This window comes from Labedella gwakjiensis (assembly GCF_003014675.1).
Taxonomy (GTDB): domain Bacteria; phylum Actinomycetota; class Actinomycetes; order Actinomycetales; family Microbacteriaceae; genus Labedella; species Labedella gwakjiensis.
Genome location: NZ_PYAU01000001.1, coordinates 570,459 through 685,801, shown reverse-complemented (window position 1 = coordinate 685,801; position 115,343 = coordinate 570,459). Strand labels below are relative to the sequence as shown.

Sequence of the window (115,343 nt, the reverse complement as noted above, 5' to 3'; positions counted from 1 at the left end):
CTGAGGTGGTCATGTGCGGTGGGACCTTCCGATCAGGATTCAGTGGCGGGTGTATCGGGGGATCGTGCGGCGCGGCGGTCGCGCCAGGCTTCGATCGCGCTCCAGGTGAGGGTGGCGACGACGATGCCCTCGAGTAGTCCGGCGACCACGTCGCTCGACCAGTGCGCGAGCAGGTGGGTGCGACTCCACATCATCAGGACGACCCAGGCGGCACCGACGGCCCAGACCCACCACCGTCGGAGCAGGAGCCCGAGGATGATCACAACCGTCGTCGCGACGGCCGTGTGCCCGGACGGGAAGGAGGTGTCGACGCTCTCGGCGAGGGAATCCGCGGGACGGACGCGGGCGATCACGGCCGCCATCGGGGCGCCGATTCCCACGACGACGACCATCGCGGCAGCCAGCGTGGCGGCGTCCCACCGTCTTCCGCGCCACAGGAAGAGGGCGATCAGCACGAGGCCGATGATGATCATGCCGAGGGTGCCGCCGACGATCCCCGGAACCCAGGCGATGACGACGGACGCATCGCTCCGCGTCGCGACCATGAGATCGTGCCACCACAGATCCACCTGGAGCGGATGGTGGCCGCCCAGCGCCACGACGACGCGCAGGACCACGAAGGCGACGATCCCGGCGACCCCGATCACGACAGCGACGGGTCGCCTCGCATCCGGCTCCGCGGAGACGGCCGGAAGGGCGATCTGTTCCGCGGGAGCCCGCCCGGCATCAGTCATGCCGTGAGCATAGGGGGGAGTCGCCTGCGGAGATTGAGCCTTGACGACACGCGCCCGGCTCGTTTCGTCGGTCGCGTCTAGCGGAAGTTGACGAACTGCAGGTCGATGTCGAGGTCCTTGCCCTTGAGGAGCGCGATGGTCTCCTGGAGGTCGTCGCGGCTCTTCGACTGCACACGGAGCTCGTCGCCCTGGATCTGGCTCTTGACGCTCTTGGGCGCCTCGTCACGGATGATCTTGCCGATCTTCTTCGCGTTCTCGGAGGAGATGCCGTCCTTGAGGGTCGCCTCGACGCGGTACTCCTTGCCGCTCGCGTAGGGCTCGCCGGCCTCGAGGCTCTTGAGCGAGATTCCGCGCTTGATGAGCTTGGACTGGAGGACGTCGAGGACCGCCTTCACGCGCTCCTCGCTGTTCGCCTTCATCATGATCTTCTCGCCGCTCCACTCGACCGAGGCGCCGACACCCTTGAAGTCGTAGCGCTGCTCGATCTCCTTGGATGCCTGGTGGACGGCGTTGTCCGCCTCCATCTTTTCGACCTTGCTGACGACGTCGAACGAAGAATCTGCCATGCCACCAGTGTAGGCGGAGGCTCCGAGCCCGTGCGAGCGCGGAGCCTCCACCCTGGTCGGCTGTGCCGCGAGAAGCAGCTGCCCCTAGAACCAGCTGCTGAGGCGGGGCGCGACGGCGGTGCGGAACAGACGGTCGGCGGTCTCGACGTCTCCGCTGATGCGCCCGGAGGCCGCGAGACCCGGCACGGCTGATTCTCCGAGATAGAGGGATGCGAGCGAAGCGATGGGCAGCGACACATCCGCCGCGTCATCCGTCGCACGCACCTGGGCCGAGCCGTCGGTGCCGACGTCGAGTCGGAACCGGCCGCCGGCGAGGTCGAGGGAGTCCTCGACATCGAGGACGAGGCTGCCGGACGACTCGTAGCGACGCGCCTCGAGTGCGGCCGGGACGTCGAGGATGCGCGTCCACAGGTGGTCCTGCACGCCGGTGACCTTCGCCTGGCGCAGGTCGCGGACGAGCCAGGGGAGCGGCTCGTCGACGCCCCGCGTGTGCGCGCGCACGGTTCCTACGAGGTCCATCTCGATCACGTAGCGCCACAGGGCCGCGTTCGCCTCGGGTGTCGTCGAGACGAGCGCGACGATGTCGAGCGTGTGATCCGTGAAGTCCGACTCCCCGCCGGTGATGATGTATGTGATGAAGCCCTGCGGGTCGCCGTCCGGGCCGTCGTAGCGCACGAGGCGGTACCGCTCGGCGTCGGTCGCGCCCTCGAGGGGGCCGATCTGCCGCTCCGCGAGGTAGTCGGAGAGCCGGATCTCGCCGGCGCGAGCCTCGTTCTGGCGCACGAGGAGCTCGCGGCTCGTCTCGCGGAACTCGTCGGGGGTCGTGAAGGAGAGCCGGCCCGTCGTCTTCGGCCCGATCCAGCCCGCGCGTCGGGGGGCGATGCTCCACGACGAGGCGAACGTGCTCGGCCCGAAGCCCCAGCGGCCGTAGATCGTCGACTCGGAGACCGTCAGGGCGGCGACGGCGAGGCCGAGGTCCTTGGCCACGCGCAGCTGACCCGGCAGCAGGGCGCTCGCGATGCCGCGGCGGCGGTGCGTGGGGGAGACGGTCACCGAGCTGATCAGCCACGCGTCGAGCTGACGGGGGCCGGGGACGGTGAGGGGCGCGGCCCACGAGCTCACGGTGCCGACGATGCCGGCGGCCGCCGGGATCGCATCGTCGTGCACGGCGGTCAGGCGGCGGTGCGCGAGCAGTTCGCGCTCCTGCGCGAGGGCGGCGGCCGACGGCTGCTTGGAGTGGAATCCGCGTGCATCGGCGGACAGCCAGGCGTCGAAGGACACGGTGTCGGTGGTGTCGATGAGGGAGAGGCGGAGTCCTGCCTCCCGCAGCTTCGCGGCCGCGGTCTCGTCGATCGGTTGGGAGAGATACGGCTCGGTCATGCCTCAACGCTAGCGGCCCCCTCCGACAGCGGGCCACCGCCGTCGTGTACATTCCGAACCATGAACACAGCTGGTCGCGTCGGCGCCGACGCACGCACGGATGACGGCACGGACGACGGCCGCGTCGTCGTCATCGGAGACGCCCTCATCGACGAGTTGAGGGACGACGCGGGAGTGCGGGAGTTCGTGGGCGGAGCGGCGCTCAACGTCGCCGTCGGACTGGCGCGCCTCGGCGTCGCCACGACGCTCCTCGCGATGGTCGGGGAGGACGAGGACGGCGACACGATCCGTGCGTTCCTCGACACCCACGGCGTCGAACTGATCCAGACGGCGTCGCCCCACGGATCGTCGCGCGCGGTGAGCGAGCGGGTCGACGGGGAGCCCCATTACGTCTTCAACACCGCGGCGCAGAACCGGCACGTCGACTTCGGTCCGGAGGAGCGTGAGGCGATCGAGAACGCCCGCCTGGTGGTCGTGAGCTGCTTCCCCTTCGACAACGATGCGGAGTCCGCCGCGCTCGACGAGGCTGTCGCCGACGGGTCGAAGCTCGTCGTCGACCCGAACCCCCGCGAGGCGATGATGGCGGACCGTGAGCGCTTCGAGCGCAACGCCCTCCGCCTCGCGGGCCGGAGTCTCCTCGTGAAGGTCGGCGACGACGACGCCCCCTTCCTCGGAGCCGACGGGCTCGGTGCGCTCGTGCCGGACCTCGTCGACCGGGGCACGCACGTGGTGCTCGCGACGGAGGGGCGCGCCGGCGCCCGCATCGTCGACGGCGGGATCGACGTCTCGAGCGGCATCGCCTCGCTCCCCGGTGCGATCGTCGACACGATGGGTGCGGGCGATGCGTCGCTCGCCTCGGTCGTCGCGGACGTCGTCCGTGCCGGACGGCCAGCCGACTCCGACGCCTGGTCCCGGGTGCTCGACCGCGCCATGGTCGTGGCCGCGGCGACCTGCCGTGCTGAGGGCGCGCTGCTCCAGACGCCCGAGGGCTTCACGAGCCTCTGATCCCGCGATGTGCGGACATCGGCGGTCGCACGCGCCGACAGAGCGACGAACGCCCGCACGTCCGCAGAGGTGAGAAGGGGTCGACGATCGGATTTCGCAGGGCCAGCGGGCTCGATGTAGTATTTCCTGCGGCGCGTCCGGTTGGCTGATCAAGTTCGGTCGGGAGCGCATCTGGCGAGTTACCCAAGCGGCCAAAGGGATCTGACTGTAAATCAGACTGCTCAGCATTCGGGGGTTCGAATCCCTCACTCGCCACGGATCTGCTCAGGCGGATCATCCACATCACTCGGGCCCGGTCAGCGACCGGGCCCGAGTCGTATCCGGAACCGGAGCGGCTCCGGCCCACGCGACGCGAGGAGAGAACGATGACCGGAGTGCTCGAGCTGAGGGACATCGCGGAATCGATCGCGCGGGAGGCCGGCGAACGCGCGGCCGCTCGGCGGGCTGAGGGCGTCTCCATCGCCGCGTCGAAGTCGTCGCTCGAGGACGTCGTCACGGAGGCCGACCGCGAGGTCGAGAACCTCATCCGTGCGCGACTCGCCGACCTCCGGCCCGACGACGCCTTCCTCGGCGAGGAGTCCGGAGCGGAGGGCGGCTCGAGCGGACTCACGTGGGTGGTCGATCCGATCGACGGCACCGTCAACTACCTGTACGGCATCCCCGACTACTGCGTGAGCATCGCCGTGGTCGAGGGCGAGCCGGATCCGCGTTCGTGGACGGCGCTCGCCGGCGTGGTCTACGCCCCGGCCAAGCGCGAGCTCTTCCATGCGGCCGCGGGCCACGGAGCCTTCCGCGGGGACGAGCGACTCGCTGTGAACACCGGGGTGTCTCCGGCGCTTGCGCTCATCGGTACCGGGTTCGGCTATGCGGCGGAGAAGCGTGTACGGCAGGCGGCTGTCGTGCAGTCGCTCGTCGCCGAGGTGCGCGACATCCGCCGCATCGGTGCGGCCGCGCTCGACCTGTGCGCCGTCGCGAGCGGCCGCATCGACGCGTACTACGAGTCGGGACTCAACCCGTGGGACCAGGCGGCGGGAGTCCTCATCGCCCAGGAAGCCGGTGCGCGCGTGGAGGGCAGGGATGGTGCCCCGGCCGATCGCGACCTCACGATCGCCGCGGCGCCCGAGATTTTCGGTTTTCTCCATGACAGGGTCGCCAGCGCCCGCTAGGGTCTGAAAAATAGCCGCTGATCGGGAATATCGCGCCCTCGGGATGTCTCCTGTACGCCGAAAGCGAGGAAACCTACCATTGGCTTTCCGTGCGCAAGGGGGTTATTCTTGATGAATTCGTTACACATCGGTGATGTATGACGGCCCCAAAACCCCGCGTTGGAAACGCACGTGCGTTGCCGCGCATCACCACGTGCAACCCCGTTTGAACGACGCCTAGCCCGCCCCGCTCCAAAGGATCCATCTCTCCGTGCCAGCCAGCCTCCCCGGTGACGACGCGCCGCTCCGCCGCGCCCGTCAGCGTCGCTCCCCGGCGACCACCCCGTCCGAGGTGACCCCGCTGGAGAACGAAGCCGAGGAACGCATCTCTGAGAAACGCGCCTCTGGCGCGCGTGCGACGGATTCCCCTACGACCCTTCGTTCGGAGCGTCGCTCGCGTCGGATTGCTCCGGACTCGGAGCTCGCCATCGCCGGGGTCGCGTCCGCCGTGCAGACCTCGGCCGCCCCGGTACGCATCGATGGGCGTCGTGCGCGTCGTGCCGCCCCCGTCGTCGAGCCGATCTCCGACGTCGAGTCGGCGCCGGACGTCGTGAGCGACTGGATGGGCGCACCTGCGGCTGCCTCCTCTGCCCCCACGCGTCGCGCGCGTCGGTCGCGCGACGAGGTCGTGGAGGCTTCGACCTCCGCGACCGAGCCCGTCGATGCGGCCGAGGCGCTCCCGGTCGGCACGCGACGTTCACGTCGCCCCCAGCGGTCCGTTCCGATCGCGGACGAGGCTGTTCCGCTCCTCACCGTCGAGCCGCGCGTCACCCTCGAAGCCGCTCCTGTCGCCGCGAATCCCTCCGACCTCGTCGTCCCGACGGACGACACCGACGGGCAGCCGTTCACCATCGTCCAGGACGATCCGGCCGACGTCTCGTCGCACAACGCGATTCCCGACGAGCGCGAAGCCGTCTCGGTCCTCGTCGAGGACGTCCCCGTAGAGCCGGTCATGGCGACGGTGTCGCCGTCGATCGTCCTCGACCCGGTGGAGGCGTCAGCCTCCGCTGTGCCGATCACCGTGGCCACCACCACATCGGTCACCGCGGTGGCCCACGTGACGGAGCAGGACGAGCGCGCGATCTTCGTGCCCCGCACCGAGATCGACCCGCCGATGGTGTCGCCGGCACCCGTCGCCGCGGCCGCTGTCGTCTCGGCACCGGCCCGCCGCCGTCGCGCAGGACGTGTGGCGGCGAAGTCGTTCAGCTTCGCCGCGTTCAGCGTCGCCGGGCTCCTCACGCTCGCGACATCCCTGCCCGCGAACGCGCTGCTCTCCGCCGACGACGTCGCGGAGCAGAAGGTGCTCGTGACCCAGCAGGACACCACGTCCACCGGTGACACGCAGACCGTCGCGGCGTCGGGCGACACGGCTCTCGAGACCGTTCAGCGCGACACGTACGGCGCGATGTCGGCGATCGATGCGGCGAAGGCTCTCGGCATCCAGCCGGAGGCCACCTTCACGAACGACCCGAACGGCACCATCCAGTGGCCGTTCGCGGTGGGTGTGCACATCGGCAGCGGCTACGGCGCGCGACCCGGCTGCTCGATCGGCTGCAGCACGAACCACAAGGGTCAGGACTTCAACCCGGGCTATGGCGCTCCGATCCAGTCGATCGCCGACGGCGTCGTCGTGGAGTCCACCGACTCCGGCGGTGCGTTCGGCGTGAAGATCGTCATCGAGCACGTCATCGACGGCCAGGTCATCCACAGCCTCTACGGCCACATGATCGCGGGTTCGCGCACGGTCGAGGTCGGCGACCCCGTCACCGTCGGGCAGGTCATCGGGCAGACCGGCAACACGGGCCGATCCACGGGCGCGCACCTCCACTTCGAGATCCTGCTCAACGGCACGGACCAGGTGGACCCGCTCGCCTGGCTGTACGCCAACACGAACTGACCCGGCACGAACCGAGCCGACTCGAACCGAGCGCCTCGTGCTCGGATCCGAGGTCGGTCACTGTCCGCGGTCTGCCGCGGCACGACTCGACAGGATCGACGACCGTGTGACCGACGTCACCGTCGGGTCCGCGGGACGCTTCGGCAGGCGCAGCGACCGGGTGAGGCGTCTGACCGACGTCCCCACCGGTCCCTGAGCCTGTCGAAGGGTGGCGACCATTCCGTCGCCGTGAGACGACCCGTCAGGCCAGGCGGAACCAGACAGTCGTGTCGCCCGGCAGTGTCGTGCCGTCGAACGGTCCGCTCGCGAGCAGCAGTTCGGTGTCGAGGAACGCCTCGGGAACGGGAACGTCCGTCGTGCCCGTGTTCGCGAACACCACCACGTCGCCGGTGACGAGACCGAGCACGTCCGTGGGGAGCCCCTCGACCCACTCGATGCGACCCAGACCGAGGCCGTGTTCGCGACGGAGCCGCAGCGCCGTGCGGTAGAGCTCGAGGGTCGTGCCGGGTACGCCGTCCTGGGCGTCGCGCGCCAGATCGGCCCAGCTGTCCGGCTGGGGGAGCCAGGACGCGCCCGACGGGCTGAACCCGTACGCGGGGCTCGCCGACTCCCACGGGATCGGCACGCGGCACCCGTCGCGGCCGTACCGCTCGCCGTTCGTGCGGAACCACGTGGGGTCCTGGCGGGCGTCGTCCGGAAGATCGATGGCCTCGGGCAGGCCGAGCTCTTCACCCTGGTAGAGGTACGCCCCGCCTGGGAGCGCGAGCATGAGCATGGAGGCGGCGCGCGCGCGGGCCAAGCCGATCACGGGGTCGGGCTTGCCGGGAGTGTTCGGGCCGATGCCGTAGCCCTGCGGGTTGTCGGAGGTGACGGCGAGACGCGAAGCGTGGCGCACGACGTCGTGGTTCGACAGCACCCACGTGCTCGGTGCGCCGACCGCCCCGAACGCCGCGATGGACTCGTCGATGACGGCACGCAGGGGAGCGGCGGCCCACGGCGTCTCGAGGTACGGGAAGTTGAACGCCTGCTGCATCTCGTCGGGGCGCACCCACAGGGCCATCTTGGACAACGGGTCCACCCAGGCCTCAGCGCACAGCACGCGATCGCCGTCGTAGGCGGCGAGCACCTCGTGCCAGTCACGGAAGATCTCATGGACGCCGTCCTGCCCCCAGTACGGCGCTCCCGGAACCTCGACGGTCTCCTGGTCGGAGATCGCCGGCTCGAGGCCGACACCCCCGGCGCCGCCCATGCTGCCGCCGTCGGCCGGCGGGGTGTAGTCGGGGAGGCCGTCGGCCTTGATCATGCCGTGGGCGACGTCGACGCGGAAGCCGTCGACGCCCCGGTCGAGCCAGAAGCGGAGCACGTCGCGGAACATCGCGCGCACCTCGTCGTTGGTCCAGTCGAAGTCGGGCTGGCTGGAGTCGAAGATGTGGAGGTACCACTGGCCGGGCGTGCCGTCTGGCTCCGTGATGCGGGTCCACGCCGGACCGCCGAACACGGACTGCCAGTTGTTCGGAGGCTCGGTGCCGTCCGGGCCCTTGCCGTCGCGGAAGAGGTAGCGCGCGCGTTCGGGGGAGCCGGCGGGTGCCGCCAATGCCGCCTGGAACCAGACGTGTGCATCGGAGGAGTGGTTCGGGACGAGGTCGACGATGATGCGGATGCCGTGGCGGTGCGCCTCGGCGGTCATGAGGTCGAAGTCGTCGAGCGAGCCGAAGAGCGGGTCGACGTCGCAGTAGTCGGCGACGTCGTATCCGGCGTCCTTCTGGGGGCTCGTCATGAACGGGGAGAGCCATACGGCGTCGACGCCGAGGCGCGAGAGAGCGGGGAGTCGGGTGCGGATGCCCTCGAGGTCGCCGATGCCGTCGCCGTTCGAGTCGGCGAACGAGCGCGGGTAGATCTGGTAGATCACCGCGCTGCGCCACCATTCGGTGCCGGGTGCGATGGCGACGGGGGTACCGTCGGCGGTGGTCGTCGGGAGATCGGCCGTCGTCATACCTGAAGTTTACGGGCCGCTCGCGTTCCGCCTCGACAGTCCGCTCCACCTGTGCAGTCCCGCCCGCACCCTGTGGATCCGCGTAGGCGAACCCAGCGGGGTCAGGGAGCGGTGGCGAGGGTGACCGCGCGGAGGGAGCGTGGCGACAGGTTCTCCTGGAGCACCATCGTGGCCGCCCCGAGAGCCGCCGCGTCGTCGCCGTTGACCGACATCCTCACATCGACGCCGCGGATTGATCGGGCGAGCACCCGCTCGGCGAGGGTCGCCGAGATGGTCGAGGCGTAGATCGAGCCGGCGACGGAGAACGCGCTGCCGGCGAGCACGATCAGGTGGAGATCGATGAGGTTCACCATCGAGACGATCGCGCTCGCGAGGTACTCCGCAGATTCGTCGATGAGGCCGAGGGCGGTCGCATCTCCCGCCATCGCGAGGGTCGCGACGGTCTCGAAGTCACGCGCGAGGACGCCCGTGAAGACCATGTCGAGCGTGCCCGACTCGACGGCGGTCCGGGCCGCGGCGACCACGGCGGGCGGTGCCGCGTACAGTTCGACGCAGCCCACGTTGCCGCACGGACATCGCCGCCCGCGCGCATCGACCGTGACATGGCCGAGCTCTCCGACGTTGGAGAGCTCACCGTGATAGATCGATCCGTCGATGACGATCCCCGCGCCGATGCCCACACCCATGTAGACGGACGCGTACGTGAGGTGATCGCTCGTCGCCCCCATCCAGTACTCGCCGATCGCGGCCGCCGTCGCGTCGTTGTCGAACACGCAGGGAAGGCCCGTCGCGGTCGACACGGCGCGGGCAAGCGGGAAATCGGTCCAGTGGGCCAGAGTCGGGGCGTTCTGGATCGACCCCGAGCCCTTGTCGATCGGGCCGGGGGTGACGAGGCCGAGTCCGACGATGCGCGATCGGTCGATGTCGAGCCCCGCGATGAGGCGGTCGACGTCCGTCGCGATCCGTCCCACGGATTCGATCGGCGAATTCATCCCGGGTCCGCGGGAGCGAAGCCGTCCGACCACCGTCCCGGCGAGATCGGTGACGACGTACGTGATGTGGTCGGCGCCCACGTGCACGCCGATGCTCAAGCGCGAGCCGGGGTTGATCTGCAGGTGCATGCGCGGTTTTCCGCCGGTCGATTCCGCTCGCCCGGTCTCGGAGATGAGGCCGTCGGTGATGAGCCCGCGGACGACAGTGGAGATGGTCGCTTGCGTGAGCCCCGTCATCTCGGCGAGCTCGACGCGACTGATGGGGCCGGACGATCGGATGAGATCGAGGGCTGTGCCCTTCGACGAGCTCCGCCGTCCCAGTTTCTCCACCACGGCCACATCCTACTGTCCGCAGGTGCCCGTTCGATCGTTTAACTTGACACACATAATAAAGTCACCTAAGAAAGTACCTACCGGCGATGATGCCTCGTGTCGTCGGCGTCGCAGCGTCTTGCACACCACCGATGAAAGGTCCGACGATGTCCCTGAAATCATCGCGACGGAGAACGGCAGCCGGCATCGTCGGCTCGCTCGCCGCCGCAGCGCTCCTGCTCTCCGGATGCTCCACCAGCCCCGACTCGGGCTCGGGCGGTGAATCCACCGTCACCGTCTTCAACGGAGCGACCGGCACGATCACCGAGAACTTCAATCCGTTCTCGACCACGGCCCTCCAGCCGACGCTCGGCGTGATCTTCGAATCGCTCTACTGGTACAACGCCGCGCAGGACGAGGACCCCGTGCCCGTGCTCGCAACGGGGTACGAGTGGAACGACGAGGGCACCGAGCTCACCATCACGACGCGTGAGGGCGTGAAATGGTCCGACGGCGAGGACTTCAGCGCCGAGGACGTGGCCTTCACCTTCAACCTCGTCGCCGAGACGCCCGAACTCAACACCTCGGGGCTCAGCGCGACGGCAGAGGCCACCGACGAGAACACCGTCGTCCTGACCTTCGACGAGCAGTCGTTCATGCAGGAGCCGAGCGTGCTCGGCAACCGCGGGATCGTGCCTGAGCACATCTGGAAGGACGTGGCCGACCCGATCACCGAGATCAACTCGAACCCGGTCGGGACGGGCCCGTACACGGTCGAGTCGTTCAGTGCCCAGAGCTACCTCCTCGCGAAGAACGAGAACTACTGGGAGGAGGGCAAGCCCGCCATCGACAAGGTGCGTTACATCTCCCTCGAGAACGCCGACTCCGCAAGCGCGGCTCTGCTCGCGGGCGACGTCGACTGGATGAGCTCGTTCCTTCCCAGCCTCGAGAAGCTCATCGCGGACAATCCCGACCTGAGCTACGTGAACACCCCCGCGCTGACGACATCGATCTTCACGTGCTCCAACGCCGACCTCGGATGCTCGGGTCCGCAGACCGACCCGGCGGTGCGTCAGGCGCTCTACTACGGCATCGACCGCGAGCAGCTCAACGCTCTCGCCGGCGGAGGCTTCGCCGGAACAGCGTCCCCGACGCTCGTCCTGCCGGAACGCGACGCGCGCTGGATCTCCGACACCGAGCTGACGGAGACGCCGTCCGGTGCCGAGGTCGACGAGGCGAAGCGCATCCTCGACGAGGCGGGCTGGACCGAGGGCTCCGACGGCATCCGTGAGAAGGACGGCGAGCGGCTGAGCCTCTCGATCCAGACGGTCTCCGGATGGAGCGACTACATCTCCCTCAACGACGCCATGACGCAGCAGCTCGCCGAGGTGGGCATCGAGCTGAAGCCGACGCAGCTGTCGTGGAACGAGTGGAACAACAATCAGACCCTCGGCCAGTACCAGCTGTCACTCGACTCGATCGGCCTGCAGCCGTCCAACAACCCGTACTTCACGTACGACAAGTGGTACAACAGCTCGCAGACCGCTCCGGTGGGTGAGTCCGCCAGTGCCGGCAACGCCGCCCGCTACAGCAACCCGACGGTCGACGATGCCGTCCGCACGGCCGGAGCGACCTCGGACGAGGCCGTCCAGGCCGAGCAGTACGGGATCATCCAGGCGGAGATCGCCCGGGACATGCCCTACATCCCGATCTACGTGAACTCGATGCTCACCGAGTTCAACACGTCGAACGCCGTCGGTTGGCCGTCGAACGACGACCCCTATGCGCTCGCCGCGTCGTGGAAGTCGTGGGACAACGGCGTGATCCTCAAGAACATCACTCCGGCGAAGTAACCGCGGTCCGCCCCGCCCGCCCGACCGCACGTCGGGCGGGCGGGGCCCCTCGTCCCGTCCGCCCGAGAGAGGCTCCCCATGCGCTATGCGCTGCAGAAAGTCGTGTTCTACGTCGTCGCCTTCTGGGCGGCGCTCACGCTCAACTTCCTTCTTCCCCGGTGGATGCCGGGAAACCCCGTCGACATCATGCTGTCGAAGCTCGCCCAGCGCGGCCCGGTGACGCCGGAGACCCGCGAGGCGATCGAACTCCTCCTGGGGACGAACTCGCAGCTGCCCCTGTGGGACCAGTACGTGCAGTACCTCGGGCAGGTCCTCACAGGGAACCTCGGCGTCTCCGTGACGTTCTTCCCGGCGCCCGTCTCTCAGGTGATCGGTCAGACTCTCCCGTGGACGATCGGGCTCATCGGGATCTCGACCATCCTGTCCTTCCTCCTCGGCGTCGGGCTGGGCCAGCTGGCCGGGTGGAAGCGCGGGTCGTGGCTCGACAACATCATCCCCGTCACGACGATGTTCCAGTCCGTCCCGTACTTCTGGTTGGCGCTCATCCTCGTGTTCCTGTTCGGGAGCGTGTGGCAGTTCTTCCCCATCAACGGCGGGTACGACGTGTGGGAGACGACCCCCGGGTGGAACGCCGCGTTCATCGGCAGCGTGATCTACCACGGAACGCTCCCCGCCCTGACGATCGTGCTGTCCTCGATCGGCGGCTGGATGCTCGGGATGCGCAACATGATGGTCTCGACCCTGTCCGAGGACTACATCGTCACGGCCGAGGCGAAGGGGCTCTCACCGCGTCGCATCATGACGACGTACGCGGCACGGAACGCCGTGCTGCCGTCGGTCGCGGGCTTCGCCATCTCCCTCGGCTTCGTCGTGGCCGGGTCGATCGTGACCGAGGCCGTGTTCTCCTACCCGGGCATCGGCTCGGCGCTCCTCCAGGCAGTCGGCAGCAACGACTACGCCCTCATGCAGGGGATCTTCCTCGTGATCACCCTCTCGGTGCTCGGCGCGAACCTCATCGTCGACCTCCTCTACTCGCTCATCGACCCGCGCACGCGAGCGCGCGCCTAACAAGGAGGACACCGTGACGACCGTCACCTCTGATCCCGCCGTCGCGGCCGCCGCCGCGACGCGTACGGGACGTGCCAGTTCGCTCCCGCCGCTCACCCCCAAGCTCCTCGCCGGACTCGTCATCGCCGGTGCCATCATCCTGTTCGGCGTCGTCGGTCCGTTCGTGGTCGGCAGTCCGTCGAAGGTCGACAACATCGGCTTGAGCGGGCCGAGTCCCGAGTTCCTTCTGGGCACGACCCAGACGGGCCAGGACGTCCTCGCCCAGCTGGCGTACGCCACGCGCGGCTCGCTCATCATCGGAGCCGTCGTCGGCATCATCTCCGTCGCGCTCTCCGCGTTCTTCGGCGTGGTCGGCGCGTACGCGGGCGGGTGGCTCGACGAGTCGTTCTCGCTCTTCAGCAACGTCATGCTCGTGATCCCCGGGCTCCCGCTCGTGATCATCATCTCGAGCTACGTGCAGGACAAGAGTCTGCTGCTCGTGGCCGTGGTGCTCGCCATCACGAGCTGGGCGGGGTCGGCTCGCGTGCTCCGTGGTTTCACGCTCAGCGTGCGGAGTCGCGACTATGTCGCGGCCGCGCGTGTCTCGGGAGAGAAGTCCTGGCGCATCCTGTGTGTCGAGATCCTCCCGAACCTCATCCCTCTGCTCGCCTCGCAGGCCGTGTTCGCGGTGATCTTCGCGATCCTCGGAGAGGCCGGCCTGTCGTTCCTCGGTCTCGGAGCCTCCGGCTCGTTCACGTGGGGCACCATGCTCTACTACGCGCAGAACGGGCTCGCCCTGCGCCTCGAGGCGTGGTGGTGGTTCGTGCCGCCCGGGCTGCTGATCGCGCTCTTCGGAGCGGCGCTCTCGCTCATCAACTTCTCGATCGACGAGATCATCAACCCGAAGCTGCGCACGCAGACGCGCGCCGCTCGGAAGGGCTGGGGCCTCTCGCGGCGTCAGCTCAAAGCCATCACGACGGAGGACGAGCTGTGAGCGCCACGGAGAGCCGGGAGGCTCGCGCGGCCGCTCGAGCGAGTCACGAGGCCAACCCCGTCCTGACGATCGACCACGTGAGCGTCGACTACCTCGCGCAGCGGACGGTGCATGCGGTGAAGGATGTGTCGCTGACCCTCGGTCGCGGTGAGATCCTCGGGCTCGCGGGAGAGAGCGGGTGCGGGAAGTCGACCCTCGCCTATGCGATCAACCGTCTGCTGAAGCCTCCGGCCGTCGTGTCCTCCGGGACGATCTCGTTCCACTCCCGCGAGGGCTACACGATCGACCTCGGCTCGCTCCACGGCGACGATCTGCGGGCGTTCCGGTGGGACCGCATCTCGATGGTGTTCCAGGGCGCGATGAACTCCCTCAATCCGGTGATCTCCATCCGCGCGCAGCTCGAGGACGTGTTCACGACCCACCGGCCCGAGATGTCGAAGAAGGAACGACGCGAGCGGTGCGGAGAACTCCTCGAGCGCGTCGGCGTCGACCGGTCCCGGCTGCGGTCGTTCCCCCACGAGCTCTCGGGCGGGATGCGGCAGCGCGTGATGATCGCGATGGCGATGGCTCTCGACCCGCAGGTCATGATCATGGACGAGCCGACGACCGCCCTCGACGTGGTGGTGCAGCGGGAGATCCTGCGGGAGATCACGCGGCTGCGCGCCGAGCTCGGCTTCGCGGTCATCTTCATCACACACGACCTGCCGCTGCTGCTCGAGATCAGTGACCGGATCGCGGTGATGCGCGAGGGCGAGATCGTGGAGCTCGGAGGAGCCGTCGACGTCTACACGAATCCTCAGCACGAGTACACGAAGCGGCTGCTGGCGTCCTTCCCCCGACTCACGGGTGAACGCGGCGACTTCGCCAGGGGATCGCACGACCGGACCGCGGGATCGCACGAGGCCCACGCATCGAACGACGGAAGGGGCGCCGAATGAGCACGCTCGAACTGCGCGACGTGACCAAGGAATACCGGTTGAGGGGAGGATTCCGTGGGCGCACGCTCACGGCGGTGTCACACGTCGACTTCACGATCGAGAGCGGTCGCACGACGGCCCTCGTCGGGCAGTCCGGCAGCGGGAAGTCGACCATCGCGAAGCTCCTCATGCAGTTGGAGCGACCGACGTCCGGGCAGGTCCTCTTCGACGGCACGCCCGTCGGTCGACACGGCGCTGCCCTCCGCTCCTATCGGAGCGACGTGCAGATGGTGTTCCAGGATCCGTTCGCCTCCCTCAACCCCTACCACTCCGTCCGTCATCACCTCGAGCGACCGCTGCGCCTGCACGGCAAGGCCACCACGCGGGACGATCTCGACACGCGGGTGACGTCGCTGCTCGAGCGTGTACGCCTCGACCCCGAGATGGCCGACAGGCGTCCGCACGAACTCTCGGGCGGACAGCGGCAGCGCATCGCGATCGCCCGGGCGCTCGCCCCCGAACCGAAGATCCTCGTCGCGGACGAGCCCGTGTCGATGCTCGACGTGTCCATCCGCCTCGGCGTCCTCAACCTCCTCGCCGACCTCCAGAACGAGGAGGACCTCGGCGTCCTCTACATCACCCACGACCTCGCGACCGCGCGGCACTTCTCCGATGACATCCTGGTGATGTACCGCGGGGAGATCGTCGAGAGGGGACCGGCGGACGAGGTCATCCTGAACCCGCAGCACGAGTACACGCGCCTCCTCGCAGAGGCGGCACCCGATCCAGAGAAGAGAATCCACGCGTGACATTCCGACCCCTCACCACCGACGGCGGCCTCGCGTGGACGCTCGCCGCCACGAACGGTCCGATCCCGACGGAACTGTCCGGCCGGACCGTGCCCGCGACGGTCCCCGGGGAGGTGCAGCTCGACCTCATGGCGGCCGACCTCATCGGCGACCCCTTCGACGGTGACAACGAGAAGGCACAGGAATGGATCGGCTGCACCGACTGGCGGTACCGCACGACGTTCTCCTGGGCGCCGACGGGACACGACCGCGAGGATCTCGTGGCCGACGGCCTCGACACGGCCGCCACGATCACGCTCAACGGGACTGTCGTCGCGACGACGGCCAACCAGCACCGGTCGTACCGCTTCGACGTCACGTCCCTCCTCGTCGAGGGGGAGAACGAGATCCTCGTCGACTTCCGCGCCCCCGTGGAGTTCGCCCGTGAGCAGGAGGCGATCCTCGGGGCTCTTCCCACCGTCATGCACCATCCGTTCAACGCCGTGCGCAAGACGGCGAGCAACTTCGGCTGGGACTGGGGAATCGACGTGGCCTCGAGCGGGATCCTCCGGCGGATCGGCCTCGAGTCGTGGTCAGGCGTGCGGATCGCGGCGGTGCGCCCGCTCGTGGACGTGGCCGGGTCGGTCGCGGGATCCTCGACCGGCACAGGGGTCCTGACGGCCCACGTCGACCTGGAGTGGGCCGGCGCGCCCGGATCCGCCGATGTGGAGGTCGTGGTCGCGGGCGTGGCGAGCCGGATCGCGGCCTCGCCGACGCAGTCGTCCGTCGAGCTCCGCGTCGACGCCGGCGAGGTGCCGCTCTGGTATCCGCGCGGCTACGGGTCGCAGCCGCTCCACGATGTGACGGTCACCGCCGGTGACGCCCGTTGGGAGGGCCGGGTGGGCTTCCGCACCGTCGGTCTCGACACGACCCCGGACGAGCACGGCACCCCGTTCACGATCTCGATCAACGGTGTCGCGGTGTACGCGAAGGGAGCGAACTGGATCCCGGGCGATCCGTTCCTCACGCGGATGACGCCCGAGCGCTACCGCGCCTCTGTCGTGGACGCGGTGGAGGCTGGCATGAACATCCTGCGCATCTGGGGCGGCGGCATCTACGAGAGCGATGCGTTCTACGACGTCTGCGACGAGCTCGGAGTGCTCGTCTGGCAGGACTTCCTGTTCGCGTGTGCCGCGTACTCCGAGGAGGATCCGCTCCGCAGTGAGGTCGAGGCGGAGGCGCGGGAGAACGTCGTGCGACTGTCACGGCACGCGAGCCTCGTGATGTGGAACGGCTGCAACGAGAACATCTGGGGCTACCTCGAATGGGACTGGCGCCGGAGGATCGGCGACCGCACGTGGGGGGAGGGGTACTACACCGAGCTGCTCCCGGCGATCGTCGCCGAGCTCGACCCCACGCGCCCGTACTCCCCGGGCAGCCCGTTCTCGTTCACGCGATGGGCGCACCCGAACGACGAGCGTCACGGGACCATGCACATCTGGACCGTGTGGAACGACCTCGACTACGAGGCATACCGGTCCTACCGGCCGCGGTTCGCCTCGGAGTTCGGCTTCCAGGGCCCGCCGGCGTGGACGACCCTCACGGACGTCGTGCACGACGACCCGATCGATCCGTACGGTCACGAGATGCTCGTCCACCAGAAGGCCTTCGAGGGCAACGCGAAGCTCGAGCGCGGGCTCGGCGCCCACCTGCCGCGGTGGAGGTCGATCGACGAATGGCACTGGTCGACGCAGCTCAACCAGGCACGCGCCGTCGCTCTCGGCATCGAGCACTTCCGGTCCCTCTATCCGCTCAATACTGGCTCGATCGTCTGGCAGCTGAACGACGAGTGGCCCGTGATCTCCTGGGCGGCCGTCGACGTGCACGGGCACCGGAAGCCGCTGTGGTTCGCGCTCCGGAAGGTGTACGCCGACCGGCTCCTGACCTTCCAGCCGCGCGCGGGCTCTCTCGCTCTCGTGGCGCACAACGACCATGCGGAGGGATGGATGGAGACGATCACCGTGTCGCGGCGCCGCCTCGACGGCACCGTGCTCTCCGAGCACGCGGTACCGCTCGACATCGCGGCCCGGGGGATCGCGACGACCGCGCTCCCGGCTGAGGTCCTCCGGTCGGGCGACGAACGCGGCGAGTACCTCGTGGCGCACGGTTCCGACGGGTCGTCGGCCTTCCATTACTTCGTGGAGGACACCTCGCTCGCCCTCGCGGTGCCGGCGGACGCGCTCTCCGTCTCGACGGAGGCGGTCGAGGGTGGGGTTCGGGTGACGGTCACCGTGCATTCCCTCGTGAAGGACCTCGTGCTGCAGGTCGATCGGGTCGATCGCTCCGCGCGCGTGGACGACGGGCTCGTCACGATCGAGGCCGGCGGCAGCCACACCTTCACGGTGACGGGCGCGGGCGACACGTCCTCGTGGGCCGGATTCCCGCTGCTATCGTCGGTCAATGATCTCGTCGCCGGGTGACGCCCAGCCCATCACGATCGGTCTGTGCCTGAACCAGCCGCGGCGTCGGGTGCCCATGGAGCCGTTCTGGATGCGCGTCATCGCGGGCATGGAGGACGCGCTCGACGACGCGGGCGCGTCCCTCCTCGTGCGCGTGGTCGCCGATCGCGAGGAAGAGCTCGCGACCTACACGCGGTGGGCAGGCGACGGCAGCGTGTCCGCCGTGGTCGTCGCCAACCTCGTCGAGGACGATCCGCGCATCGGAGCGCTCGCGGCGGAGGGCCTCCCGGCCGTCCTGATGGGACGACGCGCGGCGCTCCCCGGATTCTCTTCCGTCCACGCGGCGAACGCGAGTGTCATGACGGACGTCGTCCGCTTCCTCGTCTCGTCGGGTCACCAACGGATCGCGCACGTGGCGGGGCCACCGGACCTCGACCACGTGCGCTCACGCAACGGTGCGCTCGAGACGGCCGGGGCCGAGGCGCGCGCCTCCGTGGTGATCGTCGAGTCCGACTTCACGGCGGAGGGCGGCGCGGCGGCGACGCGCGATCTCCTGGCCGACGGACCGGACGGTCCGACGGCCATCGTCTACGACAACGACGTGATGGCGCTCGCCGGACTCGAGACGATCCGGGCGGCGGGACTGCAGGTCCCCGACGACGTCTCGATCCTGGCGTGGGACGATTCGGTGCACTGCCAGCTCGCCTCGCCGCCGCTCTCCGCCCTCACGTACGATCTGCCCGGTTACGGCCGTGCCACCGCGACGGCGATCCTCGAACACCTCGCGACGGGTGCCGAGGTGCACGTCGACCTGGAGCCCGCGCGGCTGGTGGAGCGCGCCTCGACGGCGGCCCGTCCCCGAACCGCCTGACGCTCACGGGAGCGGTCGTCAGGCCAGGTAGCGGTGGGGGCGGTGGTTGAGCGCGATCACGAGGTTCATCACGACGGCGCCCGCCACCGAGAGCGCGAGCATCGGCAGGGGCACGACGAAGACGGACGACAGCACGATCACGGCGTCGAAGCCCATCTGCACGTATCCGGCGCGCCAGCCGAAGCGGTCCTGCAGGAAGAGGCACAGGATCGAGATGCCGCCGACGCTCGCGCGGTGGCGGAACAGCACGATGAAGCCGACGCCCGTGACAGCGCTGCCGAACAGCACGCCGTAGACGGGCTCGATCGAGCCGAGGTCGAGCATGGCGGGGTGGAGGCTCGAGAAGAGCGACACGAGCACGACGGTGACGATCGTCTTGAGCGTGAACTGCCACCCCATGCGCAGGAGGGCCAGCAGGAAGAACGGTGCGTTGATCAGCACGAACCACACGCCGAACGGCCAGTCGGACACGTAGCTCAAGAGGATCGCGATGCCCGCGACACCGCCCGTCACCGCGCCGGAGGCCGTGAGCAGCGCGAGGCCGAACGACACCATGAGGGTGCCGATCACGAGGGCGAACACGTCCTCGAGGAGCGAGTGCGGCGGTGCGACGGGAGCATCCGTCGTCGGGGAATCGGTGCGGTTCGGCGTGGGGGGCTCGGCGGTCACCGGTCCACGCTACTCCGCGGGTGCCACGGTGCTCGACCGGCCGCCGTCCGCCTGCGCTGCGTCGAGGTAGCGGGCGAAGCGCACGCGGGACACGTGCGAGCGGTACGGGGCTGGGCCGTCGCCCCTCGTGAGCAGGATGTCGGCGAGGAGTCGCGCCGATTCCACGCCGAGACCCCACGGATCGATCTCGACGCAGGTGATGTCGGGATTGTTCGATTCGGTCACGGGGTCGCTCACGAAAGACGCGAGGGGGAAGTCGCGGCCGATGCGGATGCCGAGGGACTCGAGGGTCGGGAGGGCTCGGGCGGCGAAACCCTGGGGACCGCACACGAGAGCGTCGACACCCGTGCGTCCGACGAGGTCGACGACCGTGTCGTGCACCTCGTCGGGACCCGCGGTGACAGGGACGAGGCCGACGGCCGGTTCTATGCCGCGTGAGGAATACCATCCGTCGACCGCGTCGGACACGTCTTTCGCCCACGACGAGAAGAAGAGGGCGTCGGAACCGAGGAAGGCCGGCCGGCGTGAGCCGGAGTCCCACAGCGCATCGAGGACGGCCCTGGTCGTATCGCCGTGCGTCGCCTCGATGACGCCGCTCACCCGGGACGCCGACTCGCCGAGGTCGTAGCCGATCGTCACGACAGGGACACCCGCGTCGAGCAGGCGCTCCATCGTGGGGTCGTCGCGCAGCGGATCCACGACGAGGGCGCCGTCGACGGGGAAGCCCCGTCGGGCGGAGACGACGGGGTCGCGTGCGAAGAGGGTGAGGTCGACGTCGAGTTCGGCGGCCGCATGCGCCGCACCGAACGCGAAGTCCATGTAGAAGGAGAAGTTGCGGACGATCGGCGGGATGTGGAGGCCGATCGCACCGTGGGTGCTCGACCGGAGGCTGCGCGCTGCGCGATTGCCGACGTAGCCGATGCGTTCAGCGGCCTCGGTGACGAGAGTTCGGGTCTCCTCCGACACGCGCCCGCGGCCCGAGAGGGCGTCGGACACGGTGGTCTTGGAGATCCCCAGATCACGCGCCAGATCGATGATCGTCGGCTGCGGCTTGCCCATGTGCTCATGCTAGTCATGCGACCGCCCGCGCGGTGCGCTCACGGCCGGGCTCCACTCGCTCGATCTTCTCGTTGCGGGACACGTATATGGCGATCAGGTCTTGACAGGGGGTGCGGGGAGGTCGATGCTCTACTCCAAGCCGGAACGTTCCGGCAGGTTCGGTTCCACCTCTGTCAGCGCACCTCCCCGCTCGAAAGGCTCCCGACATGACCAGCCCAGCCCCCCGCTCGGCCGCCACCTCCGTGGCAGCCCGGAGACGGTCGGCGGTGATCGCGGTCGTCGCGGCCGTCGACTTCGTCCTGCTCCTCCTGCCGCCCATCCATTGGGCGCTCCAGCCCGGCGACGCGGCCGGCTCGATCGGCTACTTCATCGGATCCGGCGTCTTCGTCACCGCGACGCTCGTCCTGTTCACCGCGATCGACCCCGAGAAGGGGGAGTGATCGTGGAGATCTGGATCGGTTACGGCGGCGTCGTCGTCTTCTTCGCGGTCATCGTCCTCGTTCTCGAGCGCAGCAAGCGCTCCGCGACGGGGTTCAGCGACTACGCCACGGCCGGGCGCTCGTTCGGCCCGTTCTACTCCACGATGGCCTTCATCAACACGTGGCTCCCCGGCACGATCTTCATCGCGTTCGCGGGCTATGCCGCCTCGGCCGGTGTCGCCGGGTTCTACTTCGTGCCGTATTCGCTGCTCGCGGTCGTGCTGATGTTCTTCCTCGCGAAGCCCGTGCACCGTTGGGGCAAGCGCTTCGACCTGCGCACCCAGGCCGATCTCCTCGGGCTGCGCTACGGCTCGAAGCCCGTGCGGGTGATCGCGGCCGTGATCGGCATCGTCGCGTCGTTCCCGTGGCTCGTCCTCGGCATGCAGTCGCTCACCTACGTGTTCAGCTACCTGTCGTTCGGCGTCGTCCCCGCGACCGTCGCCGTCTTCATCGGCATCTTCGTGATCGTCGTGCGACAGATCTGGACCGTCCGCCTGGGAGCCCGCGGCATCGTCATCAGCGACATGGTGCAGGGAATCGTCGCCTACGGGATCGGAACGCTCATCGCGTTCGGCCTGCTCGTGTGGCTCCTGGGGAACGGACACGGCTTCGACCGGATCGACCCGGCCTTCACGACCATCCCCGGACCGGACAGCGCGGTCGGCGGGCTCTACTTCTTCTCGCTCGTGCTGACGGGCGCTCTCGGGGCGTGGAGCTGGCCGGACATCTTCGTGCGGCTCTTCACCTCGAACGGGACCGCGACGATCAAGCGCTCGGCCGTGCAGGCCGCCCCCATCATCCTCGTCTTCGGCAGCGCCGTCTCGCTCTTCGCGATCGCCGCCTCCACCTACCCGGGCGTCTCGGAGGCGCCGGACGCCGTGTGGTTCATCGTGGCGAGCATCGGCGGACCTGTCGTGCTCACGCTCGCGGGGCTCTGCGTCCTCGCGGGCACGATGGGCAACGTGGGTGCCAACCTGCAGGCCCTCGGCACCCAGGCGGCCAACGACATCGTGGGCGTCGCCCGCGGCTCCCGCGTGGAGAACCCGCGCGTCGGCCAGATCTCGGTGGCCGTGCTCGCGATCGTCGCCGCGATCTTCGCGCTCAGCACCGCGACGAGCTCCGCGGGGCTCGTCCAGCTCGCCCAGATCTCGTACCAGGGCATCGTGCAACTCGCTCCGACGCTGTTCTTCGGCATCTTCTGGCGACGGGGAACGGCGACCGGTGCGGCGGCGGCGATGATCGCCGGATTCGTCACGGCCGGCGTGCTGCAGTTCTTCTTCCCGCTCTCGATACCGGCCCTCGGGGGAATGACGTCGGGTGTCGCCGCGCTCATCGTCAACGCGCTCGTCTACGTGGGCTTCGCGTTCCTCGCGCCGGCCTCCGCCGCCGAGAGGGCACGAGTCGACCGCCTCTTCGACACGCTCGCGGCCCCCGACCACGACCAGGTCGCCCAGTCGGCCGATCCCGCCCTCGAGGAGACGGCTCGATGACGACGAGACGCACCGGTTACGTCTGGCACGAGCAGTACGCGTGGCACGACACCGGCACCCACGCGGGTATCGTCCCGTCCGGCCCCACGGTGCAGCCCTTCCAGACGTTCGAGAGCCCCGAGTCGAAGTCCCGCCTGGCCGGACTCGTCGAGGTCTCCGGTCTGCTCGACCACCTGACGCGCATCCGGGCCACTCGGGCGACGGACGAGCAGGTCCTCCGCGTGCACACGCCGGACCACGTCGAACGCCTCAAGGCCGGGAGCGCCGGAGCCGGCGGTGATGCGGGCGACGGCTTCACCCCATACGGACCCGGGTCGTGGGAGATCGCGCTCCTCGCCGCCGGGGGGACGATCGCCGCGACCGCTGCGGTGCTGCGCGGCGAGGTCGACAACGCGTACGCGCTCGTCCGTCCCCCCGGCCACCATGCGCGGCGGGAGATGGGGATGGGGTACTGCCTGCTGTCGAACGTGGGCATCGCCATCGAGGAGGCCCGTGCGGCCTTCGGGGTGGAGCGGGTGATGATCGTCGACTACGACGTGCACCACGGAAACGGCGCCCAGCAGATCTTCTGGGACGACCCCGACGTGCTCGCCCTCTCGATCCACCAGCAGCAGCTCTTCCCGACCGTCGGGGGCGAGCTCGACGAGACCGGCGGTCCCGGCGCAGAGGGGACGACGCTCAACATCCCGCTGCCCGCCGGCAGCGGGAACGGCGCCTATCTTGCGGCGATCGAGCGCGTCGCCGGTCCAGCCGCCCGAGCCTTCCGGCCCGATCTCATCCTCGTCTCGAGCGGCTTCGATCCGGGCGCGCTCGACCCGCTCGGGGGTATGAGCGTCACGTCGGGCGGTTTCCGGGCCGTCGCCGCGGCGCTCGTCGCCCTCGCCGAAGACGTGTGCGGCGGCCGGATCGTGTTCTCGCACGAGGGCGGCTACTCGCCCGTGCACGTGCCCTATTGCGGTCTCGCCGTCCTCGAGGCGATGTCGGGGTTCTCGACGGGGGTCGAGGACCCGTTCGGTCCGAGCTTCGACGACTCGCCCGTCCACCCGCTGAAGCCGTGGCAGGATGACGTCATCCGGGCGGCGGAGGAGCTGGCCGATCGACTGAGTGGACGGTGGCAGTGAACGTTCCGACCGATGTGACCTTCCACTCCGGAATCGTCCGCACCTCGGACCCCGAGAACCCGATCGCTGAGGCCGTCGCCATCGTCGGCGGCCGCGTCGCCGCCGTCGGCCGGACCGCCGACGTGCTCGGGGCGACCGCGCCCGGAACGCTGACCGTCGACCTGGGCGGGGCCGCGGTGACGCCCGGTCTCATCGACTCGCACCTGCACCCGCTGTGGGGTGCACGTCTCGCAGCCGGCATCGACCTCGAGGGCGTCTCGTCCCTCGACGGCGTCCGCGAGGCCGTGGCCGCTGAGGCTGCGCGCCTCGGCGAGGGGGAGTGGGTGAGGGGCTGGAACCTCGACTACGTCGCCTTCGGGGGCGCTGAGCCGCACCGTTCGATCCTCGACGAGGCGGCCGGCGGGCACCCCGTCCTCCTCATGTTCTACGACCTCCACACGGCCCTCGCGTCGTCGGCTGCGCTCGCCGCTGCCGGCATCGACGGTCCGCGCGAGTTCGGGGACGCGTCGTCGATCGTCGTCGACACCGATGGGGTGCCCACGGGTGAGCTGCGCGAGCCGACGGCATACGACCTCGTCGTCGACGCTGCCCCGGCGCCGACGCTCGACGAGGAGTGCGAGATGCTCCGAGCGACGTTCGCGGGCTTCTCCGCCGTGGGGCTCACGGGCTGCGCCGTCATGGACGGTTCCGAGCGACTCCTCGACGTGCTCGAGCGCATGGAGGAGACGGGCGAGCTCGGCTTCCGGCTCGACGTCTTCCTCTGGCACCGCCCGGAGGACGATGACGCGGCCGTCGAGGCCCGCGTCGCCGCCGCGCAGCGCTCCGGACGCAGTTGGCGCGTCGCCGGCATCAAGCTGTTCAGCGACGGCGTCATCGACACGGGGACGGCCTGGCTCCGCGAGCCGGACACGTGCGGGGCGGGTCGCGCCGGGTTCTGGCCGGACTGGAATCGTTATCGCGACGTCGTCCGCCGCTACGACGAGGCGGGGCTGCAGCTCGCCACCCATGCCGTGGGCGACCGGGCCGTGTCGGCCGTGATCGACGCGTACGCCGAGCTGCCCCCGGCGGTGCCCGAACGTCCGCGGCGCATCGAGCACCTCGAGATCCTCGCGGACGGCGACGTGGAGCACCTGCGGGGGACCGGAATCGTCGCGTCGATGCAGCCGCTCCACATGCAGTGGCGGCACGAGGACCTCACCGACTCCTGGGCGACGCGGCTCGGCGCCGAACGTGCGGCGACGGGGTTCCGGGCCCGCGACGTGCTCGAGGCCGGCGTGCCGACGGTGTTCGGCTCGGACTGGCCCGTGGCTGCGTTCGATCCCCGTGTGGGGCTCGCGTGGGCGTGCGGTCGCACGGCGCCGGGTCCCTCCGGCGACGGCGTGGTGTTCGAGCCGGAGCAGCGCGTCTCCGTCGAGGAGGCCCTCGTCGCGTACACGCGCTCGGCGGCGCTCGCCCTCGGCGATCCCGACCGCGGTGTGCTGCGCGTGGGAGCGGTCGCGGACCTCGTGGTGTGGGACATCGACCCCGCGTCGGTCCACCCGACCGCCCTCGGTTCGGTGCCCGTCCGGACCACCCTCGTCGGCGGTGTGGTGGTCCACGACGGTCGTGCATGAGGTGGTTCGATCGGGCCGCGCGCGGATGCTATCCTCGACTGGTGCCATTCCGGTGGTCACGCCCCGATAGCTCAGTGGTAGAGCACTTCCATGGTAAGGAAGGGGTCGTCGGTTCAAACCCGACTCGGGGCTCGCAGTTCCGCGGACGCGGAGACATGCGGCAGGGTAGCTCAGCTGGTAAGAGCGCACGACTCATAATCGTGAGGTCGCGGGTTCGAGCCCCGCTCCTGCTACAAGAAGCCCCGGTCAGCCGGGGTTTTTTTGTGCCTCGATGCCAGTGGATCAGGCCCGACCCCGCACTAACCCCGCACTTTCCCCGCAGAGAAGGTGGATTCGGCCGTGCCAGACAGGTCCTGCAGGGAGGCCACGGCTCATTTAGGCCGACCCTGCCCGACGCCGTCCACCCTACGCGGGCAGCTCGCGCCCCTCGCTCTGGGGAGCTACGTGCTCGGCATCCTCTCGCTATGCTCGGGCGACCCGAACAGAGGAACCGTCCATGACCGAACCCGAAACGCCGTCGCCGTCGCCCGAAACGTCAGGTGCAACCGGTTCACTGCCCGCACCTCCGAACCGGAGGCGAACAGCGATCATCGTCGGCAGCATCGCAGCGGGCGTCGTTCTCCTGGGCGGAATCACCGCTGCTGTAGTTGCCTCATCTGCGGCGCAGGCAGAGGCGGAAGCGAAGGAGAAGCGAGCGGCCGCTCTCGTCGCGGAGCGAGATGCAGCACTCGACACGTTCCGCGACGCGAAGGACGCATGCGGCCTCACTGCTCAAGACGGCGTCAGCATCACCGACGAGGGGCAGACGATGACCATCGACAACTCGTCGCTCGCGTTCCTCGAATCGATCCAGGCCGCGACAATCGATGAGGTGTTCTGTGTGCTGGACGAGGTGGGAGGGTCCTCGGCTACGCGCTCGCTGATGGAGAGCACCCGGGCGCTGGACGGGCGCCAGACGGATGAATGGGACACCGACTGGGGTTCCATCGAGGTGTCCTGGTCGTATCACCCTGACGACGGTCTCGACACGGTGTGGGAGCTCGAGCTCAGCGATGAGCTATCCGACCTCGACGACTGACTGTCGGATGTCGGTGGCTGAGTTCTAGGCTGCTGCTGCGCGGGCCGGCGCGCTCCCCGAGAGAGGAGCACAGTGTCCGGCCTCCCCAAGCCCATCCGCGTCGAACGACGCATGTGGGTCTGCATGCGCAACGACCCCGTACTCCCAAAGGCTGAGATCCGTCTCGTTCGCCGAACACCTATGGACGGCGGGCCGACGATCGAGCAGTACCGAGTCATCACATGGTCGATCGTGCCGGAAGAGCGACGTCTCATCGGCTACTACTGGACGCTGCACGAGGCAAACGCCGCTGTGCTCTACGACGTGACCGTGCCCGACACCGTGGTGCAGGGTCAAGACGCGTTCGGGGCGTACAAAGCCGCAGCAGGGATGCGAGCAGCCCTGGATATGGGGGTCCCTACCCCCGATTCGGTCTGACATACTCGAAATATGGCAGAACTTCTCTCCGCCCAGCTGCACATCCAGTGGGCGAATGATCCGTCGTCGGTTCCGGTACCCGTGAACCAGATGGCGATCCAGGGCGCGCCTGACAGCGAAACAGGCAACCCCGACGGGTTCTTCCTCACATTCGGACACGTCTCGCCGCCCATCATCATTGACCCTGATGCCGAGAAGGTTCGCGATGTCATGGAGTCGACGGTCCTGCCCGTCGTGCCCGTCGGGCACTTTTTTCTCACCGCCGGACGTCTGCGCGAGCTGCAGCGTCTGCTGAACAGGACCCTGGGGGAGGACAACGATGGCGCCGCCGAAGACTGACCCACGTATCGGTCTCACCGTCTCGTTCCTCCTCGTCGCCACGCCGCCAATGGCCGCCACGGTTGTGGCGGAGCCCATGCGCCTTGTGGCACGCGGATATTCATCGGACGACCTCCTTACCGAATCCATATCCGCCTCTTCTGCTGCGCCGCGGCTCGCCATCAACGTCCAAAGCGCCGGGATCGGCACGTCCGCAGGTATCGGACTTCCTCAGGATTACTACTGGACCGAGGACTGGCAAAGCGAAGAGGCTCGCGCGCTCCACGAACTGGAGACCGGCGAGTTCGAGGAGTTCGACTCCGCAGATGCCGTCCTCGACTGGCTACACGAGGACGAGTGAGTCACCCATACCGGGTGCCTGCGAACTTCAAGCGGCGGTACAAGAAGAAGACCGAAGAGATGCGATCGGCCATCGACGAATGCATCTTGCGGCTCGTCGAGAACCCCCGCCATCCAGGTCTCCAAACGCACAAGATGAAAGGCGTCGACGGCGTCTGGGAGGCCTATATCGATAAGGCCAATCGCATCACGTTCCATTGGGACAAGGGCACGATCGTTCTACGCAACAACTGCAATCACGACATGCTGTACCGGAACCCCTGACGCCGACGACTCGGCAACGACAACGAGCCCCCGCCCTCACCGAAGTGAGAGAGGGGGCTCAGACGTACCAGGAGTACATCGCGTGCTCCCCGCTCCCGGCCGTGGCCGTCAGGGATGGAGCGGCAAGCAGTTCTGCGTCAGCCGCGGTTCTCGAGGAGCGTCGGGGCCGAGTCGGTGCCGATCTTACCGGCGAGGTTCTGCGTCTCGTAGTGGTTCCACAGGACGCCATAGACGGCCTGCCGGACCCACCTGTCGACGTCGCCCGCCGCGTGGGTGGTGCCGTCGACACGGACCGCTGAGGCGACGCCGCCGTAGGCGAACGACGGGAAGAAGTCCGGGTCGAAGTGATCCGGCTTCGGCTCGTGTGCGAAGCCTGGGGCGCGGATACCAGCGCGGTCGAGGGTGGTGGCTGCGTCGGTGATCTTGCCCTGGTACGCGGCGTGTGCGGCGTAGAGACCCTCGAGCGCGGCCACGGCGGTGTCGTACGCGGCGAGCATCTTGTCGTCGGCTCCGTCGAGGGATCCGGAGACGATCTTCTTCACCTCTGCGCGGGCTGCGGCGGCTCGTTTCTCGGCCGCGGCCTCTTCGCGCTTCTCCTTGCCTCGCCGAACGAATCCGACGAGGTCGATCTTCGCGCGAGCCTCGGCGAGCTGCGCGGGCGTGACGGGCTTCCCGTCGATCGCATCCTGCTCGAGCTGCTCGAGTTCCTGCTCGGGGGTGATGGTGGTGTCGGTCAGGTGGTTCTCCTAGATGAGGTGTTGGTGGCGGTCTGGATGATGCTGGGGCCCGGCCCTCGCGGGCCGCCTGGCGCTCTGCTCTCATCTCTTCGAGCTCAGCGGTCGACATGGTTGTGGAGACGCCGTTGCCGGGAGCAGATGGGCGCGAACGGGCGAAGGCCGAGGCGCGCGAGCTCGACGAGGTTCACGAGTGGCACAAGACCGAGAAGGCTCGTATCGAGGCGGCAGTCATGTCAGATGCGGAGCGGCAGACGGCTACTCTCGAGATGCTGCAGGAGCTTGGCCGGCGCGTGAAGCGTGGGTTGGGCCGGGCGCAGCGGCAGAACACGCCGGGCGCTCTCATGGAGCGTGAAGAGGGAGAGGCTCGACGGTGGACGCGGCCACTCTGCTCGCTGACTCGCTCCGCGGACGCTGGCCCATCCAGAATGACGAGGACGCTTGGCGAGCCCTCTCGGCGCTCATGTTCCAGCTCGACACCCTCGAGGTCGACACGGCCGAGAACAGGGCGTGGGAAGCCACCATGCGGGTGCTCGTGGCGCGAGGGCTGTCGCACGAGGAGCACACCGCCGCGCGGATGGCATCTCTCGAGGAGAGGCTGCAGGCACGGAAGCTCGCCCAGTCGCGGCTCCGGTACCGGTACGGGTTCAAGGAGGGGCTGGCGAAGCTTGTGCGGCGAGACTTGCGGGCGTTCGTGCGCCAGCATCGCGATGAGCTTGCGGCCTGGCACCGCTACTCTCAACGCATGGCGAAGTTCAGCGAACGGATCGGGCGACGTGAGCCACGTTCGGTACTCCAGATCGATGAGCTTGATGAGCCCACCCGAAACGCGATCTGGAACGTCACCCTACGTATTCGCGACCACTTTGAGGAAGCTGCATATTCCGGGCTCCGCCAGCAAGGACGGTCGATAGCCGCGGGCATGTGGTCGCAGCATTTTGAGTTGCCGCTGGACGAAATGGGCAGCAATCAGACGATGTGGCGTCGAGTCCGTGAGACCATCCTCAAAGGCGACTCGCTGGACGTTCTTGATGCGGTTGACGGGCTGATCACCCGGCTCGTCAAAGTCGAGGCCAACATCGTCGACGATGCCGTCGGTACCTACAACAGTGAGTTTGAGCACTACCTGGTCGGATATCGATTTGTCGATCGTGAGCTGGTGCCCGTAACAGACGAGACAGAAGTAACCGCGATCGAGGAGGCAGTTGGAACGGACCTGCCTGGGGTTCGCCTTCACCTTCAGCGCGCCCTATCCCTTCTCGCGGATCGCGGAAATCCGCAATACGCGAAGGTTGTCCATGAAAGCGTGAACGCGGTCGAAGCGGCTGTGCGCGAGATGACGGGCAAGAATGTCCTCTCTGAAGGGCTGAAGGAGCTCGAGCGTCAGGGGTACAACGTCCACGGCGCGCTCCGCGGCGGTTGGGACAAGCTCTACGGATACACGAGCAACGCAGCGGGGATCCGCCACGCCATCGTTCGTGACGAGGAAGTCGACGAGGCCCTAGCGAGCTACTTCCTCGTGACATCGTCAGCCTTCGTGAACTTCCTAGCGAAGGTCAAAGCGGCAACCTGATTCCACCGAGCCTCACGCATGAACGTCGATAGGGTGTCCGCATGAAGGACATCGGTGACTGGGCAGCCCTTCTCGGAGTCCCCATCGCGCTCTTTGTTGCGATCTACCCGATCTTGCAGGGTCACGTCGCATCATGTCGAGCGCGTCCTCGGGTGCCCCGTCGGTGACGGAGACGTACATCCTCTCCCGTGATCCGTTGACCCAGATGGTGCCGAAGTACATGAGGGTGTCGCCGGCGACGTACAGCGAGATAGCGGTCGGACGGCACCGTACGGCATCCTGCGGCACTGTGGTCCTGCTAATAGTGAGGTCGCGGGTTCGAGCCCCGCTCCTGCTACAACATGAAGGCCCGGTTCGCCGGGCCTTTGTCATACGCTCGGTGCGCGGCACTCCGACCGCTCACCCATTCCACACAGAACGGAACACGTTCATGTCGTTCCAGCACACGGTCTCCTTCGCTCTCGTCCACCCGGCCGACTCCGCGGAGGAGGGCGACTTCCTCGACCGTGCCCGAGTCACGCTCACCGCGATCGACGGTGTGCAGGACTTCGAGATCAACCGGCAGGTCAGTCCGAAGAGCGACTTCCGGTGGCAGTTCTCCATGCGCTTCGACGACCGGGTCGCATACGAGGCCTACGACGCGGACCCCCGTCACCGGGAGTTCGTCGCGTCGACATGGGCATCCGAGGTCGCCTCGTTCCAGGAACTCGACTTCGTCACCGTGCACCGCCCCTGACGGGCGTCAGTCGGCGTGGCCGGTACCGGCGCGCTTCGCTCCGGATCGTCCCGAGGATGAACACGATGCCGATGAGACCGATCGCCAGCAGAGTTGCGCCGATCGCTCCCATGGGTGTCAGGAGGAAGAAGCTGCTCGACGTGAGCACCTCATCGGGGACTTCGGCGTAGGCGAAGCACCCGAACGAGACGGGGGTCGTGATGGCGATCACGAACATCACGAGTCCGACGATCGCCATGATCGCTGGCACGATCCCGATGATCCGATCGCGCGTGGTCCAGGAGCTCGTCACAGTCTCACCCTAGGGTGCATGGGCCGTCGATCGGCCGCCGTCGTGCGCCGGTGATACGTCGGGGTCTCATGGGATACCCAATGGACGTCCCAACCCCACGCATAGCCGCGCGCGCCACGATCGATCCATGACGAGCAGAGTCCACGCCCCGGTGACCCCGAGGTGGCGCGCGATGTCCGTCCCCCTCGAACAGCACCTCGAGGTCGCGACCCCTCCGCGACCTCGAGGTGCGCTCGACCTGAAGGCTCGGTGCCGTCCGGGTTCCTCGGCCTTCAGGACTGGTGGTGTTCGCTTGCGCGTCTGTCGCGCGAGCGCATCGCCTCGCGTCCCGCGGTTGCCCGACCGCGGGACGCGTCCCCCCATCGCCGACATCCCCGGGGCGGGGTGATACTCATGAGGAAACCTGCGGTGACCATTCCACCTCGGCAGGCGTGGACCGTCGCCGTGAGTGGCCTCGTCTGTCTTCTCGCGGCTGTGAGCGCAGCGTGGGTGGTCCTGATCCTGACGCTCGCATGATCAGGGACGCGTCACGCGATGCCGCTAGCGTGGAGGGCGGTGCCGACGACGCTCGGGCCGGGGGGGGTGCGGCCGTCGCGCCCGAGGGAGGACAACCAATGAAGAAGACCATCGCCGCCTGGACGATCGCCGGAGCCGCCGTCCTAGGTCTCGCTGCGTGCACGAGTGCGCCGAGCTCGGACGCCGGGTCCGCCTCCGCCTCCGCGAGCTCGGCCCCGTCGAGCGCTCCCGCGGAGGCCCCCGCGTCGGACCAGTCGGTCGCCGACGCGTGCTCGTCCGTGCAGTCGAAGATCGAGGACGCCACCACGGCCGTCTCCGACATCGACATGTCCAATGCGGCCAACGACCCGCAGGGCACCGTCCAGACGTTCACGGAGACCGCCGAGGCGATCGGCGCAGCCGCCGACTCGGTGAGCAACAACGAGGTGAAGACGGCCGTCTCCACTGTCTACGAGGACCTCATCGCGCTGCGCGACGTCGTCTCGTCGGTGCTCGTCGACGGCGACATGGCGGCGGCATCCGGCCTCACGAGCGCCGTGACGGACGTGCAGACGTCGGCTCAAGAGCTCGCGACGCTCTGCAGCTGACGCAATGACGGAGGGCCCGGTGGAGCGACTGCTCCACCGGGCCCTCCGTCATGCTCGGGTCCTACCGCCCGTCGCGCTCCGGGCGATCGTCGTCCGCTCCCGCGGTCGGGACGCCCGCCGTCACGGGAACGGCTGTGCGGCCGCCGCGCTGGGCCGCCTCCAGCTCCTCGGCCTCCGCACCGCCGATGGCCTCGCCGCGGGCCACGAGCCCCGACTCGCTCGACAGCGGGATCTGCTTGAGGAAGAGCGACAGGATGAACGCCAGACCGATGAACGGCACGAGGTACCAGAACACGGGGGCGAGAGCATTGGCGTAGGCCGTCACGATGCCGTCCTGCACCGCCTGCGGAAGGGTCGCGACCGTCTGCGGGTCGAGCGTCGACGTGGCGTTCGCCGCCGCCTCCGCGTCCGCTCCGGCGTTCGCGAACACGGTCGTCAGGTTCTCCGTGAGCCGTGTCGTGAACAGCGTCCCGAACACGGCGACGCCGAGGCTCGCTCCCACCTCGCGGAAGTAGTTGTTCGTGCTCGTCGCGGTACCGATCTGGGCGGCGGGCACCGCGTTCTGCACCACGAGGACGACGACCTGCATGATGAGGCCGAGCCCCGCGCCGAAGAAGGCGAGGTACACGCAGATGAGCCAGATCGGGGTGTCACCCGTGAGGGTCGTCATCGCGACGAGGGTCGCAGCGGTGAGCAGCGTGCCGACGATCGGGAACATCTTGTACCGGCCGGTCTTCGAGATGAGGATGCCGGAGCCGATGGAGGTGAGCATGAGCCCGCCCATCATCGGGAGCATGAGCAGCCCGGACTCGGCGGCCGACGTGCCGGACGCCATCTGCAGGAACGTCGGGATGAAGCTGATCGCCGCGAACATGCCGATGCCGAGCGTGAGGCCGATCGCCGTGGCGTTCACGAAGATCGGGTTGCGGAACAGCCCGAGCGGGATCACCGGGTCCTCGGCGCGTGCCTCGGTGAGGATGAACGCCGCGACGGCGATCACGAAGCCGATGCCCCATGCCCACGTGGCCATCGAGTTCCAGCCGTAGGCGGCGTCGCCACCGAAGTCGGTGAAGAAGATGAGGGTCGTCGTGGCGATCGACAGGAACACGATGCCCAGGATGTCGATCTTCTTGGTCGCCTTCTTCGTGGGCAGCTTGAGAGCGACGAATCCGATGATGAACGCCGCGATGCCCACGGGGATGTTGATGTAGAACGCCCACTGCCACGTGAGGTGGTCGACGAAGTAGCCGCCGAGCAGCGGGCCGGCGATCGCGGACAGGCCGAAGACCGCACCGAGCGGGCCGAGGTACTTTCCGCGCTGGTTCGCGGGAACGATGTCCGCGATGATCGCCTGGGCGAGGATCATGAGTCCGCCGCCGCCGAGGCCCTGGATCGCCCGGAACACCACGAACGACCAGAAGTCGCCGGCGAACGCCGCGCCGATGGACGCGACGGTGAAGATCGCAATGGCGATGAGGAAGAGGTTCCGCCGGCCGAGCACGTCGCCGAACTTGCCGTAGATCGGCATCGCGATCGTGGTCGCGAGGAGGTACGCGGTCGTGATCCACACCTGGTGGTCCACACCGCCGAGCTCGCCGACGATCGTCGGCATCGCCGTGGAGACGATGGTCTGGTCGAGGCTCGACAGCAGCATGCCCGCGATGAGCGCGCTGAAGATGATCCAGATCCGCCTCTGCGTGAGGAGGAACGGCGCGGGAGCGCCGGCTGTCGTGGTCATGTCGTTGTCCGTTCTCGGTGGTGTTCGGTTCGTCGGGGGATGGCAATGGCGTCGCCTCGCCTCAGCGGTGCCGCTGAGGCGATGTGGCGTCGATGCCGGGTCAGTTCAGGACGACTCGAGCCGCGGCGATGCGGCGTCGGAAGATCTCGTCGAGGGGGTCGGTGTTGTCCGCGCTCAGGAACTCCATCGCGCTGGGCCGGGCGAACGCGATCACCAGATGAACGGTGCTGGCTGCGCGGAGGTCGCCCGGCTGCAGTCCCTCGCGGCGTTCCACGAGGGCGATGTCCATCGCCTCGTCGCGCATCGCGAGCTCCATCATGCGCGCGAGCAGGCGGGGCTCGTGCTTGATCGACTCGGCGACACCGCGCATCCCGCCCGTGTCCACGTCCGAGCGATTCCAGCGGTCCACGAGGAGCTGCACGAAGTCGTCGAACAGGGTGGGGGAGAGAGCATCCTGTTCCGGGTTCCCGCCGGCCACGAAGGCGTCGTCGAGCTCGTCCTCGGTATCGCGGATGGCGACGCCGATCACGGCGTCGTCCTTGGAGGCGAAGTAGTTGAAGAAGGTGCGACGGGAGACGCCGACGGCGTCGCACAGCTCCTCGACGGTGAAGCCGGAGAGCCCGTGCTGGGAGAAGAGACGCCGGGCTTCGACGACGAGGCTCCTCGTCGTCTCGGACTTGCGGCGCTCACGCACTCCCATTGCACTTTCGCTCATAAGTGCATGTTTGCGCTGATGGCGATGTAGTGCAAGTTGTTTTCTTCGGAGAGCGGGTCGCTCTCAGCGAACACGAAGGGACCCTCCGCGCCGAGGCGCGGAGGGTCCCGGGGATCACACGTGTCAGGCGGAGCGACGGCGCAGCGCCCAGAGTGCGAGCGCCACTCCCGCGATGCCAACGACGAGTCCGGCCGCGCCGAGTCCGATCGCCGTTCCGACGGCGGGGTCCGCGGAATCGGCGCTCGTGGTGCCGTCATCCGCGTCGGTCGATTCCATGGCGCCGTGTCCGTGGCCGCCATCCGCCTCTGCAGCGGTGAGCACGATGGCCGGCGCCGGGTGCTCCGGCTCCTCCTCACCCGCGACGGTCTCCTGATCCCACTCGGTCGAACCGACCTCGCAGGTCTGGAGTACGGGGAACTCGAGGACGTCCCCGGCCTCGCCCGAGGGCAGGGGGACCGAGAGGGTGAAGGTGTCGCGTAGTCCGTCCGCGAGCGGCGTCTTCGCGGTGTACACGACGGCGGACGTGTAGTCGGGGTCGCTCTCGGACGGCACCTCGGCGACGTCCCAGTTGGGGTTCACCGTGGGCGTCACCGTGATGACCGACTCCGGGATCGTGATGCGGATCTCGGTGGTCGGCGATCCGTCGCAGCCGTGCGGCACCGCGAAGGTCAGGTTCGCGTACGAACCGGCGGCCGTGGTGTCGGGCGTCACGCCCACGTGCGCGCTCGCGGCGAGCGGCGCCGCGAAGACCAGGGCGAGACCGGCGACGCCTCCGACGGCGAGGACGCGGGCGGAGGGACGGGTGGGCAGGGTGGAACGTGAGGTCATTGCTGTCGTCTTTCAGGATGTGTCGGGCGCGCAGAAGGCGCCTGCCCGACGGCTCGTCGAGGGAGCGTGGCGCGCGTCTGCGCACCACGGAACGCATGCGGAGACGTCGGCCTCGCTCGGACGAGCGGGCGTCGGTCGATCTACGCGGCGGTGACGACGGGCGGAGGACCGCGGTGACGCAGTCCCCCGAGGAGGTCCGCGACGCGAGCAGGGCGGAACCCGCTGCCCTCCGGCCGGACGCGCGTCGGGCCGGACGGCAGGAGCACGGGTACGACCGCCGCGACGGCGACCACGGAGGCCACGAGACGCGCGAGCGCCGCGATCCCGAGCGAGGAGCTGTCGCCGAGACGGAGCGCGATGATCGTGACGAGGGCGGCGACAGCGTGCGCGAACACCATCGGTGTTCCGGCATGCGCGTGCTCCGCGGCGTCCTGCACGATGGTCAGCGTCGTGCCTCCCGTGTGGGCGGAGTGGGCACTCGACTGCGCGACGATGTGCGCATCCGTCGAGCCGGCGAGACCGAAGGTGCCGTGGAAGAGCGCCTGAGACGCGATCACGGACACCGAGACGCGTGCCCAGGAGAATCGGCGGCCGAGCACGGCCGTGCACCATCCGACGCTCACGACGAAAGCCACGGCGAGGAGGACAGGCGCTGGGAACGTCCCGCCCCCGGCGGCATGCGAGAGCGCAGCGACGAACGTCGCGATACCGGCCGCGACCGTGCCGCGGGCCAGCCGATCGGTGCGCGAATGCATGGGTCGGGGTCCTCCGATCTCAACGGTACCCGTTCCTCGGGGTCTGTTCTTCGTGGGTGGACTTCCGGGTGAGAGGTCGGTGCCCGCCTTGCGCTCGCCCTCGGCGACCCGCAGCATGGAACCGTGACGGGGGACGAGACGAGAGCGGACGGGGGGACGACGCCGGACGAGTCCGGCACACCCGCTCCGCGCCGTCGGTTGTGGATCCTCGTCGTCTCGATGGTCGCCGTCGTCGCGATCGTGGCCGTGGTCGTCGTGGTCCGGTTCCTCGGTTCTGATGCGGAACCCCGACCCGTGGCCCGCTCGGCGACGCCGACGCCGATGCAGACACCGACGCCCACCCCCACGGGGCACGCGCTCGACGATCGCGGTTACGACCTCGCGGGGCTCCCGACGGTCGACGTGTTCGCCGTGATCCCCGCACTCCCCGTCGATGACGATCCCGAGGGCGGCACGACGGGGGAGGTCGCGCGACCGGTCCCGGCCGGTGCCCCCGTGTTCGCCGAGCCGGGGGAGGAGCCTGTCGCCGCGCTCCCGTACTCGCTTCCCTATGAGGGCAGCATCGTGCCGATCATCGAGCGCGAGCGGCACTGGGTGCGGGTGCTTCTCGTCGGGCGCTCCGGGCTCCCGTCCGAGGGGACGTCAGGGCAGCTCACGGGGTGGCTCCGCGCGGCCGACGTCCAGATCTCGCCGCTCGACACCACGATCGAGGTGAGCATCTCGGCCGGCACGATCGACATCGTGACGGCTTCCGGTCGCGAGCGTGTGCCGGGCGAGTTCGCGTGGGGCACGGAGGCGACCCCGACGCCGATCGGTCGCACCTTCGTGATGATGGTGCGCACGGCGTCGTCCCTCGCCTACACGCGGGGGCATCCCATCGTGTACCTCGCGGTGCAGTCGTCGACCCTCGACGGCTTCGGCGGCATCGACGTGGCCATCACGGCGTTCCACTACCACGACACCCACACGGGGCAGATCTCGAACGGCTGCATCCGGGTGGGGACCGACGCGATCAATCGCCTCACCCAGGTTCCCCCGGGCACCACGGTCCGCGTCCTCCCCTGACCCCCCACCAATACCCCAAAAAGATCGCGATACCGCACGGAATTCCGTGGTGTATCGCGATCTTTTTGGGGTGTTGGTGGGGTCAGGGGGCGGTGGTGGATGCCTCCCAGGCGCTGCGGATCATCTCGTCGAGGGAGTGGCGCATGCGCCAGTCGAGGTCGCGGGCGGCGAGCTCCCCGCTCGCCACGATCCGCGCAGGATCACCGGGGCGCCGGTCGGTGATCTCCGGCTCGAAATCGACGCCGGTCACGCGGGCCACGCCGTCCATGATCTGCCGGACCGAGACGCCGTCGCCGCTCCCGAGGTTGTAGACGGGTTCGATCGACGCGTCACCCGTGAGCCGCTCGGCCGCGCGCACGTGGGCCTCCGCGATGTCGGCGACGTGCACGTAGTCGCGAACGCACGTGCCGTCGGGAGTTGGGTAGTCCGTGCCGTTGATCCGCGGGACACGGCCATCGGCGAGAGCGGCGAACACGAGGGGGAAGAGGTTGTGCGGGCTCGTGTCGCGCAGGTCGGGCGACGCGGACCCCACGACGTTGAAGTACCGCAGGCTCGTGTGGCGCAGGCCGGTGGCCGTGCCCTGATCGCGGAGGAGCCACTCCCCGATGAGCTTGGTCTCGCCGTACGGCGATTCCGGGCGGGTCTCGGTGGTCTCGGTGACGAGGTCGACGTCAGGGGTGCCGTAGACGGCGGCGCTCGAGGAGAACACGATGCGCGAGACGCCCGCGCGCTCGGCCGCGGCGAGGAGGTTCGTCGTGGCCGTCACGTTCTGTTCGTACGTGTGGATGGGCTTCTTCACCGACTCGCCGGCGTACTTGTAGCCCGCGATGTGGACGACGCCTGTGAACCTGTATTCGGAGAAGACCCGGTCGAGGAGAGGGACGTCGAGGAGGGTGCCCTCGACGAAGTCCTGGTCGTCCGCGATGAACGAGCGGTGCCCACTCGAGAGGTCGTCGAGGACGACCGTCGGGATACCGGCCGCCGCGAAGGCGCGGACGACGTGCGCCCCGATGTATCCGGCTCCGCCGGTGATCAACCACGTCATGATGCTTCCGTTCGTCTCGTGCGGTTCGAAGAGGATGGTCGTCCGGTGGCCACGCTAGCCGTCCCGGCGGGCGCCCGCGGAGGGGGAGACCGTGAAGATCCGCGGCTCGGTGTAACCGGCGTCCGCGAAGGCGCGGCGGACCGCGTCCGTGGCGTCGGCGACGCGCTCGACCGGCAGGAGGCCGATCGCCGACCCGCCGAAGCCTCCGCCCGTGAGTCGGGCGCCGACGGCGCCCGCTCCGCGCATGGCGTCGACGGCCGCGTCGATCTCGGGGACGGAGATCTCGAAGTCGTCGCGCATCGAACGGTGCGAGGCGTCGAGCAGTTCGCCGATGGCCCGCGCCCCCGACTCGCGCAGCGTCCGGACGGTCGCGAGCACGCGGTCGTCCTCCGTCACCACATGGCGGGCGCGACGGAACGTCTCGTCGTCCAACCGGCCGTCGGCGAGGGCGGACTGGAGGTCGTCGAGGGTCGCATCGCGGAGGGCCGGTACGCCGAGAGCCGCAGCCGCGCGCTCGCATGCCTCCCGCCGGCTCGCGTAACCGCCGGTCGCGTGGTCGTGGGACACACGCGTGTCCACGACGAGCACCTGGAGGCCGGCCTCGGCGAAACCGAGGGGAACGGGCACGGCGTCCTGCGTGCGGCAGTCGAGGAAGACCGCCGAGTCCGTCTCCCCGAAGAGCGACGCCGTCTGGTCCATGATGCCCGTGGGCGCGCCGACGACGGTGTTCTCAGCTCGTTGCCCCGCGAGCACGAGCGAGGCGCGCGAGGCCCCGAGGGACCAGAGCTCGTCGAGAGCGAGGGCCGTGGCGCACTCGATGGAGGCGGAGGAGGACAGGCCGGCGCCGACGGGGACGTCGGAGTGGAGCGCGAGCTCGAATCCGGTGAGGCGGTCGCGGCCGTGGTCCTCGCCGAGAGCCCAGACGATGCCGAACACATAGGCGGCCCATGAGGAGATCTGTGAACCGTCGAGGGATGCCAGGTCCGCCTCGACGGGTTCGCCGTCGAAGGTCGACACGATCGCGACGCGGTCGTCGGACCGCAGCCGCACGGCCACGACGGCACGGTGGTCGATCGCGAAGGGAAGGGCGAAGCCGTCGTTGTAGTCGGTGTGTTCGCCGATGAGGTTGACGCGGCCGGGTGACGACCAGACGCCGTCGGGCTCACCGCCGAACTGCGCGGCGAAGAGGCGGGTCGCCTCGTTGTCGATCGTGGTGCTCGTCATCGGACGGCCTCCTTCCAGGCTGCCGCCTGCGTCTCGGGCAGGACATCGCCGATGAACGCACCCATGGCGCTCTCGGACCCCGCGAGGTACTTGAGTCGCTCCGGCGCTCGCCGGGGCGAGGTGATCTGCAGTGTCAGCCGGATGTCGCGGTGGTGGTGCACGGGCGCCTGGTGCCACGCGGCGATGTACGGGGTTGGGTCTCCGTAGATCGCGTCGATGCCCTGGAGGACGCGCGGCAGGAGGTCCGCGAGCTCCGCGCGCTCGGCCGAGTCGGTCTCGGACAGGTCGGCGACGTGGCGGTGCGGCATCACGTGCAGCTCGAGCGGCCAGCGCGCGGCGAACGGCACGTACGCGCTCCAGTGCTCGCCGCGGATGATGACGCGCTCCGAGGCGAGCTCGAACGCGAGGATGTCCTCGAAGAGGCTCGGTCCGTGCGCCTCGACGGACGCGACGAGTCGCTGGGTGCGCGGGGTCACGTACGGGTAGGCGTAGATCTGACCGTGCGGGTGGCGCAGCGTGACGCCGATCGCCTCACCGCGGTTCTCGAACGCGAACACCTGCTCGACCCCGGGGACGGCCGAGAGGGCCGCCGTGCGGTCGGCCCAGGCTTCGACGACGGTGCGCAGCCGCTCCGGACGCTGGCTGCCGAGGGAACCCTCGTGTTCCGGGCTGAAGCAGACGACCTCGCAGCGCCCGACCGACGGGCGACTCGCACCAATGCCCGCGGCGACCTCGCCGGGAGCGTCGACGTCATCGGCGGTTGCGGGTCCGAAAGAGGGGGAGCGGTTCTCGAAGACGGCCACGTCGTATCGGTCAGGCACCTCGGACGGGTTCGTGGGGCTGGCCGGTGCGAGCGGGTCGAGGTCGGCCGGCGGCAGGAACACGCGGTTCTGCCGAGCGGAGGCGATCGAGATCCACTCTCCCGTGAGCGGGTCACGGCGCATCGAGGCGGTGGCGGGACGGGGGTCGAGCGTGCGGGCGTCGCTCGCACGCTCGATGGGGAGGGTCGAGCCCGGGTCGTCGTAGTAGAACAGGTCGCGGCCATCGGCCAGGGTGTCGTCGCGACGGACGACGCCATCGGTGAGGACGACGTGGGGAAGGATCGGCATGCTTTCATATTGACAAGCAAACGCAAGCAAAGCAAGGTTGAAGAATGTCGGAATCTGTCGGAGCACCCCTTCCCGCCGACGTCCGCCGCGAGCGCATCCTCGACATCGTGCGCGATCGCGGCTTCGTCCGCGTCTCCGACCTCGGCTCGTCGTTCGGCGTGTCCGACGTCACCGTGCGCGGCGATCTCGACGCCCTCGCCGCCATCGGGTCGGTGCGCCGCGTGCACGGGGGAGCGGTCGCAGCCCTCGGGCCCGTCGCCGAACCCTCGTTCGAGCAGGCCTCCGACGCGTTCGCGAGGGAGAAGCGGGCCATCGGCCGGGCGGCGGCTGCGCTCGTCTCATCCGGTCAGAGTGTCTTCCTCGACGTCGGCACAACGGCGAACGCTGTCGCGGTCGCCCTCGCCGAACGCGAGGACCTCACCGACGTCGTCGTCATGACCAACGGACTCAACATCGCCCTCGCGCTCGAGCCGGCCATCCCGCGATTCACCGTGCTCGTCACCGGCGGAGCGCTCCGTCCTCTCCAGCACTCCCTCGTGAACCCGATGGCGCTCCGGCTCTTCGACGACCTCCACGCCGACCTCGCGATCATCGGATGCAACGGCGTGCACCCCGAGGCCGGCGTCACGAACGTGAATCTGCCGGAGGCCGAGGTGAAGCGCGCGATGGTGGAACGCGCCGGACGGACGGCGGTGATCGCGGACGGCTCGAAGCTCGGCAACGTGCACCTCGGTCGCATCGCGCGGCTCTCGGAGGTCGATGTGCTCATCACGAGTGCGTCGGCCCCCGCCGGAGCGCTCGAGGAGTTCGCCGCGCTCGACCTCTCGGTCACTCGCGCCTGATCGCCTCTGGTCGGCCGCGCGCGCCGGATGTACCCTCCTCGTGACGGTGAGGTCGAAGCCGTCACCTTATCGATCGGAGGACGACGATGTTCAAGACGACCCCAGCCTTCAGCGGCTTCTCGGTGGACGACATCCCCGCGGCGCGCGCGTTCTACGCCGACGTCCTCGGCCTCGACGTCCGCGAGGAGAACGGCATGCTGTTCCTGCAGATCCACCAGGGACAGCCCATCCTCGTCTACCCGAAGGGTGATGCGCACCGACCGGCGTCCTTCACGATCCTGAACTTCCCCGTGGACAACGTGGAGGCCGCCGTCCGCGAACTCGCCGATCGCGGGGTGGAGTTCGAGCGATACGGCGGCGTCGACGATCTCGGGATCATGCGGGCCGGTGGTCCGCTCATCGCGTGGTTCACCGATCCGGCCGGCAACATCCTCTCGGTGATCGAGAGCAGCGACGCGTAGTCGAGGGCCGTCAGCGCGCGTAGCGTTCCGCGAACGCCCGCAGCACACGGTGCGAGGCGGCCACATCGGCCGCGGCCACGCGTTCGGCGACGGCGGCCGTCTCGGCCGGGTCGAAGTAGCCGTGGGTCGAGTACGTCAGCACCCGCTCGACCATCGCCTCCACGGTGAGTTCGGGGTGGAACTGGGTGGCGTAGCGATTCGCGCCGATCCGGAACGCCTGCACGGGGCACGCGTCGCCCGTCGCGAGCAGTACGGCGTCGGGAGGAAGGACGGCGATCGCCTCCTTGTGGCCGACGAACGCGTCGAACTCCGTGGGCAGGACCCCGAACACCGGGTCAGCTGCGCCCTCATCCGTCAGGCGGATGGCCGCGGCCGACGAGCGCTCGCCGTACGTGCGGTCGATGACGGCGCCGGCGTGCCGGCCGAGGGTGCCGATGCCGTAACAGGCGCCGAAGAACGGGATGTCGTGGGCGGCGACGAGACCGAGCAGCTCGTCGAGCTCCCTCTCCACCCGCAACTGCACGGCCGGCTTCGATTCCACGGGATCCGTCGACGTGAACGGGCTCCCGGCGAGGAAGACCCCCGAGTAGTCCGCGAGGTCGAACGTGGGAGGAAGCGGCGCGACGTCGAGACGGTGGTGGGCGAGCTGGCTCGGCAGCAACCCTGTGAGCTCGACGAACAACTCGTACTCGTTGGCAGCCGTCTCGTCCTCCACGCGCGTGGTGAGGAGGAGGAACGGTCGCATCCGCCCAGAGTAGCGCCGCTCCGACCCCCGAACGCGGCGTCGATCACCCCCGCCGTGTACGCCCCCGCGTTCTGGGTCGACGCACGCTGTCGCCTTTCCGACATAATCGGACATGAGAGCCGATGTGCACGCCGACCCCGACGGGTCGACGAGGAGATCGTCCGAGGTCGGGGGACCGCGGTAGCCGTTGCACATGACGTATGTCGGGACGTGTCCCGAGCGTCGAGGCGAGCCTTGGGGGAGGATCTCATGGAAAGCAATCGACCCGTCGAGTCCATTCGCTATCGACCCGCCCTGCGCACCTGGCGGTCGACCCGGAGGCGGCGCCCGTCTGAGCGAGCGCTGACTCCCGTCGCGACCGGCCCGCACATCGTGCCGCCTCCGCGTGCGGAACGCGCGCGAAGCATCGCGGTGGTCCGCAACACCGAGACCATTCATCCGGTCCCGCTCGTCCGTGAACCGGCACCCCTCGTTCGGGCGCCGTGGGTCGCGTCGGAGGAGGGTGATCCCCGCCAGGATGCACCGCGCGTCCGTCAGGCGGCGACGGCGCGGATCGCTGCGGCGCCCGTGCTGGGCTCCCGCCGCGAGCGGCGAGAGGCCGAGCGACGCCTCGCCGAGCGAGGACTCGTCCTGCCGGTCGCGTAGGCTCGGAGCATGCCGATCGCCCTCATCCGACATGGCCAGACCGACTGGAACGCCGCACTCCGCATCCAGGGATCGACGGACGTGCCGCTCAACGACACCGGTCGAGCGCAGGCCGGCAGCATCATCGACCGTCTCGACGCCTCGCAGTGGGACATCGTCGTGAGCTCGCCTCTGTCGCGCGCGCGCGAGACGGCCGAGATCCTCGCCGCCGGACTCGGGCTCGAACTCGGACCGTCGATCCCCGAGCTCGTCGAGCGCGGCTACGGCGAGGCCGAAGGGGCCACAGCCGAGAAGGTGCGCGAGAACTGGCCTGATCGCCAGTACCCGGGCATGGAGCTAGAGACCGAGGTTCAGGCCCGCGGTGCGGCGGCCCTTGCAGCGATCGAGGATCGTTTCCCTGGTCGCAACGTCCTGGCCGTCAGCCACGGCACACTCATCCGGTTGACCGTCGGCTTCGTGACCGGCACAGTCGTCGGTCCTCTGCCCAATACGGCCATCGTGGAGCTCGACCACGTCGACGACGAGTGGATCCTCGTGGACGCGGAGCTCACCGTCGAGGGCGTCGAAGCGGCCACGCGCATCGGTCACCCGTCGCCGGCCGCTCGCTGACCTCTCCCGTTCCGCCGAGCGATGTGAACCGGCGCGGGTGGTCGTCCGAGAGTCCGCAGACCGCGAACGATGGAGGACAATAGGGCGGGTGCCGACCCGTCATTCCCCCCGGACCATCACCTTCCTGATCCTCATCGGTCTCGTCGCCGGCTTCATGTCCGGACTCTTCGGCGTGGGCGGTGGCATCATCATCGTGCCGGCCCTCGTGATCCTCGCAGGCTTCGAGCAGCGTCTGGCTGCCGGCACCTCGCTCGCCGCGATCCTTCCGACCGCCATCGTCGGCGTGGTGACCTACGCGATCCAGGGCCACGTCGATGTGGTGGTGGCCCTCATCCTCGCCGCGGGTGCGGTGGTGGGCGCCCAGATCGGGTCGTGGCTCCTCAGCCGCCTTCCGAAGGCCGTTCTCCAGTGGGGCTTCATCGCCTTCCTGCTGGTGGTCGTGGTTCAGCTGTTCCTCGTCGTGCCGTCGCGTGACCAGGGCATCGAGCTCTCCGTCGGCCTGATCGTGGGGCTCGTCGCTCTCGGTCTCATCACGGGTGTGCTCTCCGGTCTGCTCGGGATCGGCGGAGGCGTCGTCGTCGTGCCGATGCTCATCCTGCTCTTCGGATCGAGCGACCTCATCGCCAAGGGCTCGTCGCTGCTCATGATGATCCCGACGGCGCTCTCTGGCACGATCGGGAACGCTCGTCGCAAGAACGTCGACCTCCTGGCGGCCTCTGTCGTGGGCGTTGCGGCCTGCACGACGACCACCGTCGGTGCTCTCGTGGCCGGTGCCCTCGCGCCCGAGGTGGCGAACGTCCTCTTCGCCGTCTTCCTCGTCCTCATCGCGGCGCGCATGATCTCGGACATGGTGCGGGCGCGGCGCCGCGCCCGCCGGGAGGCGTCGGAGGCCTGACCCCGCGGAACGCCTCGGCTTCGGGGTCCGGACGTCGCTCGCTGTAGGCTGAGGGGGTGTCTGTGAACCCCGCGATCCAGGGCAGGGAGTTCCCTCCCGTCGCCCCATACCTCGTCGGTCGGGAGAAGGTGCGCGAGTTCGCTCGTGCCGTCCTCGCGACCTCTCCGCTCCACGTCGACCCCGAGGCCGCTCGCGCCGCCGGCTATGCCGACGTCGTCGCGCCCCCGACCTTCGCCGTCGTCATCCAGGAGGCGACGCTCGCGCAGCTGCTGGCCGAACCGGACGCCGGGATCGACTTCACGCGTGTCGTCCACGGCGACCAGCGCTTCACCTTCGGTCGGCCGATCGTCGCGGGCGACGAGCTCACCGCGACCCTGCGCGTCGCGAGCGTCAAGTCGCTCGGTGCGCACTCGATGGTCACGGCCGAGACGACCGTGACGGACCCGGACGGCGTCCACGTCGTCACGGCCATCTCCACTCTCGTCGTCAGGGGGGACGAATGACTACGCAGCCGGCAGGCCTCGGTATCGACACGCTCGCCGTCGGCGATGTCGTCGCCGAGCGCGAATACACGCTCACCCGCGACACTCTCGTCCGCTATGCGGGTGCGTCCGGTGACTTCAACCCCATCCATTACCGCGACGACGTCGCCGCGAGCGTCGGCCTGCCCGGCGTGCTGGCGCACGGGATGCTCACGATGGGCCTCGCCGTGCAGCCGGTCGTCGACGTGGTGGGCGACCCCGGTCGCGTCACCGACTACCAGGTCCGGTTCACCCGGCCCGTCGTCGTCGACCCGCAGGACGGTGTCTCGGTGACGGTCTCGGCGAAGGTCGGGGCCCTCTTCCCCGAGGAGTCGTCGGCACGCCTCGACCTCACGGTCTCCGTCGACGGCACCACCGTGCTCGGCAAGGCGCAGGTGCGCGTCCACCTCGGATGACCGCCGTGACGCCTTTCTCCTCCCTCACCACGTTCCGCGTGGGCGGCGAGGCGGCCGAGTTCGTGGAGGCGACGACGCGCGAGGAGCTCTTCGCGGCTCTCGAAGACGGCTGGCGCCGCTATGACGACTGGATGGTCGTCGGCGGCGGGTCGAACCTCCTCGTCGGACCCGATGGATTCCCGGGCATCGCGATCGCTCTGCGCACGACGGGCATCGACGTCGTCGAGGCCGACGGGCTCCCCGACGGCGTCGTGCGCCTACGCGTTCAGGCAGGCGAGTCGTGGGACGGTGTCGTCGCCTTCGCCGTCGACGCCGGACTGGGCGGGATCGAGGCCCTCTCCGGAATCCCCGGTTCTGCCGGCGCTGCGCCCATCCAGAACATCGGAGCCTACGGAGCCGAGATCGGTTCCGTCCTCGCCTCCGTGGAACTGATGGACCGCTCGACCGGCCTCCTATCGCACGTGCCGTCCTCCGACCTCGAACTCGGCTACCGCACGTCGGTCCTGAAGCGGCACGGCGGCGCTCCCGCCGAGCGTGAGGCCGTCGTGGTGTCGATCGACCTCGATCTGGTCCGCACCACGGACGGCCTCGGCGGCCCCGTGGCCTACGCTCAGCTCGCGGGGGCCCTCGGGGTGAGCCTCGGGGACCGTGTACCGGTGAGGGCCGTGCGTGACGCGGTTCTCGCGCTCCGAGCGTCGAAGGGCATGGTCCTCGACGATGGCGACCCCGACACGTGGAGCGCCGGGTCCTTCTTCACGAACCCGATCGTGTCGGAGCGTTTCGCCGCCTCTCTGCCCGCCGACGCCCCCCGCTGGCCCGTGGGCGACGTGGAGGAGCCGGTGACCGTACTCCCGCTCGACGGTTCGAAGGGCTTCGACCTCCCGCCGGCCCCTACCGACGAGCAGGAGCGGCTCGTGAAGCTCAGCGCCGCCTGGCTCATCGAGAACTCCGGAGTGCACAAGGGTTTCACCCTGCCGGGATCTCGTGCAGGGATCTCCACGAAGCACACGCTCGCCCTCACCAATCGTGGGGGTGCGACCGGCGAGGACGTCGCCGCTCTCGCCCGGTACGTCCAGGCCCGTGTCCAATCGGAGTTCGGGGTGCTGCTCCGTCCGGAGCCCGTCGTCGTGGACCTCGACATCTGAATCCGAGCTCGAGGAGCAGGCGGAGCATCACCTCGAGGAGCCGACATCGAGTAGCTGCTCGATCCGATTCCCACAAGGAGGACGGGTCGTGGAAGGGGGTCGTCGACCCCCTTCCGTACTCCGTCCGCTTCGATAGGCTCGACCTCGTCCTGATCGAGGAGGAGAATTCCGATGTCGCAGCCACCGCCCTGGCCTCCGCAGCCGCCGTCCTCACCGGGGAACGAACCGCCCCAGCCTCCTCAGGGCCCGAGCGTGCCGCCTATTCCTCCGCCTCCCGGGCGTGACACGGCCCCAGCTGACCAGAGCCCGGAACACACGGCGACCCCGGACCCGGAGCCGGCTCCGGAGCCCGCACCGTCCCCTGTTCCAGAACCCGAGCCGACGCCAGAACCGGAGCCCGTGCCGACCCCGGAACCGGAGCCCGCGCCGTGGTCGACCCCGGCGCCGGAGCCCTCCCGCCCCGAGTCGCCCGGCCTGCCCGGCGCTCCGAGTGCGCCGGAACCGCCGGCGGCTCCAGAGCGGCCGGCCACCCCCGAGTACCCTGCGGCACCCGCGCCTCCGACCACACCCGAGCCGCCGTCGTACGAGGCCGCTCCGCCGACGTCCGCGTACCCCGCTCACGGAACACCGACTCAGGCGTATCCGACCGAGGCGTATCCATCGGCGCCGGAGCAGCCGTCGCAAGCCACGAGTTTCGGCCCGGGCCAGTACCCGCCGCAGGATCAGGTGGGCCCGCAGGACCCCTATGGTCAGCAGCCCTCGCACGGCCAGCAGAACCCCTATGGCCAGCACAACCCGTATGGCCAGCAGAACCCGTACGGCCAGCAGCCCTCGTATGGTCAGCAGGCGCCCTACGGCCAGTCTGGGTCGTACGACTCGGCGAACGGGGGCGCACCCGTCCCGCCTCCGGCCTACAACCAGCCGCCGCCGCAGCCGGGTGGGTACGGAAACTCCGGCGCCTACCCGCCCGCACAACAGCCCGGATACGGGACCCCGCCGGCCCAGCCGCCGTACGGCGGCTACGGCTACGGCGGCGGCCAGCCGCCGCAGCCCCCGAAGAAGAAGGGGCTCCCCGGGTGGGTGTGGGCGATCATCGGTGTCGGTGTGCTGGCGCTCATCGCCCTCGTCGTGGTCGTCGTCCTGATCGTGACGAGCGCTCTGGCGCCCGTGGGCTCGACCGACGAGGGATCGGGAGGCACGGAGTCCGAGGCGCCGATCGAATCGGAGACGCCCACCCCCACGCCGACCGATGCTGCGAGCGACGGTGTCATCTCGCTCGACGAGTACGGCGTCTTCGAGGCCGATCCCGACCTGTCGGTCGAGCTTCCCAGCAGCTGGGAGCAGACCGTCACGGACGACGATGGTCAGGACGTCTGGGTGTCGAACTCCCGCGCGTGCTCGTTCGACACGATCGTCGACTCGGGGACTCCTGGCGACACGGACGAGGAGGGCGGCGACGAGACCGTGACCCTCGAGACGGTGGAGAGCGACGCCGAGGGGCTCGCCGACGGCTACGACGTCGCCGAGGTCATCGAGACCGGCGGCACGGTGACACTTCTCACCGAGGACGGCACGGAGATCGAGTTCATGACGAGCGAGGTCGACTACGTCACCGAGGACGGAGCCGACGCCTACTTCCTCATCGGTACCCGCGTGTTCGCCGATTCCGGAACGTACCTCTCGTTCGCGCTCTCGTGCGAGACCTCGGAGGACCCGTCCTTGTTCGACGACGTCGTGGAGGCGGTCACCGTCACGACCGGCTGATCCCTCTCCCGACGACGAAAGTGCGGGCTGTCATCGATCGGATCGACGATGACAGCCCGCACTTTCGTCGGTGCAGCGAGGGCGCGCCTCAGCCGAAGAGACGGGCGAGGCGACGTGCCCCCTCCACGAGCTGCTCATCGCCGAGCGCATAGCTGAACCGCAGGTAACCGGACGGACCGAACGCTTCGCCCGGGACGGCTGCGACCTCGGCCTCGTCGAGGATGTAGTCGGCGAGCTCGAGGGAGGTCTCGATCGTGCGGCCGCCCCATTCGCGCCCGAGGAGGGCGGAGACATCGGGGTACACGTAGAACGCGCCGTCCGGCGTGGGGGTGCGGAATCCGTCGATCTTCGCGAACTCCTCGATGATGAGATGGCGCCGGCGGTCGAACGCCTGCCGCATCTCCTCGGCGGCGTCCTGCGGACCGGTGAGGGCCGCGATCGCTGCGCGCTGCGCGATGTTGTTGACGTTGCCGGACAGGTGCGACTGGAGGTTCGCGAGCGCCTTCACCGCATCGGCGGGACCGACCGTCCACCCCACCCGCCAGCCGGTCATCGCGTACGTCTTGGCGACGCCGTTGACGAGCAGGGTCTGCTTCGCGAGCTCGGGCACGGCCTCGAGGATCGAGATGGCACGCTCCCCGTACGTCAGGTTCTGGTAGATCTCGTCACTGATGATCCAGATGCCGTGCTCGAGTGCCCACTCGCCGATGGCGCGCGTCTGCTCGGCGGAGTACACGGCCCCCGTCGGGTTGGACGGCGAGACGAAGAGGAGCACCTTCGTGCGGTCTGTTCGCGCGGCCTCGAGCTGCTCCACGGTGACGAGGTAGCCGGCGTCGGCGTCGGCGAAGACGGGCACGGTGACGCCGTCGGCGAGGGCGATCGCCTCGGGGTAGGTGGTCCAGTACGGCGTGGGGACGATGACCTCGTCGCCCGGGTCGAGGAGCACCTGGAACGACTCGTACACCGACTGCTTGCCGCCGTTGGTCACGACCACCTGCGAGGGCTCGACGGCGATGCCGGAGTCTCGGAGGGTCTTCGCCGCAACGGCTTCGCGGAGATCGGGCAGGCCGGCCGCCGGGGTGTACCGGTGGGCCTTGGGGTCACGCACGGCGACGAGGGCCGCCTCGACGATGTGCTCGGGGGTGGGGAAGTCGGGTTCCCCGGCCGCGTAGCTGATCACGGGTCTGCCGGCCGCTTGGAGGGCCTTCGCCTTGGCGTCGACCTTGAGGGTCGCGGATTCGGCGATGGCGGAGATCTTGGAGGAGAGTCGCGAGGTCACCCGTCCACCGTATCCCTCCACCCGCCTCCGAAAACGTCGACGGCGCTCGAATCTTCACGAGTGGAGGAACTTTTCATTCGAGAGAGCGGCGGTGCGCGACATGACCCCCGAATGGGGAGCGCCCGGAAACGGGTATCGACGTTCTCCTGTTTCGCCGGGAGACTGGGCACACGCCCCGATGCACACGGGGTGCACACCCTCCGACGCACACGGGGGGACGGAACACGACCTGGGGGTCGAGGAATGACCACGTACGACGTCGGAACGCAGCCGTTCGGCCAGCCGACCGTGCTCGAGGGGACTGAGCGTGCGCTGGCCCGCCGCGATTCCGCGCCCATCCGCGGCATCCTCTTCGGCCTTGCGATCGTGGTCCCCATCTGGGTCGGCGCCGGCTTCGGCATCGCCGCGCTTCTCTCGAGCTAGGACACGGGCCTCTCTCTGCCCGGAGGCTCCGCCGCTGCCGTTCGAATGGCGCGTTCGAGCGCTCAGAGGGGACGCCGTCCGCTGAACAGCGCACGGCTTCGCGCTCACCCCTGAGACGGGGGGGGCAGGGGTGTGGAGGGAGTATTCCCCAAAACCTGAGGATTCGTCATAATCGCCCCGGGGGTGCGGTAGCGCGCTCTCGATCGCCGGGGGGACTGTTCGAGCCCGATTTCTCGAACAGAGACAAGAGAGTCATTTATGGGTGCGTTCACCGCGCCGCTGGTGGGGTCAGGGACGCAGCCGCGTCCACGCCGCCGGCTGTCATCCATCGTTGTTGCAGCGGCTGTCGCGGCGCTCGCCGCGGGTCTTCTCGCCGCAGATTTCACCGCCCCTGCCGTCGCGGACACGGCGCCCGTGGCGCCGACAGATCCTCGAACACCCGAGACCGTGTCGACGGACGTGTTGCCGGCCCCGCAGATCGGTGACGGGTTGTCGACTGGTCTGAACGACACCAAGGGGTCAGGCGTCGTCTGGGACCAGATCGTCATCGGCGACACCGTGTACGTCGGAGGATCGTTCCAGCTCGCACGGCCGGCGGGAGCTGGTCCGGGGGAGCACGTCGTGTCACGGTCGAACTTCTTGGCGTACAACCTCAAGACCGGTGCGCTGCTCGACTACGCTCCCGCCTTCAATGGTCAGATTCGCACCATGGCGGTCTCCGCCGACCAGAAGACGCTCTACGTGGGGGGATCGTTCACCTCGGTCGCCGGCGCAGTGCGCTACAGACTGGCCGCCATCGACGTGGCCTCCGGCGCTCTGACCTCGTTCGCACCGACGCTCAACTCGACGGTGCGGGCTCTCGCCGTGTCGAAGACCACGGTCTACGCGGGCGGCGTGTTCACCTCGGCCCAGAAGACCGCCCGGTCGGGCCTCGCAGCTTTCTCCGCGTCGAACGCAGCGATCACCCCGTGGGCCCCCGTCGCCGCACCCGGCACGGTGATGGCTCTCGTCGTCTCGCCTGACGAGAGCAAGCTGATCGTCGGAGGACGTTTCACCACGCTCAACGGCAGCGACAATCCAGGTCGCTCGATGGGCGCGGTCCGCGCCGACACGGGTGCGTCGCTGCCGTGGAAGGTCAACGCGCTTCTTCGGAACGGCGGCCCGAGCTCGGGCATCACTGCCCTCACCAGCAAGGGCGGGAGCGTCTACGGAACCGCGTATCTCGCGAACGGTCACGAAGGAAACTTCGAGGGCACGTTCCGCGCATCGTGGACCGATGGAACTCTCGAGTGGGTCGCTGATTGCCACGGTGACACCTATTCCGTCGCCGTGTCGGACACCGCCGTCTACACGACCAGTCACGCGCATGCATGCGAGGGTGTCGGCGGCTTCGCTGAAGGGACCAAGAGCGTCTCGTCCGACGTCTACCACCGCGCCCTGGCGTTCTCCACGGAACGGACCGGAACACTCCGGCCGTGGACGGTCTGGCCGTACGGCAACTTCGGCGGACAACCGGCCCCGTCCCTGCTCGACTGGTACCCGGACGTTCGTGCCGGGAAGGTCACAGGGACCACCCAGGCCGCGTGGGATGTGACGACAGCGCAAGGCTACGTGCTGCTCGGGGGTGAGTTCCCGACGGTGAACGGAGTGAATCAGCAGGGGCTTGCGCGGTTTGCGCCGAAGACGATCGCACCGAACACGGACGGCCCGCAACTCGAGAAGGCCGCCATGGCTCCGACGGTGACGAGTTGGGGTGGCTCCTACGCGAAGATCTCCTGGGCGGCCAACTATGACCGGGACAACGCGTCGCTGACGTATCAGGTGATCCGCGACGGGAACACGTCGAAGCCCGTGTTCCAGACCACCGTGCAGTCACGGTTCTGGCAACGTCCCACCGTGCAGGCGGTCGATGGGTATCTCACGCCCGGGAAGACGTACTCGTACCGGATCCGTACGATCGATCCCTTCGGGAATGTGAAATTGGGCAACGCCGTCTCGTACACGGTGCCGGCGAACCCGATGTGGACGTCTCCTGACTTCCTCACGTCGTACGACAAGAAGATCCTGCAGGATCAGCCGTCGATCTACTGGGGGATGAATGAGCCGGGGGCGACGGCCTACGACTGGGCCCGCTCGAACAACCATGCGCAGACGGTCTCCACGCGAGGATCGGGCGTCGAGGGGGTCGCGGGTGGTTCCGCCGCCGTCATGAACGGCGTCAACTCCTACGCGTCCGCGGTCAACGCCGTGACCGCTCCGAACGTCTACTCGAACGAGATGTGGATCAAGACGACGACGAAGGCAGGCGGGGTCATCATGAACTTCGCGAGCTCACGTTCGAGCGGCCCCGACGCCGCAGAAAGATTCGTCGTCATGAACAATGCGGGCAAGCTCGTCTTCGGCGTCACGCCGGTGGCAGGCGTCGTCGACTCGGTCAGTTCGGCCGCGTCGTACAACGACGGGCGGTGGCACCATGTCGTGGCGACGCTCGGGACCGGAGGGTTGCAGCTCTACGTCGATGGCGCGTCTGTCGCGAGCCGGGCGACTCCGACCGCTGGCTACGCCTACTCGGGCTACTGGCACATCGGTGGACATACGGGTGCACAGTCGTGGGCGGGATCCCCTACCACGTCGAACTTCTTCGCCGGATCGATCGATAACGTCGCGGTGTACAACCGCGTGTTGAGCTCGGCTCAGGTGGCGTCGCACTATGCGGCTGCCGCTCCGAAGGCGAATGTTCTGCCGGTGGCGTCGTTCACGTCGAGTTCGACGGAGCTTGCCGTGTCGGTGGATGGTTCCGGTTCGTCGGATGCGGATGGGAAGGTCGCGTCGTATGCGTGGGACTTCGGTGACGGGTCGACCGGCTCGGGCGCGAAGACGTCGCATGCGTTCGGGAAGGCCGGCACGTACACGGTCGCTCTGACGGTGACGGATGACCGGGGTGGGAAGTCGACGGTGTCGAAGCAGGTGACGGTGTCGGCGACGCCGACACCTCCGGCCCCGGCTGGTGTGGTGGCGCAGGATGCGTTCGAGCGTTCGGCGGCGTCGGGGTGGGGTTCGGCGACGACCGGTGGTGCGTGGGCCGCGGCGAAGGGGTCGACGTCGTCTGTCGGCGACGGTGTCGGAAAGTTGACGGGTGTGAAGGGTCAGACGAGCACTGTCGCGCTTCCGGGGGCGTCGTCCGACTCGAGTGACACGACGCTCACGTTCCGTCTTGATAATGCGGCGACGGGTGGTGGTCAGGCGGTCACGGTCGTGGGTCGTCAGATCGGTGCGGATTCGTACACGGCTCGGGTGTGGGTGCAGTCGAATGGGGTGTTGCAGTTGCAGTTGCAGCGGTCCGGGAAGTCCCTGTCGGTGTTGAACCTGAAGGATGTCGCGTACGTGGCGGGGGAGCCGGTGCACATCCGGTTCCAGGTCACGGGTACGGTCACGACGACGGTGCAGGCGAAGGTCTGGACGACGGGTGCGGAGCCGGCGGACTGGACCCGATCGGTGACGGATACGACTGCTGTGTTGCAGGCGGCGGGATCCGTGGGGCTCGGGCTGTATGTCTCGGCGTCCGCGACGGCCGGGTCGACGGTGTCGTTCGACGACTACCTCGTGAAGAAGGTCACGCCGTAGCACCACGATGAGAGACGGGCGGGCGTGCTCGGGAGCTTGGGCTCTCGAACACACCCGCCCGTCGTGAGGGGCGTCGTATCCGCCGGATCGGGACCATGTGAGGGGACCACGATGGTGGTCTTTGCTGGCAGGGACGAGGTCCGGCCGTCACAGTGCAAGAAACACAGACACTCCACCCCGTCAGCGGAGCCCCACATGGCGAGCACGCATTCGATCCACCACCCACCGACCCCACACCGGTCGACCTTCATCCCGCCGCGGCGAGAAGCGCGGCAGGATCGACGATGGGCGCTTCGCGCACGACATCGACGGTGGTGGTTCGCGGCTGCCGGCGGGATGGCGGGCCTCGCCGTCGTGTCTGTCAGCGCAATCCTCACCACCCGCTGAGCCGGAGATGTGAGGCGGTAGCTGCTCGGGAACGGCCTGGAACACCGCCTCGCCCCGTCAGCCGAGGAGCGACGCCCCGAGAGCTCGGTCGGAATCGAAGCCCGGCAGGATGAGGAAGGTACCGCTCGCCGTCGGCGTCGCGAAGGCCATGAGTGCATCGACCTCGTCGAGGCGGCGCTGCGTACGGGTGAAGACGTCGAGTTCGTTCTGGAAGCAGATGAACATGAGCCCGGCGTCGGCCACGCCGTCGGTTCCACCCGCTGCGACGCCGTTGTCGAAGGCATAGCCGCGGCGCAGCATGAGCGCGCTGCCCGTGAAAGTGGGGTGCGCCGCCCGCACGTGCGAGCGGAGGGGGATGAGGAACTCGCCCTCCGGGGTCTTCGCACCGAGATCCGCCTCGTCATGAAGCCTCCCTCCGGACATCGGAGCTCCGCTCGCCTGCTTCCGACCGACGATGGCCTCGCGTTCGGAGACGTCGAGCGACCCGAATTCCGCGCGCGCGAGACGGAGACGCCGGACGACGCAGATGGTGCCGCCCTGCGCCGGTCCGTCGGAGATCCACACGTTCTCGTCGAGCTCGTCGGCTCCCTCCGGCACGACGATCCCGTCGTGGAAGCCGAGCGGATTGCGGACGATCGTGCCCGATCCCGGGCCTCGGTAGACGCGCTGCGTGTAGCGGACGGAGCCGATCGGTCCGCCGTCGCCGACGGCGTTGTCGATCGCCGCGAACACCGCATCGAGCTGACCGGGATCGGAACCGTACGCGGCCACGAAGAGGTCGCCGCCGATCATCGTCGGTTCGATGCCGTCGTCGCCCTGGAAGGTCGGCATGTCGTCCGCGCCGGGCGTGCTCGGGTGGAGAGACCTGACGAGTCGGGGCCCGATCCCCACGGTGACCGTGAGGTCACCCGGTCCGTCCGCGAACAGTTCCGGATCGTGGAGCGGGGTGTCGGTCGCGCGCTCGATGACGTTCTGAACGGACCGGAGGGCTGCGGAGATCGTGTCGCGATCGACGACGGCGAGATCGAAGACGCGGACGAGCCCGTGCGGCTGGGGCGTGCCGGGCCGCGCGATGCCGGCCTGATGCGCGCCGTACGGCGACGGCGAGCGGCTCTGCGAGGCCGTCGTCGGCTGTGCCGATGCGGTGACGCTCGTCGCACCCTGGAGGGCTGACACGATCGCGCCGCTCGCGATCGCGCCGCCGGCGAACGCTCCGCCGCCGAGGAGGAGCCCTCGGCGGCTCACCGTCCGGCTCTGCTCGGGGCCGGATAGAGGAGGAGCGGTCACTGTGCCCTCGTGAGGTCGGAGAGGAGGTCGGACGGGGGGACGTCGACGTCGTCGAGTGACGGCATGTCCGTGGCGTCGGGAAGCGGGTCGGGGAGCGACGACACATCGTCGAGAGAGGGTTGCGCCGGCGGAGCGTCTACACGGAGGAAGCTGACCCCGGGGGGCACCTCCACGGTGGGGAGTGCTCCGGAGGCCTGCGAGGTCGATGAATCCGCGCAGGCGAGGTCGAGCCCCTGCGGCAGGGTGCTGAGTGGCCCGTCCGACTCGGCGCAGTTCCCCGAGGCCGGCGCCCGGTCGGCGGACGTGTTGGCGACGTCGACGCCGTTCCCCTCGAGGGTCGAACGCTCGATGCGGTTGTCCGTGGCCGCGAGGTCCTCCGTGCTGGAGAAGACCACTCCGGCCACCTCGTGACCGGTGACGACGTTCGCGTCGAACAGGTTCTGCTGGCCGCCCTGCACCCCGATACCCACCCCGAAAGCACCCTCAGCGTGGGCCGGCGACTCCGAGGAGTTGTTGTCGGCGACGACGTTCCCCGCCACCACATTGGCGTGCTGGGGGGTGAATGCCTCCTGGTAGTTCGAGATCAGCGTCATCCCCACGCGGTTGTCGGAGAAACGGTTTCCCGTGATCACCACCGAGTCCGAGGCGTTGGCGTTCTCGAAGCCGATGGCGTTGCGCTCCGCCACGTTGCCCTGCACGAGGGTGTCGCACTCACGGCACTGGCCCACGTAGATCCCGCTGTCCGCTGAGCCCGACGCATACGAGTCCGTGATGGAACCGTGTTGCGCGTTGAACGCGTAGATCCCGTAGAGGCCGTTGTTGTAAGCGGTCACATGATCCACGCCGAAGCGCTGCAGCGGGGGGAAGTCGTCGGGATCGAAGGGCGCGTAGCCGGACGCGCCGCGCGCCTCCGGCCCGTCCTCCGTGTGCACGCCGGTGATGAGCACGCCGTAGTAGAGGTGCGAATGCGACGTGAGGTTCTCGACGCGCACGCCGTCGGCGATCCCGACGACGCCGTAGGGGCGGACACCCTCGCCGTCGATGACGGTCTCGTTGCGGTCCTCACCCCGGATCGTCACGTCGGCGACGTCGACGATCACGCTCTCGCGGTAGACGCCGGGCGCGACGAGGATCAGGTCTCCCGGGGTGGCTTCGGCGACCGCGTCGGTGATCGTGGGTGCGTCGTCGGGCACCCGGATCGTGTCCGCCACGGCCGGGGGTTCCGTGGGGGCGCACCCGGCCAACGTCATCGATGCGAGGACGATGGCCAGGACTGCGCGTGCGCTCCGGATTCCCACGGGATGAGGCTAAGCGGCGGCACGTGCGCACGCGGGGGGTGAAGGCCGCCAGCGCGCCCTCTGGCATTCTGACTTCACCCCGGCTTTCACCCCGTGATTCGCTCTCGCCTCACTCACCCGAGGTCGCGACGTCGGGGAGCGGCACGTCGCCGTCGTCCGAAGCACCGAACACGATCGTGGCGGTGCTCGAATCGGCGAGAGTCACCTCGGCCCGTTGGATCACGCCGTCGTCGGAGACGAGGAACCGCGGGATCGTCGCGCGTTCCACCGGCTGGCCCGTCGCCGGTGCGATCTCGTCGGAGCTCGGCAGCTGGAACCAGACGCCGTCCTCTGTCGAATCGAGCCACAGCGCATCGGATTGGGCGAGCAACTGAGGGTTGTCGGGTCGATCGACGCCCGTCGCGGACACGAGGGCGAGCGTGGCGAGGAGCGTGGACGCGGACGAGTCCATCTCGAAGAACTCCCACTCCCATGCGGGGTCGACGGCGGGTATCCCTGCCTCCCAGTCCGGCGCCGCGCCCTCGACGACGGCCTCCCCGACGACGCTCGTCGTCCACCACACGTAGTTCGTGTACTCCTCGGCCCCCACGGTCGATCCGTCGTCCGTCGGAACGACCTGCACGAGCCCGGCATGGTCGAGGAAGTCGTAGTAGCCGGTCAGCTCCGTGCTGGTCTCGGGGCCGGCGATCGTGACGTCGATGCGGCGGGTACCCGCGTCGTAGTTGCGGAACCGCGCAGCTGAGAGCAGCTCCGACTCCGACGTCGTGAGCCGGCGGGCGTCCTCCTCCGACGAGGTCGTGCAGGCCGCGGTCGAGATGACGAAGACCACGCACACCAGCGCGGCGAGAACGCGTCGCAGCCCGGTCGCGGGCCGTGAGGGGGAGGTGGTCATGCTGGCTTCTTTCGTCGGATCGGCACGGATCGGTGTCGCTCGATCGCAGGAAACGTAGCAGGACCGCGTCGGGCGCGATCGTCGCCGACCGCAGCCGTGACGGCGCATTCCCCCGGCGCGCACACCTGCCCCACGAACGGGGGACCGCCTGAGAATCCGGTGTGAGATGCGGGATGAAAAAGGTCTCTTCCTTCTCCCTCACCGCTCAGGTCGCGTCGCTCCCATGCCCGAATAGGACGGCTTGCATTCGAGACCTAGGGAGAAGTGCATACATGAGATTCCTCTCATCCGACTCCTCCACCGCGTCACGGGGGACTTTCACCAGTTCACCCGGACGTTCGGTGGAACAACCCGGCGGTTCGTCCCGTCGCTCGGCGAAGCGTGTGGCTGCGCTCGTCACCACCGCTGCGCTCGCGTTCGGTGGACTGTTCTTCGCTCAGCCGGCTTCGGCCGCCGAGCTCGCGGGGGTGTTCACCGACATTCACATCGTCGAGACCGAGCAGTTCGATCGTGGAGCCGTCCAGGTGGCCTACACGATGGAGGTCCCGGACGAGGCGACCGAGGGTGACACGACAATCCTCGGGTTCCCGGAACTTCTCGACTACCCGTCCGGCCAGACCGTCGAGGTCCGCGATCCCGACGGCCTCCTCGTCGCGACGGGCGTCGCGACCGGCGAGAAGGAGATCACCTTCACCTTCACCGACTACGTCGACAACAACCTCGACGTCGTCGTGACGGGCCACTACGGCCTGCTGGTCGACGACCCGGCGGCGAACAACACCGAGAAGGAGTTCGTCTTCACGAACAGCGGTGAGCCGTTCACGGACCGGATGATCACGAAGCCCGCCGTCCTCCCGCCGCTCACGAGCGTCTACATCAAGGGCTACTGGACCGATGAGGACGACCGCGGCAAGGAGAACCCGGAGGACGCCGTCATCTGGCGAGGCAGCCTCAACGAGGGTCCGTGGGACGAGCAGACGGTGACGATGCGTCCCGTCGACAACACGACGCTCTTCAACTGCGACTCCGTCGAGTTCTGGGAGGGCTACGCGCCCAACGGCGCCATCTACCACGGTGGCGTGCACGAGAGCACGTGGCAGTCGCACGGGGACGGTGCCGAGATCGGCGCGTCCGTCGTGAGCTGCACTCCCACCGAACTGGTCACGCACTTCTCGCAGGCCACTGTCGACTCGCAGGTGTACCAGGTCCGCGTTCTCGCTGACGTCGTCGACACCGACAGCACCGCGTACTTCGAGGGCACCATCGCCAACGGCGAGACCAGCTGGCTCAACTTCGTCGCTCGCGACCTCGGCCTCGGCGAGGGCAACGGAATCATCCGTGTTCCCGCTGTCGAGCTCACCAAGTACTCGCTCGAGGAGGGCATCGAGGAGGGCGACTTCGACGAGGCCCCCGGTAAGACCCTCACGCGAGAGGTCGACGAGACCATCGTGTTCCGCATCACCAACACCGGAAACGACACGCTCTCGGGTATCACCCTGACGGACAAGACCGTCTCGGGCGACGAGGTCACGCTCTCCTGCGATCTCGACGGCGTCGTCATCCTCCCCGGCGAGTACTTCGAGTGCCAGGGCCTCCTCGAGGCTCCGAGCACCGACGGTTCTCACCAGGACGAGGCCACGGTGGTCGCGACCGGCATGCGCAGCGGCGACCGCGTCCAGGCGACGGACTCCTGGTTCGGCTTCCTCGAGGCCGAGCCCGTGCCCTCGCCGACGCCCACGAAGCCCGTGGACAACAGCGACGAACCCGGCGATGACCTCGCTGTCACGGGTGCCGACCTCGACTACTCGCTGTTCTGGCTCGCCGGAATCGCGATCGGCGGCGGACTGATCGTCACCACGATCGCCTACAGCAGGTCGCGTGCACGCGTCCGCCAGACGGAAAACCTGTAGCGACCACGACTCGGGTGTCCGGCGGGTGGCTTCCCCCCGCCCGCCGGACACCCGTCGAGACATACCTGAGTCACATTCAAGGAAAACGGAGTTCCACATGCGTGAACAATCACTACGCCCCCAGGTGACCTCGAGCGGAGGTGAATCGGGTAAGAGGAGAGGTGCGCCGCGTCGAGCGGCCGCCATCTGCGCGTTGACAGCAGTGTTCGGAGCGTCCGCGTTCGCGGGCATGACGGCGCCGGCTGCCTTCGGCGCGACGGGCGACACCATTTCCGGTATCGCGTGGCAGGACTACAGCGGTGATGGCAAGAAGGAGACGACCGACCCCGTCCTCGCCGGCATCAAGGTGAAGGCCGTTGACGACGCCGGCAACTCGACCGCCGAGGTCACCACGGGTGACAACGGTGCGTACTCGCTGACGCTGCCCAACGACTCCGAGAAGTGGCGCGTCGTCGCCACGATCCCGGACGAGCCGCAGTGGGAGCAATGGCGTGAGGGCTACATCGGCCCGGACAACGGGAGCACGGTGCAGTTCGCCGACCCCGGCGCCACGAATGTGAACTTCTCGTTCCAGGTGCCGCGCGACTTCGTCGAGTACAACCCGCTCGTGTACACGCCGATCGCCCGCTTCGGTGCGCTGACGGGCGGCAACGCGACGAAGAACGCCGGTGTTGTGACTCCGTGGGACGCGACGACGACTCCTCAGGCCGCTGCGGACACCCCGCAGAAGAACGAGAAGGAGTACGACGCGTCGGTGTGGCAGGTGCCCCACAGCCAGATCGGCTCCACTCTTGGTTCGGCATGGAAGCGTGCTGACACTCAGAACGGCGTCGGCCGACTCTTTGTCTCCTCGTACTTGAAGTCGCTTGTAGCGATGGGCCCTGGTGGTATCGGCGCGATCTACGAGGTGACTCCCGACAACGGAACCAAGACGTCGCCGACGGCGAGTGCCAAGATCCTCGTCGACCTCACTGATTTCGGCATCGATCTGGGGACCACAGGGCGCGGCGACGAGTCCGGATGGACGGACAGCCAGTACCTCAATGAGGCGACAGATCGTTTCCCGTACGTCGGTCGCAACGGCCTTGGCGGGCTCACGCTGTCGAACGACGGCAACACCCTGTACACGGTCAACCTCAAGAACCGCTCGCTGATTTCCATTGATATCAGCGACGACACGATTACGGCTGCGGACATCGTCGAGACGGAGTGGGACCAGTACTTCCCCGACGGTTCTGACGTTCGACCTTTCGGGCTCACGACGAACCCGACGACCAACGAGATCCTGCTCACCGTCACCAAGACGGCGGAGGTATCGCGCGATGCGTCGCAGACTGGTGTTCAGATCTTCACGTTCTCTGAGCAGAACCCGTCAGCCCTGACGAAGATCCTCGACGAGAACATCGGGACGCTCAACCAGGAGAACCAGGACGCCTACAACCGAACTCCCGGCCCCTGGTTGACCTCGGCGGACCAGGTCCAGTTCCAGTCCAGAGACGTGGCCGACCCGAACGCAGTGTGGGTCACGTCGAACCAATACATCGCGTCGGACATCGAGTTGGTGCGTGGCGAACTCGTACTCGGCTTCCGCAACCTCACAGGCGACCAGATCGGGCAGGCTACTCCACTGACCGTTAACGGTCGTGACGTGACCGTGACGCGCACGACCACCGGTATTCTCGTCGGGGCTGAGCCGGGCGGAGGCCTCGGCTACACCATCCCCGACTGGAACAACTACGACGACCGGTGGAACGTCGGCGGGCAGCGAATCAGCGGGCAGTCCCAGGGTTCGCTTGTCGCCGTACCGAGCCGCCCCGACGGTATTCTCACGTCCGGAGTCCACGTCGGCGCCGGAGCGCTCCAGACCGGTCTTCGGCGCGTGAACATCGATACCGACCGGTACGTAGATGCTACCGGGCCCATCTTGAATCAGCAGCAGAACCAGCAGCTGGGCAAGGCCAACGGCCTCGGTTCGCTGTCGGCTCTCGCCGGCAACGCACCGATCGAGATCGGCAACCGGGTGTGGTTCGACGCCGACAAGGATGGGATCCAGGACCCGTCCGAGGTGCCCATCGCGGGTGTCACGGTGAATCTGCGTGACGCCGACGGCCAGGTCGTCGCGACGAAGACGACGAACGCGGACGGCGTGTACGTGTTCCGTTCCGACGTCGACGGCGTGCAGCCCAATTCGGACTACACGATCGAGTTCGACCACACGACGGCGACCATCTCGCCGGAGCTCGAGGAACTGGGTCTCACCGACACCTCGATGCTGCGTCTCACCGTGCAGGAGGCCGGGAGCGATGTCCTCATCGACTCCAACCCGGACCCCTCCACGGCGATCGCCTCGGTGCGCACGAACGAGTCGGGGGCGAACGATCACTCGATCGACGCCGGCTACTTCCTGACGCTGCCTGTCGGCGTCGACAAGAAGGTGCTCCTCCCCGGCGAGTCGATCGACGACCCGCCTGCATCGAGTGACACGCTCACCACGCCTCGCATCGTGAAGGTCGGCGACCGTGTCCGCTACGTGATCGACGTGAAGGCTGATGCCGTTGCGGTCAACGACGTGGAGGTGAAGGACGTGCTGCCCCGCGGCGTGACCTACGCCGGCCACACCGGGTACCTCAACGACCGTCGGACGAACTTCGACTACGACGGAAGTGTCTGGACGATCGGCGACCTCGAGCCGGAGGACCACGCTCGCATCGTCATCACGGGCACCATCAACGGATTCATCGACCTCAACCAGCCCGTCACCAACAGGGCGCAGCTGGTCGTGGACGGCGAAGAGGTTCCGGACGAGCCCGAGAAGAACCCGAGCGACGACGGCGGTCGGAACACGACCCCCGACGACGGTTACGACTCGGTCGACGTCCAGGTGAACGAGGAGGACCCCGAGACGAGTGTGAACCCGGGCACGGACGCCGACACGTCGACGGACACCGACACGGACTCGTCCACGTCGACCGACCCGTCGCCGGACGCGGACACGAGCCCCGGCGGTACGCCGGACGCGTCGACCGATACCGACACGACTCCGGATGCCGACACGACTCCGGATGCCGACACGACTCCGGATGCGTCGACGGACACGTCTCCTGACGCGTCGACGGATCCCTCCACCGATTCGTCTCCTGACGCTTCCACGGATACGTCTCCTGATGCGTCGACGGACTCGTCGCCTGACGCTTCCACGGACACGTCTCCTGACGCGTCGCCGGATGCGTCGACGGACTCGTCTCCTGACGCGTCGCCGGATGCTTCCACGGACACGTCGCCTGACGCGTCGCCGGATGCTTCGACCGACTCGTCTCCTGATGCTTCCACGGACACGTCTCCTGACGCGTCGCCGGATGCTTCTACGGACACGTCTCCTGACGCTTCCACGGACACGTCTCCTGACGCGTCGCCGGATGCTTCTACGGACACGTCTCCTGACGCTTCCACGGACACGTCGCCTGACGCGTCGCCGGATGCGTCGACCGACTCGTCGCCTGACGCTTCCACGGATGCGTCGCCGGATGCGTCGCCTGACGCCTCTACGGATGCGTCGCCTGATGCGTCGCCGGATGCGTCGACGGACTCGTCGCCGGATGCGTCGACGGACTCGTCGCCTGACGCTTCCACGGATGCGTCGCCTGACGCGTCGCCGGATGCTTCGACGGACTCGTCTCCTGACGCGTCGCCGGATGCGTCGACTGACTCGTCGCCTGATGCGTCGCCGGATGCGTCGACTGACTCGTCGCCGGATGCTTCGACGGACTCGTCTCCTGACGCGTCGCCGGATGCTTCGACGGACTCGTCTCCTGACGCGTCGCCGGATGCGTCGACCGACTCGTCTCCTGACGCGTCCCCGGATGCGTCGACCGATTCGTCGCCTGACGCTTCCACGGATACGTCTCCGGATGCGTCGACGGACTCGTCTCCTGACGCTTCCACCGACTCGTCTCCGGATGCGTCGCCGGATGCGTCGACGGACTCGTCTCCTGACGCTTCCACCGACTCGTCTCCGGATGCGTCGCCGGATGCGTCGACGGACTCGTCGCCTGATGCGTCGACGGATTCGTCGCCTGATGCGTCCACCGATTCGTCGCCTGACGCTTCCACCGACTCGTCGCCTGACGCTTCCACCGATTCGTCGCCCGACGCGTCTGCGAGCCCCGACGCCGACCCGGCGACTCCGGACGCCTCGGCCGATTCGGATCCCGATCCGAGCACCGACACGTCGACCGATGCATCTCTGGATGCAACGAGCGACGCGACCACGGACCCGTCGTCCGACGCGACCACGGACCCGTCGTCCGACGCCACCACGGACCCGTCGTCCAACGGTTCCACGGACCCGTCGTCCAACGGTTCCACGGACCCGTCGTCCAACGGTGGTTCCGACTCGTCGAGTCTCGGTGGCGATGGCCCCGATGGTGCGACGAACGGTTCGGCGTCGAGCAGCTCCGACTCCTCGACCGACGGTGACCTCGCGGTCACCGGTGCGAACGGCTTCGGTCTTCCGTTGCTCATCGCCGGTGTGCTGGTGGTCCTCGGAGCGGCCGTCGCCGGTGTCACCCGGTGGCGCATGCGTCACCGCAAGGGATCGGAGTCGCACTCCTAGAGCGCACATCCGCTGATCAGAGGGGTGTCCCGGCTTCGGCCGGGGCGCCCCTCCCGGCGTTTCACGGGCGGGGTGCCCCTCCCGGCGTTTCACGGGCGGGGCGGTCGTCCCCCGACCAGGTGACACACACGGGGAAGTGTGAATTCGCAGGGTGAAGCGCGATATGAAACCCGCCCGCTCCACCGTCCTCGACCACGGAACGGCTCGTGGGCGCTCCTACTGTGACAACAGGTTTCAGGGAAAGGCACCATGCACATGACGTTGTTGGAACGGCCGCCGCAGCGCGACGGCACCTCGGATTCACCGTCCGCCTCTCGACCGGCGACGGCGAAACCGACGCCGACCATCCGGAGACCGCGCCTCCTGCAGCGGATCGTCGTCGTCGTGCTCGTCGCGATCGCCGGCTGGCACTGTGCAGCCACCTATCTCTGGATCGCGCCAGGAACCGCCATCCGTGAGGCTCTACCCGACGGCATGCTGTCGTCGTACATGAACCCGTTGTTCGACCAGAACTGGTCGGTGTTCGCGCCAGACCCCATCGACGGCAACTACGCGCTCGAGGTCCGGGCCACCGTGATCGGTGACGGCGGGCGCGAGGTGACGGAGTGGGTGGACGCGACCGAGGCCGAGCAGTCGATGCTCGCCGGTACGCTCCTGCAGGCGCGCGCCGGCATCGTCGGGCACAAGCAGGCGATGAAGTACTACACGGCTTATTTCGACCTCTCGGAGGAGCAGCGTGGCGTGATCGCCGACGGATACTTCGAGGGCGAGTGGGTGGAGCGGCTCCGTTCCGCCGTGATCGAGGTCGAGGGTGAGAGCGAGACCGTCTGGACGTACCTCCGCCAGGAGTGGAAGGCCACGGCGTACGCGACACAGGTCGCACGCGCCACCTGGGGAGACGACGTGGAGCAGGTCCAGTACCGCATCTCGCGCTCGAACGTGGTGGCGCTCGAGAACCGGGACGACCCCGACGCTGTACCCGCCCCGACGTACATCGACAGCGGTTGGCGTGGACTCGTCGACCGGAAGAACCAGAGCGACAGTGCGTTCGCCGATGTCTTCCGATCCCTCGTGGCCGACCAGACAGGAAACGACGATGAGTAAGCGCACGACGAAGCGACCCGTTTCGGCGCGGGGGCAAGGACTCCGCCCGATCACCGGTCGGCTGAAGGCGGCCCTCCGTGGCGCGTGGATCGCCGCCTGGCAGGGCCTCGGCCGGGCTCTCCTCGCGGGCGAATCCTGGCTCACCTCATCGAAGAAGGCGCTCTACGGCCTGTCGGTCTTCCGCATCCTCGGAGGGGTCGCCGCTCTCGGGCTGCTCGTGTCCAACTATTCGACGCGTCTCTACACGTTCGGTTCCGGCTCGGCGTGGAACGTCGAGAACATCCAGCCGACGAGTCGCTTCTCCACGATGCCCGTGTTCTCGATCATGCGGATGATCGCATACGACGACCTGCTCTTCACCGCCGTCTACGTGGCCATGATCGTGCTGTCGATCCTTCTCATCCTCGGCTACCGCACGCGACTGGTGCTCCCGGTGTTCTGGGTGCTGTGGGTCGGACTCATCGAGCTCGCTCCGGCTGTCGGCGACCAGAGCGACAACCTGTCGCGCATCCTGCTCCTCCTGATTTTCTTCACTGATGCGTCCAGCCGGTGGTCGCTCGATGCGCGGCGTCGGCGGCGGCGGCAGACCCGCCCGGGTGGAGGCGCGATCGTTCGTCTGTGGCGCGGCCAGCCGGTGATGCCGTCCTGGTTCTCCAACACCGTGCACAATCTCGCGCTCGTCCTCATCGTCTTCCAGACGATCTGCACCTACATGGCCGGAGGTCTTTTCAAAGCGGCCGGCGAATCATGGCAGCACGGCACCGCCATCTGGGGCCCACTCAATGTGGACGTGTTCAATCCGTTCCCCGTGCTGTCCGGAATCGCAACGGCTTCGCCGATCCTCATCGCGGTCGCGTCCGTGATGACCGTGCTCGCCCAGGTGGCGTTCCCCTTCCTGCTGCTCAACCGGTGGACCCGAATCGCAGCTCTTCTCGTGATGTTCTCCTTCCACCTCGCGATCGGCGTCCTCATGGGACTGCCGTGGTTCTCGATGTGGATGTTCGCGGCGGATGCAGTACTCATCCGCGACCTGACCTACGGCCGGCTGGGGCGCTGGACCCGCGAGATCGTCAGGCCGTCCGGAACGCGACGGCGCGATGAGGAGGCCGCGGCGACGTCGGATCCCGACCCGGAGAGGGCCTCAGACCTCGAGCAGGCTCCCGAGCCGGTGTCCGCTCGCGACACATCGAGAGTGGCGCCGTGGGCCACGACGTGAGCCGCCTGAGGGCGACGGCCCCGATGGCGTCGGCGCTCGTGATCCTGTCCGCGGCTCTCCTCGCCGGTTGTGCGTCCAGCCCACCGACCCCCGACGAACCGACCGAGGCTGCGGTCTCGCTGTCTCCGGAGCGCCAGTCGCGCTTCGTCGCCGCGACGGGGGAGTGCTACGTCGACGACCCCACCGGGGAGGTCGAGATCAACGGGCTCGTGGATTGCGAGGAGCCGCACGACTACGAGATCTACTACGCCGAAGAGCTCCCGGACGGGGAATTTCCGGGAACGACGAAGGTGCGCGAATCGGCCGAGCTCATCTGCGCCAAGCAGCTGCCCGTGTTCCTCGGGGCGCCGTCGGCCGAGCTCGGACTCGAGTACTTCGCCATCACCCCGACGGTGACCATGTGGGACGGGGACGGCGACCGGGGGGTCTCGTGCGCGGTCACCGATCCGGACGGGCCGGTCACCGGGACGCTCCAGAACGCCGGCGCGTAGCCCGACATGGGAAGCGTGGTCGTGGTCGGGTCCGGACCGAACGGGCTCGCGGCGGCCGTCGTCATGGCGCGCGCCGGCCACGACGTCACCGTCCTCGAGCGGAACGAGAAGGCGGGAGGAGGCGCGCGGAGTGAGGACCTCTTCGGCCTCGGCACCGTCCACGACCCGTGTTCGTCGATCCATCCGATGGCTCTCGCTTCGCCGTTCTTCCGTGCGTTCGGTCTGAGCGACCGGCTGGAATTCCACGTGCCGGAGATCTCCTACGCGCACCCCCTCGGTACCGGAGAGGCGCTCATCGCATACCGCAGTCTCGAGCGGACGGTCAGCGGTCTCGGGCCGGAATCCGGCCGCGTCTGGAATCGGGTCTTCTCCACCCTCGCCCGCCGCGCGGACGAGGTCGCCGCGCTCGTGACCAGGCCGATGCCGCCCCGGATCGACCCCCTCGCCCTGTCGTTCGGGGCGAGGCTCGGGGCGGTCACCGGCTCCGCAGCGTTTCCCACGCGAGCCGCATCGCTGTTCTCCGGCGTCGCCGCGCACGGCAACGCGCCGCTCGGACGTCCGGCCACAGCCGCCATCGGGCTGGCGCTCGGAACGCTCGCCCACGGGCGCGGGTGGGGGTTCCCGCTCGGAGGGACCGGCGCCATCACCTCGGCATTGATCGACGATCTCACGGCCCACGGGGGCGCCATGGTCACGAACACGACGGTGCGCAGCAGGTCGGACCTCCCCCCAGCCGACGTGCTGCTCTTCGACACCGCCCCGAGGGCCCTCGCCGCGATCATGGGGGACGACCTCTCCGCGCACCTCGCCGGTCGATACCGGAGCTTCCGGTATGGAGCCGGCGTGTGCACCGTCGACCTCGTGCTCGACGGTCCGGTCCCGTGGGCCGATGCGCGGCTCCTCGCCGCGCCGACGGTCCACCTCGGGGGCCGGGCGGAACGGATCGCCTTCGCCGAGCGGGAGGTCGCGCGTGGTCGTCACCCCGAACAGCCCTACACGCTCGTCAACCAGCCCGGCTCCCTCGATGCGTCTCGGCGGGGGCCGCTCGGTCTCCACCCCGTCTCGGCGTACTGCCACGTCCCGGGCGGATCCACCGTCGACATGACCGAGGCGATCCTCGCGCAGATCGAGCGCTTCGCCCCGGGCATGAGGGACCGTATCCGAGCGATCCGCACCGTGACCGCGGCGGAACGGGCGCAGTCGAACCCCAACGATGTCGGGGGCGACATCAACGCGGGAGCGCTGACCCTCACGCAGTTGGTGCGCCGTCCGGTTCTCGGGCACGCGCCGTGGCGCACGTCCATCCGCGGCACGTACCTCTGCTCGGCCTCCACGGCCCCCGGGACCGGAGTGCACGGCATGGCCGGCTTCGGCGCGGCCGCTCTCGCCCTCCGGGACGTGTTCCGTCAGGGTGTCCCGGATCTGAGCAACCGTGCGGCCCGCCAGCGCGCGCGGTCCTAGCGCTCGCCGTGGCGGCGGACCCTGGTCCGTCGGAGGACGTGTTCCGCCGCGTCATCCTCCCCTCCTTCGGGGGAGGGTAAGGCCCGGGTGAAATGGCTTCCCACTCGTTGTCCGGGTCGATGGGTCAGGCGAACCTGAGAGCAGCGTGACAAACGGGGGAGGAGGCGTCGCGATGGCACATCCGGGGGATGCCGCCCAGCGGCTCACGGACGCCCGTGGGCCGTTCCGCACCGATGGCGAGCGGCTCGCGTGGGTCGGCACGACGCTCCGGCAGAGCGACATCACGCTCGTGCCCGCGTCGGCGCTCTTGAGGGTCCCCCGCACGATCATCGCGGACCGCCCCATCGTGCATGCCTTGTCCGCGTACGACGACGTCCCCCTGATCCACATCCATGCGGCGAGCAGATGGGGCAAGTCCATCGCGCTGCGGAGCTGGGCGGCCCATCGCGCATCCCATGGTGATGTCGTGCTGTGGCGGGAGCCTCGGGACGGTGGGATCGGGAACGAGGCGGACCCCGCCGTCCGAGCGGATCTCGAGGGGCGGGGCGGCACGGGCGATCTCGTCGCCGTGACGGGGGCGATCGACGCGAGCGACCGACCGGTGCGCATGATCATCGATGGGGCGGAGACGTCCGAGGAGATGGCCGACGCCCTCCTCGACGCCGTCGCACACAACCCGTCGATGCAGCTCATCGTCGCCTCCCGCGAGGATCCCACGGTGATCCGGCGAGCCGTGGAGCGCGGCATGCCGATCGTCACCTTCACCGAGGACGATCTCCGGATGACGGGGGCCGAGATCCTCACGCTCGCCCAGCGTCAGCGCATCTCCATGACCCCGCGGGCGGCCGATCACGTGAGCCGTGCGCTGCTGGGGTGGCCGGTCGTCGTCCAGCACGTGCTGCACGAGCTCCGTGCCGCCCAATCGACGCCGTCCGGTCCCCGGCGGGCCGACGTGGACGAGGCGATCGATCGCGCCATGGTCGGCTTCATCAAGACCTATCGTCCGCACCCCGGCTTCGGTGAACTCGTCGCGTTCGCCCTCGTCGACAGCATCTCGGCCGGGATGAGGGAGATGATCGGCGACTCCGAGGCCCTGGTGGACATCATCCGACGCGTCGAACTCGATGGCCTGGGTCGGTGGGAGCGCACGGCCGAGGGCGACGAGTTCGAGATGACTCCTCCGTTCCGCACGGCCCTCGTCAGGAGTGCTGCGGGCGAGACACGAGGGGTCCCGATCGGGATATCCAGCTTCACCCTGGCTGAGAAGGTCGCCGCCGCCGGTGACCCGGCGCACGCCGCACGGATCGCCCTGCGCGGCCGCCGCTGGAAGTCCGCCGCGACCTATCTCCGTCACGTCCCCGTGATCGAGGCAGACGGAGTGGAGTCATCGGTCGCTCACCATCTCGAGGACGTCCCCCTGAAGGGAGCGCTCAGCGACCCCTTCCTGGCCTTGTGCGCCGGCCTCGTCCGGTGGAACTCGGGCGACGATGTGGCGGGTCGCCTGCTGGTGTCAGCATCCGTCGAGATGTTCGAGGCGGATCCCGACCCGATGGAACGTCGCTTCCCCGTGCAGCGCGACGACGCCGTCGTCGCGGCGCTCGAGCGACTGGTCGACGACCTCGCGCTGATCGTCGGTCTCCGAGTACTCGGTCGGACGCGTCAGGCGGGGGAGCACGCCGCCGACCTCGCTGCTCGGATCCTGTCGCCGGAGTCGTCGGCCGTGAACAGTCGATTTCCCGACATCGTCGCCGGAGCCATGTCGCAGTGCATCGCGGCCGTGGTCTTCGGGTCGGGCTCCGGACTCGTCCCGGTCGACGAGACGTGGCTCAACTGCACGGCATCGACCGGGAAGGAGCATGTGCTCGCCACGGGCCTTGTCGCGTTCGCCCGCACCGCCGAAGGACGGCTGCACGATGCCCGCCGCTTCGTCGAGCGGTCGGAGCGAACGGCCGCCGATCACGGGGTGCCGGCGTCGAGTGCCGCGATCCTCCCGGGCCTCCTGGCCGGAGCCTGGCTGGCCGAGCAGCAGGGGGACATCCCGTCAGCACGGGCCGCGATGTCCCACCTGGAGCGGTCGCCCGCGACCGCCCAGTCCCTGTTGATGCCGGAGCTCCGCGATGTCGCGACGCTGCTCGACGCAAGACTCGCGCGCCACGAGAACAGCGCGGCCCGTTCGCTCCTCATCCTCGACTCGGTGGCCGGCCACGAATCGCCTCTGCTCGATTCGCTCTGGTTCGCCAATCGTTTCGATCTCCTGGTTGCCGACGGCCGGATCCTCGCCGCGAGCGAACTGCCTGCTGCCCAACGGGCCGGTGAATCGCGCGACGGTATTCCGTCGCTGTGCCGCGCTCGCGCCCGGCTCCTCGTCGGGCAGTACGGCGACGCGCTGGCGATCTCCGTGGCCGCTCTGCGCGCGGTGCCCCTTCGCGTCGTCGACCGCGCCCGGCTCCTCGTGGTCGCTGCGTCGGCCGCCGCCGCGCTCGAGAAGCAGGCGGAGGCCTCGCAGTTCTTCTCCGACGCCGTCTGGCTGTGCGCGGCGAACGGGCTCGTCGAGCCGTTCCACGACATGCCGATGAGCCTCCGGTCGTCGTTCGACGCTCCTCCGAGTGTCGGCATCGAGTGGAGCGGAGGTACCGTCGGCGAGGCCGTGGTCCATCGGGCACCTGTCCGGCTGACCTCGCGAGAACGCGTCATCCTGCAGGCCCTCCTCGAAGAGGCGCGTTCCTCGGCCATCGCCGAGCGCCTCCACGTATCGACGAATACGGTCAAGAGTCAACTGAGGTCTCTCTACGGCAAGCTCGGCGCGCATTCGCGGGCGGATGCGCTCACGATCGCGTCGTCGATGGGGCTCGTCTAGGTGGCCGACGCCGTCCGGACCTGCTCCGCCCCCCGCCAGCCGACGACGCGACGAACAGCGTGTGAACTCCGCCGTCAGCCTGACTCCGTCACTGGCGTCGAGGCCGGCCATGCCGCAGAGTGGAGGCGATCATTCCAATCCCGGGAGGAGCCACCATGGTCGCCATCGGTCGCGACGATCGGTTCGAGGTGGTCGAACACCCATCAGAGGCGCCGGCCATCGCCGCGATCGTGCATGGGCTCGTGTTCGTCGTCCCCGCGTGGACCCTCGTCGCAAGCGTGGTCCTGCTCGTCGTCCTCAGGTGACCGCTCCGCGCTGAAGGTGCGCCCTGTGGGCCCTCGGCTTTACCGGGTGCTGGGCGTCGTCTACACTGGTCGAGGTGGTGAAATCCACCAAGCTTTTCTGCGCCCTTATTTCAGGGGTTCGCGGGTTCGCCAGGCGGATTTCACAGCATCGGTTCCGGTTCTCCGGAGCGGGTCTCGAGCGATCGGGGCCGAAGGGCGGTGGCTCAATTGGTAGAGCAGCGGTCTCCAAAACCGCAGGTTGCAGGTTCAAGTCCTGTCCGCCCTGCGCGTCGGCGCATTGGCGCCGACACGGGAAAGGTGTAACGAGGTGGCCCGAAAAGTTATCGACGAGCCGAGCGAGGAAGTCGTCGCGAACGCGAAGAAGGACCGCGCGGCACGACGTGGACCCTTCGCCGGGCTCATCGTGTTCCTCAAGCAGGTCATCGCAGAGCTCAAGAAGGTCGTCACGCCGACCCGCAAGGAACTGCTCAGCTACACCGGTGTCGTGCTCGTCTTCGTGGTGATCATGATGGCGCTGGTCTACGGACTCGACCAGGTGTTCAGCTTCGTCGTGATCTTCGTCTTCGGAACCCCGGCCGGCGGATAGCGCCGAGACCCGACGCCCGGAGCACGATCGCTCCATCGTCGTGACCACCATCGCGACGACCACGCAACGACGAATCGGATGCGGCACCTGCGTGCCATCCGAAACGAAATCGAAGGAAGAGAACTTACGTGTCTGACAGAAACCGCGACGACATCGACCTGTCGACGGCTGCCGAGCAGTCGAGCGAGGTCGAGGAAGCCCAGGAGGGCGGCACGCTCTCCGAGGAGATCCACTCCGTCGACGCTGCGGAGCACGAGGCGATCCACATCGAGTCCGACGACGACGACGATGACGACGAGTCCGCTTCCGACCTGAACGACGTGGACTCGATCGCTGAGGCCCCGGACCCCGAGGCCGACGCCATCGTTGACGACGCGCTCGAGATCGACGAGGCCGCGGAGGTCGAGGCCGCAGCCGAGGCCATCGAGGACGAGGAAGAGGTCGAGGAGGCCGAGGAGGCCGCCGAGGCGTCCGAGTTCGACGACTCCCCGTACACGGGCGAGCCCGTTGCCGAGGATGGCGTCGACGTCGAGCGCTCCGACGACTCCGGTTCGGAGACCGACGCCGAGGAGGCCGAGCCCGCCGAGGTCGACCCGTACGACGCCTTCCGCGCCGAGCTCCGCATGCTTCCGGGCAAGTGGTACGTCATCCACTCGTACGCCGGTTTCGAGCGTCGCGTGAAGGCGAACATCGAGCAGCGCAAGGGTTCGCTCGAGGTCGAGGAGTACATCTACCAGGTCGAGGTCCCCATGGAGGACGTCGTCGAGATCAAGAACGGCCAGCGCAAGATGGTCACGCGCGTCCGGATCCCCGGCTACGTGCTCGTCCGCATGGACCTCAACGAGGACTCCTGGTCCGTCGTCCGTCACACCCCTGGGGTCACGGGCTTCGTGGGCAACGCCCACAACCCCACGCCGCTCCGTTTCGAGGAGGCCTTCAACATGCTGAAGAGCCTCGTCGAGATCGCCGAGCCCACCCCGACGAAGTCCGGCGGCCAGAAGGGCTCGTCCACGACGTCCCGCTCCATCCCCGCCGAGGTCGACTTCGAGATCGGCGAGACCATCACGATCAAGGAAGGCTCGTTCGCGGGTCTGCCTGGATCGATCAGCGAGATCAAGCCCGAGAGCGGCAAGCTCACCGTGCTCGTCTCCCTGTTCGAGCGCGAGACCCCCGTCGAGCTCAGCTTCGACCAGGTCTCGAAGCTCTAGCTCCCCTAGCCACCGCCGCCTCCGGGCGTGCGGGAGAGCGCACATCATCCGATGGCGTTCGAACCCATAAAGAAGGAAGAAACATGGCACCGAAGAAGAAGGTCACAGGTCTGATTAAGCTTCAGATCAAGGCCGGCGCCGCCAACCCCGCACCGCCTATCGGACCGGCCCTCGGTCAGCACGGCGTGAACATCATGGAGTTCTGCAAGGCGTACAACGCTGCGACGGAAGCCCAGCGCGGAAACGTCATCCCGGTCGAGATCACCGTGTACGAGGACCGCTCGTTCACGTTCATCCTCAAGACCCCGCCGGCCGCCGAGCTCATCAAGAAGGCCGCTGGCGTGGCGAAGGGGTCCTCGACTCCTCACACGGTCAAGGTCGCGAAGCTCACGCAGGCTCAGGTCCGCGAGATCGCCGAGGCCAAGCAGCCCGACCTCAACGCCAACGACATCGACGCTGCGGCGAAGATCATCGCCGGCACCGCCCGTTCCATGGGCATCACGGTCGAGGCCTGACGCTCACCAGCACCCATCGCTCGCGCCGCTGGTTCGAGCATCGAAAATTCGTGGCAGCGCCGGCCAGGCGCAGATGACCACATTCTCACAGGAGAAAAAAATGGCACAGAAGTCAAAGGCCTACCGGGCCGCGGCCGACAAGCTCGAAGAGGGCAAGTTCTACTCCACCTCTGAGGCTGTCGAGCTCGCTCAGCAGACCGGTTCGGCCAAGTTCAACAGCACCGTCGAGGTCGCCCTCAAGCTCGGTGTCGACCCCCGCAAGGCGGACCAGATGGTCCGTGGCACCGTCATCCTGCCTCACGGCACGGGTAAGACGGCTCGCGTCATCGTGTTCGCGACGGGTCCGGCCGCTGACGCCGCGATCGCCGCAGGCGCCGACGAGGTCGGTGGCGACGAGCTCATCGAGAAGGTCGCGGGCGGATACACGTCGTTCGACTCGGCCGTCTCGACCCCCGAGCTCATGGGCAAGGTCGGTCGTCTCGGAAAGGTCCTGGGCCCGCGCGGGCTCATGCCGAACCCGAAGACCGGCACCGTGACGCCCGACGTCGCGAAGGCCGTCACCGAGATCAAGGGTGGAAAGATCGAGTTCCGCGTCGACAAGCACGCCAACGTGCACTTCGTCGTGGGCAAGGCCCAGTTCACGAAGGAGCAGCTCGAGGAGAACCTCGCCGCCGCTCTCGACGAGGTCCAGCGCCTCAAGCCGTCGAGCTCCAAGGGACGCTACATCCAGAAGGGCGCCGTCTCGACGACCTTCGGACCGGGCATCCCGCTCGACGTCAACGCGTTCTGATCCTCGCGTAGCAACACCTGATCCACACGAAGGGCCCCGCCGGATGGCGGGGCCCTTCGTCGTTCTCGTGGTTCGGATGCGCCGCTCCGTCGTGCGTTCTACACCCGAACGGCGGCGACGTCGGGCGCGCGTGACCCGCTGAGGATCTCGAGGGGGATCTCGAAGGAGAGCGACAGGATCTCGAGCTCGCTCCACGAGAAGGGGACGAGGCCGGCGATGCGTTCGTACGACGCTGTGCGACCGAGTCCGCCGCCGTCCTGCTGCGCCGATCCCTCCATGAGAGCCGCGACGGCATCCCTCCTCACGATGTTGCGACGCGCGAGCTCTGCGCGCACTGCCCCTGCCACCATCTCCCACTCGGGAACACGTCCTGACGCCATTTCGCCATCGTACGAGGAGCCCGGCGAGGCGGGTCGCGGCTGTCCACAGGGCGAACGGGGCATCGGTCCGGACGGTGTCCGGCGCCCCTAGAATTCCTGAGGAAAGCTGCCGGATGACTGCTGTGAGGGGTGGGCGTGAGCAATCTGGGTTATGCGAGGGCGGTCGGACGATCGTCGAGCCTCGAGGCGCAGACCTCGGAGCTGCGGAGAGCCGGCGTCGACCACATCTACGCCGACACACTGAAGGCCGGCCGTCACGGCTTCCCGGAGCTCAATGCATGTCTCACGTCGCTCGAACCCGGGGACGTTCTCGTTGTCACGTCGATCGACAATCTCCCACGGGGCGTGCCCGCCCTCGTCGACGTCGTGCGTCGAGTGCGTGCGAGAGAGGCCGATTTCCGTGAACTGGCAGGCCGCTACGACACCACCCGTCCCGGTGGGCGGACCTTCTTCGAATGGATCGACTCGATCGCCCGGCGCCTGGAGTAGCAGCTCTCCCTGTCATTGCGGACGAGTGGCCAGCGCCTCACAAGCCGTCGTCGCGGTGCGTGTGACCGTCGTCCCCGACGCCGCCTTCCCTCCCTCTTCCCCGCCAACAGGGGGGAGTACGTGTGTTGCGGACAAGGGGGGGCCGTCTGGCATCCTCACCTTGAACGTGAGGAAGCGGTATGTGACTGCTGGCCGGGACACGATCGGTCTCCCGTGGGCTGATGTGAGGCGCGTCGCGCACTTCTGGGAAACGAGAGGGGTGAGCGAATGCGCCAGCCCCTCTCGTCGTCCGCGATGGTCGCGCGCTCCGTCACCCCCCCTGTCGAATAGGGGGTACGAAAACTCTTCGACGATCGTCACTCATCCGGCATAATCGCTGAAGCGAACGTGAGGGGGATTCACGTTCGGTTCCGGGGGGAACTGCTCGCACCCGTTTTCAGCGAGCAGAGAGATGAAGATTTCCATGCGCACGATGCTCGTGCCATCCGGGGGTGTATCGGCGCGGGGGCGCCGGTCCCGGTGGTTGACCTTTTCCGGAGCCGCTGTCGCGGCTGTCGTCACGTTCGGCATGCTCGTGCCGGGCGCTTCGTCCGCGTCGGCGGATACGGCTCCCGCTGATCCTGCTGCGGTGACGAGTCCGAAGACCGTGTCGGCCGATGCGCTGCCGACGCCGCAGATCGATGGCGTCGTGTGGGATCAGGTCGTCGTGGGTGACACCGTGTATGTCGCCGGGCGGTTCACGTCGGCGCGTCCGTATGGTGCGAAGGCTGGTGTGAACGAGTCGCCGCGGGCGAACTTCCTCGCGTACGACCTGAAGTCCGGCGAGCTGCTGCCGTACGCGCCCACGTTCGATTCTCAGGTGCGGTCCCTGGCCGTGTCGCCGGATGGCAAGCGACTCTACGCGGCCGGCTACTTCACGAAGGTAAATGGAGAGGCGCGGTATCGCGTCGCCGCCTTCGATCTCCCGTCAGGAGGGCTCGTCGCGTCGTTCAAGCCCTACGTGAATTCGTCGCTGTCTGCGGTCCAGGTCACCGACACCGCCGTGTACGTCGGCGGCACACTCGGCACCGTCGCCCAGCGGTCGGGCGCCTCTGCCACGAAGTACGCGCGCACGAAGGCTGCGGCGTTCTCCGCATCCGACGGAACCGTGCTGCCGTGGGCACCGAAGATGGTCGATGGGTGGATCAACTCGATGGTGATATCGACTGCGGGCGACAAGGTCGTCCTCGGCGGTTCGTTCCGTTCGTTGAACGGATCGTCGAACCCGGGTGCCCTCATCGGTGCCGTCGACACGGAGCTTGGCACGAAGGTGCTGCCCTGGAAGATGAACAACACCGTTCCACAGCGCCCTCTGGGTGCTGCGGACTTCTCCATCTACTCGCTGTCGTCCGATGGCGAGAACGTCTACGGCACGATGGGTCCCGGAAACTTCGAGGGCACTTTCAAAGCCAGCTGGGCGGATGGAGCCTTGGGATGGCTGGCCGACTGCCACGGCGATACCTACTCGGCCGTCGCTGTGGGCGACGTCGTCTACACGGCGAGCCATGCCCACGATTGCGGCAATGCGAACTCGTTCGGCGACTACCTCGCACCGAAGAAGTGGTACCGCGCGCTCGCGCTGACCACAGCGACCACGCAGAAGACGCGCAAGGAGGACGGCGGCTACAAGAATTACGCCGGCCAGCCGGCTCCCACCGTGCTCGACTGGTTCCCGGCGTTCAACACGGGCAAGACCACCGGTCAGGGGCCGTGGGATGTCACAGCCTCCCAGGGGTACGTGCTCTACGGTGGTGAGTTCTCGCACGTCAACGACAAGGGGCAGCAAGGCCTCACCCGTTTCGCGACCTCCGACAAGGCACCGAACAAGGTCGGACCGTACCTTGCCGACAACGACATGAAACCCACCGTCACGAACTTCGCTGGCAACTATGTGAAGTTGTCGTGGCGGACGAACTACGACTGGGACAACGCCGACCTCACCTACCAGGTGATCCGCGACGGCGACACGACGAACCCGGTGTTCACCACGACGCGTACGTCGAGATTCTGGCAACGAACCACTCTTCGAGGGAACGACGGGCCACTCGTCGCAGGCAGGACCTATACGTATCAGATACGCACCGTCGATCCGTTCGGAAACGCCACCGTCAGTACTCCGGTGAGTTTCAAGGCGACGGGCACCGCGGCCGCGAACTGGACGTCCTACGACAAGACCGTCCTCCAGGATCAGCCGAACATGTACCTTCCGATGAACGAGCCGTCGGGCGGGACGGCGAACGACTGGGTCGGCACGAACAATGCTCGTGTCATCCAGGCGCGCGGTGACGGTGCCGAGACGGATCCCCGAGGGCGTGCGTACCAGCTCAGCGGGAAACAGTGGGCTGCGACGACGGCTGCGATCACTCCTCCGCAGGTGTACTCGTCCGAGTTGTGGTTCAAGACCACGTCGAAGAAGGGCGGGGTGCTCATGTCGATGGCCACAGCGAGGAGCATCACCACCGGGGGAAATGACCGACACCTGTACATGGACACCGCTGGTCGGGTCCTGTCGGCCAATTTCGACGGCAAGGTCAAGGCAGTTTCGTCGAAGAAGTCATACAACGACGGACAGTGGCACCATGTCGTCAACACTCTCGGCCCGACTGGCCTGTCGTTGTACATCGACGGAGTCCTCGTCGGTTCTCGGACCGACGCGGTGAAGGCCCACGCCTACGGCGGTGCGAAGGCCTACTGGACGATCGGTGCTCAGCGGTTGAATGGTAGGCCGAGTGCACCGGCGAACATCTTCTTCCAGGGTGCGATCGACAACGTGGCGACGTATGCGCGGGTCCTCGACCCGGCGACGGTGAGCGCGCACTACGCGGCGGGCGTTGCTGCGGCGCCGAACGCGAATCCGGTGGCGTCGTTCACGTCGAATGCGACGGACCTCGCCGTGTCGGTGGACGGTTCGGGTTCGTCGGATGCTGACGGGAAGGTCGCGTCGTATGCGTGGGACTTCGGTGATGGGTCGACGGGTACGGGTGTGACGGCGTCGCACACGTTCGCGAAGGCCGGCACGTACACGGTCGCTCTGACGGTGACGGATGACAAGGGCGGAAAGGCGACAGCGTCGAAGTCCGTGACTGTCGCCGCGACGCCGGAACCGGAACCGGAACCAGAACCGGAGCCGGAGCCGGAACCCGAGCCGGCTGGTGTGGTGGCGCAGGATGCGTTCGAGCGTTCGGCGGCGTCGGGGTGGGGTTCGGCGACGACCGGTGGTGCGTGGGCCGCGGCGAAGGGGTCGACGTCGTCTGTCGGTGACGGTGTCGGGAAGCTCACGAGTGTGAAGGGTCAGACGGGCGCTGTCGCGCTTCCGGGGGCGTCGTCCGACTCGAGTGACACGACCCTCACGTTCCGTCTTGATAATGCGGCGACGGGTGGTGGTCAGGCGGTCACGGTGGTGGGTCGTCAGGTCGGTGTGGATTCGTATGCGGCTCGGGTGTGGGTGCAGTCGAACGGGGTGTTGCAGTTGCAGGTGCAGCGGTCCGGGAAGTCCCTGTCGGTGTTGAACCTGAAGGATGTTGCGTACGTGGCGGGGGAGCCGGTCCATGTTCGTCTGCAGGTGACGGGTACGGGCACGACGACGGTGCAGGCGAAGGTCTGGACGACGGGTGCGGAGCCGGCGGCATGGACCCGGTCGGTGACGGATACGACCGCTGTGTTGCAGGCGGCGGGATCCGTGGGGCTCGGGCTGTATGTCTCGGCGTCCGCGACGGCCGGGTCGACGGTGTCGTTCGACGACTACCTCGTCAAGAAGGTCACGCCGTAGCACCACGATGAGATACGGGCGGGCGTGCTCGGGAGCTTGGGCTCTCGAACACACCCGCCCGTCGTGAGGGGTCGAGCGATCGCGTAGGAGTGGACCAGCGGGGTGTCACCCCCCCTCGCGGAGTGAGCACGTTCCGGGGGTGTGGACTTGTCGACCTATGACGAGAGGACCTGTCACGCTCGGTGGCATGGTGCCAGCGCTCCAGGCGCTTGGTTCTGTCGGACTGAGGCTCTACGTGTCGGGCATCGGTGCCGCATCCACCGTGGCCTTCGAGGACTACCGTGTCGTCGCCCTCCGTTAGTCCGACTCGATCTCCCGCGCAGCTTCGTCGCAGACGGGGGCGGCACGGGACGTGTCCTCCGAAGGAGGGGGACCACGTCGCGGACCAGATCCAGCCGCCGAGTGCGGCTACCGTGCTCCACTGACCCAAGCTTGAAAGGACGCCGCTGAGAGGCCGCGTCGTCACCCTCATCTTCTCCCAGCGTCCGAGGTCGCGATCCCGACGGCGCTGGGGGATCGGCCCACACTCCCGCGTCAGCGGGGTCGTGAGGCTGGACCGGTCCGCCGGAGGAACCCTGAACTCCTCCGGCGGTCGGTCATCGCTCGACCCGTCCTCGTCTTCCGACGCCGGGTCGGGCACGCGCCCGATGCGGGGCGGGGGCCCAAACCTCCGCCCCGCATCGAGCGGCCGCCTGCTGTCAGGCCGACGGCTTCCGGAGACGATCCGATTGCTCGGCCGCGCGGTACTCGCCGCGGCGTTCGTCTCCCGGGAGCGGCCGCGACCGTCGTCCGTAGATGAGCTCGGAGGAGTCCAGCAACCAGGGCACGAGGGCGATCGTGACCCCGTGCACGAGCATGAGCTGCTGGCTGATGCGCTTGGCGCGCCGGTTGTGCAGGAACGACTCCCACCAGTGCCCGACGATGTACTGCGGGAGGTACACGGTGACGACCTCGGGCCCGTGCTTCTCCCGGTGCTTCTCGATGTACGCGATCACGGGGTGCGCGTACGCACGGTACGGCGACTCCACGATCACCAGGGGCACGTCGATCTTGAACTCGGCCCACTGCTCGACGAGCTTGTTCGTCGACTCCTCGTCGACCGAGACATGGAGCGCGGCGATCGAGGCGTGCTTCGCGGCGATGGCGTAATCGATCGCCTTGAGGACGGGCTTCTGGAGCTTGCCGACGAGGATGATCGCGTGGTCGCCCTCGGCCCCGAATCGCGGGCAATCATCGACCCGGATCTCGTGCTCGACGTCGCGGTAGTAGCGGTTCACACCGATCATGAGGGTGAAGAGGATCGGCATGAGCACGAAGACGAGCCAGGCGCCGTGCGTGAACTTCGTGATGGTCACGACGATGAGCACGCTCGCCGTGAGCGCGGCGCCTGCCGTGTTGATAGCGAGGCTCACACGGACGGCGCTCGCGTTCGGAGTCCCCTCGCGGAGCAGTCGACGCCAGTGCTTCACCATGCCGAGCTGTCCCAGTGTGAACGACACGAACACGCCGATGATGTAGAGCTGGATGAGCTGCGTGAGGCTCGCCTGGTAGATCACGAGGATCACGCTCGCCGCGAGCCCGAGCACGATCATCCCGTTCGAGTAGACCAGACGGTCGCCGCGCGTGTTGAGGGATTTCGGTGCGTAGCTGTCTCGTGCAAGCACCGATCCGAGCAGCGGGAAACCGTTGAACGCGGTGTTGGCGGCGAGCAGCAGGACGCAGGCGGTCGCGGCCTGGATGATGAAGAACGGGATGCTCCCCATGCCGAAGGTCGCCGCGGCGACCTGCGCCATGAGGCTCGGCTGCGGCGCGGTCTCGCAATTGGCGAACCCGACGAGGTCGCACGCGTTCTCCGCGTAGTGCACACCCGCGATGAGAGCGAGTGCGGTGAGACCGGCGAACATCGTGATGGCCGCGGCTCCCATCATGACGAGCGTCTTCTGAGCGTTCTGGACCTTCGGCTGGCGGAACGCCGGCACACCGTTCGCTACAGCCTCGACTCCGGTGAGTGCGCTGCAGCCGCTCGAGAACGCGCGGAGCAGCAGCAGGATGAATGCGGCTCGGCTGAGGTCGTCGCCCTCGACGATGTAGCCGGCGCTCGAGGCCACAGGAGCATCCCCGAGCAGGGCGCGGCCGAGCCCTGTCACGATCATCACGAGAACGCTGCCGATGAAGAGGTAGGTGGGAATGGCGAAGGCGCGCGACGACTCTCGGACGCCCCGGAGGTTCACGGCCATGAGCAGGAGCACGAAGAACACGGCGAGCTCGACGCGGAGCGGGTTGAGGACGGGGAGCGCCGAGATGATGTTGTCGACACCCGATGCGACGGACACGGCGACCGTGAGCACGTAGTCGACGAGCAGAGCGGACGCGACGACGACGCCGGCCTTCTCTCCCAGATTCTTGTGCGCCACCTCGTAGTCGCCGCCGCCCGACGGGTAGGCCTTGATCAGTTGTCGATAGCTCAGTACGACGACGACGAGGAGGACCACGACGGCCGCCGCGATCCAGGGCGCGAAGGACAGGAACGCCAGCCCGCCGAGCAGCAGGATCATGAGCAGCTCCTGCGGCGCGTAGGCCACGGAGGACAGTGCGTCGGAGGCGAAGATCGGCAACGCGAGCTTCTTGGGCAGGAGCTGGCCGTCGAGTTTCTCGGACGGGAGCGGGTCGCCGATGATCCAGCGCTTGGGGCTGCGGTTGTCGGCGTCGAGCGCGCGACCTTCTGTTGTCACGAGCGGCGACTCTACTCCGGGTCTCGCCCATCGGCCACCCCGCGACGACGAAATATCGTCACCTGTACAGCGGTGATGTTCTCGATGCACACGATGGCCGCGGTTCGAACGGCTATAGGATCGTTCTCACCGCATCCTTGTCCCGGACCCCGACGAATTCCGATCGGTACCTCATGCTTGTCGAGCCCTCGCCCATCCAGCTCGAACGAATACGACTCCATCCCCCGCCTCGGCGCGTCGAACGCCGACCGGCTGTCGATTTCGTCTGACGCCGCGCCCGATCACGATGCTCTACGCGACCCCTCGCCCGGTGGTCATGGAAGTGACACGCGAAGGCGTCAACCGCGCGCTCGACGACGGCGTCGCACTCATCGCCATCGTGGCGGAGAAGGGTCTCGGGAAGACCACCGCCGTTGCGGGGTGGGCCCGCGGCGTCGAATCCGAAGGCGTGTGGGTGTCCGTCCGGGAGGAACTGAGTCAGAGGACCGCGTTCTGGGACCATGTCTTCGGGCTCGCCGAGGACGCGACCACGACAGCCGACGCACCGATCGCGGGACCGGCGGTCGACGGGTCGGACGTGCGGCGCTCGGTCGTCCGGTGGGCGCTGTCCGTGACCCGTCCGTTCGTCCTCGTCGTCGATGGGATCGACCATCTCGAGGACCAGGCTGTCGCCGACCTCGGAGCAGTGTCCGATCTGTCCACCGGAATCCGTATCGTCGTGATCTCTCGACAGGCGGTCTCGCTCCCGCCGCATACCCCCACCGTAGGTGGCGAGGATCTGGTCTTCTCGGAGGAGGAGACCGTCGAGATCCTCCGCAAGGCTGCGCATCGCACCTATCCCGAGGGCGTCGCTCGAACGATTCATCGCGAAGCGTCCGGCTATCCCCCCGTGGTCTCGGCGGTGGCGAGAGACCTCATGCGGTGGTCGGTCGGAGGCGCCGTTCCACCCGGCGCCATCGCGCGCCTCGTCGCTGAGAACGTCGAACGCCTCCTCGTCGCTCCGCTCGGAGGCGTCCTGGTCTCCGACCTGCCGATGCTGCGTCGGATCGCGCTGCTCGAGCACGCATCGGTCGATGAGGCATGCGAGGTCACCGGTGCGCCGGCCGACGTGGTCCGGGCGGCACTCGACGCGGCCGTGCAGGCGAGCCTGGGCCACTGGCGGACGGAGGCCGACGCGTCGGACGCACTCGCGGCTCGGCCTGGCCCGCGCTTCGTCTTCTCACCGGCCGTGGCTCGCGCCCTCGCGGCTCCGCTCCGAGGAAACCTTGTCCACTCGGCGGCGCTCCGGCTCGCAGCGACGATCCGAGGCTCGAGAGGGGAGGTATTCGACGCGATCACCTTGGCGATCGATGGGCGGGACTTCCGGGCTGCCGTGGTGCTCGGCTCAGGCTCGCTCGTCGAGCTGATCACCGACCATACCGACGCCCTCCTGGCTCAGCTCTCGGCCATTCCGATGTCCGAGTTGTCGAAGGACCCTCTCGTCGTCCTGTTTCTCGCGGTCCTTCACGCCCAGCGTCCGCGAGGCCGTCTGGCTATGCTCGCGCTCTTCGCGAAGGCCGACCGGCTCGCCGGTGCCGGCGGAGGTGCGAAGCGTCCCGCCGATCGAGCAGTGCTTCTCGCCGTCCGTTCCGTCGCCCTGCGACTCCTGGGCCGGAGCGATCGGGCCGCGTCGACAGCCCGCAGCGCCGTCGAGTCGCTCGATGCGGCGTCACCGCACGACGCGGAGAATCTCGGCTTGCTCCGATCGTTGGTGCTCGGACAATCCGCGCTCGCCCTGTTCTGGAGCGGCGACCTCGCGGGAGCGCGAACCCTCGCCGTGCGCACCGCGACGACCGATGGTGCGCCGGAGAGGGCGCGACAGCATGCCTGGGCCAAGTCGACCTACATCGAGGCCGTATGGGGCGACATCGTGTCCGCCCGTGACCACTCCAAGGCAGCTCACGCTCTCGATCGCTGGCCCGCCGAGTTCTTTCGTGTCCCCGGGGAGGTGGCCGATGCGCTCATCGCGGCGGAGCCCCTCGACAACACGACGGCCGTCGCGCTCCTCGACGGTCTCGGCCGACGCACGGCGACGACCGAGTTCTGGCCCGTCGCCGTCGTGGTCCGCGCGTATCTGCTGGTCGCCGATCGACAGGCGGGCGATGCCGTCCGGGTGCTCTCCGCGGCTCTCGAGGATCGTTCGGCGGCGCCCGTGTCCGGTCGCGCGCGCCACATCGTGGTCGAGGCCCTCGCGCTCGCCCATCTCGCCAACGGTGAGCGGGCGCTCGCTCGCGCGGCGCTCCGCCAGACCGGCGGACGTCAGCGCGCCTCGGTGGCGTCGGTGCTGCTCATGCTCGCCTCCGACGAGCCTGATGCCGCCATCGCCGCAGTGGGCGAGGGCCTCAGAACTCATGATCCGAGTCCGCGACTGGAGGCGTCCTTCCGCCTGCTCCGGGCGGCGGCCGCGAATCGACAGGGCTACCGGATCGGCGCGGCCCGAGATGTGTCGATCGTGCTGGATATCCTCGCATCCTCAGGGCTCCGCACACCGTGGGCGCTGATTCCGGCTCGTGATCGCGAGGGGATCGAGCGCATCGCCGTCGAGACTCTCGGGCCGGACTCGACGCTCGTCGGCGAGCTCGCCGCCATGCCCCTCCTCGTTCCGGACGTTCCGTCACGCCCGTCGCTCACCACCCGCGAACGGCAGGTCATGATCGCGGTCGCAGCCGGGCGATCGAATGCCGAGATCGCGTCGTTCCTGGGGGTCTCCATCAACACCGTGAGGAAGCAGCGGGCCGGCGCCTACCGGAAGTTGGGTGCGTCCACGCGAGACGAGGCCCTGGCCATCGCGTTGGAGCGCGGTGTCCTGGACGCGGCGGACGACGATCCACGGGAGTAATGTCCGCCGAACGTTTCCGGAAGCTCGGTCCGAGCACGTCGGAAGACCCGGTGAAACCGGCTGGCGACCTGGGGCTCCTCGACACGATCCACTGAGGTCGGTTCGAAGTCGATCGTCGTGAAGGCTGTGGCGAAGCCCGACGGCACGTTCGTTGTCGAGTCCCTCGTCAACGGTGTGGTGACCGAGCGGAGCACCGTCACCGAGTTTGTTCTCGGCCTCCGGCGCCATGGAACGATAAATACCGCTCCTCACCTCGGGCGGGCGCATGGCCGTACCGTCTCAGGATCGCGTGATCCAGCGGGCCGATGGGCTCATCCTTCATGGATGGGCCCGTCGGCCGCTCGGCGTCAGTGCCCCGTGAGCGGCGCGAGGAGGCGGGCGGCGATCGACGGCTTACCCGTCGCCCTCTCCTCGACGTCGGCGACCGTCGTGCCGACGAGGCCGAGGTTCGCTCCGGCGAAGCGGAGCGGCTCCGGCTCCCAGCGCGGCGACGTGTGGCCGACCCACGGGAGAGCGACGATGTCGGTATCCGCGCCGGTCACGAGATCCGCGAGCGTGCGCCCCGCGAGGTTCGTCGTGCCGACGCCGTCACCCACGTAGCCGCCCGCGAGCCCCACCCGGCTGCGCCGGTTGAAGGACACGGTCGCGTGCCAATCTCGGGGCACGCCGAGGGGGCCGCCCCACGAGTGGGTCACCCGCGCGTCGGATGCCGCCGGGAACATATCGACGAGCGTGTGGTGGAGATGCTCGAACACCCGGTCGACCCGGTCGTAGCTGTCGGAGATCGTCGATCCCCAGTGGTACCGGGCGCCGCGGCCGCCGAATGCGAAGCGGTTGTCCGCTGTGCGCTGGCCGTAGATGAGGAGGTGCCGGTAGTCGGTGAACGTCTGACCGTGCTCGATGCCGGTCGACTCCCAGAAGGCGTCGTCGAGCGGCTCCGTCGCGATCATGAGCGAATAGAGCGGCATGATGCGGCGTCCGATTCCGGGCAGCTGCGAACCGTAGGCCTCCGTCGCCAGCAGGATCGACCCGGCGGTGATCCGCGTGCGCCCGACCGGGGTCTCGGCGACGACCTCGCCCTCCGACCATGACACGGCGGCGGTCTGCTCGAAGATCCGCACGCCCCGGTCCTCCACGATCCGGGCGAGCGAGCGGACGAGCTTCGCCGGCTGAATCCGGGCGCAGTCCGGGTTGAACGTCGCCGCGATCGCGCCGTCCGGATGCGAGCGCGACGATTCGGTGCCGCGGAAGTCCCAGAATTCGCGCGTGTCGACCCCGAAGGCGTTGTTCGCCTCGACTTCCGCGAGGGCGGCCGTGCGCTGCACGTCGGACATCGCGAACGACACCGTCCCTCCCTTCGAGAAGTCGCACGCGATGTCCTCGGCGGCGACGACACGGCCGACCTCGTCGACCGTGTCGATCATCGCTTGGCGCATGCGCCTGGCGGCGTCGTGACCGTACTCGGCCACGAGCGACGAGGTCTCGCGTGGGAAGAGCGCAGAACACCACCCTCCGTTGCGGCCGGAGGCGCCGAAGCCGGCGATCTCCTTCTCGATGACGACGATCGACAGTGACGGGTCGTTCTCCGTCAGGTAGTAGGCGGCCCACAATCCCGTGAGGCCGGCGCCGACGATGCACACGTCGACGTCGAGACCGTCGGGTGCGAAGGGGCGGGGGAGGAGATCGTCCGCGCCCTCGGCCGCGAGGGCGTCGAACCAGAAGGAGGTCTCGCGGTACGGACGCGTCGTCATCAGTGTTCTCTTCCCGTTCGACAGGCTCAGGGGCCGAATGATCCGGTCCCTGAGTCTGTCGCCGGGAGCCGGGGTATGACGAGGCGACGCTGCCCCTGGTGAGATCGGGCGTGAGTCGCCCGACGGCCTACAGGCGGTTGCTCGCCTCGGTCAGCACGCTGCGGAGGATCGACTCGATCTCGTCGAACTCGCGCGGCCCCGTGGTGAGCGGCGGCGCGAGCTGGATGACGGGGTCGCCGCGATCGTCGGCGCGGCAGTAGAGGCCGGCGTCGAACAGCGCGCGGGAGAGGAAGCCGCGGAGCAGCCGTTCCGACTCGTCGTCGTCGAACGTCTCCTTGGTCTTCTTGTCCTTCACGAGCTCGATGCCGAAGAAGTAGCCGTCGCCACGGACGTCGCCGACGATCGGGATGTCGAGGAGCTTCTCGAGGGACGAGCGGAAGTACGCGGAGTTGTCGAGCACGTTCTGGTTGAGTCCCTCGCGCTCGAAGATGTCGAGGTTCGCCATGGCGACGGCCGTGGATACGGGGTGTCCGCCGAACGTGTAGCCGTGCGAGAAGGACATCTGACCGTGCGCGAACGGCTCGTAGATGCGATCGCTCACGATCGTGGCGCCGAGGGGGGAGTATCCGCTCGTGAGGGCCTTCGCGCAGGTGATCATGTCGGGGACGTAGTCGTAGGCGTCGCACGCGAACATGTGGCCGATGCGGCCGAACGCGCAGATGACCTCGTCGCTCACGAGCAGGACGTCGTGCTTGTCGCAGATCTCGCGCACGCGCTGGAAGTACCCCTTTGGCGGCGGGAAGCAGCCACCGGAGTTCTGGACGGGTTCGAGGAACACGGCTGCGACGGTGTCGGCGCCCTCGAACTCGATCATCTCCTCGATGCGGTTCGCGGCCCAGAGCCCGAACTCCTCCTCCGTGCCCGTGAAACCCATCTCGTCGGAGCGGTAGTAGTTCGTATTGGGCACGCGGAAGCCTCCAGGCGTGACGGGCTCGTACATCGCCTTCATCGCGGGGATGCCCGTGATGGCGAGGGCGCCCTGAGGTGTGCCGTGGTAGGCGACCGCGCGCGAGATGACCTTCGTCTTCATCGGCTTGCCCTGGAGCTTCCAGAAGTACTTCGCGAGCTTGAAGGCGGTCTCCACGGCTTCGCCGCCGCCCGTGGCGAAGAACACCTTGTTGAGGTCGCCGGGTGCGTAGTCCGCGAGCCGGTCGGCGAGCTCGATCGCCCCCGGGTGCGTGTAGCCCCAGATCGGGAAGAACGCGAGCTGCTCAGCCTGCTTGGCTGCGGCTTCGGCGAGCTCGCGTCGACCGTGACCGGCCGCGACGACGAACAGACCGGAGAGGGCGTCGAAGTACTCCTTGCCGTGACTGTCGTAGATGTGGTGGCCCTCGCCCTTGACGATGATCGGCACTGAGCCCTTCGCGAGCGACGACTGCCGCGCGAAGTGCATCCACAGATGATCGGTCGCCTTGGCGTTGAGGGCGTCGGTGTCGTACGTCACGAGGTCTCCCGTCGCGGGCGTGCGGGTGTCGGAGTCGAACAGGGTCATCTGGTCCCCCAGTTGTAGAGCTGTTTGCGGAGTTTGAGGTAGACGAACGTCTCCGTGGAGAGGACGCCGTCGAGGCTGCGGATCTGCTCGTTGAGGATGTCGAGGAGCTTCTCGTCGTCCTCGCAGACGATCTCGACGAGCAGGTCGAAGCTGCCGGCCGTGAGCACGACGTAGTCGACGGCCGGGATGTCTGCGACGGCGTCGGCGACGGCTCGGGTGTCTCCCGATACGCGGATGCCGATCATCGCCTGACGGAGGAAGCCGAGCTGGAGCGGGTCGGTGACGGCGACGATCTGCATGACGCCACCGTCGATGAGCTTCTGCACACGCTGGCGGACGGCCGCCTCCGAGAGCCCGACGGCCTTACCGATGTCGGCGTAGGAACGTCGTCCGTCGTCCTGCAGTTGCTCGATGATGGCCTTCGATGTGTCGTCGAGGGAGGTGCGGCCATCTTTCGCGGTCATGTCGCCATATTGTCAGTTCACGATGCTCCCAGCAAGCGAATCCGTAGGAAACTCCCCGCCGCACGGTCGAAATCATTAGCATGGAATAACGATCTGTGAGGTGTCTCCTTGTGTCGCCGTTCCGTCCGGAACAGCCGCGGATGGCGCCGCCTGACGGATGTGAGGAAAGGACGAAATCCGCATGGGTGACACCGTCTTCGAGAGACGACCGCCGGCAACCTCCGCCGTCGAGCGCGCGCTGGAGGGGAGTCGGCAGGGGGTGTTCTGGCTCGACGACCTCGGCGTGCGTGACACCCACGAGTCGCTCGCCGGCGACACGACGACCGATCTGCTGATCGTCGGGGGCGGCTACACCGGCCTCTGGACGGCGCTCCGCGCCCTCGAGCGCGATCCGTCGCTCCGCGTCACGGTGGTGGAAGCGAAGACCATCGGATGGGCTGCGTCCGGTCGCAACGGCGGCTTCGTGGAGGCGAGTCTCACGCACGGCTCGGAGAACGGCGCTCGCCGCTGGCCTGACGAACTCGTCGAACTTGAGCGTCTGGGCGTCGAGAACCTCGACGGCATCGAGCAGACGGTCGCGCGGTACGCCCTCGACTGCGAGTTCGAACGCACCGGGTACCTCTCCGTCGCGGTCGAACCGCATCAGGTCCCGTGGCTCGAGGAGTCGGATGGTGAGGGCGGCGCGCGCTTCCTCGGTCAGGACGAGATGCGCGGCCTGGTGAACTCGCCGACCTACCTCGCGGGGCTCTCCGTCCCGCCGCGGGACTCCGCGCTCGTCCACCCCGCGAAGCTCGCGGCCGAGCTCGCCCGCGTGGTCCAGGAGCTCGGCGGCACGATCCACGAGAACACTCTCGTGCGCGGGATCGAGAAAGCAGGGGGAGGGGTGTCCGTCCGCACCTCGGGTGGCACCGTCACCGCCCAGCAGGTCGTGCTCGGCACGAATGCGTTCCCCTCGCTCCTTGCGCGGAACCGTCTGATGACCGTCCCGGTGTACGACTACGTGCTCATGACGGAGCCGCTCACCGCCGCGCAGAAGGCCGACATCGGGTGGGAGGGTCGCCAGGGGATCGGTGATCTCGCGAACCAGTTCCACTACTACCGGCAGTCCGCCGACAACCGGATCCTGTGGGGCGGTTACGACGCGGTGTACCACTCGGGCGGCAAGATCCGTCCGGAGTACGAGCGGCGGCCGGAGTCCTTCCGCAAGCTCGCGTCGCATTTCCTCACGACGTTCCCGCAGCTCGAGGGCATCCGCTTCTCGCACACCTGGGCCGGCGTGATCGACACGAGCACGCAATTCTCTGCGTTCTTCGGGACGGCTTTCGGAGGTCGTGTCGCCTACGCAGCCGGGTTCACCGGACTCGGGGTCGGGGCCACACGCTTCGCCGCCGACGTCATGCTCGACCTCCTGTCGGGCGAGGAGACGGAGCGCACACGCCTCGAGATGGTGCGGAAGCGACCTCTGCCCTTCCCCCCGGAGCCGGCCGCCTCGATCGGTGTGAACGCCACGCGATGGTCGCTCGATCGTGCAGACCACAACGACGGTCGTCGCAACGTGCTCCTCAAGACGCTCGACGCACTCGGCCTCGGCTTCGACTCCTAGGCGTCTCCCGATCTTGTGCGGAACGTCCTCTGCGCGCGACTCTTCGTGCGCAGAGGACGTCCCTGCGTGGGCGGAGCCGGGTCAGGGCTTCGCCACTCCCGCCGTGTAGTGGGCGGAGACCTCCGCAGCCGTGAGCGGTCGGTTGTACGACGCGATGTTGTCGAGCGACCCCGCGAAGTGGCCGTTGGCCGCCGGTGCGAGGTGGCGCCCGGCGAGATTGTGCGCCCCGACGGCCCAGAACGCTCGCCCGCCGAGCATCGCACCCGTTCGGAGGTCTGCGCGGCTCACGCGTGCCGTGCCGTCGACGTAGATGGTGGTGCCGGATGCACCGATCGTGACTGCGAGGTGGTGCCACCGGCCGTCGTTGAACGCTCCCTTGGTGCTGATCGCCTTCGCCGTCCCATCGGTCGCCGTGAAGAGGATCCGACCGGCTGTGTCCATGTAGACGGCGCGATCGAATGCAGAGGTCAGATCGCGTTTCGTCGTCTGCGCGACGAGTGTGCCGCCGGTCTTCGTCGTGGTCTTGAACCACAGCTCGGTGGTGAACGTCGCCGACGTCGGCTCTGCTGCCGCAGTGGCCGCCCACGTGGTCCCGGAGAGCGAATAGGCACGAGCCTTCGGGTTGCGGGCAACCTCCGCGCCGGGCACGCGAGCGCTCAGCGAGTTGACATGGTTCGTCCCGGCCCAGTTGACGGCGAGCGCTCCACTCGACTCACTCATCGGCCAGTACGCTGACGGCTGGTCGGCGAGGACCGCAGAGTCGTAGGTCGAGCGCTGGCCGTCCGAGGCCAGAGCGCCGGTCTTCGGTGCCGTATAGCTGACCGTCTCGCCCCAGGTCTGATTGCCGAACGGATCGCTGGTTCGGATCCTGTACGTGTGTGTGGTGCCGGGAGCAAGGTACCCGTCGGTCGCCTTGATGACGGGACGCATATAGAAATTGGACCGGACGGTCTTCGTGAACACCGGGGTGGTGGTGTTGCCGTCCCTGAATACGTCGTACTGCAGAGAGCCGTTGTCGAAGTCGTAGTTCGCGCGCCACTCGAGCCGCACGTATGTGCCCTGGATTCCAGTGACGGTCGGGGTCACATCGGCGCCTGAGAGGACGGGCCCCTGCTTGTTCGGTGCGATGTCCGGGGAGGCGAACCGGACGAGGCCTGCCTGTGAGACGCCGTTGACCGCCACGAACTCACCGGCCATGAGGACGTAGTCGCCGGAGGCGGTGACGTCCCACGCCGCCTGGGTCATGCCCGTGTAGGTGCCGACGCGGAGGTCGGGGTACCAATCGAGGAGAGACGGCGCGGGATTCCCCGCGAAGTTGACGTATGTCGTCCTCGGCGTGGCTGTCAGAGTGCGGGTGCGCTCCTTCGTGAGCGCGAGCGCGCGGTACCACTTGCCGTGGGACGCCGTATTCGATCGCTCCGGAAAACCGCCCAACGTGTCACAGGCGTGCGCGTGGCTCGCCTTGTAGACGACGTCACGATGCGAGAACGCCGAGTAGGTGTCGCCGTGGCAGTCTTCGACCCAGTCGAGCCGACCGTCGTCCCATGAGGCCTTGAAGGTCCCCTCGAAGTTCCCGCCCTTGTGGACGGTGGTCCAGATGCCCGTGCCGTAGACGAACTCGCCGTCGGTCGAGAGCGATGTCACGGCCGAGTTGCTCGTGGCGTTGCGGACGACCTTGTTGACCTTCCACGGCAGCATCTGCGCGTTGTCGGCGCGGACCATGCCCATGCCGTAGCCCGACTGGTTGGTGTCGAGGGGGTTCGAGCCGTTCAGGGAATTGAAGTTGCCGGAGATGACGACCTTGCTCCCGTCAGGCGAGACCACGATGGCCTGAACGAGGTCGCTGCCCGTGATCTTCTTCTTGGTCCCGCCGTACATTCCGTTGGGAACGCCCTTGGGGTCGACACGGGGCTTCGGATTCCAGGCGCGGTCCACCTGGCCGTCGAGCGTGAACGAGGCGACCCGATCGAACCCCTCGGCCTTGCCGGCGCTCGCGAACGCGCCCCCCACGTAGACGCGTGTGGCCGATGCGGCGACCGTGTACGCCGACGAGTTGAGGTAGGGCTTGAAATCGGACACGACACTGCCCGTCGTCAGATCGATCGCGGCGATGCGGTAGCGAGTGAGTCCGGCGACCGTGGTGAAGGAGCCGGCGGCATAGAGCCGCTTTCCGTCGGGAGAAGCCGCGAGTGAGCGGACCCGGGCGTTGAAGGGGATGTTCACGTCGAGCAGAGCGCCCGTCTTCAGGTCGTAGGCGAGGAAGTTCTTCCTCTCGACAGCCTTGTCCGCCCCGTCGCCCGGTTGCCTGGCACGCTGGAAGTCGCCGCCGACGTAGACCACATCGCCGACGACGACCTGGTCCCAGACCACGCCGCCGTTGATGTTGTCGCCCTTCTCGTGCGCAAGTCCTGTGCCGATCTGGGCGGTCGGCAGGCCGTCGGACGAGACGGTCTGCGGCACCGCCGTGTCGGCCGGTCGGGTGTCGGCAAGAGCCGGCGACAGAGGGACCACGTTGCTCACGGCGAGTGTCGCGGCAGCGGCGACGATGGCGATCAACGCCCGTCGCTGAGGACGGCGACGCGGTGTTCGGACGGCGCGCGCGGGCGCACTGACGGTGTTCATGGATCTCTCAATCTCTGCCCGACGATTCGGTTCGGACAGCCCCCGGGCGCCGTTCCCCCAGCACCTACCCGAGAAAGTGTGACATCTCCTCACGTTCGACGGCTCGGGTTCTCCCCATCCCCTCGTCCGGGTGGCACGGCCCGTCACGGCCTTTGCGGGGTGACAGGCGCCCCCTTCCTCGTCCCCCCAGACCCCAAAAAGATCGCGATCCACCTTGAAATTTCATGGTGGATCGCGATCTTAATGGGGTCCCGGGGGAGGGAGGGGGGGAGCGTCAGCCGCCTGCCAAGGTCTGGGCGAGGCTCGAGCCCTCTCCCGTCTTCTTGCTCGCTCGGCTCAGCACGACCGCCACGAGGCCGAGCGCCACGAGGGTGAGCAGCAGCATCACGGTCGACATGGCGGCGATCTCGGGCCGCAGCGTCGATCGGAGCGAGGCGAACACGTACACGGGCCACGGCGTGGAACCGGCGACCGACACGAAGCTCGAGAGCACCGTGTTGTCGAGGCTGAGCGTGAACGAGAGCAGGGCGCCCGAGATCACCGCCGGCCGCATGAGGGGGAACGTGATCGTCCAGAACCGCTGGATCGGTGGGGCGCCGAGGTCGGCGGCCGCCTCCTCGAGCGACTCGTTGAGCCCTGCCATCCGCGCGCGAACGATGAACGTGACCACCGCGCACGCGAAGAGCGAGTGAGCGATCACGAGCCGCACCTGACCCAGGTTGAAGATCGAGAGGCCCCAGTCCGCACCCAGCGTGACGAACCACGGCAGCAGCGAGACGGCGTTCACGATCTCGGGCGTCACCATCGCGAGGCCGAGGAGCGCGATGAGCCACACGGTCCACCGGCCTCCGCGCCGAGCGAGGGCCACCCCGGCGAACGAACCGAGGATCGTCGAGACGACGGCCGAGCCGGCCGCAGCCGCGAGCGACACCTGAATGGTCGCGACGATCGTGGGGTTGTTGAAAGCCGCTGCGTAGGAGTCGAACCCGAACCCCTGCCACGACTGCAGCTGTCGACCCGTGTTGAACGAATACGCCACGATCACGAGCACGGGGAAGAACAGGAACAGGAGGCCTCCGATGCCCCACACGCCGAGGAGTGCATCGCCCACAGCCGGAGGACGCTTGCGCGACCGTGGCTCCGTGGCGCTCGCCGTGGCCGCACGCTCGGTCGTCGACGTCTCCACCGTCGCGGTCATGAGATCGCCCCCGTCCTGTCCAGATCGCCCAGATGGCGGAACCGCGCGAGCGCGACCCCGATGAGCTTGAAGAGCACACCGAAGGCGATCACGACGAGCAGGATCGCCAGCATGAGCACGATGGCCATCGCCGAACCGAGCGCCCAGTTCTGGGCCCTCTGGAACTGACCGGCCACCATCTGCCCGACCATGCTGCCCGACGCGCCGCCGAGCACACTCGGCGTGATGTAGTCGCCCATGAGCGGAACGAACACGAGGATCATGCCCGACATGATGCCCGGCCGGGCGAGCGGGACGGTCACCCTCCAGAAACTCGACCACCAGCTGCCGCCGAGGTCGCGGCTCGCCTCCAGGAGACGGTGGTCCATGCGCTCGAGCGCCACGTAGAGCGGCAGGATCATGAGCGGGAGGTAGTTGTAGACCACACCGAGCTGCACGGCCTGCTGCGTGTAGAGCACCTGCAGCGGACCGTTCAGCACCCCGACCGCGTTGAGGAAGTCCGAGAGGAAGCCCTCGGGGCTCAGCGTGATCTGCCACCCGATCGTGCGCACGAGGAAGTTCGTCCAGTACGGCACGAGCACGAGGGCCAGCACGATGCCGCGCGCACGCGGCGACAGCTTGACGGCCATCCAGTACGCGATCGGGAAACCGATGAGCAGGCACAGCGCGGTTCCCGTGATCGAGATCTGCGTCGTCCGCCAGAACGTCGTGAGGAACGCCGGATCGAGCGCCTCGACGTAGCGGGCGAGCGACAGGACGTCGTTCGAGTGCGTCACGTAGAGGCTCGGCTTCTCGCCGAAGCTGTACCAGAGGATGAGCCCGAACGGGACGATGAAGAAGAACACGAGCCACACGGCGATCGGGAGGGCGAGGAGCCCCACCGAACCGGTGAACCGCCGCTTCGCGCGCGGGGGTGCCGCCGCGACAGCCGTCATTGTCCCGCCGCCGCCGTCAGCTCGTCGTAGATCGAGACGATGGTCTGTTCGGCATCCGTGAGCTGCGCGAACACGAGCTTGTCGACCTGCTCGTCCGTGAAGAAGATGAGCTCGGGCATCTCGACGCCCGCATCCGCCGCCATCTCCTCGATGCCGGTGACCGCGGTGTTGTAGCCGATGTACACGAGCTCCTGGAGGGAGACCTCGGGGTCGAGCACGTAGTTGATGAACTCGTGTGCGGCGTCGGCGTTCGGCGCACCCTTCACGATCGCCCAGTTGTCCTGCCACAGGTTGCCGCCCTCCGACGGCGTCACGTAGCGGTAGCGCTCACGATCGGCGTTGTTGAGGATGCCCTGTCGGGCGTCGCCGTTCCACGCGTGGGCCAGGGTGCGCCCGTTCTGAGCGATGGTGCCACTCGGGTACGACTCGAACGCCTGGACGTGGGGCGCGATCGTCTCGGTGATGAACACGCGGTACTCCTCGAGGTGTCCCTCGTCCGTCGTGTTCGGGTCGATGCCCTTCCACAGGAAGTAGGCGTAGGCGATCTCACCCGGGTCCTCGAGGAGGGAGAGCTTGCCGCTCGCCTCGTTCTGTGCGGCGTCCCAGAAGTCGGCCCACGAGGTGAGCTCACGCGTGATGATCGTGGTGTCGTAGACGAAGCCCGTCGAGCCCCAGTCCTTCGGCACGGAGTACTTGTTGCCCGGGTCGAACTCCTGGTCGATGTACGCCGGGTCGAGGTTCTCCATGTTGGGGAGCTTCGAGTGGTCGAGCTCCTCGAGCAGATTCGACGCCGCCATCTGCGGGATGTACTGGTGCGTCGGCACGCAGAGGTCGTACCCGCTCGTACCGCTCGCGGTGACGAGCTTCGAGATCATCTCCTGGTTCGAGCCGTAGCTGTCGATCGTGATCGCGGCACCGTTGTCGGCCGTGAAGGCCTTGAGCACGTCTGGGTCGTCGTACTCGCCCCACGTGTAGATGTTGAGGCCGCCGGAGGAGCTCCCGCCGCCACCGCCGGTCGAGCAGGCCGCGAGCGTCGCGGAGACGCCCAGGCCGAGCGCACCGCCGAGGAAGATGCGGCGCGAGAGTCCTTTGGCCATGGCCTCGGGAAGGAGCACGCGAACGGGCTTGTCTGACATGGTCACTCGCTTTCGGTGGGTGCTGTGGGGGTGGGGAAGACGTGGACGGCGTCGGCCGGCCAGCTGCAGTAGACGTCGGCACCAGGGGTCGTGGGCACGTCGACGCTGCGGGGCGAGCGCGCCATGATCTTCAGTCCGTCGGGGGTGATGGTGACGATCTGGAGGGCGGAACCGAGCTGGCTGACACTCATGAGGGTCGAGCGGATCTCGTTCCGGTCTCCCGAGGGCGTCTCCGAGATCCTGACGTGCTCCGGCCGGACCGCCACCTCCGCCGGCGCCCCGGCTACGGGGGAACCGGCCGGTTCGCGCGACGAGACGAGCGTGCCGCCCGGAACCTCGACGGTCCAGGCGCCCGGTCCACCCGAGAGGGTGCCGGTGAAGAAGTTCTGCTGACCGATGAAGCCGGCGACGTATGCGCTCGACGGGTCGTCATACACAGCGGACGGCGGGCCGATCTGCTCCAGACGACCGGAGTTCATGACGGCGATGCGGTCGCTCATCGTCATCGCCTCCTCCTGATCGTGCGTCACGAAGACGAAGGTCGTGCCGAGCTGCTGCTGGAGCAGCTTCAGCTCGATCTGCATCTCCTCCCGGAGCTTGCGGTCGAGGGCGGACATCGGCTCGTCGAGCAGGAGCACGGCCGGCCGGTTGACGAGGGCACGGGCGAGAGCGATGCGCTGCTGCTGCCCGCCGGAGAGCTGCGCGGGCATCCGCTCGGCGAACGTGCCCATCCGCACCATCTGGAGTGCCTCGGCGACGCGCTCCCGCACCTCGTTCTTCGGGGTCTTCTGATACCGCAGCCCGTACGCGACGTTCTGCGCGACGGAGAGGTGGGGGAAGAGGGCGTACGCCTGGAACACGGTGTTCACCGGCCGTTTGTGGGGCGGGAGCGCCTCCACGTGCTTCGCGGCGATCGAGATCGACCCCGTGTCGGGGTACTCGAACCCTCCGATCATCCGCAGCGTCGTCGTCTTGCCGCACCCGCTCGGGCCGAGGAGCGAGATGAACTCGCCGGCGTTGACGTGCAGGTCGAGGTCGCGCACGGCGTAGTTCTTGCCGTAGATGCGGGAGACGCCGCTCAGCGTGACCTCTCCGGCTCGGGCCTCGTCGACCAGATGAGTCGTCATCGTCGTCCTTCCATCAGGCGTTTCCGCCCGTCGAGGGTGCTTCGAACACCACGCGTCCGCCGACGATCGTGTAGGCCACGGAAGCGTCGGCGATCTCCGCTGTCGGGGCGGAGAAGAGGTCACGGTCGAGGATCGTGATGTCGGCGTCGTAGCCCACGGAGATCCGGCCCGTTCGGTGCTCGTCGGCGTTGGCGTACGCGCTGCCCTCGGTGTATCCGACGATCGCGTCGGAGAGGGAGATCGCCTGCTCGCCGGCGAGGGGATTGGAGGCGTGACCGGGAGGACAGCGGGTCACGGCCGTGTGCATGATCTCGAGAGGATTCGCGGTGCTCACGGGCCAATCCGAGCCGAGGGCGAGGGTCGCTCCGGCGCGCCGGAGGCTCGCGAACGGGTACTGCCACGCGGAGCGGCGGGAGCCGAGGAACGGGATCGTGAGCTCGTCCATCTGGGATTCGTGGCGTGCCCACAGCGGCTGGATGCTCGCGACGGCGTCGAGGCCGGCGAATCGGGCGATGTCGTCGGGGTGGATCACCTGGAGGTGGGCGAGGAGGGGGCGGACCATGCCGGGGGTCGACTCGATCGCGTCGAGCGCCTCGCGAACGGCGCGGTCGCCGAGCGTGTGGAAGTGCACCCGGAGGCCCGCGGCCGTGAGCGCAGCTGAGGCCTCGGTGAGCATGCCCGGCTCGACGAAGCTCTTGCCCGCGTTGGAGGTGGAGCACCCGCACCCGTCGAGGTAGGGCTCGAGCATCGCGGCGGTGAAGTTCTCGGCAATGCCGTCCTGCATGATCTTCACGCTGCCGGCGCTGAAGCGCTCGCCGGCCACGGCGTCGCGGTTCGCGACGAATGCCTCGATCTGGTCGAGTCCCTTCTCCCGCTCCCACCACTGGGCGCCGACGACGCGTGCGACGAGGCGACCGTCGGCGTCGAGGCGACGGTAGGAGGCGAGGTTGTCCAGGCCGCGATCGCCGGACTCGACCATGGCGTCCTGCCAGGCCGTGACGCCCCATGCGAAGAGCTGCGTCTGCGCGAGGAGGAACCCGGCGTCGACGTCGTCGTCGCTGAGGGGCGGCACGTGGGCGGAGACGAGCTCCATCGCGCCCTCCTGAAGACAGCCGACGGGGTCGCCTGCTGCGTCGCGCTCGATGCGGCCGGATATCGGATCGATCGAGTCGCGTGTGACGCCGGCGATGTCGAGGGCGCGGGAGTTGACCCAGGCTCCGTGACCGTCACGGTTGGGGAGGTAGACGGGGCGATCGGGCACGACGCGATCGAGGAGGTCCTTCGTCGGGATTCCGCCGGGGAAGAGGTCCATGCCCCAGCCGCCACCCGTGATCCACTCACGGTCGGGATTGGCCGCGGCGTAGGCGGCGATCGTCGCGAGGTAGTCGTCGATCGTCTCCTGCTCCGACAGGTCGCACGTGATGAGAGTGTTGCCCGCGTGGTGCGGGTGGATGTGCGAGTCCTGGAAGCCGGCCATCACGAGGCCTCCGGCCGCGTCGATCGTCTCGGCGGGCGCGGCAGGGAGCGCATCGACGGCGTCGTCGCCGATCGCGGCGACCTTCCCGTCGACGAGTGCGACCGGGACGTCCTGGACGTGACCGTCCAGGTAGACCCGTCCACCGGTGATGAGGATCGCTTCGGGTGTGCGACCGTGGTGCATGGGTGACCCTTCCGTCGGCGAACGCGGTGGATGAGCGTTTCGCGCAGTACGGGAATTCTGTTGTGTGCGGGGCCGAAAGGGAATACCCCCGCTCGGAGATTTACACAATTGAAACGGCAATCGAAGCGCCCGCATTCAACGGAAACGCTTGCGATAGGGCCTTCTCTCGACTGATACCGTGTCGGGGACACCCTGAGACGACTCGGAGGCACCCATGCCAGACCTCGTTCCCGCGCCGAACTCCGTCCTGCATCTGGCGGACGTCGCACTCGATCCGCTGGACGCGGGCGACGGGGCCCCTCCCACCCGGTGGACCGAACTCGGACCGGTCGTCGACGGCGGAGGCGACGTCGTCTCCATGGGGGTGTGGGAGATGGAACCTGGCGTCGCGTTCGACACCGAGGCCGATGAGGTCTTCGTCGTGCTCTCGGGCGACGGCTCGATCGATTTCCTCGACACGGGGGAAGGCGTCGTGATCGGCGCAGGAGACCTCGTGAGGCTTGCTGCGGGCAGCCGGACGCGATGGACGGTCACGCGCACCATTCGGAAGCTCTACCTGGCGCCGTGAGGGCCCAGGCGTCCGGGGCGCCCGCCCCGCGACGAACGACGGCGCCGGCCCCCGACGGTCTCGGGTGCCGGCGCCGTGGGGGCGACCGGAGGCTCAGGGATTCAGGAGTCGCCGCACGGCTTCCGTGCTGCGTTCGAGCTCTGCCCGCAGGTCGGCGAGTTGCGCGGACGTGAACGACCCGCCTGACGCGATGTGCGTGCGGAGCGATGCTCGCGTGTCGTGCCGGAACGCGTTGAGCGCCAGCTCGGCCTCCTGGAGCGCGAGTCGTGACGACGTGCGGTCGTCCGGCTGCGTCGGTGCGACCGGCGGCACCCGTGAGGCCGACTGACGGGCATCGCGTGCGGCCGATGCGAGATCCGCCTTGAGGCTCCTCATCGCCGCGGTCACGTCGGAACGCACCTCGTGCGCGAGCCGCCTGACGGAGTCCGTCACCTCCGACTCGACACGGCCCAGCTCCTCGCCGCGCGCGCGGAGTTCCGCGCGCCCGGCGTCGGTGATCCGATAGACGGTCTTGCGTCCGTCGCTCGCCTTCGTGACGAGGCCTTCTTCCTCGAGCTTCGCGAGGCGCGGATAGATGGTCCCCGCGCTGGGGCTGTAGGTGCCGCCGAAGCGTTCGCTCAGCGCTTGGATGAGCTCATAGCCGTGGCGGGGCGCCTCATCGAGCAGTTTGAGAAGGTACAGCCGGAGGCTGCCGTGCGAGAAGACCGGGGGCGTCATCGCGGGCCGTCCTGGTCGGTGGCCGGGTCGCCGTCGAGGCCGTCACCCGTGCGATCACCGCTCGGAGCGAAGTCGTCGGCGAACGTGTCGCCCGACAGGAAGTCGTCGGCGTCGTGGAGCGGGCCGTCGTCCGGTCGGGGAGGCGTGGTCGGGCGGGGCGCTCGGCGGATCACCGAGACGCCACCCGACACGGTGTTGGCGACGATCTCGACCGAGAAGTCATCCGATCCCGCCACCGTCTGGTGGTACCCACGGCCCCGCGTGCCCTTCACGACCTGGCCGTCGAGTTGGAGGGTGCCGCTCACGGTATTGACGGTGTAGACCGCTCCGACGGTGTCGTCGATACGCGCCGTGAGGGTTCCCGACACGCTGTTCACGCGGATGCGGTCGCAGCGTCCGTCGATGTCGGCGAAGACGTCGCCGGACACGGTGTCGACCTTGACGCGGTCGATCGAGCCGGAGAGCGTGATGTCGCCGGACACCGAGTCGGCCGAGAGGGAGCCGGTGTAGTTCTGGGCACTCAGTTCGCCGGAGACGCTGTGGAGGACGAGTTCTCCGTCGAGTCCCTCCGTCTGGATCTCCCCGCTGACCGTGGACAGGCGCGTCCTCGAGGTGATGCCCGTGACGAGGGCGTCGGCCGAGACGCTGCCGAGTGTGAGGGCGATGGATCGGGGGACCAGGACGCTCAGGGATGCCTTCGCCGTGTTCCGGCCGAAGGCGTTCAGGAGGTCGCCGACGTTGTCCCATCGCAGCTGAGGGTGATCGATCTCGAGCAGGTCTCCGTTGATCGAGATCTTCAGATCACGTTGCTCGACGGAGTGGACCTCGACGCGGGCGCCGGGTTCGTCGTGCCCGATGATGTCGATCTGCCCGCCGAGCAGGCTCACTTTGAGTGAACGCACGACTTCGATGTCGATCACCCGGGTCTGTCCCGGGACGATGATCCATTTCTCCAGCGCCATGATGGTCCTCTCGTCACGATATATCGCGTCTTGGAATCACGATATAACTCGATGTGTCCTCGGTCAAGCGCCGAGCGCGTCCGACCCGTCATCCACACCCGTCGGCACTCCGACTTCTCCACCGATCGGGTTCGCCCTCGGATCCCGTGCCGAGCGATGCACCTACCGTTCTGGTCTGGATGGGGAGGAATCACATGGACATGACGCACACGGGATCGACGGGGACAGGGGCAGCGCAGGGGACGATCGGCCTGCCGGTCAGGGCCACGATCGTCGTCGCTCTCGTCGCCCTCTGGCTCCTTCACGTGACGTTGGCGACGACGGCTGTCGTCGCCGGGCTGACGATGGTCGTCGACGGAGCCTCGAACGTCGTGGGTCCGAGTGCCCGCGAAGGCGGCGACGCGCCGGGCGCTGCCGATCGCGGGAACGAGGCGGGGCCTTCGCCCGACGGACGCGCCCGCCGTGACTCGTCGACGGCACCCTCGCGGATCGATGACGACGTGTGGAGACTCGACGGTTTCGCCGATTTCTCGGACTCCCGCATGAGGGTGGCAGGTGGACCGGGCGGTGACTGGACGGAGAGCCGGCTCTCGGGTCGAACGGTGTGGGTCGATGACCGGTGTCGCGTCACCGCCGAGGTCGTCGACATCGGGGCCGCTCTCGGCCGGGGCGCCGTCCGTGACGGCTACACGGATGCGGAGGTGTCCGAGGAACTCGCCCGTTCCATCGGAGCTGCCGCTTTCGGGGGCGCCGAGACGCGGTCCGATCCGCACCCCGCGACGACCTGGCTTCCGCTCGCTCAGGCAGGGAGCGCGGTCGAGTTCGCCACCGTCGCCCTCGTCCCGGCGGAACAGTCGGCAGCCGGCGCGTCCTTCGTGGTGGTGTCGGCGCGAACGTCCGTCGAGCACGGACGGGCCGTGGTGTTCGCGCTCGCCTGCATCGACACCCCGGCGTCGCAGGCGGACGCACTGGCGCGCGACCTGCTGGGGCGGTTCCGTCTCGAGATCCCGAGGTGACCTCGGTGCTCACCCTCGTTCTGCCCGGGGACCTCGGGGATGCCCGGTCGTCGCGGATTCGACTCTCAGAGCCACCGGTACTCGAGTTGCGGGCGTCCCGGGCTGCCGTAGCGGGGGCGTCGCTCGGCGCGACCGCTGTCGGCGAGGTGCTCGAGGTAGCGTCGTGCGGTCACGCGGGACATGTCGCCGAGTGCAGCGATCTCCGTCGCGGACATCCCTCCGTCGGCTGCCCGCAGGAGATCGGCGACCGCGGTGAGTGTGTCCTCCGAGAGGCCTTTGGCGAGACTCGGACCCGCGGGCGCGGGCCGCAACGTGGCGAGTGTCAGGTCGACCTCGCGCTGCGTCGTGACGGATCCCGTCTCGGACAACGACCGACGGAACGACTCGTAGGCGCGCAGCTTCTCGGCGAATGCCGGGAAGGAGAACGGCTTGATGAGATACTGCACGATCCCCGCGGAGATCGCGGCGCGCACCACGGACAGCTCGCGGGCCGCGGTGATCGCGATCACGTCGACCTCGAAGCCGGCGGAACGGAGATGCCGACACAGGTCGATCCCGTGCACGTCCGGCAGATTCATGTCGAGGAGGACGAGGTCGATGCTCGCATCGGCGCGCAGAGCCGCGAGGGCCTCGGCGCCCGTTCCGGCCACAGCCGCCGTCTCGAATCCGTCGAGACGCCTGACGTACTCGGCGTGGGCGGCCTGCGCCACCGGCTCGTCCTCGACGACCAGCACGCGTGTGACCCGCTCGCTCCCCGTCATGGCATGCCCCCGTCCGTGGCCGCGTCGTTGGTCTCTCGAACGGCGACGGCGTGAGGCAGGACCACCGTGAACTCCGATCGGGGTTCTCGTGTCACCTCGATGCTGCCGCCGAGTCGTGCGACCGTCTGACGGACGAGGGCGAGGCCGTAGCCCCGACCGAGTTCGCCCTGCGCCTTCGTCGAGAACCCCCGTTCGAAGGCCTGATCGATCTCGCCGTCGGCGAGCCCGCTCCCCGAATCGGACACGTGCAGGACGAGCGGGACGAGCGTGTCGATCGAGTCACCGGATGAGCCGGTGTCGCGATCCAGATCGTCGTCGTCGAGGCCGAGGTAGACCTCCACCCACGGCTCGTCGCCACCGGCCGCATCGAGGGCGTTGTCGACGAGGTTGCCGAGGATGGTCACGATGTCGGAAGGATCCACGCGAACCCGACCGAGCCTCGGATCCGTGTCCAGATGAAGGTCGATTCCCCGTTCGGTCGCCTCCGTCGTCTTCCCGAGGAGGAGCGCCGAGATCACCGGTTCCCTCACGGCCCCCGTGACGCGGTCGGCGAGTCGCTGGCTCGCACCCAGCTGCCCCTCGGCGAATTCGAGGGCATCGCCGGCCCTGCCGAGTTCGATGAGCGACACGATGGTGTGCAGCCGGTTCGAGAACTCGTGGGTCTGCGACCGCAGTGCTGCCGACAGCGTCTGAGCCGAGCGGAGCTCTCCCGTCAGGACTTCGAGTTCCGTGCGGTCCCTGATGGTGGTCACGGAACCGGCGCCGTCGGTCGTGCCCCCGATGCCCTCACCGGCCGGCTGCTGATTGACGAGGAGGATCCGCTCGTCGGTGAGATACGTCTCGTCCACGGCGACGCGCCCCGTCTCGAGGAGCTCCCGCACGGACGGCGGCAGGTCGAGTTGCGCGAGAGGCACGGGCCGCATCGATCCGGGCGAGCGGGGCAGGCCGAGGAGGGTCGCCGCCTGATCGTTGTACAGCAGGACGCGTTCGCGTCCGTCCGTCACGACCAGGCCCTCACGCACGGACCGCAGGACCGACTCGTAGTACGCGAACATGCTCGCGAGTTCCTCCGGCCCCCGACCTCCGGTCACCCTCCGCAGATAACGGCTGAGGGCGAACGACCCCACGGCTCCGAGTGCTGCCATGGCGAGGGCAGCGGCGGCGGCCACGGGGAGGACCTGCTCGAAGGAGCGATCGATGTTCGTGAGCGTGACGCCGGCGGACACGAGGGCGACGACGCGTCCCTCGTCGTCCTCGATCGGCGCGACCGTTCGGACCGACGGCCCGAGGGTCCCGGCGTACGTCTCGCTGAAGGTCTCGCCGTCGAGAGCGCGCTCGATACTGCCGATGAACGGTCGACCGATCTCGTCGGGGTCACGATGCGTGTACCGCGTTCGGTCGGTTGCCATGATCGTGACGAAGTCGACGCCCGTGTCGCGCATGAGCTCCACGGCGTACGGCTGCAGTCGCTCACTCGGCGACGCATCGTCCAGGGCCTCGAGCACGAAAGGGTTGTCCGCGACGCCGAGCGCGACGGAACGGCTCGTCGCTGTCGCGTCCCTCTCGGCGTCAGCCCGAGCCTGGAACCACCACAGGGTGAGGCCCGCCGCGATCAACACGACGATGCCGACGAGCTGCAGCGCGAAGAGCCGCTTCGCTATCGTCGTCCGCCGCAGGATCCGCACGGCCCCATCATCGCACCGAGCGCCGACAGGGCCGCAGCCGTGTCGACGAACCTTCCCGCGACCATTACGACCACAAGCTCCCGTTCGACGACGCCGGGTCGGAGGATTGCCGACATCGTCAGGCCGCACACAGAGGTGCGGCGGAAGGAGCGCCGCAGCTCATGTCACAGAAGCTCATCCCTCACGGCTCCGCATCCGACGCCGCCGGGCGCTCGCCGCGGAAGAAGGCCGATCGCACGCACTGGCTGTACATCGCCGTCATCCTGGCCGTTCTGGCCGGCGTGATCGTGGGACTCGCCGCCCCCGCCTTCGCGGTCGGTCTGAAGCCGATCGGCGAGGGGTTCGTCTCCCTCATCCGCATGATGATCGCGCCCGTCATCTTCTGCACGATCGTCATCGGGGTCGGGTCCATCGCGAAGGCTGCGACCGTCGGCAAGGTGGGAGGGCTCGCGCTCCTCTACTTCATGGTGATGTCGACGTTCGCCCTCGGCATCGGTCTCGTGGTCGGAAACCTCATCCAGCCGGGAACCGGCCTCGACGTGTCCGGTCTGCAGTACGACGGCGCCGGAACGGAGGAGGCGAAGACGACCACGGAGTTCATCCTCGGCATCATCCCGACGACGCTCGTCTCGCCTCTCGTCGGGGAGAATGTGCTGCAGGTGCTCTTCGTCGCACTCCTCGTGGGCTTCGGCATCCAGAAGCTGGGTGCGAAGGGCGCCCCGATCCTCGAGGCCGTGAAGTCGTTCCAGCTGCTCGTCTTCCGCATCCTGTACATGATCATGTGGGTCGCGCCGGTCGGTGCCTTCGGTGCGATCGCGGCCGTGACAGGCTCGGCGGGCGTCGACGCCCTCATCAGCCTCGGCTCGCTCATGCTCGCCTTCTACATCACCTGCATCCTCTTCATCGTCGTCGTGCTCGGCACGATTCTCTTCACGGTCAGCCGCGTCAACATCTTCAGCCTCATGAAGTACCTCGGCCGCGAGTACCTCCTCATCGTCGGCACCTCATCGTCCGAGGCCGCGCTTCCGCGACTCATCGCCAAGATGGAGCACGTGGGCGTCTCGAAGCCTGTCGTCGGAATCACAGTGCCCACCGGCTACTCGTTCAACCTCGACGGCACGGCCATCTACCTCACCATGGCGTCGATCTTCATCGCCGACGTCCTCGGCGTGCAGATGAACATCGGCGAGCAGATCGCCCTCCTCGCCTTCATGATCATCGCGTCGAAGGGCGCGGCCGGTGTCACGGGTGCGGGCCTCGCGACCCTCGCGGGCGGTCTGCAGGCCAACCGTCCGGACCTCGTCGACGGTGTCGGCCTCATCGTCGGCATCGACCGCTTCATGTCGGAGGCTCGCGCTCTGACGAACTTCACCGGCAACGCGGTCGCCACCGTGCTCGTGGGAACCTGGACGAAGCAGCTCGACCGTGAGCAGATCACCGAGGTGCTGTCGGGTCGCCGCCCGTTCGACGAGGCGACGATGGCCACTGACGACCACGGCCCGTCGGTCCCCGCGGAGGACGCGTCCGCCGCCGAGCTCGCGGAGCAGCCGACCCTGTCCCGCTGATCGCCCGCGAGGGCTGCAGAACCGTCCCGAGGGCGCCAGGTGTACCTGGCGCCCTCGCTCGGGTGTAGCCCTTTCGGTGGGGAGGTCAGGGGATGAGGGGGAGCGGGGTGGTCGGCGGGCGGGATTCGGACGCGTCGATCGCCTCCGGGGCGGCTTCGGGCGTGACGGCGGGGGCGCGGATCGCGAAGAACGGCAGCGTGATGTTGCAGAGCGGGCCGATGAGGAGGGCGAAGGCCACCGTGCCGAGTCCCACGTTGCCGCCGAGGATCCAGCCCGTCACGAGAACGGTGATCTCCACGGAGGTCCGCGCGATCCAGATGGGCACACCGAAGCGCTTGTTGATTCCGGTCATGAGGCCGTCACGTGGACCCGGCCCCATGCGCGCGCCGATGTAGAGTCCGCTCGCGACCGCGAGGAGCACGAGACCGGCCGCGAACATCAGGATCTGCGCCCACAATTCCGTCATCGGCGGGACGAGCCAGAGGCCGAGCTCGATCGACGGGCCGATGATGAGGATGTTCAGGATCGTCCCCACCCCGGGCCGCTGGCGGAGCGGGATCCAGAGCAGGAGGACGAGCACTCCGACGATGTTCGTGAGGATCCCGATGCCGAGTCCCGTGTGGATCGACAGGCCCTGCGAGAGCACCGTCCACGGGTCGACCCCGAGGACGGCACGGATCATGAGCGCGTCGGCCACCCCGTAGAGGACGAGGCCGATGAGCAGTTGAGAGATCCGTCGGAGCATGATGAGTATCCAATTGTGTTTTTGGCCTTGGATCAAGATGCCAATCCCACTATGGTGGCCGCATGGTCGATGTCCACATCACGGCGCGTGCGCTGTCCTCGCTCCTCGGGGACTGGCGTGGATCCGACGCCGCCTACCGCAGCCTCGCGGATCGCGTGCGGCTCCTCATCCTCGACGGCCGCGTCCCCACCGATACGAGGCTCCCCGCCGAACGGGACCTCGCCGAGCGCCTCGGCCTCTCCCGCACCACGGTGACGGCGGCGTATCGCGAGCTCCGCGAGAGCGGCTACCTCGAGAGCCTGCGCGGTTCGGGAAGCATCGCGCGGCTTCCGGGGGCCGAACCCGATGTGGTTCCGGTCCGCGAGCAGGGCGCTCTCGACTTCAGCAAGGCCTCCATGCCCGCGTCGGCCCTCGTCGCCGACGCCTCGGTGGCCGCGGCCGCACGCCTTCCGCGCTATCTCACCGAGTTCGACTACGACCCGGTCGGCCTCCCCGAGCTGAGGCGTGCCCTCGCCGATCGGTACAGCGAGGCGGGACTGCCGACATCGCCGGACGAGATCATGGTGACGCTCGGCGCCCAGCACGCGATCGGCCTCCTCGCCCGCACGATGGTCTCGCGCGGCGACCGCGCACTCCTCGAGATGCCGAGCTACCCGCACGCGCACGACGCCCTGCGTGCCGTGGGCGCGCGGCTCGTGCCGGTGACGGTCTCGAGCGAGCAGGGGTGGGACGACGCCGAGGTGACGCAGGCCTTCGAGCGCACCAACCCGGTGCTGGCCTATCTGATGCCCGACTTCCACAACCCCACGGGCGCGTCGATGTCGCCGACGACCCGGGCGGCGGTCCGGCGGGCGGCAGCACGGACGGGGACGATCCTCGTGATCGACGAGACCACCGCCGACCTGTCGATCGATCGGGCTGAGCCGCATCGGCCGTTCGCCGCCGACAACGCGGAGGGTGCGCGCATCATCACGATCGGCTCGCTGGGCAAGACCGTCTGGGGCGGTCTGCGGATCGGGTGGATTCGCGCCGACCGCCAGACCATCCGGAAGCTCGTCGTCGCCCGCTCGATCGGCGACCTCGGCACCCCCATCCTCGAGCAGCTCGTGAGCATCGAGCTGCTCCCTCGGCTCGACGACATCATCGACCTGCGTCGTGCGCAGCTCGCGGGCACGCGCTTCCGTGTCGAGAGGCTCTTGGCCGAGCACTTCCCGCGATGGGAGGTGCCCCGCGTCCACGGCGGGTTGGCGCTCTGGGTGGGGATCGGCGCGCCTCTGAGCTCGCAACTGGCTCTCGCTGCCCGTTCGCAGGGGCTCGTGATCGCGGCCGGACCGCGGTTCGGCATCGACGGAGCCTTCGAGCGATTCCTGCGCATCCCCATCACGTACTCGGTACCCGAGACGGAGCGCGGCATCGAGGCGCTGCAGCGCGCATGGGCCTCGCTCGTGCGTGATCCGGTCCCAGCGATGCCCGACCTCGCCTCCGTGGTCTGAGAAACCCGGCTCGCCGTCGTGCCGGGGTGTCGCATCCTGACGGTGTGACCGACCCGCCGCCCGCATGGCGCGTGCACTCGGTCGACGCCCTCTTTCGGGTTGTCGCAGTGGGATAGTGCGACGGGTCCGGTACCCGCAGGATGTGAGGGCTCGGGGCGACGAGGAGTACGCGCGCGGCCGGTCGGGCGGAGGCGGCGCTGTGGGAGAATCAGGAAGCGCGGCCCGAGCGTCGCGCACGCCGGCGAACATGGGTCGGCGGACACGCACCACCGTTGTCGTCGCCGGCGCGAGACCGCCGGACGGCCCAGCCGTATCGAGGGATCCCCGTGCACATCCTTGCCGTCCTGAGCATGAAGAATCGTGCGCTCATCGCGCTCGTCACCATCGTCGCGGCGGTGTTCGGCGGGATCGCCCTCACGAGCCTCAAGCAGGAGCTCGCGCCGAGCGTGGAGTTCCCGCAGCTCGCTGTCGTGACGTCCTACCCCGGCGCGTCACCTGCCGTCGTCGAGGAGGACGTCTCGACACCGATCGAGACGGCGGTCCAGGGCATCGCGGGCGTCGAGTCGACGACGGCGACGTCGAGCACCAACCTCAGCCTCGTGTCCGTCACGTTCGCGTACGGGACGGACCTCGCCACCGCCGAGCAGAAGGTGACGCTCGCGATCAACCGCCTCTCGTCGTCCCTTCCGGACGACGTGGACCCGCAGACCGTCACGGGCGGACTCGACGACTTCCCCGTCATCCGGATCGCCGCCACGGGCGGTGGTTCGACCGATGAGCTCTCCGCAGCGATCAACACCTCCGTGCTCGCGGACATCCGCGAGCTCGACGGCGTCCGCGACGCGTCTCTCTCCGGCGAGACCGGGCAGCGCGTCACGATCGTGCCCGATCAGGCGGCTCTCGCCGCGGCTGGCCTCACCCAGCAGGCGATCTCGGACGCGCTCGACCAGAACGGCGTCCTCATCCCGGCCGGTGAGATCACCGAGGACGGGCGCACGTTCGCCGTGCAGGCGGGGTCGCGCCTCGCGAGCGTCGACGACGTCGCCGGCATCCCGCTCGTCGGGCAGGTCTCGGCGGGTGAGCCGCTGACGATCGGCGACGTCGCGAGTGTCGACCTCACGGACAACCCCGTCACGTCGCTGTCCCGCGTCGACGGCGAGGACGCGCTCACGATCGCCGTCACGAAGCTCCCCGATGCGAACACCGTCGACGTCTCGAAGGCCGTGATCGCGATCATCCCGGACCTCGAGGATGCGCTCGGAGACGACGCGACCCTGACCGTGGTCTTCGATCAGGCGCCCTACATCCAGCAGTCGATCGAGGCTCTCGCGACGGAGGGTCTGCTCGGGCTGGGCTTCGCCGTCATCGTCATCCTCGTGTTCCTGCTCTCGGTGCGCGCGACGATCGTGACGGCCATCTCGATCCCGACGTCGGTGCTCATCACCTTCATCGGTATGCAGGCGACGGGATACACGCTCAACATCATCACGCTCGGCGCGCTCACGATCGCGATCGGCCGTGTGGTCGACGACTCGATCGTCGTCATCGAGAACATCAAGCGGCATCTCGCTCTCGTGGGGCGCGAGAGCGGCACGGAGGGTCGCACCACCGCGATCCTGAGCGGCGTCCGAGAGGTGGCCGGAGCCATCACGGCGTCGACGATCACGACCGTCGCGGTGTTCCTCCCGCTCGCGTTCGTCGGTGACATCTCGGGGGAGCTGTTCCGGCCGTTCGCCCTCACCGTCACGATCGCGCTCCTCGCGTCGCTCCTCGTGGCTCTCACGATCGTCCCCGTGCTCGCCTACTGGTTCCTCCGGGCACCGAAGCCGAAGAAGGTCGCCGTTCCTGCCGCCGTCTCACCGGAGCCTGCGGATCACGTGGATCCAGCGGATCACGCGGAGGCCGCGGATCAGACCGTGTCGTCCCACACGACCGAGCCCGAAGGTGCGGAGATCGAGTCCGAACGCTCCCGGCCCGTGCCCGACACCGCCGCCGACACCGCCGCCGACACCGACACGAGCCTCGCCGATGCCGGGCCGGTCGACGCCTTCCCCGACGAGGAGGACCCGGACGACACCGAACCGCAGGTCGCCCCGAATGCCCGCCCATCCCTTCCCTCGGGTGTCGCCGCGGCTCCCGCGATCGTGGAACCGGGATGGATCGTCGATGCCCGTCGCCCGGAGAGCCACGAAGCGGGTGTCTCGTCCGAGACCACCGCCGAGTCGGCCGTCGAACCGGACGCCGAGTCGGGCACTGAGCCGGACGCTGACTCGCCCGTCGAGCCGGATAGTGACGCGCCCGATGAGACCATTGCCGGACAGGAAGCGGAGCCGGAGCCTGAACCCGCACCAGAGCCTGAACCCGCACCGGAGCCGGAACCCGCACCGGAGCCGCAGCCCGCTCTCGTCGCCGCCGCGGCCGAGATCCCCTCGCGCCGCGCGCGTCGAGAGCGCGCCGTCGTCGACGACGACGTGGAGCACCCCACCGTGTTGCAGCGCGCCTACCTTCCGGTCATCCGGTGGACGCTCAAGCACTCCGTCGTCACGCTCGTCCTCGCTCTCCTCGTCCTCGTGGGCACCGGCTTCGCCGTGCCGTTCATGAAGACGAACTTCCTCGGCGGATCGGGGCAGAACACGTTCAGCGTCACCCAGACGCTCCCGGTCGGGACGAGCCTCGAGGAGCTCGACGCCGCGTCGACCGACGTCGAGAGGACCCTCATCGACACCACGGGCGTCGACACGGTCCAGGTCTCGATCGGCTCGTCCGGGAGCGGCGTCCAGGCGCTCTTCGGCGGTGGGGGAGAGGGCACGATCACCTACTCCGTCACGACGGACGAGGACGCCGACCAGGACGCGCTGCAGGCGGACGTGCGGGACGAGCTCGCCGCCCTCGATGACGTCGGGGAGATCAGCGTGCAGGTCTCGAGCGGTTTCGGCGGTTCGAGCGACATCGAGGTGGAGATCACCGCCCCCAATCAGGACGCGCTCCAGACGGCGACCGACGACATCGTCGACGCCGTCAGCGGCCTCGACATGGTCTCGGAGGTCACCGACAATCTGAGTGAGTCGCGCCCCTACATCGAGGTCGCTGTCGACCGCGAGGCCGCAGCGGCCGCAGGGTACTCCGAGGTCGCGCTCGGCGCGATCGTCTCGGGTGCGATGCAGCCGCAGACCGTGGGCAGCATCGTCATCGATGAGACGACGCTCTCGATCTACATCGCGAGCGAGGACCCGCCCACGACCCGCGACGAGCTCGCGGCGCTCGAGATCCCGACGCCCACCGGCATCGTGGCCCTCGACACGCTCGCGACCATCGAGCAGGTCGATGGGCCGGCGACGATCACGACGGTGTCCGGCCTGCGCTCGTCCACGGTGAGCGTCACCCCGTCGAGCGACGACGTGGGCACGGCGAGTTCTCTCGTGCAGCAGGCCGTCGACGAGGCAGATCTCACGGGTGGCGCCTCCGCGAGCCTCGGTGGAGTGGCGTCAGACCAGTCGAGCGCGTTCCAGCAGCTGGGCCTCGCGCTTCTCGCGGCCGTCCTCATCGTCTACATCGTCATGGTGGCCACCTTCCGCTCGCTGCGGCAGCCGCTGCTCCTCCTCGTCTCGGTGCCCTTCGCGGCCACCGGTGCGATCGGGCTGCAGGTGCTGACGGGAGTGCCGCTCGGCGTGCCGTCGCTCATCGGGGTGCTCATGCTCATCGGCATCGTGGTCACGAACGCGATCGTGCTCGTCGACCTCGTGAACCAGTACAGGCGTCGAGGCATGAGCGTCCCGGATGCGGTGGAACACGGTTCCGTCCGCCGACTGCGCCCGATCCTGATGACGGCGTTCGCGACGATCTTCGCGCTCGTCCCCATGGCGCTCGGTATCACGGGGCACGGCGGGTTCATCTCGCAGCCGCTCGCGATCGTCGTGATCGGAGGCCTCGTGTCGTCCACCATCCTGACGCTCATCGTGCTGCCGAGTCTCTACAACCTGGTCGAGGGAGCGAAGGACAGGCGGCGCGCCCGCCGTGAGGCGAAGGCGGCACGCGCCGCCTGACCGCGCCGCGGCGACCTCCACTCGCGACCGCGTGGGCACTCCGGACTCCGGGTGTCCGCGCGGTCTCGTCGTCGTGGGCGGGTTGTTCACGTTCTGCACATCTGCCGTCCATCGACACACCGAGGACGGCGTCGGAGCATGGGTGGACTCGGCGGAGACGCCGCACCCACGACCCGAGAGGTGTCCAGATGTCCCGTCCCATCCGAGTTCTCTCGCTCTATGAAGGCTTCTTCGCCGGAGGAGCGCGCATCCTCCATTCCGACCTGGTCGCGGGGCTCCATGCCTCGGGGCGCCAGGAGCACGCCGTGCTGTCGATCGCCTCGGCGGCGGTCCGTGAATCGACGGTCCAGTCGATGGACGAGGACCCCCGCTACCGACGGCTGGTGTCCGCCGGTGTGGGCATGACGACCCTCGGGAGGATGGCCGGAGTCCACCCTCCCGAGAGGGCGTCCTTCACGGACGCCGAGCTGCGGATCGCGGCGGACGCCGTGCGCTCCGCCGACGTCGTGCTGTCTCTCAAGGAACAGCCGATCGGCCTTCTGCTCGCCCTCCGCGACCGTGACATGATGCCGGACGTCCCCGTGGCGGCCTGCCTCCACCGCTCCGACCCGCTGCACTCCGGCCCGGCCCTGGGATGGCTCGTGGAAGGCGCGGCGACGGGCCTCGTGACGGCCACGGTCTCGTGCGCCGCATCGACGAGCGACGCCTACGCGCGCGTCGGCGTGGCAGCCGGCAACCGCTCGGTGATCGCGAACGGCATCGACACCGCGCGCTTCCGACCGGGGAACATCGAGGAGGACCGTCTGACCCGTGAACGTCTCGGCATCCCGGCGGGCGCGCCCGTCGTGGTCTACGCCGCGCGCTTCGACGCGATGAAGGACCCGGGGCTCTTCCTCCGAGCCGTGGCTGCTCACGCCGTGCGACGGCCCGACTGCCACTACGTGCTGTGCGGTGCCGGGATGACGTGGGACAACGAGGCGTTCGCCGCCCTGGCCCGGGAATCGTCGGTCGTGCCGTCCGCACGCGTGCATCCGATGGGGATCGTCGACGACATGCCGGCGCTCTACCGGATCGCCGACATCGTCGCCCTGACGAGCGCGTTCGGGGAGGCCTCGCCCCTGTGCCTGATCGAGGGGGCGGCGTGCGGGGCGACGCCGGTCACGACCGACGTCGGTGACGCGGCCGCCCGTGTCGAGGGCATCGGGGTGGTCACGTCCCACGACGCTTCGGACATCGCGTCGTCGTGGTGCGACGTCCTCGGTCGACGCGGCGAACTGCGTGCCGCCGCTCTCGCAGCCCGCGGACGGTTCGGCCGGGAGCGGATGATCGACGGCTATCGCATGGTCGTCGAGGACCTCGCGTCCGTGCGGACGGCGGAGGACGTCTCGCTCGCCGGGTAGCCTGGGCGGGGAGGTGCCGCGTGACGACAGCACAGCGTTCGAGCGACGTGTCGCACGTCCACGCTCTTGTTCTCGTCTTCGTCGGCGGAGCCGTCGGCACCGGTGTCCGTGAGGCGTTCGCGCTGTCTTTCCCGACATCGGCAGGCGGCTTCCCGACCGCGATCCTCCTCATCAACGTCGTGGGCGCCTTCGTGCTCGGCGTCCTTCTCGAGACGCTCTCTCGCCGAGGGCCGGACGAGGGCAGGGCTCGCCGCGTCCGCTTGCTTCTCGGCACGGGGGTGCTCGGTGGCTTCACGACCTACAGCGCCTTCGCCGCCGATGCGGCCCTGCTCCTGCAGAGCGTTCCGGCTGTGGCCGTGCTCTACGTCGCTGCGACACTCGTCGCCGGGCTCCTCGCCTCGATCGCCGGTGTCGCCGTGGGCGGCGCACTGCATCGTCGAATCGAACGCGGGAGGGGAGGCGCATGATCGAACCCTGGTTGTTCGTGGCGATCTGCGTGGCCGGCGGGCTCGGGGCAGCCCTGCGGTACTCGGTCGACGCGGCCATCACGCCGCGGCTCGGCGGGTCCTTCCCCCTGGCGACAGCCGTCATCAATGTCTCGGGCTCCTTCGGGCTCGGTCTCCTGGTCGGCGCGGCGGCGTCGGCCGGAATCCCGGCCGAATGGCTACTCGTCGGCGGCGGAGGCCTGATGGGCGGCTACACGACGTTCAGCACGGCCAGCCTCGAGGCGGTGCGACTGGCGCAGAAGGGACGGTATCTGCCGGCCATCGCGTACGTGCTCGGCGTCGTGGTGCTCGCTGTCGCCTCCGCGTCGCTCGGCATCGCCGTCGGCTCGGCCCTCTGACACCGCGCCTCCAGCGGTGCGTCAGGGCGTCGAGAGCCCCGCGAAGAGCGCGACGAGCAGACGTTCGGCGAGGGTGCGAGGCGCAGCCTCGATGAGGGCCATGACGGGCGCGAGCCGTGGCGG

General features: G+C 68.4%; 98 protein-coding genes and 4 tRNA genes (2 of these 102 cut by a window edge). 63 read left to right on the top strand and 39 right to left on the bottom strand.

The window, feature by feature from the left end; translation table 11 throughout:
- The 4 genes from CLV49_RS03115 to CLV49_RS03100 form a co-directional block, all read right to left on the bottom strand.
- Positions 1-13 carry the beginning of a DUF1206 domain-containing protein gene (locus tag CLV49_RS03115; RefSeq protein ID WP_106562227.1) on the bottom strand. It extends 800 nt beyond the left edge of the window, so only the first 13 of its 813 coding nucleotides appear in the window; its start codon is at positions 11-13; its stop codon lies beyond the left edge, outside the window.
- A gap of 19 nt (positions 14-32) precedes the next feature.
- Positions 33-734 carry a phosphatase PAP2 family protein gene (locus CLV49_RS03110; protein WP_106562226.1) on the bottom strand — a complete coding sequence of 234 codons (702 nt, stop codon included), beginning with the start codon at positions 732-734 and terminating at the stop codon, positions 33-35.
- A gap of 77 nt (positions 735-811) precedes the next feature.
- On the bottom strand, positions 812-1,300 hold the full coding sequence (locus CLV49_RS03105; protein ID WP_106564846.1) for a YajQ family cyclic di-GMP-binding protein: 489 nt from the start codon (positions 1,298-1,300) through the stop codon (positions 812-814).
- A gap of 84 nt (positions 1,301-1,384) precedes the next feature.
- Complete coding sequence (locus CLV49_RS03100) at positions 1,385-2,680, bottom strand: GNAT family N-acetyltransferase (RefSeq protein ID WP_106562225.1); 1,296 nt, start codon at positions 2,678-2,680, stop codon at positions 1,385-1,387.
- Between the two features lie 60 nt (positions 2,681-2,740).
- On the opposite strand from CLV49_RS03100, the gene CLV49_RS03095 reads away from it, so the two are divergent.
- The 4 genes from CLV49_RS03095 (at position 2,741) to CLV49_RS03080 (ending at position 6,787) form a co-directional block, all read left to right on the top strand.
- The gene (locus CLV49_RS03095; protein ID WP_106562224.1) at positions 2,741-3,685 is read left to right on the top strand and encodes a carbohydrate kinase family protein; all 945 of its coding nucleotides are present in this window, start codon (positions 2,741-2,743) and stop codon (positions 3,683-3,685) included.
- A 173-nt stretch (positions 3,686-3,858) separates the two neighbouring features.
- Positions 3,859-3,940 (top strand) — tRNA-Tyr (locus CLV49_RS03090).
- A 110-nt stretch (positions 3,941-4,050) separates the two neighbouring features.
- Entirely contained in the window at positions 4,051-4,851 is an 801-nt protein-coding gene (locus CLV49_RS03085; protein WP_106562223.1) for an inositol monophosphatase family protein, read from the top strand.
- Between the two features lie 250 nt (positions 4,852-5,101).
- Positions 5,102-6,787 (top strand): M23 family metallopeptidase, encoded by a 1,686-nt coding sequence (locus CLV49_RS03080; RefSeq protein ID WP_106562222.1) that lies wholly within the window; start codon positions 5,102-5,104, stop codon positions 6,785-6,787.
- Between the two features lie 241 nt (positions 6,788-7,028).
- On the opposite strand, the gene CLV49_RS03075 is transcribed toward CLV49_RS03080, so the two are convergent.
- Positions 7,029-8,780 carry a glycoside hydrolase family 13 protein gene (locus CLV49_RS03075; RefSeq protein ID WP_106562221.1) on the bottom strand — a complete coding sequence of 584 codons (1,752 nt, stop codon included), beginning with the start codon at positions 8,778-8,780 and terminating at the stop codon, positions 7,029-7,031.
- Between the two features lie 101 nt (positions 8,781-8,881).
- Positions 8,882-10,105, bottom strand: a complete 1,224-nt coding sequence (locus CLV49_RS03070; RefSeq protein WP_158261892.1) for an ROK family transcriptional regulator — start codon at positions 10,103-10,105, stop codon at positions 8,882-8,884.
- Between the two features lie 146 nt (positions 10,106-10,251).
- Here CLV49_RS03070 and CLV49_RS03065 point away from each other — a divergent pair, with 146 nt between their 5' ends.
- From CLV49_RS03065 to CLV49_RS03035, 7 genes are all read left to right on the top strand, one after another.
- Entirely contained in the window at positions 10,252-11,937 is a 1,686-nt protein-coding gene (locus CLV49_RS03065; RefSeq protein WP_106562219.1) for an ABC transporter substrate-binding protein, read from the top strand.
- Positions 11,938-12,015: 78 nt separating this feature from the next.
- Positions 12,016-13,005, top strand: a complete 990-nt coding sequence (locus CLV49_RS03060; protein WP_106562218.1) for an ABC transporter permease — start codon at positions 12,016-12,018, stop codon at positions 13,003-13,005.
- 13 nt (positions 13,006-13,018) lie between these two features.
- Positions 13,019-13,978 (top strand): ABC transporter permease, encoded by a 960-nt coding sequence (locus CLV49_RS03055; protein WP_106562217.1) that lies wholly within the window; start codon positions 13,019-13,021, stop codon positions 13,976-13,978.
- Entirely contained in the window at positions 13,975-14,916 is a 942-nt protein-coding gene (locus CLV49_RS03050) for an ABC transporter ATP-binding protein (RefSeq protein ID WP_106562216.1), read from the top strand. Before CLV49_RS03055 ends, CLV49_RS03050 begins: the two co-directional genes overlap by 4 nt.
- Entirely contained in the window at positions 14,913-15,704 is a 792-nt protein-coding gene (locus tag CLV49_RS03045; protein WP_106562215.1) for an ABC transporter ATP-binding protein, read from the top strand. The genes CLV49_RS03050 and CLV49_RS03045 overlap by 4 nt, the downstream gene beginning before the upstream one ends.
- The gene (locus tag CLV49_RS03040) at positions 15,701-18,163 is read left to right on the top strand and encodes a glycoside hydrolase family 2 protein (RefSeq protein WP_106562214.1); all 2,463 of its coding nucleotides are present in this window, start codon (positions 15,701-15,703) and stop codon (positions 18,161-18,163) included. The genes CLV49_RS03045 and CLV49_RS03040 overlap by 4 nt, the downstream gene beginning before the upstream one ends.
- Entirely contained in the window at positions 18,144-19,013 is an 870-nt protein-coding gene (locus tag CLV49_RS03035) for a LacI family DNA-binding transcriptional regulator (RefSeq protein ID WP_106562213.1), read from the top strand. Before CLV49_RS03040 ends, CLV49_RS03035 begins: the two co-directional genes overlap by 20 nt.
- 18 nt (positions 19,014-19,031) lie before the next feature.
- Here CLV49_RS03035 and CLV49_RS03030 read toward each other — a convergent pair whose 3' ends face one another.
- Together CLV49_RS03030 and CLV49_RS03025 are read right to left on the bottom strand one after the other, a co-directional pair.
- Positions 19,032-19,682, bottom strand: a complete 651-nt coding sequence (locus tag CLV49_RS03030) for a YitT family protein (protein ID WP_208019913.1) — start codon at positions 19,680-19,682, stop codon at positions 19,032-19,034.
- A gap of 9 nt (positions 19,683-19,691) precedes the next feature.
- Positions 19,692-20,741, bottom strand: a complete 1,050-nt coding sequence (locus CLV49_RS03025) for a LacI family DNA-binding transcriptional regulator (protein WP_106562212.1) — start codon at positions 20,739-20,741, stop codon at positions 19,692-19,694.
- 206 nt (positions 20,742-20,947) lie between these two features.
- Here CLV49_RS03025 and CLV49_RS18110 point away from each other — a divergent pair, with 206 nt between their 5' ends.
- From CLV49_RS18110 to CLV49_RS02975, 11 genes are all read left to right on the top strand, one after another.
- Positions 20,948-21,181, top strand: coding sequence for a hypothetical protein (locus CLV49_RS18110; RefSeq protein ID WP_127054539.1), 234 nt, complete (start codon positions 20,948-20,950; stop codon positions 21,179-21,181).
- Positions 21,178-22,710: a sodium:solute symporter family protein gene (locus CLV49_RS03020; protein WP_243696787.1), complete on the top strand. Its 1,533-nt coding sequence runs from the start codon at positions 21,178-21,180 to the stop codon at positions 22,708-22,710. Before CLV49_RS18110 ends, CLV49_RS03020 begins: the two co-directional genes overlap by 4 nt.
- Complete coding sequence (locus CLV49_RS03015; RefSeq protein WP_106562211.1) at positions 22,707-23,831, top strand: class II histone deacetylase; 1,125 nt, start codon at positions 22,707-22,709, stop codon at positions 23,829-23,831. Before CLV49_RS03020 ends, CLV49_RS03015 begins: the two co-directional genes overlap by 4 nt.
- Positions 23,822-25,444: an amidohydrolase gene (locus tag CLV49_RS03010; RefSeq protein ID WP_243696788.1), complete on the top strand. Its 1,623-nt coding sequence runs from the start codon at positions 23,822-23,824 to the stop codon at positions 25,442-25,444. Before CLV49_RS03015 ends, CLV49_RS03010 begins: the two co-directional genes overlap by 10 nt.
- Before the next feature lie 60 nt (positions 25,445-25,504).
- Positions 25,505-25,576, top strand: a tRNA-Thr gene (locus CLV49_RS03005).
- A 27-nt stretch (positions 25,577-25,603) separates the two neighbouring features.
- A tRNA-Met gene (locus tag CLV49_RS03000) sits at positions 25,604-25,677 on the top strand.
- 263 nt (positions 25,678-25,940) lie between these two features.
- Positions 25,941-26,522 (top strand): hypothetical protein, encoded by a 582-nt coding sequence (locus tag CLV49_RS02995; protein WP_106562209.1) that lies wholly within the window; start codon positions 25,941-25,943, stop codon positions 26,520-26,522.
- Positions 26,523-26,594: 72 nt separating this feature from the next.
- Positions 26,595-26,939 carry a hypothetical protein gene (locus CLV49_RS02990; RefSeq protein ID WP_127054541.1) on the top strand — a complete coding sequence of 115 codons (345 nt, stop codon included), beginning with the start codon at positions 26,595-26,597 and terminating at the stop codon, positions 26,937-26,939.
- A 12-nt stretch (positions 26,940-26,951) separates the two neighbouring features.
- Entirely contained in the window at positions 26,952-27,278 is a 327-nt protein-coding gene (locus tag CLV49_RS02985) for a hypothetical protein (protein WP_106562207.1), read from the top strand.
- Positions 27,259-27,618 carry a hypothetical protein gene (locus CLV49_RS02980; protein ID WP_106562206.1) on the top strand — a complete coding sequence of 120 codons (360 nt, stop codon included), beginning with the start codon at positions 27,259-27,261 and terminating at the stop codon, positions 27,616-27,618. Before CLV49_RS02985 ends, CLV49_RS02980 begins: the two co-directional genes overlap by 20 nt.
- Positions 27,619-27,632: 14 nt before the next feature.
- Positions 27,633-27,881: a cytotoxin gene (locus CLV49_RS02975; protein WP_106562205.1), complete on the top strand. Its 249-nt coding sequence runs from the start codon at positions 27,633-27,635 to the stop codon at positions 27,879-27,881.
- Between the two features lie 137 nt (positions 27,882-28,018).
- Here CLV49_RS02975 and CLV49_RS02970 read toward each other — a convergent pair whose 3' ends face one another.
- Entirely contained in the window at positions 28,019-28,423 is a 405-nt protein-coding gene (locus CLV49_RS02970) for a hypothetical protein (protein WP_106562204.1), read from the bottom strand.
- A gap of 565 nt (positions 28,424-28,988) precedes the next feature.
- Here CLV49_RS02970 and CLV49_RS02965 point away from each other — a divergent pair.
- A complete protein-coding gene (locus tag CLV49_RS02965; RefSeq protein WP_106562203.1) occupies positions 28,989-30,188 on the top strand; it encodes an AbiJ-NTD4 domain-containing protein in 1,200 nt (399 codons plus the stop codon).
- 430 nt (positions 30,189-30,618) lie between these two features.
- Positions 30,619-30,924, top strand: a complete 306-nt coding sequence (locus CLV49_RS02960; RefSeq protein WP_106562202.1) for a Dabb family protein — start codon at positions 30,619-30,621, stop codon at positions 30,922-30,924.
- Here CLV49_RS02960 and CLV49_RS02955 read toward each other — a convergent pair.
- Complete coding sequence (locus CLV49_RS02955) at positions 30,905-31,216, bottom strand: hypothetical protein (RefSeq protein ID WP_106562201.1); 312 nt, start codon at positions 31,214-31,216, stop codon at positions 30,905-30,907. The two genes, CLV49_RS02960 and CLV49_RS02955, sit on opposite strands and share 20 nt — an antisense overlap.
- 614 nt (positions 31,217-31,830) lie before the next feature.
- Between CLV49_RS02955 and CLV49_RS02950 the strand changes: the two genes are divergently transcribed.
- Positions 31,831-32,319 carry a hypothetical protein gene (locus CLV49_RS02950; RefSeq protein ID WP_106562200.1) on the top strand — a complete coding sequence of 163 codons (489 nt, stop codon included), beginning with the start codon at positions 31,831-31,833 and terminating at the stop codon, positions 32,317-32,319.
- 61 nt (positions 32,320-32,380) lie between these two features.
- Here the strand turns inward: CLV49_RS02950 and CLV49_RS02945 are convergent, their stop codons facing one another.
- The 4 genes from CLV49_RS02945 to CLV49_RS02930 form a co-directional block, all read right to left on the bottom strand.
- Positions 32,381-34,057 carry an MDR family MFS transporter gene (locus tag CLV49_RS02945; RefSeq protein WP_106562199.1) on the bottom strand — a complete coding sequence of 559 codons (1,677 nt, stop codon included), beginning with the start codon at positions 34,055-34,057 and terminating at the stop codon, positions 32,381-32,383.
- A 100-nt stretch (positions 34,058-34,157) separates the two neighbouring features.
- The gene (locus tag CLV49_RS02940; protein WP_106562198.1) at positions 34,158-34,772 is read right to left on the bottom strand and encodes a TetR/AcrR family transcriptional regulator; all 615 of its coding nucleotides are present in this window, start codon (positions 34,770-34,772) and stop codon (positions 34,158-34,160) included.
- A 123-nt stretch (positions 34,773-34,895) separates the two neighbouring features.
- Complete coding sequence (locus CLV49_RS02935) at positions 34,896-35,600, bottom strand: YcnI family copper-binding membrane protein (protein ID WP_243696789.1); 705 nt, start codon at positions 35,598-35,600, stop codon at positions 34,896-34,898.
- 140 nt (positions 35,601-35,740) lie between these two features.
- Entirely contained in the window at positions 35,741-36,355 is a 615-nt protein-coding gene (locus CLV49_RS02930) for a hypothetical protein (RefSeq protein WP_106562197.1), read from the bottom strand.
- 123 nt (positions 36,356-36,478) lie between these two features.
- Between CLV49_RS02930 and CLV49_RS02925 the strand changes: the two genes are divergently transcribed.
- Positions 36,479-37,420 carry a L,D-transpeptidase gene (locus CLV49_RS02925; protein ID WP_106562196.1) on the top strand — a complete coding sequence of 314 codons (942 nt, stop codon included), beginning with the start codon at positions 36,479-36,481 and terminating at the stop codon, positions 37,418-37,420.
- Between the two features lie 82 nt (positions 37,421-37,502).
- Here CLV49_RS02925 and galE read toward each other — a convergent pair whose 3' ends face one another.
- The 3 genes from galE to galT are packed head-to-tail and all read right to left on the bottom strand — an operon-like array spanning position 37,503 to position 40,798.
- Positions 37,503-38,465, bottom strand: coding sequence for a UDP-glucose 4-epimerase GalE (galE, locus tag CLV49_RS02920; protein ID WP_106562195.1), 963 nt, complete (start codon positions 38,463-38,465; stop codon positions 37,503-37,505).
- Positions 38,466-38,519: 54 nt separating this feature from the next.
- Positions 38,520-39,689 carry a galactokinase gene (gene galK / locus CLV49_RS02915; protein WP_106562194.1) on the bottom strand — a complete coding sequence of 390 codons (1,170 nt, stop codon included), beginning with the start codon at positions 39,687-39,689 and terminating at the stop codon, positions 38,520-38,522.
- Complete coding sequence (gene galT, locus CLV49_RS02910; protein WP_106562193.1) at positions 39,686-40,798, bottom strand: galactose-1-phosphate uridylyltransferase; 1,113 nt, start codon at positions 40,796-40,798, stop codon at positions 39,686-39,688. The genes galK and galT overlap by 4 nt, the downstream gene beginning before the upstream one ends.
- A 44-nt stretch (positions 40,799-40,842) precedes the next feature.
- Here galT and CLV49_RS02905 point away from each other — a divergent pair, with 44 nt between their 5' ends.
- Both CLV49_RS02905 and CLV49_RS02900 read left to right on the top strand, forming a co-directional pair.
- Positions 40,843-41,640, top strand: coding sequence for a DeoR/GlpR family DNA-binding transcription regulator (locus CLV49_RS02905; RefSeq protein ID WP_106562192.1), 798 nt, complete (start codon positions 40,843-40,845; stop codon positions 41,638-41,640).
- An 86-nt stretch (positions 41,641-41,726) separates the two neighbouring features.
- Positions 41,727-42,101 carry a VOC family protein gene (locus CLV49_RS02900; protein ID WP_106562191.1) on the top strand — a complete coding sequence of 125 codons (375 nt, stop codon included), beginning with the start codon at positions 41,727-41,729 and terminating at the stop codon, positions 42,099-42,101.
- Between the two features lie 10 nt (positions 42,102-42,111).
- Here CLV49_RS02900 and CLV49_RS02895 read toward each other — a convergent pair whose 3' ends face one another.
- On the bottom strand, positions 42,112-42,846 hold the full coding sequence (locus tag CLV49_RS02895) for a glutamine amidotransferase (protein ID WP_106564842.1): 735 nt from the start codon (positions 42,844-42,846) through the stop codon (positions 42,112-42,114).
- Positions 42,847-43,095: 249 nt separating this feature from the next.
- On the opposite strand from CLV49_RS02895, the gene CLV49_RS18105 reads away from it, so the two are divergent.
- The 7 genes from CLV49_RS18105 (at position 43,096) to CLV49_RS18605 (ending at position 48,841) form a co-directional block, all read left to right on the top strand.
- Positions 43,096-43,491, top strand: a complete 396-nt coding sequence (locus CLV49_RS18105) for a hypothetical protein (RefSeq protein WP_127054547.1) — start codon at positions 43,096-43,098, stop codon at positions 43,489-43,491.
- Positions 43,492-43,500: 9 nt separating this feature from the next.
- On the top strand, positions 43,501-44,100 hold the full coding sequence (locus tag CLV49_RS02885) for a histidine phosphatase family protein (protein WP_106562189.1): 600 nt from the start codon (positions 43,501-43,503) through the stop codon (positions 44,098-44,100).
- A 79-nt stretch (positions 44,101-44,179) separates the two neighbouring features.
- Positions 44,180-44,995, top strand: coding sequence for a sulfite exporter TauE/SafE family protein (locus tag CLV49_RS02880; RefSeq protein ID WP_424979059.1), 816 nt, complete (start codon positions 44,180-44,182; stop codon positions 44,993-44,995).
- 56 nt (positions 44,996-45,051) lie between these two features.
- Complete coding sequence (locus CLV49_RS02875; RefSeq protein ID WP_106562188.1) at positions 45,052-45,498, top strand: MaoC family dehydratase N-terminal domain-containing protein; 447 nt, start codon at positions 45,052-45,054, stop codon at positions 45,496-45,498.
- Positions 45,495-45,932, top strand: coding sequence for a MaoC family dehydratase (locus CLV49_RS02870; RefSeq protein ID WP_106562187.1), 438 nt, complete (start codon positions 45,495-45,497; stop codon positions 45,930-45,932). The genes CLV49_RS02875 and CLV49_RS02870 overlap by 4 nt, the downstream gene beginning before the upstream one ends.
- Entirely contained in the window at positions 45,929-47,077 is a 1,149-nt protein-coding gene (locus tag CLV49_RS02865; RefSeq protein WP_106562186.1) for a UDP-N-acetylmuramate dehydrogenase, read from the top strand. The genes CLV49_RS02870 and CLV49_RS02865 overlap by 4 nt, the downstream gene beginning before the upstream one ends.
- A gap of 399 nt (positions 47,078-47,476) precedes the next feature.
- A complete protein-coding gene (locus CLV49_RS18605; RefSeq protein ID WP_208019914.1) occupies positions 47,477-48,841 on the top strand; it encodes a hypothetical protein in 1,365 nt (454 codons plus the stop codon).
- 88 nt (positions 48,842-48,929) lie between these two features.
- Here the strand turns inward: CLV49_RS18605 and CLV49_RS02855 are convergent, their stop codons facing one another.
- Positions 48,930-50,120 carry a pyridoxal phosphate-dependent aminotransferase gene (locus tag CLV49_RS02855; protein WP_106564841.1) on the bottom strand — a complete coding sequence of 397 codons (1,191 nt, stop codon included), beginning with the start codon at positions 50,118-50,120 and terminating at the stop codon, positions 48,930-48,932.
- A gap of 243 nt (positions 50,121-50,363) precedes the next feature.
- Between CLV49_RS02855 and CLV49_RS02850 the strand changes: the two genes are divergently transcribed.
- Complete coding sequence (locus CLV49_RS02850) at positions 50,364-50,543, top strand: hypothetical protein (protein WP_106562184.1); 180 nt, start codon at positions 50,364-50,366, stop codon at positions 50,541-50,543.
- 447 nt (positions 50,544-50,990) lie between these two features.
- Positions 50,991-54,167, top strand: coding sequence for a PKD domain-containing protein (locus tag CLV49_RS02845; protein WP_158261891.1), 3,177 nt, complete (start codon positions 50,991-50,993; stop codon positions 54,165-54,167).
- 444 nt (positions 54,168-54,611) lie between these two features.
- Here the strand turns inward: CLV49_RS02845 and CLV49_RS02840 are convergent, their stop codons facing one another.
- From CLV49_RS02840 to CLV49_RS02830, 3 genes are all read right to left on the bottom strand, one after another.
- Positions 54,612-55,841: a Dyp-type peroxidase gene (locus CLV49_RS02840; RefSeq protein ID WP_106562182.1), complete on the bottom strand. Its 1,230-nt coding sequence runs from the start codon at positions 55,839-55,841 to the stop codon at positions 54,612-54,614.
- Complete coding sequence (locus CLV49_RS02835; RefSeq protein ID WP_208019919.1) at positions 55,838-57,139, bottom strand: right-handed parallel beta-helix repeat-containing protein; 1,302 nt, start codon at positions 57,137-57,139, stop codon at positions 55,838-55,840. Before CLV49_RS02835 ends, CLV49_RS02840 begins: the two co-directional genes overlap by 4 nt.
- A gap of 109 nt (positions 57,140-57,248) precedes the next feature.
- The gene (locus CLV49_RS02830) at positions 57,249-58,031 is read right to left on the bottom strand and encodes a hypothetical protein (RefSeq protein ID WP_106562181.1); all 783 of its coding nucleotides are present in this window, start codon (positions 58,029-58,031) and stop codon (positions 57,249-57,251) included.
- A 383-nt stretch (positions 58,032-58,414) separates the two neighbouring features.
- Between CLV49_RS02830 and CLV49_RS02825 the strand changes: the two genes are divergently transcribed.
- The 13 genes from CLV49_RS02825 to rplA all read left to right on the top strand — a co-directional run bounded on the left by CLV49_RS02825 (position 58,415) and on the right by rplA (position 75,086).
- The gene (locus CLV49_RS02825) at positions 58,415-59,941 is read left to right on the top strand and encodes an Ig-like domain-containing protein (protein WP_146145352.1); all 1,527 of its coding nucleotides are present in this window, start codon (positions 58,415-58,417) and stop codon (positions 59,939-59,941) included.
- A 97-nt stretch (positions 59,942-60,038) separates the two neighbouring features.
- Positions 60,039-64,553 carry an SdrD B-like domain-containing protein gene (locus CLV49_RS02820; protein ID WP_106562179.1) on the top strand — a complete coding sequence of 1,505 codons (4,515 nt, stop codon included), beginning with the start codon at positions 60,039-60,041 and terminating at the stop codon, positions 64,551-64,553.
- Positions 64,554-64,808: 255 nt separating this feature from the next.
- Positions 64,809-65,657 (top strand): DUF5819 family protein, encoded by an 849-nt coding sequence (locus tag CLV49_RS02815; protein WP_127054563.1) that lies wholly within the window; start codon positions 64,809-64,811, stop codon positions 65,655-65,657.
- Positions 65,650-66,873, top strand: a complete 1,224-nt coding sequence (locus tag CLV49_RS02810; protein ID WP_158261890.1) for an HTTM domain-containing protein — start codon at positions 65,650-65,652, stop codon at positions 66,871-66,873. The genes CLV49_RS02815 and CLV49_RS02810 overlap by 8 nt, the downstream gene beginning before the upstream one ends.
- On the top strand, positions 66,858-67,364 hold the full coding sequence (locus CLV49_RS02805; protein ID WP_208019917.1) for a septum formation family protein: 507 nt from the start codon (positions 66,858-66,860) through the stop codon (positions 67,362-67,364). The genes CLV49_RS02810 and CLV49_RS02805 overlap by 16 nt, the downstream gene beginning before the upstream one ends.
- A 6-nt stretch (positions 67,365-67,370) precedes the next feature.
- On the top strand, positions 67,371-68,825 hold the full coding sequence (locus CLV49_RS02800; protein WP_106562176.1) for a phytoene desaturase family protein: 1,455 nt from the start codon (positions 67,371-67,373) through the stop codon (positions 68,823-68,825).
- A gap of 172 nt (positions 68,826-68,997) precedes the next feature.
- Positions 68,998-71,682 (top strand): helix-turn-helix domain-containing protein, encoded by a 2,685-nt coding sequence (locus CLV49_RS18510; protein WP_106562175.1) that lies wholly within the window; start codon positions 68,998-69,000, stop codon positions 71,680-71,682.
- Between the two features lie 155 nt (positions 71,683-71,837).
- On the top strand, positions 71,838-71,987 hold the full coding sequence (locus tag CLV49_RS18260; protein ID WP_158261889.1) for a hypothetical protein: 150 nt from the start codon (positions 71,838-71,840) through the stop codon (positions 71,985-71,987).
- A gap of 192 nt (positions 71,988-72,179) precedes the next feature.
- Positions 72,180-72,252: transfer RNA gene (locus tag CLV49_RS02790), tRNA-Trp, on the top strand.
- A gap of 42 nt (positions 72,253-72,294) precedes the next feature.
- A complete protein-coding gene (secE, locus tag CLV49_RS02785) occupies positions 72,295-72,573 on the top strand; it encodes a preprotein translocase subunit SecE (protein ID WP_106562174.1) in 279 nt (92 codons plus the stop codon).
- Between the two features lie 128 nt (positions 72,574-72,701).
- Complete coding sequence (nusG, locus tag CLV49_RS02780) at positions 72,702-73,781, top strand: transcription termination/antitermination protein NusG (RefSeq protein ID WP_106562173.1); 1,080 nt, start codon at positions 72,702-72,704, stop codon at positions 73,779-73,781.
- A gap of 83 nt (positions 73,782-73,864) precedes the next feature.
- Positions 73,865-74,296 carry a 50S ribosomal protein L11 gene (rplK, locus tag CLV49_RS02775; RefSeq protein WP_106562172.1) on the top strand — a complete coding sequence of 144 codons (432 nt, stop codon included), beginning with the start codon at positions 73,865-73,867 and terminating at the stop codon, positions 74,294-74,296.
- Between the two features lie 100 nt (positions 74,297-74,396).
- Positions 74,397-75,086, top strand: coding sequence for a 50S ribosomal protein L1 (gene rplA / locus CLV49_RS02770; RefSeq protein WP_106562171.1), 690 nt, complete (start codon positions 74,397-74,399; stop codon positions 75,084-75,086).
- 98 nt (positions 75,087-75,184) lie between these two features.
- On the opposite strand, the gene CLV49_RS02765 is transcribed toward rplA, so the two are convergent.
- Positions 75,185-75,466: a hypothetical protein gene (locus CLV49_RS02765; protein ID WP_127054561.1), complete on the bottom strand. Its 282-nt coding sequence runs from the start codon at positions 75,464-75,466 to the stop codon at positions 75,185-75,187.
- 135 nt (positions 75,467-75,601) lie between these two features.
- On the opposite strand from CLV49_RS02765, the gene CLV49_RS02760 reads away from it, so the two are divergent.
- From CLV49_RS02760 to CLV49_RS18255, 3 genes are all read left to right on the top strand, one after another.
- On the top strand, positions 75,602-75,955 hold the full coding sequence (locus CLV49_RS02760) for a recombinase family protein (protein WP_158261888.1): 354 nt from the start codon (positions 75,602-75,604) through the stop codon (positions 75,953-75,955).
- A gap of 628 nt (positions 75,956-76,583) precedes the next feature.
- A complete protein-coding gene (locus CLV49_RS02755) occupies positions 76,584-79,763 on the top strand; it encodes a PKD domain-containing protein (protein ID WP_158261887.1) in 3,180 nt (1,059 codons plus the stop codon).
- A 157-nt stretch (positions 79,764-79,920) separates the two neighbouring features.
- On the top strand, positions 79,921-80,064 hold the full coding sequence (locus tag CLV49_RS18255) for a hypothetical protein (protein WP_158261886.1): 144 nt from the start codon (positions 79,921-79,923) through the stop codon (positions 80,062-80,064).
- A gap of 397 nt (positions 80,065-80,461) precedes the next feature.
- Here CLV49_RS18255 and CLV49_RS02750 read toward each other — a convergent pair whose 3' ends face one another.
- The gene (locus tag CLV49_RS02750) at positions 80,462-82,495 is read right to left on the bottom strand and encodes an APC family permease (RefSeq protein WP_243696791.1); all 2,034 of its coding nucleotides are present in this window, start codon (positions 82,493-82,495) and stop codon (positions 80,462-80,464) included.
- Positions 82,496-82,811: 316 nt separating this feature from the next.
- On the opposite strand from CLV49_RS02750, the gene CLV49_RS02745 reads away from it, so the two are divergent.
- Complete coding sequence (locus CLV49_RS02745; protein WP_158261885.1) at positions 82,812-85,373, top strand: LuxR family transcriptional regulator; 2,562 nt, start codon at positions 82,812-82,814, stop codon at positions 85,371-85,373.
- Positions 85,374-85,720: 347 nt separating this feature from the next.
- On the opposite strand, the gene CLV49_RS02740 is transcribed toward CLV49_RS02745, so the two are convergent.
- From CLV49_RS02740 to CLV49_RS02730, 3 genes are all read right to left on the bottom strand, one after another.
- The gene (locus CLV49_RS02740; RefSeq protein ID WP_106562166.1) at positions 85,721-87,124 is read right to left on the bottom strand and encodes an NAD(P)/FAD-dependent oxidoreductase; all 1,404 of its coding nucleotides are present in this window, start codon (positions 87,122-87,124) and stop codon (positions 85,721-85,723) included.
- Positions 87,125-87,251: 127 nt separating this feature from the next.
- Complete coding sequence (locus tag CLV49_RS02735; protein ID WP_106562165.1) at positions 87,252-88,676, bottom strand: aspartate aminotransferase family protein; 1,425 nt, start codon at positions 88,674-88,676, stop codon at positions 87,252-87,254.
- Positions 88,673-89,140 carry an Lrp/AsnC family transcriptional regulator gene (locus tag CLV49_RS02730; RefSeq protein WP_106562164.1) on the bottom strand — a complete coding sequence of 156 codons (468 nt, stop codon included), beginning with the start codon at positions 89,138-89,140 and terminating at the stop codon, positions 88,673-88,675. The genes CLV49_RS02735 and CLV49_RS02730 overlap by 4 nt, the downstream gene beginning before the upstream one ends.
- 181 nt (positions 89,141-89,321) lie before the next feature.
- On the opposite strand from CLV49_RS02730, the gene CLV49_RS02725 reads away from it, so the two are divergent.
- Positions 89,322-90,743, top strand: coding sequence for an NAD(P)/FAD-dependent oxidoreductase (locus CLV49_RS02725; protein ID WP_106562163.1), 1,422 nt, complete (start codon positions 89,322-89,324; stop codon positions 90,741-90,743).
- 81 nt (positions 90,744-90,824) lie between these two features.
- Here the strand turns inward: CLV49_RS02725 and CLV49_RS02720 are convergent, their stop codons facing one another.
- The 6 genes from CLV49_RS02720 to CLV49_RS02695 form a co-directional block, all read right to left on the bottom strand.
- The gene (locus CLV49_RS02720) at positions 90,825-93,365 is read right to left on the bottom strand and encodes a LamG domain-containing protein (protein ID WP_106562162.1); all 2,541 of its coding nucleotides are present in this window, start codon (positions 93,363-93,365) and stop codon (positions 90,825-90,827) included.
- A gap of 274 nt (positions 93,366-93,639) precedes the next feature.
- Positions 93,640-94,563: an ABC transporter permease gene (locus CLV49_RS02715; RefSeq protein ID WP_106562161.1), complete on the bottom strand. Its 924-nt coding sequence runs from the start codon at positions 94,561-94,563 to the stop codon at positions 93,640-93,642.
- On the bottom strand, positions 94,560-95,498 hold the full coding sequence (locus CLV49_RS02710; protein WP_106562160.1) for an ABC transporter permease: 939 nt from the start codon (positions 95,496-95,498) through the stop codon (positions 94,560-94,562). Before CLV49_RS02710 ends, CLV49_RS02715 begins: the two co-directional genes overlap by 4 nt.
- A complete protein-coding gene (locus tag CLV49_RS02705; RefSeq protein ID WP_106562159.1) occupies positions 95,495-96,634 on the bottom strand; it encodes an ABC transporter substrate-binding protein in 1,140 nt (379 codons plus the stop codon). Before CLV49_RS02705 ends, CLV49_RS02710 begins: the two co-directional genes overlap by 4 nt.
- Before the next feature lie 2 nt (positions 96,635-96,636).
- The gene (locus CLV49_RS02700; RefSeq protein WP_106562158.1) at positions 96,637-97,761 is read right to left on the bottom strand and encodes an ABC transporter ATP-binding protein; all 1,125 of its coding nucleotides are present in this window, start codon (positions 97,759-97,761) and stop codon (positions 96,637-96,639) included.
- 13 nt (positions 97,762-97,774) lie between these two features.
- Positions 97,775-99,421 (bottom strand): amidohydrolase, encoded by a 1,647-nt coding sequence (locus tag CLV49_RS02695; protein ID WP_106562157.1) that lies wholly within the window; start codon positions 99,419-99,421, stop codon positions 97,775-97,777.
- 214 nt (positions 99,422-99,635) lie between these two features.
- Between CLV49_RS02695 and CLV49_RS02690 the strand changes: the two genes are divergently transcribed.
- Entirely contained in the window at positions 99,636-99,989 is a 354-nt protein-coding gene (locus CLV49_RS02690) for a cupin domain-containing protein (protein ID WP_106562156.1), read from the top strand.
- A 93-nt stretch (positions 99,990-100,082) separates the two neighbouring features.
- Here CLV49_RS02690 and CLV49_RS02685 read toward each other — a convergent pair whose 3' ends face one another.
- Positions 100,083-100,706, bottom strand: a complete 624-nt coding sequence (locus CLV49_RS02685) for a PadR family transcriptional regulator (protein WP_106562155.1) — start codon at positions 100,704-100,706, stop codon at positions 100,083-100,085.
- Positions 100,703-101,668 (bottom strand): DUF4097 family beta strand repeat-containing protein, encoded by a 966-nt coding sequence (locus CLV49_RS02680; RefSeq protein WP_208019915.1) that lies wholly within the window; start codon positions 101,666-101,668, stop codon positions 100,703-100,705. Before CLV49_RS02680 ends, CLV49_RS02685 begins: the two co-directional genes overlap by 4 nt.
- Before the next feature lie 194 nt (positions 101,669-101,862).
- Between CLV49_RS02680 and CLV49_RS02675 the strand changes: the two genes are divergently transcribed.
- The gene (locus CLV49_RS02675) at positions 101,863-102,684 is read left to right on the top strand and encodes a hypothetical protein (protein WP_106562154.1); all 822 of its coding nucleotides are present in this window, start codon (positions 101,863-101,865) and stop codon (positions 102,682-102,684) included.
- A 65-nt stretch (positions 102,685-102,749) separates the two neighbouring features.
- Here the strand turns inward: CLV49_RS02675 and CLV49_RS02670 are convergent, their stop codons facing one another.
- Positions 102,750-103,445, bottom strand: a complete 696-nt coding sequence (locus tag CLV49_RS02670; protein WP_106562153.1) for a response regulator — start codon at positions 103,443-103,445, stop codon at positions 102,750-102,752.
- Positions 103,442-105,130 carry a sensor histidine kinase gene (locus CLV49_RS02665; RefSeq protein ID WP_243696792.1) on the bottom strand — a complete coding sequence of 563 codons (1,689 nt, stop codon included), beginning with the start codon at positions 105,128-105,130 and terminating at the stop codon, positions 103,442-103,444. The genes CLV49_RS02670 and CLV49_RS02665 overlap by 4 nt, the downstream gene beginning before the upstream one ends.
- Before the next feature lie 161 nt (positions 105,131-105,291).
- Here CLV49_RS02665 and CLV49_RS02660 point away from each other — a divergent pair, with 161 nt between their 5' ends.
- The gene (locus CLV49_RS02660; RefSeq protein ID WP_106562152.1) at positions 105,292-106,695 is read left to right on the top strand and encodes a cation:dicarboxylate symporter family transporter; all 1,404 of its coding nucleotides are present in this window, start codon (positions 105,292-105,294) and stop codon (positions 106,693-106,695) included.
- 85 nt (positions 106,696-106,780) lie between these two features.
- Here CLV49_RS02660 and yczE read toward each other — a convergent pair whose 3' ends face one another.
- Entirely contained in the window at positions 106,781-107,440 is a 660-nt protein-coding gene (gene yczE / locus CLV49_RS02655; protein WP_106562151.1) for a membrane protein YczE, read from the bottom strand.
- 62 nt (positions 107,441-107,502) lie between these two features.
- On the opposite strand from yczE, the gene yczR reads away from it, so the two are divergent.
- The 5 genes from yczR to crcB all read left to right on the top strand — a co-directional run bounded on the left by yczR (position 107,503) and on the right by crcB (position 115,220).
- Entirely contained in the window at positions 107,503-108,933 is a 1,431-nt protein-coding gene (gene yczR / locus CLV49_RS02650; protein ID WP_106562150.1) for a MocR-like transcription factor YczR, read from the top strand.
- Positions 108,934-109,259: 326 nt separating this feature from the next.
- Positions 109,260-112,976 carry an efflux RND transporter permease subunit gene (locus CLV49_RS18505; protein ID WP_243696793.1) on the top strand — a complete coding sequence of 1,239 codons (3,717 nt, stop codon included), beginning with the start codon at positions 109,260-109,262 and terminating at the stop codon, positions 112,974-112,976.
- Between the two features lie 188 nt (positions 112,977-113,164).
- Positions 113,165-114,376: a glycosyltransferase gene (locus CLV49_RS02640; RefSeq protein WP_106562149.1), complete on the top strand. Its 1,212-nt coding sequence runs from the start codon at positions 113,165-113,167 to the stop codon at positions 114,374-114,376.
- A 20-nt stretch (positions 114,377-114,396) separates the two neighbouring features.
- Positions 114,397-114,843 (top strand): fluoride efflux transporter FluC, encoded by a 447-nt coding sequence (locus CLV49_RS02635; protein WP_106562148.1) that lies wholly within the window; start codon positions 114,397-114,399, stop codon positions 114,841-114,843.
- A complete protein-coding gene (crcB, locus tag CLV49_RS02630; protein ID WP_106562147.1) occupies positions 114,840-115,220 on the top strand; it encodes a fluoride efflux transporter CrcB in 381 nt (126 codons plus the stop codon). The genes CLV49_RS02635 and crcB overlap by 4 nt, the downstream gene beginning before the upstream one ends.
- Positions 115,221-115,241: 21 nt before the next feature.
- Here the strand turns inward: crcB and CLV49_RS02625 are convergent, their stop codons facing one another.
- On the bottom strand, positions 115,242-115,343 hold the end of the coding sequence (locus CLV49_RS02625; protein WP_106562146.1) for a pyridoxal phosphate-dependent decarboxylase family protein. 1,365 nt of this gene lie beyond the right edge of the window; the window shows 102 of its 1,467 coding nt (coding positions 1,366-1,467); its start codon lies beyond the right edge, outside the window; its stop codon occupies positions 115,242-115,244.

Bases quoted from the DNA above. Each gene is read 5' to 3' on its own strand.
- CLV49_RS02850 (WP_106562184.1), top strand. From the start codon at position 50,364: ATGACCACGTACGACGTCGGAACGCAGCCGTTCGGCCAGCCGACCGTG.
- CLV49_RS02660 (WP_106562152.1), top strand. From the start codon at position 105,292: ATGTCACAGAAGCTCATCCCTCACGGCTCCGCATCCGACGCCGCCGGG.
- CLV49_RS02985 (WP_106562207.1), top strand. From the start codon at position 26,952: ATGGCAGAACTTCTCTCCGCCCAGCTGCACATCCAGTGGGCGAATGAT.
- CLV49_RS02680 (WP_208019915.1), bottom strand. From the start codon at position 101,668: ATGGCGCTGGAGAAATGGATCATCGTCCCGGGACAGACCCGGGTGATC.
- CLV49_RS02995 (WP_106562209.1), top strand. From the start codon at position 25,941: ATGACCGAACCCGAAACGCCGTCGCCGTCGCCCGAAACGTCAGGTGCA.
- CLV49_RS02695 (WP_106562157.1), bottom strand. From the start codon at position 99,421: ATGCACCACGGTCGCACACCCGAAGCGATCCTCATCACCGGTGGACGG.
- CLV49_RS03015 (WP_106562211.1), top strand. From the start codon at position 22,707: ATGACGACGAGACGCACCGGTTACGTCTGGCACGAGCAGTACGCGTGG.
- CLV49_RS02905 (WP_106562192.1), top strand. From the start codon at position 40,843: ATGTCGGAATCTGTCGGAGCACCCCTTCCCGCCGACGTCCGCCGCGAG.
- CLV49_RS02735 (WP_106562165.1), bottom strand. From the start codon at position 88,676: ATGACCCTGTTCGACTCCGACACCCGCACGCCCGCGACGGGAGACCTC.
- CLV49_RS02960 (WP_106562202.1), top strand. From the start codon at position 30,619: ATGTCGTTCCAGCACACGGTCTCCTTCGCTCTCGTCCACCCGGCCGAC.
- CLV49_RS02765 (WP_127054561.1), bottom strand. From the start codon at position 75,466: ATGGCGTCAGGACGTGTTCCCGAGTGGGAGATGGTGGCAGGGGCAGTG.
- CLV49_RS18110 (WP_127054539.1), top strand. From the start codon at position 20,948: ATGACCAGCCCAGCCCCCCGCTCGGCCGCCACCTCCGTGGCAGCCCGG.
- CLV49_RS02730 (WP_106562164.1), bottom strand. From the start codon at position 89,140: ATGACCGCGAAAGATGGCCGCACCTCCCTCGACGACACATCGAAGGCC.
- CLV49_RS03060 (WP_106562218.1), top strand. From the start codon at position 12,016: ATGCGCTATGCGCTGCAGAAAGTCGTGTTCTACGTCGTCGCCTTCTGG.
- CLV49_RS02945 (WP_106562199.1), bottom strand. From the start codon at position 34,057: ATGACCACGACAGCCGGCGCTCCCGCGCCGTTCCTCCTCACGCAGAGG.
- CLV49_RS03065 (WP_106562219.1), top strand. From the start codon at position 10,252: ATGTCCCTGAAATCATCGCGACGGAGAACGGCAGCCGGCATCGTCGGC.
- CLV49_RS18105 (WP_127054547.1), top strand. From the start codon at position 43,096: ATGGAAAGCAATCGACCCGTCGAGTCCATTCGCTATCGACCCGCCCTG.
- CLV49_RS02675 (WP_106562154.1), top strand. From the start codon at position 101,863: ATGGACATGACGCACACGGGATCGACGGGGACAGGGGCAGCGCAGGGG.
- CLV49_RS02895 (WP_106564842.1), bottom strand. From the start codon at position 42,846: ATGCGACCGTTCCTCCTCCTCACCACGCGCGTGGAGGACGAGACGGCT.
- crcB (WP_106562147.1), top strand. From the start codon at position 114,840: ATGATCGAACCCTGGTTGTTCGTGGCGATCTGCGTGGCCGGCGGGCTC.
- CLV49_RS03085 (WP_106562223.1), top strand. From the start codon at position 4,051: ATGACCGGAGTGCTCGAGCTGAGGGACATCGCGGAATCGATCGCGCGG.
- CLV49_RS02900 (WP_106562191.1), top strand. From the start codon at position 41,727: ATGTTCAAGACGACCCCAGCCTTCAGCGGCTTCTCGGTGGACGACATC.
- CLV49_RS18255 (WP_158261886.1), top strand. From the start codon at position 79,921: ATGACGAGAGGACCTGTCACGCTCGGTGGCATGGTGCCAGCGCTCCAG.
- CLV49_RS02815 (WP_127054563.1), top strand. From the start codon at position 64,809: ATGACGTTGTTGGAACGGCCGCCGCAGCGCGACGGCACCTCGGATTCA.
- galK (WP_106562194.1), bottom strand. From the start codon at position 39,689: ATGACGAGCACCACGATCGACAACGAGGCGACCCGCCTCTTCGCCGCG.
- CLV49_RS02950 (WP_106562200.1), top strand. From the start codon at position 31,831: ATGAAGAAGACCATCGCCGCCTGGACGATCGCCGGAGCCGCCGTCCTA.
- yczR (WP_106562150.1), top strand. From the start codon at position 107,503: ATGGTCGATGTCCACATCACGGCGCGTGCGCTGTCCTCGCTCCTCGGG.
- CLV49_RS02935 (WP_243696789.1), bottom strand. From the start codon at position 35,600: ATGACCTCACGTTCCACCCTGCCCACCCGTCCCTCCGCCCGCGTCCTC.
- CLV49_RS03075 (WP_106562221.1), bottom strand. From the start codon at position 8,780: ATGACGACGGCCGATCTCCCGACGACCACCGCCGACGGTACCCCCGTC.
- CLV49_RS02740 (WP_106562166.1), bottom strand. From the start codon at position 87,124: ATGACGACGCGTCCGTACCGCGAGACCTCCTTCTGGTTCGACGCCCTC.
- CLV49_RS02640 (WP_106562149.1), top strand. From the start codon at position 113,165: ATGTCCCGTCCCATCCGAGTTCTCTCGCTCTATGAAGGCTTCTTCGCC.
- CLV49_RS02930 (WP_106562197.1), bottom strand. From the start codon at position 36,355: ATGCATTCGCGCACCGATCGGCTGGCCCGCGGCACGGTCGCGGCCGGT.
- CLV49_RS03100 (WP_106562225.1), bottom strand. From the start codon at position 2,680: ATGACCGAGCCGTATCTCTCCCAACCGATCGACGAGACCGCGGCCGCG.
- CLV49_RS02940 (WP_106562198.1), bottom strand. From the start codon at position 34,772: ATGAGCGAAAGTGCAATGGGAGTGCGTGAGCGCCGCAAGTCCGAGACG.
- CLV49_RS02800 (WP_106562176.1), top strand. From the start codon at position 67,371: ATGGGAAGCGTGGTCGTGGTCGGGTCCGGACCGAACGGGCTCGCGGCG.
- rplA (WP_106562171.1), top strand. From the start codon at position 74,397: ATGGCACAGAAGTCAAAGGCCTACCGGGCCGCGGCCGACAAGCTCGAA.
- galE (WP_106562195.1), bottom strand. From the start codon at position 38,465: ATGACGTGGTTGATCACCGGCGGAGCCGGATACATCGGGGCGCACGTC.
- CLV49_RS03095 (WP_106562224.1), top strand. From the start codon at position 2,741: ATGAACACAGCTGGTCGCGTCGGCGCCGACGCACGCACGGATGACGGC.
- CLV49_RS02715 (WP_106562161.1), bottom strand. From the start codon at position 94,563: ATGACCGCGACGGTGGAGACGTCGACGACCGAGCGTGCGGCCACGGCG.
- CLV49_RS03105 (WP_106564846.1), bottom strand. From the start codon at position 1,300: ATGGCAGATTCTTCGTTCGACGTCGTCAGCAAGGTCGAAAAGATGGAG.
- CLV49_RS02830 (WP_106562181.1), bottom strand. From the start codon at position 58,031: ATGACCACCTCCCCCTCACGGCCCGCGACCGGGCTGCGACGCGTTCTC.
- CLV49_RS02885 (WP_106562189.1), top strand. From the start codon at position 43,501: ATGCCGATCGCCCTCATCCGACATGGCCAGACCGACTGGAACGCCGCA.
- CLV49_RS02690 (WP_106562156.1), top strand. From the start codon at position 99,636: ATGCCAGACCTCGTTCCCGCGCCGAACTCCGTCCTGCATCTGGCGGAC.
- CLV49_RS03025 (WP_106562212.1), bottom strand. From the start codon at position 20,741: ATGGGCAAGCCGCAGCCGACGATCATCGATCTGGCGCGTGATCTGGGG.
- CLV49_RS18510 (WP_106562175.1), top strand. From the start codon at position 68,998: ATGGCACATCCGGGGGATGCCGCCCAGCGGCTCACGGACGCCCGTGGG.
- rplK (WP_106562172.1), top strand. From the start codon at position 73,865: ATGGCACCGAAGAAGAAGGTCACAGGTCTGATTAAGCTTCAGATCAAG.
- CLV49_RS02980 (WP_106562206.1), top strand. From the start codon at position 27,259: ATGGCGCCGCCGAAGACTGACCCACGTATCGGTCTCACCGTCTCGTTC.
- CLV49_RS03045 (WP_106562215.1), top strand. From the start codon at position 14,913: ATGAGCACGCTCGAACTGCGCGACGTGACCAAGGAATACCGGTTGAGG.
- CLV49_RS02725 (WP_106562163.1), top strand. From the start codon at position 89,322: ATGGGTGACACCGTCTTCGAGAGACGACCGCCGGCAACCTCCGCCGTC.
- CLV49_RS02870 (WP_106562187.1), top strand. From the start codon at position 45,495: ATGACTACGCAGCCGGCAGGCCTCGGTATCGACACGCTCGCCGTCGGC.
- CLV49_RS02710 (WP_106562160.1), bottom strand. From the start codon at position 95,498: ATGACGGCTGTCGCGGCGGCACCCCCGCGCGCGAAGCGGCGGTTCACC.
- CLV49_RS03110 (WP_106562226.1), bottom strand. From the start codon at position 734: ATGACTGATGCCGGGCGGGCTCCCGCGGAACAGATCGCCCTTCCGGCC.
- CLV49_RS02700 (WP_106562158.1), bottom strand. From the start codon at position 97,761: ATGACGACTCATCTGGTCGACGAGGCCCGAGCCGGAGAGGTCACGCTG.
- CLV49_RS02670 (WP_106562153.1), bottom strand. From the start codon at position 103,445: ATGACGGGGAGCGAGCGGGTCACACGCGTGCTGGTCGTCGAGGACGAG.
- CLV49_RS02745 (WP_158261885.1), top strand. From the start codon at position 82,812: ATGGAAGTGACACGCGAAGGCGTCAACCGCGCGCTCGACGACGGCGTC.
- CLV49_RS02685 (WP_106562155.1), bottom strand. From the start codon at position 100,706: ATGACGCCCCCGGTCTTCTCGCACGGCAGCCTCCGGCTGTACCTTCTC.
- CLV49_RS02720 (WP_106562162.1), bottom strand. From the start codon at position 93,365: ATGAACACCGTCAGTGCGCCCGCGCGCGCCGTCCGAACACCGCGTCGC.
- yczE (WP_106562151.1), bottom strand. From the start codon at position 107,440: ATGCTCCGACGGATCTCTCAACTGCTCATCGGCCTCGTCCTCTACGGG.
- galT (WP_106562193.1), bottom strand. From the start codon at position 40,798: ATGCCGATCCTTCCCCACGTCGTCCTCACCGATGGCGTCGTCCGTCGC.
- CLV49_RS18260 (WP_158261889.1), top strand. From the start codon at position 71,838: ATGGTCGCCATCGGTCGCGACGATCGGTTCGAGGTGGTCGAACACCCA.
- CLV49_RS02865 (WP_106562186.1), top strand. From the start codon at position 45,929: ATGACCGCCGTGACGCCTTTCTCCTCCCTCACCACGTTCCGCGTGGGC.
- CLV49_RS02810 (WP_158261890.1), top strand. From the start codon at position 65,650: ATGAGTAAGCGCACGACGAAGCGACCCGTTTCGGCGCGGGGGCAAGGA.
- CLV49_RS02705 (WP_106562159.1), bottom strand. From the start codon at position 96,634: ATGTCAGACAAGCCCGTTCGCGTGCTCCTTCCCGAGGCCATGGCCAAA.
- CLV49_RS03035 (WP_106562213.1), top strand. From the start codon at position 18,144: ATGATCTCGTCGCCGGGTGACGCCCAGCCCATCACGATCGGTCTGTGC.
- CLV49_RS02820 (WP_106562179.1), top strand. From the start codon at position 60,039: ATGCGTGAACAATCACTACGCCCCCAGGTGACCTCGAGCGGAGGTGAA.